The organism is Brevundimonas sp. GW821-FHT02A10 (assembly GCF_059422025.1).
In genome coordinates this window covers 112,980-228,322 of the sequence record NZ_JBWKWC010000001.1, presented here as the reverse complement: position 1 = coordinate 228,322, position 115,343 = coordinate 112,980, and the positions used below count along the sequence as shown (strand labels likewise).

The window sequence follows — 115,343 nt, the reverse complement described above, 5'->3', positions numbered from 1 at the left end:
CGCCTATGTCGCTGACGGGGAGATGGATCCGGCCGTCATTGCCATGCTGTCGGACCCCGAACGCGGCGCTCGCAACGAGCGCCGCAAGGCCTGGCGGATGCAGCGCGACTGGCCTGCGCTGAGCCAGTATCGCGACGACAATTTCGCCCGTTCCGGGACTGCCGTCGACGTTGTTTTCATGGGCGATTCCCTGACGGAGATGTGGCGTATCGCCAATCCCGGCCTGTTCGAGGGCGGCCACGTCAATCGCGGCATCAGCGGCCAGACCACGCCCCAGATGCTGCTGCGTTTCATGGCTGATGTGGTCGCCCTCAAGCCCCGGATCTGCCACCTGATGGCCGGGACCAACGACGTCGCCGGCAACACCGGACCGAACACCCCGCAGGACTTCCGGAACAACATTCTGGCCATGCTGGATCTGGCGAAGGCGCACGGGATCACCGTCGTTCTCGCCAGTTTGCCGCCCTTCGCCACCTTGGCCTGGAGCCCGGCGCTGGGCGACGTCAGCGGTCGGGTCGCCGAGCTCAACGCCTGGCTGAAGGCGACGACCGAGGCGCGCGGTCTGGTCTTTGCGGACTATTTCGCCGCCCTGACCGACGGCCAAGGGCGGATGCGAACGGACTTCACCCGCGACGGCGTTCACCCCACACGGCGCGGCTATGAAGCGATGGAGCCGGTGCTGGCGGAAAGCCTGCGGCTGGCCGCGAAGGCGGGCTGAAACGAAAGAGGCGGACCCTGCGGTCCGCCTCCCGTGGTCTCAGATCGCGACAGGTCTCAGTAGCTGTTGGCGGCCGAGATGATGGCCTTGGCGGTCTCTTCCGGCGCGATCAGCATGGCAAGGTGACCGGCCTCGACCGGGACGACCGTCGAATGCATCTGCTGGGCGAACAGCATCTGCAGCGGGGCCGGGATGATGTGATCCTGCTGCGAAACGACCGAGAAGACCGGGCGCGTCGACCAGGCCGCCGTGTCGCCGACGGCGTTGTCATTGACGCCGTGGAAGGTCGGGTGCTGGGTGGCGTGCAGCATCTCCTGCTCACCCTCGGGCAGGCCGGTGGCGAACTCGGTCTTCCAGGTGCTGATCGGCCAGGTGACGTAACCGCCGGCGTCGGCGTGCAGGCTGGCGAACCAGGCGGGCAGGGGGAAGGCCGACAGGATCGAATTGACCGACTGGCCCGGCTTGGGCGCGAAGGCGGCGACATAGACCAGGGCCTTCACCTTCGGATTGTTGCCGGCCTCGGTGATCACCACGCCGCCGTAGGAATGGCCGACCAGAATGACGTCGCCGGCCTGGTCGTTGATGACGCGGGTGGTGTTGGCCACGTCGCCTTCCAGCGACGACAGCGGGTTCTGCACCGCCACGACGTTCAAACCGGCGGCCAGCAGATAGGGGATGACCCGGCTCCAGCTGGTGCCATCGGCCCAGGCGCCGTGGACCAGCACCACGGTTTTCTTGGCGGGAGCAGCCGTCTGGGCATTAGCCGAAACGGCGGTCAGGCCGCCCAGCGCGATCAGCGCGGCGGCCAAAAGGGTACGAAATGTCCTGAACATTGGGGAGAAGCCCTTCCATGGCCCCGCGGCGCCGCGGCATGCGGTTCCCTGCGGAGTTGAATTCCTTATAACGCGGTTAGGCGACGGAAGCTTGTCTGTTACGTTTGTTGAGCGCGACGGCGTGCGGGGGACATCATGAGTGAGGCCGATGACAAGACGGTAGTGCTGATCCACGGCCTCTGGGTCACGACGGGTTCCTGGGCGGGGTTCAGGGAGGCGTGGGAGGCGGCAGGCTGGACGGTCATCACCCCCACCTGGCCGGTGCTGCGTGGCCGGACGGCGGCGGAGATCAATGCGGCGCCGCCTGCGGAACTGGGCGGGCTCACCGTCGGGAAGATCGTCGACGCGCTGCAGGCAGAGATCGAGCGACTGCCCGGCAAGCCCCTGCTGGTCGGCCATTCCTTCGGCGGGCTGTTCACCCAGATGCTGCTCGACCGGGGCGTCGGCCGGGCCGGGATCGCGGTCAATCCGGCGCCGATCGGCGGGGTGCTGCACGGCTGGCTGACCCTGACCGCCGCCCTGCCGGTGATCCTGCGCTGGAACGGCTGGAACCGGCCCTATGCCTTCACCCGCAAGCGCTGGGCCGAGCGCTTTGCCAACGGCGCGCCGCCGGAGACGCAGAACGCCGCCTTCGACACCTATGTGATCCCGACGTCAGGCCGGGTCTTCTATCAGGCCGCCTTCTGGGCCGGGACGCGCATCGACCCGCGTCGCAGGACCCAGCCGCTGCTGATCACCTCGGGCGACAAGGACCGGCTGGTGACGCCTTACCTGTCGCGCGCCGCCTGGCGGATTCAGAAGCGTTCGCCCGCGAAGACGGACTTCCTGAACTTCCCGGGCCGCTCGCACCTGCTGCTGGCCGAGCCGGGCTGGGAGCAGGTCACGCGCCAACTGATCGGCTGGGCCGAGGCCAACGCCTGAACTCTACGGATGCGCCGCCGTCCAGGCCCGGACCCGCGTCAGGGCGTTTTCCCGCAGGACCGCGTAGAACAGGCCGTAGTCGTTCAGATGATAGCTGCCGAAGGTGCGGGCCAGCGGGTCGCTGTAGGCGGCGGGCGAGTCCTTGGGGATATCGACCTCCAGCATCCCGTCGTGACAGCGGGCGCCGGTCAGGTGCGGCAGCAACGGCGGCATCGTTGCGGCGGCCGCCGGGAACGGATCGCGGGGCAGGGGCATGCTGCCGGGATTGGCCTCGGGACCGACAGCCTCGGGGCCATGTCCCTGTACCCTCCAGGTCAGGGGATTGACGCAGACGGCGGGCGCCTGATCCGCGTCCTTCCACGCCCCGCGCCACCAGTAGGTCTTGTCGCGAATGATGATCCGCGCCGTCAGGCTGCCGGGCTTGCTCGAGTTCCAGGTCAGGACGCAGCCGGTCTGGTCGGCCGCGTCGCACAGGGGCAGGCCCATCTCCGGGAAGGCGTCGGGCACATAGCCGCCGATCAGATAGGCGACCACCAGCCGGTCCTGCAGCGGCGTTCCCAGCACCTGCTCCTGCAACAGGCGGATGGCGTGGACCACGCCCTGGCTATGCGCCGCGATGATAAACGGGCGTCCGTCATTGCGGTGGGCGATGAAGTTGCGGAAGGCGGCGGCGACGTCGGCATAGGCCAGATCGACAGCCCCGGTGTCGCCTAGGCCCTTCAATGACGCCTGCCGATAGTGGGGCGCGTAGATGCGGCAGCAGCCGTTGAAGACGCTGGTCTGGCCCATCAGCACCGCCCGGTTCAGCGGCGCGGCCGCGTCCGAGGCGTCCCATGCCGCATTCCAGGTCTCGCTGCCCTTCACCGTGGTCGGATGGATGAAGAAGACATCGGCGGCCGCTGAAGTCTCATCGACGACGGCCAACCCGGTGGGCGCAGACCGCTCCAGTCCGTCGCGTCCCGGCAGGGCCAGCCAGGCCGCGGGCTTCGAATAGTCCGGCGCGGGCGGCGCGGCCCTCAGGTCGAACGGCTTTGACGGGCCGCCCCCACATCCGGCGAGGGTGACCGCGGCGGCGATCGCGGCGACCCCGAAGGCGCGCCGCGATGCCCGGCTCACGCCGCCGCTCCCGAGGCCCGGTCGTTCCAGCAGCGCACCGCGATGTCCGACGGCGTCAGATCAGTTGCGCCCGTGACCGTGAGGGTCCGCCGCTCGCCTGCCGCCATGTCGAAATAGCTGTCGCTGAACCGCACGTCGGCGCGGTCCGACACCAGATGGACGAAGGCCAGCCAGGTGTCAGCGGACAGATCCACCGCCAGCGCGCGCGGTCCGACCTGCCGCACCTCGATAGTGGGATGCACGCCCTGCGACAGGGGCAGGCTCTTGATCGGGGCGAACAGTTCGCGGTTCGCCGGGAACAGGTCCTCAAGCGACCGGACCGTCAGGACCAGATCGTCGGCCGCGTCGACCTCGCCGCGCCAGACAGGCGCGCCCGTATTTGGAGAGACGGTGAAGTCCGCCTCGACCCGCCATTCCGAACGGCCGTCCAGATGCGACAGGGCGATCTCGGCCTTGCCCGAGACGGGCTCAAGCCGATCGTTCGTGACCCACAGCTCGGCGACGCCGTTCTCGACCCGGAACGAAGCCATCACCGGCGCGAAGGCGCGGCGCACCGCGAACCAGCTCGCCTTCTGCGCTCCGTCATAGTCGACCAGTGACCAGCTCACGCAGGGCCAGCAGTCGTTGAACTGCCAGATCAGGGCGCCCGAGCAATGGGGCGTGCGGCGGCGGAAATGCTCGATGCCGAACTTCAGACCCTCGGCCTGGGTCCACTGGGTGAAGTCGACATAGTCCGCGAGCGTGGTCGCGGGGCCGGTGACCGTCGCGATCATGGCGTCCGCCTTGCGCGCCTCGTCCTTGATCCGGGCGAGGAAGCCGGGGCTGTCGGGCGTCAGGTCGGCGGGATCCATCCAGCGCTTCAGGGTCGCCATGGCCGGGGCGGCCTGGATGCCGAACTCACTGACGAACCGGCACTGGTCCTCGGCGTAGCGGGTGTAGGCGATGCCTTCCGGGCTGACCTCATAGGCGCCGATCATGGTGTCGTCGGGGATCGGCGGCAGACCGTGCCAGACGGTCCAGTTGTGCACGTCGCCGGCCCGCATGGTGTTCGGATTGGATCCGCCCCACGGGCTGCCGGGGCGATACAGGGCCCGCGGATCCAACCGGGCCAGCACCTCGGGGATCAGTTCGTCATAGAGGGTGATGCCGGACAGCCGCACGGGATCGCCGCCCTTGTCGGTGTTGATCCGGTTCATCGCCTGGCTCTCGTTGTTGCCGCACCAGACGGCGAGGCAGGCGTGGTGGCGCAGGCGGCGCACCTGTTCCTCGACCTCGATCTTCACCGAGGTCGCGAACTCGCCGTCCTCCGGATAGTGGGCGCAGGCGAACATGAAGTCCTGCCAGACCAGCAGCCCCTTGCGGTCGCACAGGTCGTAGAAGACGTCGGGCTCATAGACGCCCCCGCCCCAGACCCGGATCATGTTCATATTGGCGCCGACGGCGTCGTCGAGCAGCCGGTCGTAGGGCTCCGACGCCAGGTCACCGACGAATGACGAGGCCGGCACCCAGCAGGCGCCCTTGATGAAGATCGGGCGTCCGTTCAGCACGAAGCGGAAGAAGGTCGTACCCGGTTCGTCCGGGTCCTCGGATTCGTCAAGTTCGATGGTGCGGACGCCCACGGACTGCACGACCTCATCCACCAGCCGGTCGCCGTCGGACAGGCGCACGGTCAGGCCGTATAGCGGCTGTTCGCCGAGATCGGCCGTCCACCACAGGCGGGGCTTGTCGATGCTCAGGCCGCCCGAGGCGTCGCCCGGCTGGCAGGTGCGGCTGAAGACCACCGCGCCGTCGGGATCGGTCAGGACGACCTCGACCACCAGGGCGGCGTCATGGGGCGCGTCGACAGTGATGTGGACGCGGGCCGTTTCGGCGGAGACGGACAGGGTCTCAAACCGCACCTCGTTCAGCCGCGGGCGGGCGCGGGTCTCGACGCGGGCTGCCTGCCAGACGCCGACGGTCGGCAGGTCGGGACCCCAGTCCCAGCCCCAGCCGAACTGGGCCTTGCGGATCTGGTTGCGCTTCGAGACGCTGACCCGGTCGGTAAAGGCGGTCCAGACGGGCAGGGGGCGGTCGACGACGGCCAGCGCCGGCGGATCGAAGCGCACGGCGACCGTGTGGGTCTCGCCGGGCGTGATATGCGCGCCGATGTCGAAGGCGTAGCGCCGGAACATATTGTCCGTCCGCCCCAGAAGTTCGCCGTTCAGATAGACGGAGGCGAAGGTGTCCAGGCCGTCGAAGACCAGTTCGGTCACCGTGTCCGGTTCAGGCGTCGGGGCGATGAAGGTCGTCCTCTGCCACCACTCCCGATCCCGCACCCAGGCGGCTGCGTCCTCGTTGCGGCCCTTGAACGGATGCTCCAGCCGCCCGGCTTCGATCAGGGCCAGATAGGCGTCGCCGGGCGCCGGGACCGGCATCCAGTCCCCGACGCCATCGGCCGCGCCCTGACCGGGCTCGAAGTCGAGCAGCTCCCAGCGGTCCAGCAACACCGGAGCGCCCCCGCTCATCGGGCCTTCTCGACGTCCTGGATGAAGCGGTCGACCTCGGCGTTGGCGCGCTCGCCGGCGCCGACGAAGTAGTTGTGGCCGATGTCCTGGAAGGTGACGAGCCGGGCGTTGGGCAGCATCTCCGACATCTTCTTTCCGGCCTCATAGGGGACGGCCAGATCCTGGGTGCCGTGCAGGACGAGGGCGGGGAGCTTCACCGCCGCCACCTCTTCCGGGGTGATGGAATAGTCGATGATGGCGTGGCTCTGGGCGATGACGCCGGTCATGTTGAACGGGTCCTTGTCCAGCATGACCTTGTCACGGGCGATGGCGTCGTCGGGCGCCGCGTCGCCGTATCCGCCCTTGTATTTGGCCGGTTTGGCGAAGGCCTTGAGCAGGGGCAGGGCGCGATAGATCAGGCTGATCAGCCACTTGGGACGCGGCGGAATGTCCGGCGTCTTGGCCATGGTGCAGCCCAGGATCAGCGACCGGCAGCGCTCCGGATAGCGGGCCCCGAACTCCAGGGCGATACCGCCACCCATGGAGACGCCATAGACGTGGGCGCTCTCGATTCCGGCGGCGTCCAGCACCTTCAGGGCGTCGGCGGCCATTTCGGAAACGGAGGTCTTGCGGCGCGTCCCGCTCTTGCCCGTCCCCTCGTTGTCGAACGAGACCAGACGGTACTTGCCGCCGAACGCCTCATAGATCGGGTACCACATGGCCGAGGAGTAGCGGTGGCCCATGATCAGCAGGATCGGCACGCCGTCGCCACGCTCTTCCCAATGCAGCTTGATGCCGCCGTTCGAAATGAAGGGCATTCGGTCTTCCTTCTCTGCCGCCAAAAGGCGCTCGCGTTTCCGATGCGCTCTAACGGCGCCTGAACCCATGCATCCCACCGAAAGGCGACCTCGTCAATCTTCACTCGCGATTGAATGAAAGTTGACCGGCCTCGATTTCGATGGAACATCTTACCGCATGGCGACGTCAGATCGCCGAGGAAACCGGACCCCTGCGAGGGCCCCCTGAAAGGCTTCAGCTCCATGGCTCGCACCCTGATCGCCGGCGTCGGCATGATCCCTTTCGCCAAGCCTGGCCAGAGCGCCGACTGGGACGTCATGGCCGAGCAGGCCATTCGTCTGGCGCTGGTCGATGCGGGCGTCGGCTATGAGCAGATCCAGCAGGCCTATGCCGGTTACGTCTATGCCGACTCGACCGCCGGACAGTCAGCCCTGTACCGCGTCGGCTGCACCGGCATTCCGATCGTCAACGTCAACAACAATTGCTCGACCGGCTCCAGCGCCCTGTTCCTGGCGCGGCAGATGATCGAGGCGGGCGCCGCCGACTGCGTCCTGGCCTTCGGGTTCGAACAGATGCTGCCCGGTGCGCTGGGCGCCGTCTTCACCGACCGCAAGCGGACGCTGGACCATCACCTGACGGCGCAGGAACGCATCCTCGGTCAGGACGACACTTCTCCCCTCGTCGCCCAGCAGTTCGGCGGCGCGGGCCTCGACTATCAGCAGCGCTACGGCGCCGCCGACGAGGTATTCGGCATGATCTCGGTCAAGGCGCGCCGCCATGCCGCCAATAATCCGATGGCCCTGTTCCGTGACCCGATCTCGCTGGAAGAGGTGATGGGGTCCAAACACCTTTACGGCCCCCTGACCCGCTATCAGGCCTGCCCGCCGACCTGCGGCGCGGCCGCGGCGGTGCTGGTCTCACCGGCCTTCGCGGCCAAGCACGGGCTGAAGGCCGAGGTCGCCATCCTCGGTCAGGCCATGACCACCGACTATGCCGAGACCTTCACCGGCCGGTCGATGATGAGCGTCGTCGGCTACGAGATGACCCGCGAGGCCGCCCGGTCCGTCTACGAACAGGCTGGCGTCGGCCCCGACGACATCCAGGCCGTCGAACTGCACGACTGCTTCACCGCCAATGAGCTGATCAGTTACGAGGGGCTGGGCCTGTGCGAGGAGGGCGAGGCCGAAAGCTACATCCGCGACGAGCAGAACACCTACGGCGGCCGCCATGTCGTGAACCCGTCCGGCGGCCTGCTGTCCAAGGGCCATCCGCTCGGCGCCACCGGCCTGGCCCAGTGCTATGAGCTGACGCAGCAGCTGCGCGGCGCGGCCGACCGGCGTCAGGTCGAGGGCGTGCGCCACGCCCTGCAGCACAATCTCGGCCTCGGCGGCGCCTGCGTCGTGACCCTGTACGGCCGCGCCTAGGCGGCGATCACCGCCAGCAGCAGGCGGCGGAAGCCGTCGGCGGCCGCGACTGTCGCGGGCACATGCAGGCAGCGGGCGTCGTCTTCCTCGACGTGGTGATAGCGGTGGATGCCGAACACTCCGGCGGCGGGGGCGTATCCGGCCTTGATCACCTCATCCAGCTCGCCCGCCGACAGGACGGCGCTGGAGACCGGCGATTCATAGCCGAGCTGACCCGCGAAAACCGATTGCGCGACGGGCAGAAGCTCGGGCGAGATCGACAGCACCCGCTGGGCGTCGACATTGGGCAGGGGCGTGAGCACGCCGGGCAACTCACGCCAGTCGCGCGCCGCGACATTGGCCCCGAGGTGGAGCCAGAAGCGGGTCGCCTCGACCGGCGGGGCGATCGCCTTCATCGCCTCGGCGGCGCCGAGATATTCGTACTCGTGCCCGGTGTTGCAGATCAGGGCGAGATTGTAGTCGGCCAGCGCCTCGGGGGCCCAGCGGGCGACGTCCAACCAGGCCGCGACGCCGCCGCCCCGCTCGGCCGCGCAGCCGAACCAGCCGGACCGGGGCGTCGAGACGGCGATCCATTTCGCCTTGCCGCGATCCATGCGTCCGACGAAGTTGAAGGCGTCGCGACGGCCGCCCTGACCGTCGAGAACCAGCTTCGCCGTCTTCCGCTCGAAGGCGGCGGCGAGGAAAGGCTGGGCCTTGTCGGGCGCCAGCAGGGCGACAGGTCCGGGGAACATTGGCTGACGCCCGTCGGCGTTCAGGGCGATGACCTTGCCGGTCGGGCCGTTGGTGATGGCGACGACCGCCTTCGCTCCGGCCGCGAACGCCGCGTCGATGGGGCCACGAACGGGCCGGGGCAGGGCCGAGGACCAGCGGGCGAAGGGCAGGTCGACCAGGGCGATGGCGCCCTGCAGCGAGCCCGTGAAATGGCCGGCGACATCGACGCGGACCAGAGGCCCGGTCACGCCGCCGGGGCCGGTCGGGGTCACGATGGGCTGCGGGTAGACCGGGACGGTCGCTCCCTCCAGCGACAGCTCGGCCTTCGTCGCCTCGAAGAAGGGGGCCTGGAAGGTCTGGCGCTCGACGGCGTATCCGGCCTTCTCGATCTCGCCCGCCAGCCAGTCGCCGCAGGCGATGTCGCCGGGCCCGCCAGCCCGCTTGTTGCCGAAGCTGACGTATTTCTGGAGGTCCGCTTCGATGCTCGTGGCGTCGGGCTCTGCGGCCTGCGGCGAGGCGCTGGCGGGGGCTGCGGTGGCGCAGGACGCCGTCATGGCTGCTCCGCCGAGCGTAACGGCGCCGAGGAAGGTTCGTCTGGAAGCATCGATCATCGCGGTCGCTTTCGTCGATCTGGAACGCAGAATGTCGGGGTTGGTCTCAGCCCGCCAGCCCCTTCTTGGCCCGTCCGCCGAGGAACAGGACGCTGACGAAGGACAGGGCGCACATGGCCGACAGATAGACGGCGATGGGCAGGCTGGTTTCGTAACGGGCGAACAGGGCCGTCGCGACGATGGGGGCGAGGCCTCCGCCCACCACAGCCCCGACCTGATAGCCCAGCGAGGCGCCGGAATAGCGCACCGACCTGGGGAAGAGTTCGGCGAACAGCGCGGCTTGCGGACCATACATCATGCTGACGAAGGTCAACTGAACGGTGATGGCGGCGAAGATGAGCAGGGGCTCGCGCGTCTCGATCAGGGGGAAGACCGCGAAGGCCCAGACCCCGGACAGGAAGGCCCCCCACAGGAAGACGCCCAGCCGCCCGAACCGGTCCGAGGCCGCGCCGCAGAGCATCAGGATCGGGATCATCAGGGCGCTGCCCGCCAGCACCGAGAACAGCAGCGTGTCCCGGTCGATCTTCAGCGTCGTCGAGCCATAGGCGATGACGTAGGTGATGGCGATGTAGAAGCAGACGTTGTTGGCCACAAAGGCGCCGCCGGCCAGCAGCACCGTCCGCCAGTGACCGACGATCACCTCCAGCAGGGGCGACCGGCGCGGGGCGGGCGGGGTCTCGGTCGGCTTTTCAGTCTCGGGCTCCTGGATGCTCAGATGGATGATCAGACCGATCAGGATCAGGCCGACGCTGAGCACGAAGCCGATCCGCCAGCCCCAGGTCAGGAAGGCGTCGTTGGGGGTCAGGGCGCTGACGATCAGGAAGACCGTATTGGCCAGGACCACGCCCAGCGGCACGCCGATCTGGACGAAGCTGCCGTAGAAGCCGCGCTGGTTCGCCGGAGCGCTTTCGATGGCGAGCAGGGCCGCGCCGCCCCACTGGCCGCCGACCGCCAGTCCCTGCAGGAACCGCAGGGCCACGAGGGCGAGGGGCGCCAGCACGCCTGCGGTCGCATAGCCGGGCAGCAGGCCGATGATCGTCGTCGCCAGCCCCATCAGCAGCATGGCCACGACCAGCGCCTGTTTGCGCCCGTGGGTGTCGCCGTAATGGCCGAACAGCATCCCGCCAAGCGGCCTTGCCACGAAGCCGACCGCGAAGGTGCTGAAGGAGGCGATCTGGGCGACGAAGGGCGGCAGGTCGGCCGGGAAGAACAGGTGAGGGAACACCAGGGCCGCGGCCGTGCCGTAGATGAAGAAGTCGTACCACTCCACCGCGGCGCCCGCCGAGGCCATGATCGCGACCTTCAGGCCGGGCTTTTTGCCGGTTTCATCCGTGCCAGACATCGTTTCCTCCGGGGTTTCCTCGGGGCGTTCTGACGACGCCGCTCATCCCCGGACTTTCGGTCGGGTCGCACGGGAGTGTCAACCAATTGTACAACAAAACAAAGATTATTGTCCGATCTAGATGATAGGGAATCTATCGACGATGTCAGATTTGTCCTTGTTCTCCCGCCCATATCAATAGCTAAGCTGCAAGTGACATCCTGAAAATCTCGTAACGCAACAAAAGATGGATTGTCGTACAATCTTGACAGTGGATGGAGGCGGGGGGATTGTCCGGCTCAACCGGCGTCAAAAAGCCGGCATCGATAAATCATGGGAGAGGTAAAAGGCATGGTTCGTTTGCTTGCGTGCTCGTCTGCGGCTTTGATCGCGGCGATGGTCCCCGGGGCTGTGATGGCCCAGACGGGCAACCCTGCACCGGCGTCGCGCGCCGCTCCGCAGGATCAATCCACGTCCACCAGCGTCGGCGATGTCGTCGTCACCGCGCGCCGTCGCGAGGAGGCCGTCCGCGACGTGCCCTCGACGATCACCGCGCAGAGCGCTGAAGCGCTGGAACAGAAGAGCCCGATCGAAGGCGTGGGCGACCTGCTCCAGCTTGTCCCCGGCGTGCGCTTCAACGGTGTTCAGTCCGAGAACCTGGCCGAGGTGTCGGTGCGCGGTTCGGGCACCCAGCGCGCAACCAGCGCCGACTCGGCCGTTGGCCTGTTCGTCAACGGCGCCTATGTCGGCTCCTCGACCTTGGGCGGCCGCAACTTCAAGCGTCTGGACTATTTCGACCTGGCCCGCGTCGAGGCCCTCGAAGGTCCGCAGGGCGCCCTCTATGGCCGCAACTCCGAGTTCGGCAGCATCAATATCGTCCTGAACCAGCCGGTCTTCCGTAACGGGGGCCGGGTCTCGGCGACCTACACCGACGACCTCGGCCAGGTTCAGCTCCAGGGCATCGTCAACCGTCAGGTCACCGACAAGATCGCGGTCCGCTTCGGCGCCCAGGTGACCGGCCAGGGCGGCGGAATCTACTACAACCCCAATCAAAACAAATACTACGACCACACCGACGGCTACCTCGTGCGCGGCCAGATCCGCTACAGCTCGGGTCCGCTGGATGTGAACCTGATGGTCGATGCGCAGGACATGAACCTGCCGACCTTCGTCAACCAGTGGGTCGTGCCTGCGGGCCGGATCGCCACCCTGCCGCAGGGCTATACCGGTCCGCGTTACGACGTGGGTTCCGACGTGCCGAACGATCTGCACCAGACCGTTCAGCGCGCCCTGCTGACCGCCAAATACGATCTCGGCTGGGCCCAGCTGACCTCGACCTCGATGGCGATGCAGTACCATTCGGTCCAGAATTTCGCCGCGGCGATTGATCTGGCGACCGAGGCCTCGTTCCAGCAACAGGGCTGGATCGGCCTGTATCCGCTGGGCGGCACCCGCACCGACGTCAAGGACCGGACCCTGTATCAGGACCTGCACCTGACCGGCGACGCGATGAGCGGCAACCTGCAGTGGCTGGCCGGCATCGAGGGCCTGTGGCAGGACGACGACTACAATCGCGACATCCGCACCAGCCCCTGCGCCCTGACGGCGACCTCGGGCATCTGCGGCGGCACCCCGACGCTCCCGGTCTGCTACAAGCTGATCCCGACGGCGGCCAACTGCCCGGCGACCTTCCCGCTGGCCTTCGGCACCCGCCGTGTCGTGCCGTCGGAGTATCATTCGGCCGCCATCTACGGCTCGATGAAATACAACATCGGCCAGCTCTCCCTGTCGGGCGAGATGCGCTACTCGAAGGACAACAAGACGGCCTCGCAGAGCGATTTCCGCCTCTACACCACGACGCCGGTGGGCACGCCCTCGACCTATGAGTTCGACGAGGACAATGTCTCCTGGGCCGCCTCGGCCAGCTACAAGCTCAACCCGACCTCGCTGGTCTACGCCCGCATGGGCACAGGCTATCGCGCCGGCGGTGTGAACAACGGCTCCGTCGTCGCGGCCGCGCCGAACCCGCTGCAGCCGACCTATGGCAACGAACAGACGACCAGCTACGAGCTGGGTCTGAAGACCAACTTCACGCGCAACGTCTTCTTCCGTCTGTCGGCCTACCAGTCGCGGACCAAGGACGCGATCGCCCTGGTCACCGACGGCTGTACGGTCACCAACGCCTGCCTCCAGGCCGCCAGCAACTTCAACATCAACGGCGGCACGATGGAAGTGAAGGGCGTCGAGGCGTCTCTCGACGCGGCGTATCAGGTCGCAGGCGGCCGTCTGGCGTTCGGTCTGAACGGCGCCCATCAGGACGCGAAATGGGACGAGGTGGTGGCTGTCGCCGGCGCTCCGATCCTGGGCAGCATCGTGGCCCAGACGCCCGAGTGGACCTATTCGGCCAACGTCAACTTCCGCCATCAGGTGTGGGCGGGCACGAGCCACTTCATCAACGTGGCCTGGAACGGTCAGGAAGGCGGCGGTCAGGACACGGTCACGACCTCGACCCCCTTCATCCCGCTGGAGACTGTCAGCAACGTCGACTTCCGCACCGGGCTGGATTTCCGCCAGATCGAGGTCGCTCTGTTCGTCAAGAACGTCACGAACCAGATCATCCCGGTGCTCAAGCTTCAGCAGGTCGATATCCCGCTGGCCAATCGCTACAGCCGCCCGCGGACCTGGGGCCTCACCGCTACCTACCGCTGGTAAGCGGCCAGACTTCCGTCTCGATAAACTGCCGCCTCCGCCTCGCGCGGAGGCGGCTTTTTCGTTTGGGGCGGGCACAAAAAAGGCCGGGACCGGAGCCTTGCGGTTCCGGTCCCGGCCGCGGCCTTCGGGAAGGCGGCCGCAGGCTGGAACTATGTCAGGGCCGAATAGATCAGGGTCTTCAGCTCGCGCCGGATCGGATAGAGCATCGAGGGGCTGAGCTGGGTCATGAAGACCATGTGCAGCTTCTCGACCGGGTCGACGAAGAAGGCGGTGGTGAACATTCCGCCCCAGTAAAACTCGCCGGGCGAGCCGGGGATCATGGCGCGGGCCACGTCCTGGGTCACCGCGAAGCCCAGGCCGAAGCCGACGCCGCCGTTCTGGGTCTCGCTGAACAGTGACTGCGACATGGTCGACAGGTCCGACCGGTTCGGCAGGTGGTTCATGGTCATCAGCTCGATGGTCTTGCGGCCGAGGATGCGGGCCCCGTCCAGCTCACCGCCGTTGCCCAGCATCATGCAGAAGCGGTGGTAATCCAGCGCCGTCGAGACCAGACCGCCGCCACCCGAGAGCAGCTTGGGCGTCTGCAGGTACATGCTGTTTTCGCCGCGATCGTACATCACCCGCCCTGCCGGGCCGGCCCAGGCGTAGCAGTCGGTCAGGCGGTCGGCCTTGTCGGCCGGCACCATGAAGGCGGTGTCGTTCATCTTCAGCGGCGCGAAGATCTTCTCGGCGAAGAAGCGGTCGAGGCGCATGCCCGATACCCGCTGGACCACGGCGCCCAGGACGTCGGTCGAGACCGAATAGTTCCAGGCCGAACCGGGCGAGAATTCCAGCGGCAGTTGACCAAGTTCGTCAATGAACTGATCAAGATCCGCTTCGCCATACCAGTTCTCGACCGGGCCCGCGTTCGACTTCTGGGTCCGGTAGGCCGCGTCGATGTTGGAACGGTATTGGAAGCCGTAGGTCAGGCCCGAGGTGTGGCGCAGCAGGTCCAGCATCCGCATCGGCTCGGCCGGCGCTTTCGTCGTAAAGGGCAGGCCCGCGCCGCCGCCGGCATAGACGCCGACATTCCTGAACTCCGGCAGGATGTCGGCGACCGGGGTGTCGACCGCGACCTTGCCCTCCTCGACCAGCATCATGAAGGCGATCGAGGTGATCGGCTTGGTCATGCTGGCGATGCGGAAAATCGAGCCCTCGTCGATCGCCTTGTCCGAGCCTTCGCGCGCGGCGCCCTGGCTGGAGAAGTGGACGATCTCATTGTCGCGGCTGATCAGGATCTGGGCGTGGGGCAGGCGGCCCGTGTCGAGGTAGCGCTCCTTGAGGAAGCCGTCGATGCGGCTCAGGCGGGCGGCGTCGAGGCCGTGTTTTTCCGGGGATTTGATCTGCATCTGATTTCCTTCCTCGCTGCCCGGCCTCCGCTCTCGTCCGCCGTCACGGCGCTGGGCGGGGTCTGAAAAGCTTCGTTTCGACTTCAACAGGACGCCGCGGCCAAGCTCAAGGCCGCAGGTTTCTGTAACACCACAGAGCGACAATTGTCGTACAAAAATTTTGACACCAGACGGCTTTCGGCCGATGACTGACGCAGGGTCGCCGTCAGAATGCGACCGTCAAAATGGGAGGTGCGGAGTTGATCGAACTCTATCATTGCGTCGACGCCCGCTCGTTCCGCGCCCTGTGGGCGCTGGAGGAGCTGGGGCTGGACTACCGGCTGCACGTCCTGCCGTTCCCGCCGCGCATCCTGGCCCCCGAGTATCTTCAGCTGAACCCGCTCGGCACCATCCCGCTGATGATCGACGGCGATGTGCGGATGACGGAGAGCGCCGCCATCCCCCAGTATCTGGCGACCCGGTACGGGCCGTCGCCGCTGGCCGTCGGGGTCGATGAGGCGGACTACGGCCTGTGGCTCGACTGGCTTCACCGCGCCGAGGCCACCTTCACCTTCCCCCAGACCATCGTGCTTCGCTACACGCAGCTGGAGCCCGAGGAGCGTCGTCTGAAACAGGCGGCTGACGACTACGCCCAGTGGTTCCTGTCGCGTCTGCGCCACCTGACCCGCGCCCTCGCTGACGGCCGCGAATGGCTGTGCGCCGGGCGGTTCACCATGGCCGATGTCTGTGTCGGCTTCGCCCTGCTGTTCGCCCGCGACCTGAACCTCGATCACAAGTTCAGTCCCGAGGTTTCGGCCTACTGGGACCGGCTTTCGGCCCGTCCCGCCTTCCTCGCCGCCAAGGCGGCCCAAGGCGACGCCAACACCCCTTCCGAGGAGCCCGCATGATCGACGCCGCGCCCGCCCCAACGCATAGCCGCGGCTATGCCCGTCTCGTCCTGTTCATGCTGCTGATCGTCTATTCGTTCAACTGGCTGGACCGGCAGATCCTCGGCATCCTGGCCCCGGCCATCAAGGCCGACCTGCACCTGTCGAACACCCAGCTGGGCGTGCTCGGCGGCATCGCCTTCGCCGCCCTCTATTCGACCCTGGCCATTCCGCTGGCGGTCATCGCCGACAAGACCAGCCGCAGCTGGGTCATCACCCTGTCGATGATCGTCTGGTCGGGCTTCACCGCCCTGTGCGGCTTCGCCGGTGGCTTCTGGCAGCTGTTCTTCGCCCGGCTCGGCGTCGGGGTGGGCGAGGCGGGTGGCGTGGCCCCCAGCTATGCCCTGATCTCGCAGTACTTCCCGCCCGAGAAGCGGGCGCGCGCCATGAGCGTCTATTCGATGGGCATTCCGCTGGGCCTGGCCTGCGGCGTCCTGTTCGGGGCGGCCATCGCCAGGGCGGTCGACTGGCGTGCGGCCTTCATCGTCGTCGGCGTCGCCGGGGCCCTGGTCGCGCCGGTCTTCCGTCTGGTCGTCAAGGAGCCGCCGAAGGCGGTGGCGCCGGCCGCCGGCCGCGCCCCCGTCGGGGCCGTCTTCGCCATGCTCGCGAAGAAGCCGAGCTTCTGGTTCATGGCGCTGGCCGCCGCGACCAGCAGCACCGTCGGCTACGGCCTGGCCTTCTGGACACCGTCGATCCTGATGCAGACCTTCCACTTCGACCTGACACAGGTATCGTGGTTCGTGGGTTCGCTGTTGCTGGTCGGCGGCGTCGCCGGCGTGCTGATGGGCGGCGTTCTGGCGGACACGCTCGGCAAGGCGGATCGCGGCGCCTACGCCTGGGTCTCGTCCCTCTCCTGGCTGGTGACGGCGCCCCTGTTTATCGCCGGCTTCCTGTCGCCCTCGCCGATGATCGCCTGGGGGCTGCTGCTGATCCCCAATGCGCTCAACATCCTGTTCGTCGGACCCCTGACGACCGCGGCCCAGCATCTGGTGCCGCCGCAGATGCGCGCGACGGCCGCCGCCTGCTTTCTGCTGATCAACAATCTGATCGGCATCGGCGCCGGCTCGGTCCTGCTCGGCGGGCTGAGCGATCTGATGAAGCCGCAGTTCGGCGACGAGGCGCTGCGCTGGTCCGCCATCGCCCTGGTCTGCCTCTACTTCGTGGCCTCGGGTCTGGCGCTGCTGGCGGTCAAGCCGCTGCGCAAGGACTGGGTGGAAGAGCCCACCGCCTGACCCGGGCCCGGCCCAATCGACAAAAGGAAATGATGATGGAAATCGATCTCTCGAACCGGGTGGCGATCGTCACCGGGGCGGGCGGAGGGCTGGGCGCGGCCCATGCCCTGGCCCTCGGCAAGCGCGGCGCCCGGGTCGTCGTCGCCGACCTCAACGCCGAAGCCGCCGGGACCGTCGCCGCACAGATCGAGGCCGAGGGCGGCAACGCCATCGCCTGCGGGGTCAGCGTCACTGACATCGCCGGGGTCGAGGCCATGGTCCAGACTACCATGGCCCGCTGGGACCGGATCGACATCCTGATCAACAACGCCGGCATCCTTCGCGACAAGTCCTTCGCCAAGATGGACCTCGACGATTTCCGGCTGGTGCTCGACGTCCACCTGATGGGTTCGGTCAACTGCACCAAGGCGGTGTGGGAGATCATGCGCGCCCGGAACCATGGCCGGATCGTCTTCACCACCTCGTCCTCGGGCCTCTACGGCAGCTTCGGTCAGGCCAACTATTCGGCGGCCAAGATGGGTCTGGTCGGCCTCATGCAGACCCTGGCGCTGGAGGGCGAACGCTACGACATCCGCGTCAACTGCCTGGCCCCCAGCGCCGCCACCGGCATGACCAATGGTCTCTATTCTCCCGAGGTTCTGGCCGGTCTCGATTCCTCGCTGGTCAGTCCGGCCGTCGTGGTTCTGGCCAGTGATAAGGCCCCGACGCGCGCCGTGCTTCTGGCAGGCGCCGGCAGCTTCGAACAGGCCCATGTGACCATGACGCGCGGCGTCTTCCTCGGCGATGGCGAGGCGGTCGCCGACGCCCTTCTGGCCCGGCTCGACGAGGTCGCGGAACGCGAGGGCGAGACCATCCCGGAGCGCGGCGAGCAACAGCATCAGTATGAGATGGGCGTCCGCGTCGCCCGGTTCGAAGGAGCAGAGGCATGACCGAGCCGGTCTTCATCGTCGCGGCGCGACGCACCGCCATCGGCGGCTTCGGCGGCTCGCTGAAGGACAAGACGCCGAGCGAGCTCGGGGCGCTGGTGACGCGCTCGGCGCTGGAGACAGGCGGCATCGATCTGGCCACCGTAGGCCACGTGGTCTTTGGTCAGGTGATCCCGACGGCCCCGCGCGACGCCTATCTCGCGCGGGTCGCGACCATCGAGGCCGGGCTGTCGCAGGACGTGCCTGCCATGACCGTCAACCGCCTGTGCGGCTCGGGCCTGCAGGCCGTCGTGTCCGCCGCCCAGATGATCATGCTCGGCGACGCCGAGGTGACGGTCGCGGGCGGCAGCGAGGTCATGAGCCGCGCTCCGTACTTCGCCCCGGCCGCGCGCTGGGGTCAGAAGATGGGCGACGCCCTTCTGGTCGACGGGCTGAACGGCGCCCTGACCGATCCCTTCGGCGGCGGATTGATGGGGGTGACGGCCGAGAACGTCGCAGAGCGCCACGGCGTCGACCGCGCCCGTCAGGACGCCTATGCGGTGGAGAGCCACCGCCGCGCGGCGCAAGCCATCGCAGAGGGTCGCTTCGCCTCCCAGATCCTGCCGGTCGAGGTCAAGGCGGGCCGCGCGACGAAGCTGTTCGAGGTCGACGAGCACGTCCGCGCCGACGCCACGGTCGAGGATCTGGCGAAGCTGCGGACGATCTTCCGCGACGGCGGCACGGTCACGGCGGGCAACGCCTCCGGCATCAACGACGCCGCCGCCGCCCTGGTGCTGGCGGGCGAAAGCGCCGTGGCGCGTCAGGGGCTGAAGCCCATGGCCCGGATCGTCGCGTATGGCCATGCGGGCGTGGATCCGAACGTCATGGGCATGGGGCCGGTCCCGGCGACCCGCGCCGCCCTGGCGAAGGCTGGCCTGTCGGTCGCGGACATGGATGTGATCGAGTCCAACGAGGCCTTCGCGGCCCAGGCCTGCGCCGTCTCGGACCAGCTCGGCTTCGATCCGGCGAAGGTAAACCCCAATGGCAGCGGCATATCGCTCGGCCACCCCGTCGGCGCGACCGGCGCCATCATCGCCACCAAGCTGGTGCACGAGCTGGAGCGGGTTCAGGGCCGTTATGGTCTGGCGACCATGTGCATCGGCGGCGGGCAGGGCATCGCCCTGATCGTCGAGCGGGTCTGAACCCCGCGCAATCCGGATATGGAAGGGGGCCGCAAGGCCCCTTTTCTGCGTCAGCCGTGGCTGTAGGTGGCGCGCAGGCTCAGCTTGTCGATCTTGCCGGTCGAGGCCAGCGGCATGGCCGGCAGGCGCACGACGCTGTCGGGGATCCACCAGGAGGCGATACGCCCCTTCAGCGAAGCCAGCAGGTCCTGATCGCTGATTTCCTGCCCCTCGCGCAGCTCGACCAGCAGCAGGGGGCGCTCGCTCCACTTCACGTCGGCCTTGCCGATGACGGCGGCCAGCGACACTTCGGGCAGTTCGCAGACCAGGGCCTCGATCTCGGCCGGATTGATCCATTCGCCGCCCGACTTGATCAGGTCCTTGGACCGGCCCGTGATCATCAGATTGCCCTTGCGATCGATCTTCGCCAGATCGCCCGTGTCGAACCAGCCCTCTGAGTCCACTACCGAATGGGTCTGGCCGAAATAGCGGTCGATGACGGCGGCGCCGCGCACATGCAGACGGCCTTCGTTGTCGCGCTGCTCGGACAGTGGCGCGCCGCTTTCGTCGGCGACCATCAGATCGACGCCGATGGCCGGACGGCCCGAGACGGCGGCGCGGCGGTCGGGGTCGCTGAGCACGCCGAAGACGCCGACGGGCGACAGCTCGGTCATGCCCCAGCTGTTCTGCACCAGGACGCCCAGATCACGCTCCAGCCGCTCCATCAGGGCCGGAGGCGTCGCGGCGCCGCCGAGGATGATCCGCTCCAGCGAGGGCAGTTTTTCACCAGACGCCTCGAGGTATTCGCACAGGCCGAGGAAGACGGTCGGCACGCCCACGGCCACCGTGACGCCTTCCGAAGCGATCAGGCGGGCGAGGCTCGCGCCGTCTGTCTGCCGCCCCGGCAAAACCATCTTCGATCCCGCCGCCGGCAGGGCGAAGGGCAGGCCCCAGGCGCTGGCGTGGAACAGGGGCACGATGGGCAGGATGACGTCGGTGGTCCGCGCGCCCAGCACATCGGCCTGCAGCATCTTCAGCGTATGCAGGAAGCTGGAGCGGTGGGTGTAGGTCACCCCCTTGGGCGCGCCGGTCGAGCCCGAGGTGAAGCACAGGCCCGAAGGCGCCGTCTCGGCGAACCTGCCCCATTCGACTGGCGTCGTCGCCGTGGCCAGCAGGGGCTCCAGCGTCTCGACCTTCGCACGCGCGTGGGTCGCATTGGCCTCGCCGTCGATGACGAAGATCCGCTCCAGGCCGGCGGCGTCATTGGCCACATCGAGGGCGAGTTTCAGCAGGTCGGCGCTGACGATCAGGATACGGGCGCCCGACTGGTCCAGCATCCAGGCCAGCTGTACGGCGGTCAGGCGCGGGTTCAGCGTATGGCAGACCACCCCCATGCCCATGATGCCGTACCAGCTCTCGACGTGGTGCTGGGTGTTCCAGGCCAGGGTGGCGACGCGGTCGCCGGCGATGACGCCCAGACCGGCCAGCAGACTCGACACCTGCATCGCCCGCTCGCGCAGACCGGCATAGGTGATGCGCGCATTCTCCCGGCCCTCGCGGGCGGTCACCACCTCGGCGTCCTGGTGCCAGCGGGCGGCATGGTCGACGAGCTTGTCGAGCGTCAGGGGAAAGTCTTGCATGCTGCCGTCGATCACGGGCGCGTCCTGTGTCTGGATGAAGAAGGGAAGGGGCCGGCGCGCGACGCCGCCGGCCGGACCGGCGGTCAGCCGATCACCTTCATCAGGCGCAGCCACAGCTGCTGGTCGAAGTCGGTCTCATTGGTGGCGGCGCCGGTGCGCACCACGACCAGCTTGCGGCTGGGCACGACATAGAGGCGGCGATCGAAGGCGCCGAGGGCGCCGACCAGATCGGCCGGAGCGGCCTCGATCAGCTGGCCCTCGCGGCGCGCGCCGGCGGCGCGCATCGTGTAGTCGCCGCCGTTCAGCCACCACAGGCGGCCATAGGCGGGGTTGGTCGCGGCCCGGGTGAACAGGGCGTGCAGCTGCTCGGAGGAGACGACGCGCGTGCCGTCAGCGGCGACGCCGTCGTGCAGGACCATCTCGCCGAATTTCGCGACATCGTGCGGGGTAGTGACCAGGCCGGTGGCATTCCCGACCGAGGCCAGGGCCGCCGGGCGCTGGCGCCATTCGGTGTTGGTCATCCCGGTCGGGCCGGTCAGCCAGTCGCGGGTCAGGGTCTCGAGCGACTGATGCGCCGCGGCCGCCACGATGGCCTTGGTCATCGCATAGACGGGGGTGTTGTAGAAGAAGACGGTTCCCGAGGGTGCGACATAGCCGAACTGCTCGTTCAGGCCCGAGCTCATGTTCAGGACGTCGATGACCTTGATCGCGGCTTCCTGTTCGGGCGAGGCCTTTGACCAGCCCTGGCCGAGATAGGCGTCGACGGGCTTGTTGATATCCAGAAGGCCCTTGTCGATGGCGACGGCGACCAGGATGGAGACGAAGCTCTTCTGCTGCGAAGCCACGTCCTCCAGCAGTTCGCCGTCGGCGGCGCGGCCATACAGGAAGGCGGAGAACATCCCGGCGTCGGTCGGGGCGGGCCAGGTCTTGTCGATCAGCACCTTGCCGTCCTGGATGACGACGAAGCCGGTCGAGGCGTGGTTCTGGACGTAGGCGAGAAGGTCGCTCATTTCCGGCGAGGTCTGCTCGGCAGCGACCGTAGCGGCGGGAGAGGCGAGGGGGGCGGCGCAGGCGCCGGGGGCGATGGCCAGGACGGCCAGTGCGGCGGAGACCGCCAGCGGGTGTTTCGTCATGTTTTCCTCCGGGGTACGGCACGCTTCGATGTCGTGCTCGATGACGTTTGCGGGGCGTCGGCGATCAGGCGCGGACCCCGCGACAGCATGATCCGGGCGACCTCGCCCTGCATGAAGTAGAGGATGTCGCGGGCGCCCTGGCTGGCCGTCTCGGCGTCGCGTGCGACCAGGGCGGCGCGCACTGTGCGCCAGTGATCATAGGGGCCGGGTCCGTTGGTGTTCAGCGCCAGGGCCGCATAGGAGAAGTGGAAACGGGTCTTGCGGCGGATCGCCTCGATCATGCGCTGGCCGTCGCTGCTGGCGCAGGCGCTCATGTCGCTGAAGATCGACTCGCTCTCCTCGATGATGCGTTCGGCGGCCACCCCGCCCTCGGCGTCGGCCAGCATGCGGTCGATCTTGGCGGTGATGGCGCGGATCAGGCTGTCGGTGCCGCGCAGGCAGGCAAAGCGCGCCGCCATGCCGTACAGGGCCGCGCGCACCTCATAGAGGTCGAACACTTCCTCGACCGTGGTGGAGGAGACCCGGGCGCCCCGGTTCTCCTCGATCTCGATCAGGCCGTCGTCGGCCAGGGCGCGCAGGGCGCGGCGCACGATCGAACGGCCCACGCCGAACTCGCTGCACAGCCGCACTTCGCGCAACCATTCACCGGGCGCCAGCTCGCTTCGCTGGATCTGGGCGCGCAGGGTGTGGGCCAGGTCCTCGGCGGTCGGCGCCGCGACGGCGGCATCGCCCTTGGGGGTCTTCGGAGTTTTCGCTGTGGTGGCCATGGGACGTACCTCACACGGTGTCGCTGCAATTCACCGCGACCATACCAAACTCCGTACCCGACATTCCTATTTCGCAGTGGACGCGCGAGCAAGTAATTTGTCGGACGGTCGTCAGCTATTGTCGTACAATAATCTGCCGGTTTTACGGCCCGGGGATACGGGCCCGAGCGCCGGACCTCAGGTTCGGTGGGGAAAACGGCCCTGGTCGCCGGATGGCATCGGACGCTCAAGCGTCGCGCGGATCAGATTGATGAAGTCGCGGTGGACGCGGGTCGGCAACCACCCGTCACGCATGGTCACGCCAACCGAGAGCTGCGTCGCGACGGGATCGCAAGGCAGGGCGACAAGCGCCTCGCCCTGCTGTTCGAGTTCGTACTGGGTCATCAGGGTCAGTCGGTCACTGTCGGCGATCAACTGGCGAATGACCGTCAGCGTAGAGGTTTCGATCGGCGCCGCCGGCCGGTCGCGCCCCTGGAAAAGAGCATCGAGACACAGTCGGCGGCTGTCCCCCTCCAGACCGGCGATCCAGTCGTAGCGGGCCAGATCGTGAAGGCTGATGTCCGTCCGCCCGGCCAGCGGATGACCGTTGCGGGCGACGACCCGGACCGGAGTATGGGCGAAAGCCTCGCTGGTCAGATCAGGGTCGGTGGTGTCCTCGATGATACCCACGACAAGGTCGACCTCGCCGAAGCGCAGCCGGCGCGTCATTTCCGAAGCGCCCTCGGTCAGAATCCGGATGCCGGTGTCGGGGCGCTTTCGGGTGAACGCCTCAAGGACCGAGGCCAGCAGCATGCTGCCGCCGCGCGGAAGGGCGCCGAGAACGATCTGGCTGGTCCCGACGCCGCGAGTCTCTTCAATCTCCTGAAGGCCCCATTCGATTTCCTGCACCGCCAGCCTAAACTTGCGGCCGAGGTCGAGACAGTCCGGCGTACCCACCACACCGGCCGGGGTGCGGTGGAAAAGAGGAGCGCCGAGATGGCTTTCGAGCTGGCGAACGGCCCGCTGCAGCGAGGCGGAGGTCAGGCCCAGCTCTCCGGCGGCTCTGGCGAGAGAGCCGCATCCAATGACGGCGATCAGGGCCCGGACCTGGGAGCGCGAAATCCGCCGGGCGACGGCAGAGGCTGTCGCCGCGTCGCCGACGCCAAAATCCACAAGGGCGGCGTCGATCTGGGCGAACATCCGCTGAACCCGGAAATGGAAGGTCTTTCCGACCTCGGTCAGACGGCTGCCCTTCGCCTTCCGCTCCAGCAGGATATGGCCGATTTGCAGCTCGAGTTTGGCCAGCGCCTGGGTCGCGGCCGGCTGGGAAAGGTTCCAGGCCTCCGACCCGCGCCGGAAACTGCCGAGACGCCCCACGCTTTCGAAAAGCCGGCATTGGCGGAAGCTGATTTCCTCTGCCCGGGTCTTCAGATCGGCGCTCATTATGAGGTTTCCCCAGCCATCGTCTGGCGGGGGCCTAGCAGGGAGCTTACGCGTTTCCAATCACCGCATTCAGGCCGAAACCGTTGTTGTGCAAGGCTGAACGTGATGGGCGAGGACTCACCGCGCCAACTCGCCAGACGGAAAATGTATCGCTTCCCCGCGGCTCGACCGGTCGAGTTCAAACCTTGCTTCCTTGTAATGTGACCATGGTTTGACGCGCGCCTCTTGGGCGGCAATGATCGTGCTCCCCGAACCGGTCAGGTCCGGGGCGAGGACATCATTCATCCCCCAGATCGTGACCCGCGACAAAGCGGGCGGAGGCGAGCCATGCATAGACGCGACTTCCTGTCTCTCGGCTCTATCGCCGCCGGGGGGCTGATCATCCCGTCCCTGTTCGGCGGTCAGGCCATCGCCGCCGAGGAGCTGGTCTCCACCCTCGACGTCGCGGTCAAGAAGACCCTCGCCGACGCCGCCATGAACGCCGCCAGGGCCGCCGGGGCCACCTACTGCGACGTCCGCATCGGCCGCTATCTGCGCCAGTTCGTGATCACCCGCGAAGCCACCGTCCAGAACATCGTCAACACCGAGTCGACCGGCGCCGGTGTCCGCGTCATCGCCGACGGCGCCTGGGGCTTCGCCGCCACCAACAGCCTGACGGCCGATTCCATCGCCCGGGCCGCGCGCCAGGCCGTGGCCATCGCCAAGGCCAACGCCCCGACCCTGACCGAGCGGGTCCAACTGGCCCCGACGCCCGGCGTCGGCGAGGTCTCCTGGCGCACCCCCATCGTCAAGAACGCCATGGAAGTGCCGATCAAGGAGAAGGTCGACCTGCTGCTCAGCACCAACGCCGCCGCCCTGGGCGCCGGCGCCGACTTCTTCCAGTCCATGCTCTTCCTGGTGAACGAGCAGAAGTATTTCGCCTCGACCGACGGTTCCTACATCGACCAGGACGTGCACCGGATCTGGGCGCCCATGTCGGCGACGGCCATCGACAAGGCGACCGGCAAGTTCCGCAGCCGCGACGGCCTCTCGGCCCCGATGGGCCTCGGCTATGAATATCTGGACGGCGCCGCCTCCGGAAAGACCGTCCTGCCCAACGGCGTCACCGTCTATGGCCAGTCCTACGACATGCACGAGGACGCCATCGCTGCGGCCCAGCAGGCCCGCGCCAAGCTGACGGCCCCCTCGGTCAAGGCGGGCAAGTACGACCTGGTCCTCGACCCGTCGCACACCTGGCTGACCATCCACGAGTCGGTCGGCCACCCGCTCGAGCTCGACCGGGTCCTTGGCTACGAGGCCAACTACGCCGGCACCAGCTTCGCCACGATGGACAAGAAGGAAGCCCACTTCCAGTACGGCAGCGACAAGGTCAACATCGTCGCCGACAAGCTTCAGCCCGGCAGCCTGGGCTACGTCGGCTATGACGACGAGGGCGTGAAGACCAAGAAGTGGGACCTGATCCGCGACGGCAAGCTGGTCGGCTATCAGGCCATCCGCGACCAGGCCCATATCGAGGGCAAGACAGAGTCCGACGGCTGCTGCTATGCCGACAGCTGGTCCAACGTCCAGTTCCAGCGCATGGCCAACGTCTCGCTGGAATCCGGCAAGGAGAAGATGAGCGTCGCGGACATGATCTCCAACGTCGAGGACGGCATCTACATCATCGGCGACGGCTCCTTCTCCATCGACCAGCAGCGCTACAACGCCCAGTTCGGCGGCGAGCTGTTCTACGAGATCAAGAACGGCCAGATCACCCATCAGATCGAGGACGTCGCCTACCAGATCCGCACGCCGGAGTTCTGGAACGCCTGCGCCGGCGTCTGCGACGCCTCCGACTACCGCCTCGGCGGTTCGTTCTTCGACGGCAAGGGCCAGCCCGCCCAGGTCTCGGCTGTGTCGCACGGGTCCTCGACCGCGCGCTTCAACGGCATCAACGTCATCAACACCGCCCGTTCGCTCGGCTGATCGCGCACCAAGGAGACTGACAGATGAGCATTCTTCCAGAGGCGGAAGCCAAGGCAATCCTCACCAAGGTCGTGGCCCTGTCCACGGCCGACGAGTGCACGGCCCAGCTGGCCGGGTCGACGCGCGGCAACGTCCGCTTCGCCCTCAACAACGTGTCCACCAGCGGCATCGTCGACAACGTCGAACTGTCGGTCCAGGTGGCCTTCGGCAAGCGCACCGGCGTCGCCACCATCAACCAGTTCGATGACGCCTCTCTGGAGCGCGTGGTCAAGCGGGCCGAGGAACTGGCGAAGCTGGCGCCCGAGAACCCCGAGTTCATGCCGGCGGTCGACAAACAGACCTTCGTCCCCACCCCGACCTTCAGTGCGGCGACCGCGGCCATCACGCCTGAGTACCGGGCCAAGGTGGCGGCCGACTCGATCGGGCCGTGCAAGTCCGAGAACCTGATCGCCGCCGGCTATCTGGAAGACACGGCGGGCTTCGTGGCCTTCCTGAACTCGAAGGGCAACTACGGTTACCAGACCGCGACCAGCTCGGACTACACCTGCACTGTCCGCACCGCTGACGGCCGCGGCTCGGGCTGGGTCGGGGACAACGTCCAGGACGTCGCCAATTTCAAGGCCGGCGACGACGTGCGTATCGCCATGCGCAAGGCCGCTGCTTCCGCCGACGCCCAGGCGCTGGAGCCCGGCAAGTACACCGTCATCCTGGAGCCCGCCGCGGCCGCCGGCCTGATCGGCTTCATGATGAACTTCTTCGACGCCCGTTCGGCGGACGAGGGCCGCAGCTTCCTGTCCAAGGCGGGCGGCGGTAACAAGACCGGCGAACAGGTCTATGGGCCCGAGGTCAACTTCTTCACCGACCCGTCCTACCCCAACGCCGCCGTCTATCCGTGGGACGAAGAAGGCATGGCGCGTGAGCGCATGCAGATCGTCGAGAACGGCAAGATCTCGAACCTGAACTACTCGCGCTACTGGGCCCAGAAGCAGGGCAAGACGGCTCTGGCCGGTCCGGGCAATCTGATCATGACCGGCGGCGACAAGTCGACGGCCGATCTGGTCCGCACGACCCAGCGCGGCATCCTGGTCACCCGCACCTGGTACATCCGCATGGTCGACCCGCAGACCGTGCTGCTGACCGGCCTGACCCGCGACGGCACGTTCTACATCGAGGACGGCCAGATCAAGCATCCGATCAAGAACTTCCGCTTCAACGAGTCTCCGGTGATCATGCTCAACAACGTCGAGGAGCTGGGCCGTCCGGTTCGCGTCTCGGCGGATGAGGGCGGCAATGTCATGTACCTGCCGCCGATGAAGCTGCGCGACTTCACCTTCACCTCGCTTTCGGACGCGGTCTGATGGCGACAGCCCGGTTGGAGGCCCATCAAAGGGCATGAACCGGGCGCAGTTTCTCCGGTTGGGGGCAGGGGGGCTGGCAGGGCTCGCCCTGTCCGCCCTTCCGCGTTTCGCCGCCGCGTCTTCGGCGGGCAGCTACGACTTCTGGTTCACGCGGCTGCGCTACGACTCGGGCGACTGGGACGTGGACCAGCGTATGCCGTCCAACCTGATCACCTCCCTGATCGACTACACCACCCTGCGCGTCGACCCGACCGAGCGGGTCATTCCCCTGTCCGACCCGCGCATGCTGACCGCCCCCTTCTGCTATCTGGCGGGGCACAAGCTGGTGGAGTTCTCCCAGGCCGAGCGGCGCAATTTCGAACGCTATGTCCGCAACGGCGGCTTCGTCTTCGTTGACGACTGCAACCACGACATCGACGGCCTGTTCGCCCGCTCGTTCGAGGCCCAGATGCGCGCCATCTTCGGCCCGGCCGCGCTCAAGGTCCTGCCGAAGACCCATCCCATCTATCGCAGCTTCTTCACCTTCGACGACGGCCCGCCGAATACGGGGCTGGAGCTCAACGGCTGGGGCGATGACCTGGTCCACGACTACCTCAAGGGGATCGAGATCAACGGCCGTCTCGGCGTCCTCTATTCCAACAAGGATTACGGCTGCGAGTGGGACTACGACTGGCGCAACAAGCGCTTCCTCGCCGTCGACAACACCCGCTTCGGGGTCAACATCGTGATGTACGCCCTTACCGCCTGACCCCTTCTTCTTTCCAGTTCGCCTTCTTGCCCCTCCCCGGGATCCGCCATGACCGACACCCTCTCCGAAGCCGACATCAAGGCGCAGCTTGCGCGCCTGGGTGATCTCCGCAACGCCATAGCCCAAGCCATCGTCGGCCAGCAGGACGTGGTCGAACAGCTGCTGATCGGCCTGCTCGCCGGCGGCCACTGCCTGCTGGAGGGCGTGCCCGGCCTCGGCAAGACCCTCCTGGTCCGCTCCCTCGGCGAAGCGCTCAAGCTGGAGTTCCGCCGCGTCCAGTTCACGCCCGACCTGATGCCCAGCGACATCCTCGGCACCGAACTGCTGGAAGAGGATCACGGCACCGGCCACCGCAGCTTCCGCTTCCAGCCCGGCCCGGTCTTCACCAACCTGCTGCTCGCCGACGAGCTGAACCGCACCCCGCCCAAGACCCAGGCGGCCCTGCTGGAGGCCATGCAGGAGAAGACCGTCAGCTACGGCGGCGTGACTCACGTCCTGCCCAAGCCCTTCTTCGTTCTGGCCACCCAGAACCCGCTCGAACAGGCCGGCACCTATCCGCTGCCCGAGGCCCAGCTCGACCGCTTCCTGCTGCACATCCGCGTCGAATATCCGACCGAGCAGGAAGAGCGCGACATCCTCGCCCAGACGACCGGCGCCAAGATCGGCGCTGTGCCCGCGGTGATGAAGGGCGAAGAGGTTCTGGCGCTTCAGGCCCTGGTCCGCGAGGTCCATTTCTCCGACGCCCTGCTCAGCTGGGTCACCCGCATCGTCCGCGCCAGCCGCCCGGGCGAGGGCGCGCCGGAAGAGGTCCGCAAATACGTCAAATGGGGCGCCGGCCCGCGCGCCGGCCAGTCGCTGATCCTCGCCGCCAAGGCCCGCGCCCTGCTGCAGGGTCGCCTCGCTGCCACGCGTGAGGACATCGTCGCCCTGGCTGCTCCGGTCATGCGCCACCGCCTGCTGCTATCCTTCGCCGCCGAGGCCGAGGGCCGCAGCGCCGACGACGTGGTCGCCGCCCTCGTCCGCGCCGTCCCCATGGCCGCCTGATCCAGAAGGCCTGTGGCGTGACCGACCTCATTCCTCCAGACGTGCGGAGCCGGCTCAAAGCCTTGCGCCTGATCACGCGTCGGGCGGTGGGGTCGCACGGCCTTGGCCTGCACCAGAGCCACAGCCGCGGCGCGGGGCTCGAGTTCGCCCAGTACCGGGCCTATGAGCGCGGCGACGAACTGCGCCAGATCGACTGGAAGCTCTACGCCCGCTCCGACAAATTCTTCGTCCGCGAGGCCGAGCGCGAGAGCCCCGTCGCCGTCTGGATCCTCATGGACGCCTCGGCCTCCATGGGCCAGGCGGAAGGGGGCACGACCCGCTTCGACGCCGCCAAATCCCTGACCGCCTCCCTCGCCGAGCTTGCGATGCAGCAGGGCGACCGTTTCGGCTGGATGGCGCTCAGCGATCAGGGTCTGCGACTGTTGCCCCCCGCCACCGGCCTGCGTCAGCGCGACCGCCTGACCCTGGAGCTCCTGCCGCTCAAACCCGCGGGCGGCTTCGCCCGCGAGGACCAGTTGGGCCCGGTCTGGGAGCGGGTCGGAGCCCACGATCTGGTCGTCATTCTCAGCGACTGTTTCGATCCCGGCGTCGTCGATCTGGCCGAGACCCTCGCCGCCGCGGGCCGCGAGGTTCTGGTCGTCGAGATGCTCACGGTCGGTGAGAAGGATTTCGCCTTCACCGGCGGCTACCGCTTCCGCGATCCGGAGACGGGCGAGGAACTGCTCGGCGATGCGCCCGCCCTGCGCGCCGAGTTCCTGCGTCGCTTCGGAGAGGCCCGCGCCGCCTTGCACGCCCGCCTCGACGCCGTCGGCATCCGCCGCGCCGAACATGTGCTGGGCCAGCCCGTCGACCTGCCACTGCGTCGCCTGTTCGGCGCCCATGACGCGGCCGAATATTCATGACCCCGGCCCTTCTCCTGCCGATGGGTCTGGCTGCGTTGGCGGCTCTGATCATCCCGCTGGTCATCCATATCGCCCGGCGCAGCGAACAGCTGCCGACCGACTTCGCCGCCCTGCGCTGGCTACGTCAGAAGCCGCGCCCGCGCTCGCGCCTGCGCTTCGACGAATGGCCGCTGCTGATCCTGCGCCTGATCCTTCTGGCACTCGCCGCCCTCTGGTTCGCCCGCCCGGTCCTGTTCGGCGCGGGCGACAGGACGCCTTACGTCGCCATCGTCCCCGGCGCGGACGCCGCTCAGGCTGAAGCCGTCGTGGGCGAGGGCAGGGGCCACTGGCTCGCCCCCGGCTTCCCCGACCTGAAGACGCCGCGCCCCACGACCTTGGCCCCGGTCGCCAGCCTGATCCGCCAGCTCGACGCCCAGCTCCCGTCCGGCGCCCCCCTGACCGTGGTCACCCCTCAGGTGCTTCAGGGCGCCGACGCCGAACGCCCCCGCCTGTCCCGTCCCGTGACCTGGCGTGTCGTCCCGGGCAGCATGGCCGCCCGTCCGGCCGCGCCCGCGACAGTCCCGCCCCTGTCGATCCGCACCGACGCCGACCACGCCGCAGCCGCCCGCTACCTCCAGGCCGCCGCCCTGTCCTGGCAGCCCGCCGGACGCCCCGCCGACGCCGACACGGCCGCCCTCGACGCCTCTCTGCCGGACGCAAAACGCACCCTGATCCGTCTCGGGGCCGGAACCCTGCCGCCCGCTGTGATCCAGTGGATCGAAGCCGGCGGAACCGCCCTCGTATCCTCCGACACGGCCGTCCCCGCAGGCCCCCGCGCGACCGTCTGGCGCGACGCCCTCGACCGCCCCCTGATCGAGGCCCAACCCCTCGGCGCGGGCCGCCTGCTGCGCTTCGCCCGCCCCCTGACGCCGTCGGAGACGCCCGAACTGCTTCAGGCTGACTTCCCCGTCCAGCTGAAGGCCGCCCTGACCGGCCCTGCCGTCCAGCCCGCCCGCGTCATGGCCACCGACTACGCTCCTCTGACCGGCGGCCGCGCCTTCGATCCCGCCCCGCTCGACCTCAAGCCCTGGCTCGCCGTCCTCATCGGCTTGCTGTTGCTGGGTGAGCGCTGGCTGGCCACGCGCCGTTCACGCGGAGCCATCCCGTGAGCACAGAGACACTGATCTCCACCTGGACCGGCCCCGCCCGCCGTCGCGGTCTGTTCAACGACCTGCTGCTGGCCGCGCCTGTCGCCATCCTGATCGCCGCCCTCGGCTGGGCGTTCGCAGGCCCCGCTGCGGGCCTCGTCATCCTCGCCCTCGGCGCCGTCGTCATCGCCGTCCTCGCCCTGCGCCGAGCCGCCCGCTTCGACCGCCTGTGGCTGACGCATCGCCTCGACGGCGTCCGCCCGGACATGGAGGACAGCGCCGAACTCCTCTTCGCCGACCCCTCCGGCCTCGGCGTCCTGCAACGCCTCCAGCGCGCCCGCCTGCTGGACCGTCTGAACACGGGTTCGCCCCGGACCCTCGTCGCCGACTGGTCGCGCAGGCCCATCCTGATCCTCTGGGCCATCGCCCTGATCGCCGTGGTCGCGGTCGCTGTCTGGCCGCGCGGGGCCCACAAGCCCGTCACCCTGTCGCCCGCCGCCGAAGGGCCGGTCGCGCCCGGCGTCCCCGCTCTTGTCGGCCAGAACCTGCGCATCTATCCGCCCGCCTACACCGGCCTGCCGATGCGCGATGAGGCCAAACTCGACGCCCGCGCGCCCCAGGGCTCCCGCCTCGAATGGACCCTGAAGTTCGACCCCCAGGCAGAGGTCCCGGCCATGGTCATGCTCGGCGGCGCCCCGCTCTCCCTGACCCGATCCGGCGAGAACTGGATCGCCAGCCGCACGCTGGAGACCTCCTTCCTCTACCGCGTCGACCCGGCACAGGGCCGGGCGGGCACGCCGCCGCTCCACCGCATCGACGCCATCGCTGACACCCCGCCCTCGGTTAAAGTCCTGTCCCCGACCGAGAGCCTGACGCTGGTAACTTCAGGCCAGCGCGGCTGGAGCCCGGTCTTCGCCGCGACCGACGACTACGGCGTCGCGCCCACCGCCCGCCTGCGCATCACCCTGGCCATCGGGGAGGGGGAGAACGTCACCTTCTCCGAGCGCGAGATCGCGCTGGCCGGCTCCGGCCCCGCCCGCGACCGCCGCTTCTCGCCGCGCCTCGACTTCGCCGCCCTCGGCGTCGGCCCCGGCAGCGACATGGTCGTCCAGCTGATCGTCTCGGACCAGCGCGCCCCGGGCCCACAGGTGGTGCGCGGCCCCAGCCTGATCCTCCGCTGGCCGTCGCCGAAGAAGGCCGAAAGCTCAGGGCTGGAGGGCATGGTCAACACCACCCTGCCGGCCTATTTCCGCAGCCAGCGCCAGATCATCATCGACGCCGAGGGTCTTCTGGCCCAGCGCCGCCGCCTGCCGGCCGACACCTATACGCAGCGCTCCACCGTCATCGGCAACGACCAGCAGATCCTGCGCGGTCGCTACTCCCAGTTCCTCGGCGGCGAGGACGAGGGCGAACCCGAACTCCCCACCAGCGACGGCGCCGCACACAGCGACGGAGACGGCCACGACCACGGCGCCCCCGCGACCCGCAGCCCGACCTTCGGCGGTCCCGAGGACGTGCTCGCCGAGTTCGGTCACCCCCACGACGAGTCCCAGGCCTCCAGCCTCGACCCCCAGACCCGCGCCATCCTCAAACAGGCGGTCGACGAGATGTGGCTGTCCGAGCGGGAGCTGAAACAGGGCCGCCCCGACCTCGCCCTCCCGCACGCCAACAAGGCGCTCGACTTCATCAAGGAGGTGCAGCGCGCGACCCGCATCTTCCTCAACCGCGTCGGCCCCGAACTGCCGCCCATCGACGCCAGCCGCCGCATGACGGGCAAGCGTGAGGGCATCACCGGTCGCGCCCTCGCCGTCGCCCCGGTCGAGACCGGCGACGGTCCCGCCGCCGACGCCTGGCGCGCCCTCGGGCAGGGCCCGGAAGCCGTGCGCGGCCCCGTCGCCCTCGACGCCCTGGAGCGCTGGATCAACGCCAACGCCGGACGCCTGCCCGACCCCCTGTCGCTCTCGGGCGCGGTAGACGCCGTGCGCCGCGACCCCGACTGCGCCGGGTGCCGCCAGCATCTGCGCGCCCTGCTCTGGACCGCCATGGCGCGTCCGCCTGCAGGCCTCGACCGCCGTCGTCCCGCCGACGCTGCCGGCGCCCGCTACCTCAACGCCATTGGGGGAGCCGGCCAGTGAGTCCCAAGCTGATCCTCGCCCTGATCCTGACCATCGCCGTCCTCGCGGCCTGGGTTCGCCTTGCGCTGTGGCGTCGCGGCGCGCCCGCATCGCCGGTCTGGCGGTTCGCGGTCCTCATGGGTCTCCAGCCGGTCTGGGCGGCCCTGCTGTTCCTCGGCCTCTTCCCGCCCGGCCTGCCGGTCGCGGGCGGGACCCTGACCGTCCTCACCGCCAACGCCCCGCGCACAGCCGCCGCCTCGGGCGGCCAGATCGTGGCCCTGCCCGAAGCATCGGTCCCCGGCGTCGAGCGCGCCCCCGACCTCGGCACGGCGCTGCGCCTCTATCCCGACGTCCGCCGCATCCGCGTCCTCGGCGATGGCCTGATCGCGCGCGACAGGGACATGGCGACCGGCCTCGCCGTCGACTTCACCCCTGCGGCCTCGCGTCCCGGCCTGATCTCCCTGACCCCGCCCGTCCGCGTCGCCCCGGGTATGCGCTTCCAGACGGGCGGTCAGGTGGCGGGCCTGCCGGGCGCCGTCGTCGATCTGATTGATCCCGCCGGCCGCGTCACCGACAGCCAGACCGCCGACGCCGACGGCCGTTTCACCGTCTCCGGCACAGCCCGGGCGGCCGGTCTCGTGACCTTCGGCCTGAGGGTCAAGGACGCCGGCGGCAAGGTCGTCGAACAGGCCGACGTCCCCGTCCGCATCGAGGCCGAGGCCAGACCCCGCCTGCTGATCCTCGCTGGCGCGCCCGGCCCGGAGGTCAAGTACCTGCGTCGCTGGGCGACCGATGCGGGCTTCACCGTGAACACCCAGATGAGCGCCGGCGGCGGTATCCAGCTCGGCGACCCGGCCATCGCCCTGACGCCTGCGACCCTGCGCCAGTTCGACGTCGCCGTGATCGATGACCGCAGCTGGCCCGGCGCCCGCCCGGCCGTGCTGGCGGCGGTCCGTGACGGCATGGGCCTTGTCCTGCGCACCAGCGGCCCGCTGGACGGCGGCGTCCGCGCCTCATGGCGTTCGCTCGGCTTCGCCCTGACCGGTCCCGACGCCCTCAGCCCCATCGCCCTGCCGCCCGCCGCCGACGCCGCCATCGCCCGCACCCGCTCCGGCATCGGCAGCGCCGACGCGCCCTCGGACGCCGATCTTGGCGGCGAGCCCGTCATTCCCGAACTCAGCCGTCTGGCCGCCATCCCCGGCGGCGCCGACGCCGTGCCCCTGATCCGAGACGCGGGTGGTTCGACCCTCTCGGCCTGGCGCGCGATGGGCCTCGGCCGGGTCGCGGTCTTCACCGGGATCGACAGCTACGGCCTGACCCTGACCGGCCATACCGCCCTCTACGGCGACTGGTGGAGCGGCATGCTCGCGACCGTGGCCCGACCCTCGGCGGGCGCCCCGGTCGTCACCGGTCCGGCCTGGGTCGGCGACCGACTGAGCCTGTGCAATCTGTCCGCCAACGCTCGCGTCCAGAGCCCCGACGGCGCGGTCACGACCCTGATCCCCGACCCGGCGGCGGGCGGCTGCGCCGGTCTCTGGCCCGCCGCGTCCGGCTGGCATCTGCTGCGCACGAGCGGACCGAACGGCGCCGAACAGGTCTCGCCGGTCTACGTCCAGCCCGCCGACCGCCTGCCGGGCGTCAGGGCCGCCCGCGACCGCGACGCCACGATGATGCTGGGCCGCACGCCCGCGCCGGCCTCGGCTAGCGAGGGCCGCACGCAGCCCGGACCGGCATGGCCCTGGCTGCTGGCGTGGTTGCTGGCGGGGGCGGGGCTGTGGTGGTTCGAACGCTCGAACCTCGGCCGCGCCGTCCCGAAGGCAGCAGCGACCGAAGCGTGAGCGCTACCCCAGCGATCTTGCCGTATTGATCACATTGATCCCGTTGAACCGGGTCGTCGCCGAGCCGTGGCTGACGGCCGAGACCTGGCTCGGCTGGCCCTTGCCGTCGAAGAACGATCCGAACATCCGGTAGTCGCTCTCGTCGCAGGTCGCGGCGCACGAGGCCCAGAACTCGGGCGTGCGCATCTGATAGGCGACGTCGGCCAGCGGCCGGGTGATCTCCCCGTTCTTGATCTCGTAGAACAGCTGGCCCCCGAACTGGGCGTTGTAGCGCTGCTGGTCGATCGAATAGGAGCCGCGGCCGAGAATGTAGATCCCGTCCTCGACGTTCGAGACCATGTCCGCCGCGCTCATCTTCACCTTGCCGGGCTGCAGTGAGACATTGGGCATCCGCTGGAACTGCACCGTCGACCAGCTGTCGGCATAGGAACAGCCGTCGCTTTCGGTCTTGCCCAGCAGGTGGGCCTGATCCCGCGTCGCCTGATAGTCGACCAGGACCCCGTCCCTGATCAGATCCCACTTCTTCGCCGCGACGCCCTCGTCGTCATAGCCGACGGCGCCGAGGCTGCCGACCTGGGTCTTGTCGGCGACGATGTTGACGACCTCGCTGCCGTATTTGAAGTGGGCGTCGCGCTTGTCGATCGTCGCGAAGCTGGTGCCCGCATAGTTGGCCTCATAACCCAGCACCCGGTCGAGCTCGAGCGGGTGGCCGACCGACTCGTGGATGGTCAGGCCGAGGTGGTTGGGATCGAGCACCAGATCGTATTTGCCCGGCTGCACCGAGGCGGCGGTCAGCTTCTCCTTCGCCTGCGCCGTCGCGGCGACCGCGTCCTCGCGCATGTCATAGGACTTGCCATAGGCGATCAGGCCGCCGGGCAGGGCCGTCTTGTCCGCGCCGTTGCCGTCCAGATACTCGTAGCCCAGACCCATGGGCGACGAGAGGCCGTCGCGCGTGCGGAACTTGCCGGTCGTCTTGTCGACGGCGGTCACCGTGAACGGCGCCCAGATGCGGTGCACGTCCTGATCGATGTATGAGCCGTCGGTCGAGGCGAAATACTTCTGCTCGTTCACCAGGAACATGCGCGAGGCGACGAAGCTGGCCCCGGCGCCCATGGCGGCCGAGTTGACCCCCATCAGCAGGTCGATCTTCTCCTCGATCGGCACGGTCATGCCGTTGCGACGGATCGGGGTGCGCCACGAGACCTTGCCGACGCCCGGCGTCGGGGCCAGTTGCACCGGCGCGGTCTGGCTCGTCGCATTGGCCTTGGCGATGGCGGTGGCCAGCTTCGCGGCGTTGACCACGGCCTCGGCGGTCAGCTCATTGGTGGCGGCAAAGCCCCAGTCGCCGTCGGCGATGACCCGAACGCCCACGCCCGAGCTCTCGGTGTTGACGACGTTCTCGACATTGGCTTCGCGCGTCATGACGAACTGGTTCAGATACCGGCCGACCCGCACGTCGCAATAGGTCGCGCCCGCCGCCCTGGCCGTGCTCATCGCCGCATCGGCCAGCCGCTTCTTGACCGCCATGTCGAGCGTGTCGCCCAGCTCTTCGGCGGCGATTGCACGGCCGTTGAAGCCGGGCAGCAACAGGCCGCCGGCGCCGATGCCGCAGGCGGTCAGGAAGGCGCGTCTGTCCAAGGCTTCTCTCCGGAAATCACCCCCGCACCTTCGCCGCTGAGGCCGCCTTGGTCAAACCGCCTTCAGGGCAGCGGACGCCGATTGTTGCTCGCACTGATCTCCAGCGGCTCGCCGTCGAGGATCAGTCGGACCTGTGCGCCCGCCGGAGCTCCGCGCGGCACGCTCAGCCGCACCGTCTCCGTCTTGGGCATCAGGTCGTCCGGCGCGGCCAGGGCGCCGAAGCGGGCCGTGGCCAGCACCGTCCCGTCCGGGCCTTCCAGCACCACGCGACCGGCCGGGGAGGCGACTGCGCCAAGGCCGTGCACCGTGACCGACAGCCGCCCGCCGCGCTTGACCAGATCGTCGGCGCCGATGCCCACGTCGGGCCGCGTCGACATCGCCGGACCGGCTTCAGCGAGGGCGAACTCGATCACGCTGGCGCCCGGCGGCAGGATCACCGGCACGGCCTGACCCGGCCCGAAGGCGACTGTCGAAGTCTGTCCGGCATCCGGCCGGTCGTCGCCGTTGGCGTCGGCGCCTTGCGTCACCGTCCAGGTCCCGGGCGTCACCTCGGCCCCGCCGATCTCGGCCTTCACCGGCGTCGAGGCCAGGTTCCAGACCACGACGCGGAAGCCCGTCTGGGCCGGCTCGCGCACCAGCACCGCGACCTTCAGCGCGTCATCGGGATTCTCGAACCGCCAGCTGATCCGGTGCCCCGGCACGATGCGGTTGCGCACATGGGCGACCCCGCCCAGACGCGCGCGCTGCAGCTGGTCGCTCGGCAGCTCGACCCGGTCGGTCCACCAGTGGTCCTCGGTCTGCATCTTCATCCGCACGGAGGCGAACTGGATGTCGTCGGCATAGAGCCGCTCGAGGAAGCTGCGGTCGCCCGTCTCCGCCGCCGCGATGGTCAGGGCGTCGGAGGATGCGCCGGGCTTGGCCGCCGCCGTCACATAGCGTTGGTCCAGCTCGGGCCGGCCCAGATCGCGGGCCACATCGCTGTTGACCCCCGACCAGCCCGGCGACCCCGGCTCACCCATCGGCGCCAGATATTTCGCGTCGCCGCTCCAGCGGTACGAGGCCCAGAGCAGCATATTGGTCGGGCTCAGGCCCGTGCCGCGATCCGCATCCGTGGTCCAGTTGATGTCGGCGGGCCAGACGGTCACGCCGCCGCCGGTCTTGCCGTGGGCGAGGAAGCCGTCGGCCAGCTCCAGCAACAGGCCGCGCAGCTTCGGCGAGCCGTTGTAATCCACCAGCGCTATGCCCGGATGCAGCACCAGATAGCTCTGCGCCTTGGACCAGTCCCACGGCGTATCCCGCGCGAAATGCGAACCGGAATAGTAGTTCGAGATGATGTGGCGATGCCCCGCCGCATTGACCTGGGTCAGCTCGTCGTAACGCCGCGCCGTGGCCATCAGCCGTTCCAGCGTCCTCGGATCGCCGCGGTTGAGCAGGGCCGATTGGCTGATCGCGTTGATGCCCTCCTCATAGGTGTGCAACTCGTCGGTCTGGATCGTGCCCAGGCCGTTGGTCCACATGCCGTTGCGGTGGCTGGCCTCGATCAGGGCCTCCAGCGAGGCGTTCAGCCGGTCGGGCTCGACGCCCATCAGGGCCGGGCCGACCCACTGGTTGGTCAGGTCGGTGTCGTCGGAAATGCCGCCGCCGAACTCGCCGTCCACCTGCCGGTTTTCGATCCACCAGTCGATGAACTGTTTGACCAGCTTCAGGTCCTCCGTCTGGCGGAAGGCCCACAGGGGCACGCCGGCGGGCGCGGTCGGCTGTGTGAAGCCGGGCAGGGGCTGGGACGCGTTCCACTCGCTCCAGTAGGCCCGGCCCTCGACATTTTCCGGATCGACCCGCAGCAGGTCGGTCAGGTCCATGTAGAACTGGTCGAACAGGCCGAGATCGCGCGTGATCTGCCGCTCCTCGACGAGGAAGCCGTAGCTGTCCTTGATCTGGGCCAGACGGTCGGCGACGTGCTCGGCGCGCGCGGCCTCGCGGGTCTTGAAGATCATCTTCACCCCCATGCCGTCGAGGTCCGAGGCGTGGAAGTCGGGGCTGGAAGCGGCGACGGTGAAATACAGGCTGTCGTCGTCGTCGAGGATGCGGTCGCGGGTGTCGAGGAAGACGGTGCGCGCCTCGCCCGGCTTGACCGCGACATTGACGTCCAGCAGGTCGCGCAGCGGCCACAGCGGGTCCTTGACCCGGATGTTCAGCGAGATCAGCCCGTCCGCGCCCGGCGTCGATTTCAGCGCCGGAATGGTCAGGACGAGGCCGTCCAGCCCGCCGGCTTCCTGGAAGCTCAGGGTCGGGACGTTGCGGACCAGAGGCCCGCCCTCGCGCCCGCGCCGGAAGTCGATCGGGATCAGGACGTGGGCGATCGGCCGGTCGCCGCTCAGGGCCGTCTTCCGCGCCGTCGTCGGGGCGCTGGAGGGCAGGGCGGCGAGGGTGTCGCGCTCCTCCACCGGATAGCGGCCGGCGATGAAGTCCGAGAGTTTGTCTGTCGCCACATAGCTGGGCTCGACCCCGGCCCGGACCGTGTACGAATAGTCGCCGATGCTGTCGGGGATGGCCCCGGCGGTGACGTTGTAGACGCCGATCTCCTGGATCGGGGTCTCCTGGGCGACGTTGGTGAAGCGGACGGCGCCGCCCTCATGGGCCGCGACCCGGGTCGTGGTGCGCTCGGCCCCGCGTGGCCGCTCCGCCAGAGTCTGCGGCGCCGAGGCGTCGATCACCCGGCTTGCGTCGATGCGGGCGTCCACGGCCGCCAGACGGCCGTAGGCCGCGCCCTGGATCTCGATCTGGTTCCAGGGCTCGGCGGGCAGGAACCAGGTCGCCGACTTGCCGCCCATCGAATAGACGTTCCAGTCGGGCAGGGTGAAATAGTCGTTCCGTCCCGCCAGCCGCGAGCGGTTGTAGACGCCCGGCCAGGTCGTCTCGCGGATGCCGTCATTGCCCTTCCACATGCGCTGGGCGATGTCGCGCTGGTCGGTGAACTCGACCCGGCGGATGCGGGTGATCGGGTCCGCCAGATAGGGCGCCGAACCCTGATCGAAGCCGAAGCGCCTGTTCCACGCGGCCTGCCAGTCGCTTGCCGGAGCGGGCGCCACAGCAGCGGCGGCGGGCGCGACGAGGGCTGCGGCCTCGGCCTCGCTCAGGGCGTGGTCATAGACCCTCAGGTCGTCATAGTCGGAGCCGCGCGTGAAGCTGTAGCGGCTGTGCACCTGAATCGGCGCCACGATGCGCGAGGCGATGCCGAACTGGTCCAGCGCTGCGTCCAGCACCGCCGGGGTCGTGGTCGCCGCGACCTTCTTGCCGTCGACATAGAGGACCACGCCGCCCGTCTCGTCCCAGCTGAAGGCGATATGCATCCAGTGGTCGGGCGCGGGGTTGGCGGGCAGCTCGTAGGAGACCCGCACGCGCGCCAGATTGTTGTCGGTGACGAAGGCGTCGAAGCCGTGCCCGTTCCAGTCGATGCGCAGGAAGGCCATGTCCCAGCTGGAATGGTCGGCGTAGCCGACGCGGAACAGGACGAAGGGCGTCGGCCCGACCGGGTAGCGCGAGCGCCAGTCGAAGGCGACCGTGCCCCTTTGCGCATAGATGTTGCCCGCCGCCCGATAGGCCAGGGCCTGGTCGTCCGTGCCCTCGATATAGCCGCCCTCGGCGCCGCCCGACGGCTTCAGGGCCAGCTTGTCGGCGAAGGTCGGCCCGGCCTGACCCGCCGCATAATCCGCCGTCAGCGAACTGTCCGCCGTCAGATGGAACAGCAGGCCGTCTGGCCGTGGAGTGGTCTGCGCATGGGCGAGGGAGGCGGCGGCCATGGCGGCGCCGGCGGCGAGGAGGGCGGCGACCGCCCGTTGAACGACAGACATGAAACACTCCCAGGGGCTACCGCTCTGCGTCGGCTGCGGGCGGACACTAGCGCTTGGCTGACACCGGTGTCTTTACCCAAATTGTTTCAGCTGGGCAGAATGTCGCAGGCGTCGCTCGCGCTCGACCCGGCGCCCGTCCGGAGCAAAAGCTTCGTCCCCTCAGCCGCTTGACCCGTCTCCGGCCCCGTCAGGCGCCCATCGCTCCGCGCGGCTCTATAATGGCGTCGGTTCCGGTCTTTGACATCGCCATCCCGATACCCGCCCTGCGCGCGCCCCTGCACTCAGGATGCACGCGAGTGCAATGACGCGCTCAAAAAATCAGCGCGTAAAACCAGATCTCTAAAGCTGAAACCTCTCACGCCGCATTCGCCATTGCACTTTTTGCACCCGCCTTTTTTGGAGTGCACAGCGTGTCCCCGGCGAAACCTTCGCCGCACTCTCGCCGCATGTCTTTCAACCCGCGCCCGACCTCGGCTCCAGGGCGTCGAAGCGGCAACAATGGCATCCCATAATCGCCATTCCGCCCCCGGAAACAGGTCCTTCTCTCAGACGCCCGGGGCCTTCAGACCATGCTTTCCAGATTCGCCACGGCGGTGGCGCTCGCGCCTCTGGTGCTGGCCTCGACCGCCGAGGCCCAGGTCACCATTTCCGGCGATCGCACGGCGCCCGTCCTGACCTCGACGGTCAACAGCGGCGCGGCCGCGGACCTGACCCTCGCCGACGGCGGCTCCATCGCCGTCGCGACCGGCACGGCCCTGACCGGCGATAGTAACAACACCATTGTCACCGAGAGCGGCTCCAGCATCACGATGGAGGACGCCACCGACGACGTCACCGGCATCCTGCTCAAAGGCGGTCTGACGGGCGACGTGACCCTCGGCGGCGCCGTGTCCATCACCGAGGACTATACCGCCGAGGACGAGGACGAGGACGGCGACATCGACGGGCCCTTCGCCGAAGGCACAGGCCGCTACGGCGTGCGCGTGACCGGCCCCGACGCCCGCACCGGCGACATTACGCTTGAGGACACCGGCTCCATCGTCGTCTACGGCAACGACAGCTACGGCCTGTCGCTCGAGACCAGCCTGATCGGGAACCTCAACCTCTCCGGCTCGGTCTCCGTGCTCGGCGACGACAGCTACGGCGTCCGGCTCCAGGGCGCCGTCTCGGGCGACGTCGTCCTCCCCGAGGGCTCCATCTCGGTCACCGGGGCCAATGCCGTCGGCCTTTCGGTCGAGGGCGATGTGTCCGGCCGGCTGGACATCCAGAACGCCATCACCAGCACGGGCTATCGCTACGCCTCCAGCCCCACCTCCCTGACCGCCTATGACGCCGACGTGGCGGCCCAGATCAAGCTGTCGGACGACACGCTCTATCTGGAGGACCTCGACGCCGACGATCTGCTGCAGGGCGGGGCGGCGGTCCAGGTGAAGGCCAATGTGGCCGGCGGCATCCTGCTTGGCACGGCGCCGACCTGGCTCGACCCGGACGGCGAGGACGGCGACGACGACAAGGACGGGGTCACCAACGGCAATGAGGACGACGACGGCGACGGCGTGATCAACGCCGACGACGACGACCGCGACGGCGACGGCATCCTCGACGCCGATGAGAGCACGGCCTCGCTGGCCAGCTACGGCGGCGCCCCCGCCCTGCTGATCGGATCGGACACGGCGGCCGTGACCATCGGCGCGGTCGGAACGGGCGACGACGCTTATGGCCTGATCAACCAGGGCACGGTGGCGGCTTACGGCGTCTATGACGACGTGGTCACGACCGCGCTCAAGGTCGGCGGACTGGGCGGGGGGACGACCCTGATCGAGGGCGGCATTCGCAACGACGGGACCATCCTCGCCAGCTCAACCGGGGCCGACGCCATGGCCGTGCACCTGGCAGCCGGCGCCGAGGTCCCGACCCTGATCAACAGCGGCAGCATCACAGGCACGGCAACCACCGAGGACGCCGACACCGCCACCGCCATCCAGATCGATCAGGACGCCAACCTGGCGTCCATCGTCAACAGCGGCCAGATCCTCGGCGTTATCTATGGCGAGGCCGGGGACGCGGTCGCCATCCGCGACCTGTCCGGGACCCTGACCAGCCTGACCAACACCGGGACCATCTCCGGCGCCATCGTCGCGACCGACTCGGTCAGCGACACCGACGACGACGACACCGACGCCAGCAACGAGGTCGTGACGGGGCGCGAGATCGCCATCGACCTGTCGGCCAACACCTCGGGCGTGACCATCACCCAGACGGGCGCCCAGACCGACAACCGCTTCACCGACAGCGACGGCGACGGCGTCTATGACGACGTGGACACCGATGACGACGGCGACGGCATCCCTGACGCCCAGGACACCGACGACAACGACGACGACAACGACGGGGTCTACGACGCAGACGAGCCCTATATCTACGGGGCGATCCTGCTGGGCTCGGGCGACGACACCGTCGACATCCAGAACGGCACGGTCGTGGGCGACATCAGCTTCGGCGACGGGGCGGACACCTTCAAGGTCAGCGGCGGCTCCAGCTACACCGGGGTCCTGTCGGACTCCGACGGGCGGCTGGACATCTCGGTCGCCGATGCGACCCTCGACGCCCGCCAGACCGAGGCTCTGAACATCACCTCCCTGACCGTCGGCTCGGGCGGCGAGCTGGTCGCCAATATCGACCCCCTGACCCACGCGGCGGGCGGCTTCAACGTCTCGGGCGCGGCGAGCTTCGCCGACGGCTCGACCCTCAGCCTGCACCTGACCTCCCTGGTGGAGGACGCGGAGCGCTACACCCTGGTCAAGGCCGGTAGCCTGACTTACGGCGACGTCACGGGCAGCGGCCTGACCGGCAGCAGCCCCTATATGGTCGTCGCGGCGTTCGGGGCCGACACCACGGCCGGCGAGGTCTATGTCGACGTGCGTCGCCGGACCACGACCGAGATGACCCTGTCGACCAACGAGGCCTCGGCCTACGACGCCTTCTACTCGGCCCTGAGCCGGGACGACGACGTCATGAGCGCCTTCCTCGCGACCACCGATCGCGAGGACTTCATGAACCTGTACGAGCAGACCCTGCCGGACCATTCGGGCGGGACGCTGATGTCGCTCTACAGCGGCGTCGACGCCGTCACCCAGGCCCTGGCCAACCGCAACACCTCCGCCGAGGTCGGCTCCACCAGTGGCTGGATGCAGGAGATCAACTTCTACGCCGACAAGGACAAGACAGAGAGCTACGGCTACCGCACCGAGGGCTTCGCGGTCGCCGGCGGGCTGGAGAAGGTGTCCAAGGTGGGCGCGCTCGGCGTCTCCCTGGCCATGACCTCGTCGGACATCGAGGACCCCGAGTCGGAGGCCGAGGAGGTGCTGTCGGCCAGCCTGATCGAGCTGGGCGCCTACTGGCGGGCCCAGGGGCATGGCTGGACCGGCTGGGCGCGGGCGGCGGCGGGCTATGCGACCTTCAAGTCCACGCGGACGCTGGTGGGCGACGACCTCTACCTGTCCAACACCGCCGACTGGAACGGCTATACGCTCTCGGCGGCGGCGGGCGTCGCCTATGAGCACCGCTTCGGCCGGCTGAGCCTGAGGCCAGAGCTCTATGCCGAGACCTTTAGCCTGACCGAGGGTTCGCGCACCGAGAGCGGCGGCGGCGACGCCTTTGACCTGATCGTGGACGGCCGCGAAGGCTCGATCTCCAGCGCCACGGCGGCGGTGCGGATCGGCTATGGCTTCGGCCAGGACGGCTTCATCCGGCCCGAGCTCAAGCTCGGCTGGAAGCAGATCCTCGCCTCCGACGGCGGGGAGACCCTCGCCCGCTATGCCTCGGGCGGCTCGGAGTTCAGCCTGATCAGCGACGTGGTCACCGGCGGCGGCCCCATCGCCGGCCTCGGCCTGACCATCGCCAATGAGCTGGGCTCCTTCAGCGTCACGGGCGACGCCCAACTGCTGGAGGACTACGTTCGCTACAGCCTGCTGCTCCAGGCGACGTTCCGGTTCTGAAGCCTCATTCTCGCCGCGTGAGTCCGTGCTACAGTGCGGCCATGAGCCAGACCCCGTTCCCGCCGAGGCACTATCCCACGTCGCGCGCCAAGTGCGCGGATCTGGTGGTGCACATCTCCGGCCTGGCCTTCGCCCTGTTCGGGGGCGGCGTGCTGCTGGGGCTGTCGGTGGCGCGCGGTGACGTCGGCCTGGTGGTCGCGGTCAGCGTCTACGCCCTCGGCATGCTGGCCATGCTGGGCTTCTCGACCGCCTACAACTTCGCCAAGCCGCAGTGGCGGCCTTTGCTGCGCCGGCTGGACCATGCGGGCATCTTCCTGATGATCGCCGGCTCCTACACCCCCTTCACGACCCACAACCTGACCGGCGCCTGGGCCTGGGCCATGACCGGCGCCGTCTGGGGGCTGGCGATGCTGGGCGCCCTGGGCAAGCTGTTCCTGCCGGGCGTGGGCAAGAAGCTGTGGGTGGTGATCTACGTCGCCCTGAGCTGGCTGGTGGTCATCGCCTTCAAGCCCATGGTCGCCCACGGCTCATGGATCGCCCTGCTACTGCTGGCCATCGGCGGCGCCCTCTACATGTCCGGCGCGGTCTTCTATGTGCGCAAGAAGCTGGGCTGGTTCCGGGCTATCTGGCACGGCCACGTCGTCGCCGCCGCCAGCGTGCACTGGGCCGCCGTCCTCGTCGGCGTGGTGCTGGCGACCAGCCACTAGCCGCCAGCCACTCTCGCAGACAGCCTAGCGGTCGCCGACCGTATAGCTGGCGTTCAGGCCGTCCGCGGCGACGTGGGCCTCGACCATCTTGCCGCCGTCGAGCAGGCCGTGATCGAACGGACGCCGGTCGAAGACCTGGAACCTGATGTCCGTGTCCGGCCGGGTGGTCGTCGTGTAGCGGTAGAGAGTCGGGTCCGAGGCGTCGGGCGCCAGCCGGGCGATGATCTCGTTCGAGCCGAGGAAGTCGCCCCACAACCACAGGGGACCGGTCTGACCCGCCGGCCGGCGGATCGTCAGGGTGATCGGCGCGGGCTCCTGATAGGTCGCCTGGGCGAAGGTCGCGGCCGGGGTCGGCTCATTGCCGTTGCGCCAGTCGAACCAGGTCGAGTTCTCCCAGTTCGAGCCCTGGCCCCAGCGGGTCGAGCAGTTGGTCGAGACCCAGGCCGGCTCCCAGTAGACCACGCCGACGCCGCCCGCGAACTTCACCCGCTGGGTCAGGTCGATCATATACCGGCGCTGCCCCTCATAGGTCGCCGGATAGCCGGGCAAGAGGGAGTCCTCGCCCAGCAGGTTGGGCGAGTTGTCGGCCGAGTCCGTTGTGAAGGGATAGGCGGTCTCGACCACCACCACCTCGGCCGGATAGCGGTGGCGCAGACGGTTGATGGTCTGCTCCAGACCGGTCAGATCGCGCGTCGACCATTTGCGGTAGTAGCTGACGCCGATCAGGTCGAAGTCGGTGACGCCGTGGGCCCAGGCGGCCGCGAACCAGGGCTCGACGTTCTCGGGCTGGGCGATGTGCAGCATGACCAGCGGCTGGATCTTCGACTGGGCGCCTGCATCGCGGACGGCCTTGATTCCGGCGTTGAGCAGGGCGGCGTTGCGGTCCCAGTTGATCCCGGCGTGGGTGGTCTTCCAGTCCGCCTCGCCCATCAGTTCGGGGTTGGTCTCGTTGCCGACCTGGACCTGATCCGGCATCAGCCCCTCGGCGTCGAGGGTGCGCAGGGTCTGGAAGGTGTAGTCGTAGACGGCCTGCGACAGGGCAGGGACGTTGTCGCGGATGTCTCGCCAGGCGGCGGGCACAATCTGCTTGTCGCCGTCGGCCCAGTCGTCGGAATAGTGGAAGTCGAGCAGGACCTCCATGCCGGCGGCGCGGGCGCGGCGGATGGTCTCGCGGGCGTCGTCGAGGTCGCTGTACTTCGTCCAGTCGGCGTTATGCCAGATGCGCACGCGGACGAGGTTGGTGCCGAGCTCGGCGAACAGCTGGTAGGGATCGCGGGCCTGGCCGTCCTTGCGATAGACGGCGCCGCAGTCTTCCATCTCGTTCACATAGGACAGGTCGGCGCCGAAGTAGAAGGGCGCCGGTCGGCCCGCCTCCTGCGCCTGCGCGGGCAGGGCGAGGAGGGCGGCGAGAGCGGAAAGAGCTAAACGGCGGATCGTCATTCTCCGGAGTTGAGAGGCAAGGGGGCCAGGCCGCACGGGTTCTAGTAGCGGAAGGTGGCGTCGAGGCTGAAGCGACGGCCGAAGCGCGTCTGGCTGGCCAGACGGTTCGCGTCGTTGTCGTAGTGAACCCGGACCTCCTCATCCGTCAGGTTGCTGGCCTGGAAGCGGAAGCCGACATTGCTGGTCAGCTGGTAGGAGGCGCTGAAGTCCAGCGTGGCCTCGCTTTCGAGCGTCCGCAGGGCCGAGCCGTCCCAGCCGGTGATGACGGTGAACGGGCTGTGGTACTTGTAGCCCAGACGGCTCTCCAGCTTGCCGTCCGAGTACCAGAGGTCGACCGTCGCCGTCTCCTTGGCCAGACCCGTGGACTCCAGCGGGTTGTTGGCCGGGTAGAACTCCTTCACGTCCGAATGGACGTAGGCGAAGTTGGCGTAGATGCCGAAGTTCTGGAGCGCCGGGACGAAGCTGAACGGGGTCTGGAAGGTGAACTCGGCGCCGCTGATGCCGCCGCCGTCGCCGTTGAACGGGCCGGTGACGTTATAGGTCACGCCGCCGATGCTGACCGGCTGGGTCGAATAGCCGATGTGGGTCTCGACGTCCTTGTAGTAGACGGCCGCGGCGAACAGGGCCTCGGGCGCGAAGTAGAACTCGTAGGACAGGTCGACCTGGTTGGCGATGTAGGGCTTCAACAGCGGGTTGCCGGCCGAGCCCGTGGGCGGCGGGGTGGTGTTGTAGAGCGTCCGGCCGGCGCGCAGCTCGTCCAGCGGCGGACGGGCCATGGTGCGGGCCAGGCCGAAGCGCAGTTGCTGACCTTCGGCGAGCGACAGGGTCAGGTTCAGGCTGGGCAGCAGCTGGAAGTAGTCGTTGTCGATGTTGATCGGCGTCAGGGCGCCGCCGTTGACGGACTCATAGCCGTGGCTGGTGGTGTCGACCTGGACGGCGCGCATGCCGACGTTGCCGGTGACGGGCAGGCCCATGAGGCCGCCGGCGAACTTCATCTTCACATAGGCTTCGGCGACCGTCTCATCGACGCCCCAGCCCGACGCGGTGTCGGTGCTGTTGGCCGGCTGGACGAAGCCGCCGATGGCGGCCTTGGCCACGGCGTCGAAGTCGCCGTTGATGAAGGAAGGGGTGTCGAAGTCCGAGACCTTGAAGCTGGTCAGGATGCTGGCCGGCAGGGTCGCGATGATCGGCGCCTGGGTCCAGAAGGTCCGCGTATACTCCTTCGTGCGGTCCGTCAGGCGGCCGCCGAACGAGATCTCGGTCACGCCGGTGTCGCCGCTGTAGTGCGAGACGTCGAAGCGGGCGGTGGTCAGTTCGTCCGACAGATTGCCGCCGTCCGCCTGGGCCGGGCGATAGCTCTGCAGCGGCTGATAGGAGACGTCGCCGGTGTCATAGCTGGCGTAGGCCGACGGCGTCCGGCCGGGCGTCATGTCGACGCCGGCCATGGCTGGATACTGTTCGGTGAAGATGGCGCGCCACATGTTCTCGCGCTCGGCCTTGGAGTAGGCGAGGTCGCCGGTCAGGGTCCAGTCGCCCGAGGTCCACTTGCCGTTCAGGCCGGTGGCGAACAGGGTCTTGTCCTCGGTGTATTTGGCGATGACGTTGGTGACGGAGGCGTAGGGCAGGCGCGCCGCGACCACGGTGTTGTTGATGATGGTGTAGGAGGCCGTCGGGTCGCCGTAGGCCCAGGCGGAGCTGCCGCCATAGTTCCCGTAAGCGCCGTTGTTGCCGTACCAGATCTGGTTCTGGTCCTCGTCGATCTTGATGTCCGAATAGAGGACGTCGAGGTTCAGTTCGAACTGGTCGGACGGCTTCCACTGCAGGGCGCCGTTCACGCCGTTGCGGGTCTCGGTCAGGCGCTTGACCTGGGTCTGGGCGCCCCAGAAGGTCGCGTCCAGATCGCCGTCGCCATCGACGTCGCCGGCCGAGCCGCCGGTCGCGGCGTCGTTCCAGCCCCAGCCCTCGAAGGTCGAGTAGCCGTTCTTCTGGACCTGATGGGTCGCGCCGAGGGCGACGCCCAGGGTGTCCGAGACCGGGTGGGTGACGTTGGCGCTCAGACGATAGCCGGTCGGGTCATAGTCGGGCAGGTCCTTGCCCGCGTCGTAATAGACTGCGCCGGCGGTGCCGACGAAGGCCGGGCCGCGATAGTCGAGCGGGCGCACGGTGCGGATGTCGATGGTGCCGGCGATGCCGCCCGAGACCAGATCGGCCGACTGCGACTTGTAGACCTGGACACCCGAGACGATCTCGGACGGATAGATCTCCCAGCGGATGTTGCGATCGGGCTCGGACGAGGCGACCTCGCGGCCGTTGACGAGGCCGAGGACGAGGCGCGGACCGAGGCCCCGGATGGCGGCCTGGCTCTGATTGCCGCGGTCGCGCGTGCCGTTGATGCCGGGCAGGCGCACCAGCTCCTCGGCGATGGTCACGTTCGGCAGCTGGCCGATGTCCTGCGAGGAGATGGCCTCGATGACGAGGTCGGAATTGCGCTTCACCCCGATGGCGCTGCGCAGCGAGCCGCGGATGCCGGTGACGACGACTTCGTCGACCTGGGCGGCGTCATCCGTCTGGGCCGGAGCCGGGGCGGTCTGGGCGAAAGCCGGCGCGGCGGCGGTGAACAAGGCGGCGGCGGAGACGCCGGCTGCGATGAGGGTCTTTCTCTTGATGGTCATGGTGTCCTCCCCTGTGTCGCCTGATTTCAGGTCGATTGTCTGATGGCGGTGGCGTCGAGCCGCAGGACGGCGGGGCGGAGGCCCTCGGCGCGTGCGGTGACGGTGATGGCGCCGCCCGTGCGGCCGGCTTGCAGAATGGCCTGGGCCAGTCCGTTGAAGAGTTTGCGGCGGTCGGCGCGGTCGGCCTCGTGGCTGACCGGATTGCCGTTGCCGACGCCGATGACCCGCGCGTCGCCCGAGACCTCGAACACGACCAGATCGTCGGCGCGCGGGCAGGGACGGCCACGGCGATCGACCACGCTCGCGGTGATCATGCCCACGTCCTCGCCGTCGGCCTTGAGGGCGCTGCGGTCCACGGACAGGGTCAGGGCGGCGGGGGCGGCGGCGGTCTTGCGGCGTTGGGTCGCGACCAGACGGCCGTTCTTCCAGCCGCGCGCCTCCAGCACGCCGGGAGCGTAGGGGACCATCCAGGCCAGATGGCGGTTGGCGACGACGTCCTTGGATCCGACCAAGCGGCCGTTCAGGAACAGCTCGACGCGGTCGAGATTGGAATGGACCCAGACCTCGACGTCCTGGCCCTCGCGGCCTTCCCAGTTCCAGTGCGGGAACAGGTGCAGCAGGGGCTCGGGCCGCCACCAGGCGCGGTAGTACCAGAAATTGTCCTTCGGGAAGCCGCAGGAGTCCATGGCGCCGAAGTAGGAACCGACGCTGGGCCAGCGGGCGTAGGGGGTGGGCTCGCCGCGATAGTCGAAGCCGGTCCAGATGAAGCCGCCCGCGATGTAGGGGCGCTCCGCCGCGATGGTCCACCATTCCTCGGCGGTCGAGGCCCACCAGGGGTGTTCGCGGTCATAGGCGGGGACGATGTGGCCCGGGACGTCCAGAACGTATTCGCCACGGGTCGAGACGGTGCTGCCGGTCTCCGTGCCCATGACCGGCTGGTCCGGGAAGCGGGCGTGATAGCCCTCCATCTGGGGCGTGCGGTAGTTGAAGCCGAGGATGTCGACGACGCGAGAGACGCCGGTGTCGAAGTCCTGGTCCTTGGCCGCCGTGACCGGACGCGAAGGGTCCAGCCGGTTGACCATCCGCTTCATGGTCCGGGCGACGGCAGCGCCGACCTCGGTGCCCTGGATGGCCTGTTCCTCATTGCCGATCGACCAGGCGATGACGGAGGGGCGGTTGCGGTCGCGGCGGACGAGCGTGGCCAGTTCCTTCATCGACTCTTCGTCGGAGGACATGCGTCGGGTCTCGGCGATGACCAGCATGCCCAGCCGGTCGCAGGCGTCCATCAGCTCAGGCGTCGCCGGATTGTGCGAGGCGCGATAGGCGTTGCAGCCCATGGCCTTGAGCTGAAGAATCCGCCAGTCCTGCAGCGCGTCCGGGATGGCCGCGCCGACGCCGGCGTGGTCCTGATGGCAGCAGGCGCCGAGCAGCTTCAGCGGCTCGCCGTTCAGCAGGAAGCCGTGCTTCGCGTCGAAGACGGCCGAGCGGACGCCGAAAGCGGTTTCGGTGCGATCCACGACCACGCCGTCGACCTCGACCTCGGCAGTCAGACGGTGCAGCTGCGGGTCGGCGGGCGACCACAGCGGGGCGGTAGGCCAGCGCAGCTCGGCCTCGACCTTGCCGTCGCTCCAGCCCTCGAGCGCGAGGGGCTTCTCGGCGCAGGTCAGTTCCAGGCCGTTGGGTGCGGAAACGATCGTTCGGACGGTGACGTTGCGCGCGGCGTCGGCCTGGTTGCGGACGGCGACCTCGACCTTGCCGATGGCGCCGGAGCCACGCGGCTCGGACTGGATGAAGGCGCCGTTGGGGGCGATGTGCAGCGGGGCGGTCGCGGTCAGCCAGACATGGCGATACAGGCCCGCGCCTTCGTAGAACCAGCCTTCGCCGAGGCTGGCGTCGACGCGCACGACCAGCCAGTTGGCCTCGCCGGGCTTCGCGACGTCGGTGATGTCGATGGTGAAAGGCGTGTAGCCGCCGTCGTGCTCGTCGACGATGATCCCGTTCAGGAAGACGACCACATCGCGGAAGGCGCCGTCGAACTCGAGGCCCAGCCGCTGGCCGGCCCAGTCCGCCGGGATGTCCAGCTTGCGGCGATACCAGCCGACGCTGTTCTCCGGGTGATCGCGGCCGAGGGCCTTGAAGCCGTGGGCGGCGCGGGGATCGTCCTGATCGTCCTTGAAGCCGCCGGGACCCGGATCGTAGGGCAGGTCGATGGCCCAGTCGTGCGGGACCTGAACCGTCGCCCAGTCGGAATCGTCGAAACCGGCGAGGGCGGCCAGGGCGATGGGCGAGCTCTCCGAGCCGCCGGTCTTGGCATAGGTCCGCTGATCGCGGCCGAAGCCGAAATCCTTGTCCATGTCAGCGGCGTGACCGAGCGCATGCTTCCAGTCGAAGGCCAGCTTTACACGGCGACGCGCGGCGGGGGTTTCGGCGGCGGCTGAGGCGGCGGGAAGGGCGAAGGACGAAGCGACAGCCAGAACGCCCGCGCCCTGCATCAGGACGCGGCGATCAACCACGGTCGACTGTGAAACCTCGCGCTTCAACGCAGCGCCTCCCTGATGTGCTCAGGCCTGTTCCCGACCTCTTGCAGTCAGGAAACCGCCGAGCGGAACTTCTGTCAATAAAATAATTTTCATATGCGACGCGAGGCGTCGTGAAAATCGCCGTCAGTGGCTGTCGCGAGGCAGGCCCAGGGTGTCGATGATGCGGTGGTATTTCACCGCCGGTTCGAGCACGGCGCCGGTCTCCAACTGACCGACCATCGACCGCTGGATTTCCTGCCAGGGCGTCTGGGAGGCGGGGTAGGCGTAACCGCCCCCCGCCTTGAGCGCCTCGCGCCGCTCCGCCAGCTCGGCATCGGGGATCAGGATGTCGGCCCGGCCGGTGTTCAGATCGATGCGCACCCGGTCGCCCGTCTCGATCAGGGCGATGTTGCCGCCCGCCGCCGCCTCGGGCGAGGCGTTCAGGATGGAGGGGCTGCCGGAGGTGCCCGACTGGCGTCCGTCGCCAATGCAGGCCAGCGCCGTGATGCCCTGTTTGATCAGGTGTGCGGGCGGCCGCATGTTCACGACCTCGGCCGCGCCCGGATAGCCGATGGGACCGGCGCCGCGCATGACCAGCAGGGTGTGTTCGGTGATCCCGGTGGCCGGGTCGTCGATGCGGTGGTGATAGTCCTCGGGCCCGTCGAACACGACCACGGGGCCCTCGAAGGCGTTGAGGTCGTCCGGGTTGGACAGATACCGATCCCGGAACTCGGGTGAGATGACGCTGAGCTTCATGATCGCCGAGTTGAACAGGCTGCCGCTCAGGATGACGAAGCCGGCGTCGGTCTTGAGCGCCGTGTCGAAGGTGCGGATGACGTCGGGCAGGACGATCTCGGCGTCCTTGCAATTCTCGCCCATGGTCTTGCCGTTGACGGTCAGGGCGTCCTCGTGGATCAGCCCCTGTCGCATCAGCTCGGCGACCACGGCGGGGACGCCGCCCGCCTGGTGATAGTCCTCGCCCAGATAGGCGCCGGCGGGCTGGAGATTGACCAGCAGGGGCACGTGCAGCCCCTTGGTCTGCCAGTCTTCCAACGGCACATCGACGTGGGCGTGACGCGCCAGGGCCGTCAGGTGGATCGGGGCGTTGGTGGAGCCACCGATGGCCGAGTTGACCACGATGGCGTTGTGGAAAGCCTCTTTGGTGAGAATGTCCGAGGGCTTCAGATCCTCGCGGACCATGTCGACGATGCGCCGGCCGGTCTCATAGGCGACCTGGGCCCGCTCGCGGTAGGGCGCCGGAATGGCGGCCGAGCCGGGCAGGGACATGCCCAAGGCCTCGGCCAGCGAGTTCATGGTCGTCGCCGTGCCCATGGTGTTGCAGTATCCGACCGACGGCGCCGAGGTGGCGACCAGGTCGATGAAGCCTTCGTAGTCGAGGTCGCCGCGCGCCATCATCTCGCGCGCCTTCCAGATGATGGTGCCCGAGCCGGTGCGCTCGCCGCGGTGCCAGCCGTTCAGCATCGGACCGACCGACAGGGCGATGGCGGGCATGTCCACGGTCGCGGCGGCCATCAGACAGGCCGGGGTGGTCTTGTCGCAGCCGATGGTCAGGACAACCCCGTCCAGCGGATAGCCGTAGAGGCTCTCGACCAGACCGAGGTAGGCCAGGTTGCGATCCAGACCGGCGGTGGGCCGTTTGCCGGTTTCCTGAATCGGATGGACCGGGAACTCCATACAGATGCCGCCGGCCTCGCGGATGCCCTCGCGGACCCGCTTGGCCAGTTCGATGTGGTGGCGGTTGCAGGGGCTGAGGTCGGAGCCGGTCTGGGCGATGCCGATGATCGGCTTGTCGGACTGCAGCTCCTCGCGGGTCAGGCCGTAGTTCAGGTAGCGCTCCAGATAGAGGGCGGTCATGTCCGGGTTGTCCGGATTGTTGAACCAGGCGCGCGACCGCAGCGGCTTCTTCAGGGGCTTCACGGTCATCAGTTCCAGCCGCCGTCGACGATGTAGTGCTGATTGGTGATGGCGCCGGCCTCGTCGGAGCTCATGAAGACCGCGACCCTGGCGATATCGTCGGGGACGAGGCGGCGCTTCAGGCACTGGTTCTCGTAGATGCTCTTCTCGGTCTCGGGCGTGACCCAGAGCTCGAGCTGGCGCTCGGTCATGATCCAGCCGGGGGCGATGGCGTTCACCCGCACGCCGAACTCGCCGAAGTCGCGGGCGAGGGAGCGGGTCAGGCCGATGACCGCGGACTTTGATGCGGTGTAGGCCGGCATGCCGCCTTGGCCGATGACCCAGGAGGTCGAACCCATGTTGATGATCGAGCCCTTGCCGGTCGCCTGCATGTCGGGGAGCACGGCCTGGGCGGCGAAGAACTGGTGCTTCAGGTTCACGGCCATGCGGCCGTCCCAGTAGTCCTCGGTGACTTCGAGCGTGGCGTGGCGTTCGTCGTGGGCGGCGTTGTTGATCAGGACGTCGATCGGACCGAAGGCGTCGCGCACCGTCTGGATCGCGGCCTTGAGCGCCGGGATGTCGGTCAGGTCGCAGCGGACAAAGCGGGCATCGGCGCCGAGCTCGGCCTCCAGCCGTTCGCCGCGCGCCACATCGATATCGAGGAAGCCGACCTTCGCTTTCTGGGCCATGAAGGACCGGGTGATGGCCTCGCCGATGCCGCCGGCCCCGCCGGTGACGATGACGACCTTGCCGGCCAGGTCAGGATAGATCGCGCCCATGTCGTTTCCCTGCTGCCGGGAGCGATCTCCGCGGCGTCTTTGATGCTTTCATCAATGAAAGCGATATTGCAGGCAAAAATGACGATGCGTCACCGCCAAGTCAACGGCGGTTACGGAATATGAGGCCCAACCGTCTGATCGGGCCCCGGAATCAGGCCCCGGTCAGGCTTGCGACATGGCCGACATCTCGGCCGAGATGGCTTTCACGGCGGCCTGCAGGTGCTCGAGCGAGGCGTCGATATCGCAGGCCGCGCCGGCGTGCTGGATATAGGGGGTGATCAGGGTGGCGATGACGCTGTCCGCGCCCATGATCGGCGCGACGAGGTCGGTGACGCCCATGACGAAGTCGCTGGCGCGGCGGACATAGCCCTGGGCGCCAGCCGCCTCGGCGTCGGCGTAGTAGCGGGCCAGACGGTCGGCCGGATACAGGGGCTCCAGCCGCGCCTTCAGCGCCGCCTGGGTCCGGTCCGAGGCGCAGCCGTAGAAGAGCAGGCCCGAGGAGGCGTCGATAATGCTGCGGCGGTAGCCCAGCCGCACGGAATAGCCGAGGTCGCCGGGGCTCTCGATGCGGGCGATGACCACGATCTGGTCTTCCGTCGGGACGACGAGGTGGCAGGACTGGACGGTGTCGCGCGCCAGATCCCGCATGATCGGCAGGGCGCCCTCGGTCAGGGACTTCACCGGCGCCTGGGTCATGCCCAGCGAGAACAGGCGGTTGGTCGGGCGATAACCGTCGGGCGTGGCCTCGATATAGTGCCGGAACTCCAGCACCTGGATCATGCGGAACAGTTCGCTGACCGACCGGCCCAGCTCCACCGACATCTGCGACGGCGTCATCGGACGGCCGTGAGACGACAGCAGCTCAAGCACGTCCAGCCCCTTTTCCAGAGCCGGGGCGCGGTATTTGCGATCCGACTCGTCCTGCATGGTCATCGAGAATCCTCCTGACGTCAGCCTAGGCCGGAGCCGTCGGTCTGGCCAGAATCATTGTGATCACCAATGAAATGTAGCGCCAGATATAAAAATCAGGTGGACGACTTTCGACCCTTGGCCTAGCGTCTCCGCCCACAGCGTCGAAGAACGACAGCCCTTGGGGGGACTCCGCGTGAAACTTGCAGTCATAGATCTGGTCATCCTGGCGATCTACGCCGTGGCGATCTTCGGCCTGGCCCAGTGGGTCTCTCGCGACAAGTCGGGGGCCAAGAAGACCTCCACCGACTATTTCCTGGCCTCCAAGAACCTGCCCTGGTGGGCCATCGGCGCCTCGCTGATCGCGGCCAACATCTCGGCCGAACAGATCATCGGCATGAGCGGCTCGGGCTATGTGATCGGCCTTGGCATCGCCTCCTATGAGTGGATGGCGGCGCTGACCCTGCTGATCGTCGGCAAGTTCTTCCTGCCGATCTTCCTGCGCAACGAGATCGTGACGATGCCGCAGTTCCTGCAGCAGCGGTACGGCCCGACGATCCGCAACGTCATGGCCGTCTTCTGGCTGCTGCTCTACGTCTTCGTGAACGTGACCTCGATCCTGTGGCTGGGCTCCATCGCCGTGACCACGGTGACCGGCATCGACCAGAACCTGGCCATCGTCTGCATCGCCGTCTTCGCCCTGGCCTATCAGCTGTGGGGCGGTCTGAAGGCCGTGGCCCTGACCGACATCGTGCAGGTAGCCCTGCTGGTCGCCGGCGGCCTGATCATCGGCTTCATCGCCCTGAACCACATCGCCGACAGCACTGGTGGATCCGGCGTCGTCGACGGTTTCGCGACCCTCGTGCATCGCTTCCCCGAGAAGTTCGACATGATCCTGTCCAGGGACAATCCGCACTATCAGCAGCTGCCGGGCATCGCCGTGCTGCTGGGCGGCCTATGGGTCATGAACATCAGCTACTGGGGCTTCAATCAGTACATCATCCAGCGCGCCCTGGCGGCCAAGTCGCTGCCTGAGGCCCAGAAGGGCATCGCCTTCGCGGCCTATCTGAAGCTGCTGATGCCGGTGATCATCGTGCTGCCGGGTCTGGCGGCCCTGATCATCGCGCCGGGTCTGGCCAAGCCGGACGAGGCCTATCCGACGATGATGAACCTGCTGCCGACCGGGCTGAAGGGTCTGGTCTTCGCCGCCCTGATCGCCGCCATCGTCGCCTCGCTGGCGTCCAAGGTGAACTCGATCTCGACCATCTTCACCCTGGACCTCTACGCCAAGGTCAGGAAGGACGTGTCCGAGCAGAATCTGGTGCTGGTCGGCCGCGTCGCCGCCGTCGTGGCCATGATCATCGGTGTCCTGACCGCCCGCCCGCTGCTGGGCTCGGCGGATCAGGCCTTCCAGTTCATTCAGGAGTTCACCGGCTTCTTCACCCCCGGCATTGTGGTCATCTTCATGCTGGGCCTGTTCTGGAAGCGAGCCTCCGAGGCCGGCGCCCTGACGGCGGCGGTCGGGTCGGTGGTGCTATCGGCCGTCTTCTGGTGGCTGCAGGACACCGGCCAGTTCATCTTCCCCTTCATGAACCGGGTCGGCGTCGTCTTCGTCGCTTCGCTGGTCGCCGCCGTGGTCGTATCCCTGCTGGTCCCGGCCAAGCCCGACGCCATGAAGATCAAGCTGGACAACATCACCTACAAGACGACGCTGGGCTTCAACCTGGCCGCGGTGGGCGTCATCGCCTTCCTGATCGCCGTCTACACGATCTGGTGGTAGCGGCAGGCTCATGACGGAACTGATTGGGGTCGATTGGGGCACCAGCAATCTGCGTGTCATGCGCCTTGGCGCGGACGGGGAGGTGCTGGATCGCCGGGTCGATCCGCGCGGGGCGGGGCGGCTGACGTCCGACGCCTTCGCCGGGGTGCTGGACGAGGTCGCGGGCGACTGGTTGGGCGCAGCGCCCGTCCTGATCGCCGGCATGGCGGGGTCGCGTCAGGGCTGGCTGGAGGCGCCCTATGTCTTCTGCCCGGCCGACGCGAGCGGGCTGGCGGCGCAGCTGGCCCGTCCGGTCGCCGACCGGGACATCCGCATCGTTCCGGGCGTCGCCCTGACGCCGCAAGGTCTGGGCGACGTCATGCGCGGCGAGGAGACCCAGGCCTTGGGTCTGTTTGAGCCGGGCGAGAGCGGGCTGATGGTCGCGCCGGGCACCCACTGCAAATGGATCCGGGTCGAGGGCGGCGCCATCACGGGCTTCCGAACCTTCCTGACCGGAGAACTGTTCGCAGCCGTGCGCGAGGCGACCCTGATCGGGCGCGGCATGGGTCAGCCGGGTGGGAATGACGCGGCCTTTGACGACGGCGTGCGTCTGGCCCTGTCGGATCCGGCGGTCACCGCCCATCTGTTCAACATCCGCGTGCGAACTCTCGCGGGCGAACTCGACCCGGACGGCGCGGTGGACTTCCTGTCGGGCCTGCTGATCGGCGCCGAACTGGCCGCCGAGGCCGCGGATCGGGAAAGCCCCGTGCGTGTCGTCGGCGAGGAACAGGTCGCGGCCCGCTATGAGCGCGCTCTGGCCCTGGCCGGGTTCGCGCATGTCAGCCGGGTGTCGGGCGAAGTCGCCGTGGCGCGCGGTCTCTATCGAATCTGGAAGGCCCTGCCATGACCCTGACTGTTCAGTCCGCCCTCGATGTCCTGCCTCTGGTCGCCATCCTGCGCGGCCTGACGCCGGAGGAGGCGGTCGGCGTCGGCGAGGCCTTGGTCGAGGCCGGCTTCACCTGTCTGGAGGTGCCGCTGAACTCGCCGCGCCCGCTGGAGAGCATCCGCTTGCTGCGCGACGCGCTGGACGGCCGGGCGGTGGTCGGGGCCGGCACCGTCCTGACCCCTCAGGCGGCCGAGGAGGTCGCCGGCGCCGGCGGCCAGCTGATCATCTCGCCCAATATCAATCCGCGCGTCATCGAACGGACGAAGGCCTTGGGCCTGTTCTCCATGCCCGGCTTCTTCACCCCGACGGAAGCCTTCGCGGCGCTGGAGGCGGGCGCTGATGTGCTGAAGCTCTTCCCGGCCGAACTGGCGGGGCCCGGGGCGGTCAAGGCGGTCAAGGCGGTCCTGCCAAAGGGCCAGCCCCTCTATGCGGTCGGCGGCGTCGATCCGGCGAACATGGCCGGCTGGCGGGCGGCGGGAGCGGACGGCTTCGGCATTGGCTCAGCCTTGTACAAGCCCGGTCGGGCCGCTAGCGAGGTCGGCGCTGTCGCCCGCGCCTTCGTCGGCGCCTGGAGCGTGTCCTGGAGCCCGTCCGCCTGATGACCGCCGAAGTCGAACTGATCTGGGATCTGGGCGCCGAGCTGGGGGAGGGGCCCGTCTGGGATGCGGCCCGCTCCTGCCTGTGGTTCGTCGACATCAAGGGACGGCGTCTGCATCGCTATACGCCTGCGACCGGCGACAAGAGCTCATGGGATACGCCCGACCAGACCGGTTTCGCCCTGCCGGCCGAGGACGGCTCGCTGATCTGCGGTGTGCGTGGCGGCCTGCACCGGTTCGATCCGGCGACCGGTGGTTTCACCCTGATCCTGCCGGTCGAGGAAGACCGGCCGCAGAACCGGCTGAACGACGGCTTCGTCGCCCCGGACGGCTCGCTGTGGTTCGGGTCGATGGACGATTCAGAAGAACAGAAGACCGGCGCCCTGTATCGCTGGTTCGAAGGCGAGCTGGTCCGCCATGACGACGGCTATGGGGTCACCAACGGCCCGTGTCTGAGCCCCGACGGCAAGACCCTTTATCACCACGATACGCTGGCGAAGACTGTGCTGGCCTTCGATCATGAGGCAGGCGTGCTGTCCAACCGGCGGGTCTTCGCGGTGATGGAGGACGGCTATTGCGACGGGCCCTCGATGCGCGCCGACGGGGTGCTGCACGTCGGCCTGTTCAACGGCTGGGGCGTGGCCCTGTATTCGCCGGAGGGCGAGCGCATCGGCAAGATCTCGACGCCGGTGCAGACGGTGACCAAGGCGGCTTTTGGCGGCCCGGACCTGCGGGACCTCTATATGACCACGGCCTGGCTGGGGAATGCGGACAAACGGGCCGAGCAGCCGACGCTGGGCGGTCTGTATCGGGTGCGGGTCGAGACGCCGGGACTGCCGCAGAACCTGATCCGTCTGCCGTAACCGGCAGAGGCGTCGGTCAGGCGGCGACCGCCGTCTGAACTTCCGAGACGTCGAGCCATTCCAGCCAGTCGCCATAGGGGTGGCCCTTGGCCAGGACGATGCTCTTGCCGGACGGCCACGACGTGAGGCGCAGCTCGACCTCGCTGCGGTCCTTCGTCCACTCATAGCCGATCCAGATCAGCGGGCGTTCGGCGGTCGCCATGGCGCCGGCAGCGGCGATCATGATCGAGATCGCCTGACGGTCCCACTCGGGCAGGTACTGCAGGAACATCGAGTGGACGATGGCGCGGCACTGTCCGAACTCCTGCGGCCGGGTCAGCTGTTCCGTCAGCCAATCCATGGCGTCGCCGCGCTCGATCCGCGGCGGATGCGCCGTCGCGATCTGCAGGGCGGCCTCGAGCCGCTTCGAGCGCTCGGGCCGGTCTGCCCAGGTGAAGGACAACAGGCGTTCACGATCATTGGCGTCGGCGGCGTTCAGCGGATGCAGATCGACGCCGCGCGCGAAGGCGATGTCCACGGGGGCGATGGCCGGCGCCGCGCCGCGCCACTGGGGCGCGATACGGACCGGAGAGGCGGGATCGCCCGCGACCAGGCCGCCGAGATCATAGGCGTATCGCGCGAGATTCAGGTTCAGACCGCAGCTGGAGCCCAGTTCGAGCAGTTCGAACGGCATGGGCCGATCCAGCGGCGCCGCCATGAGGGCGGACATGATCGCAGCCGCACGGGCGATCTCGTTGGTCTGGGTCGGTTCGCGCAGCCAGTTGGCGATGAAGCGGTCTTCCTGCGCCAGGGCCGCGGCGACCGCGCCGTCGAAGTCGTCGTGCTCGCGGCGGTACAGGGCCGCGAGATATTCAGGATTGCCGCGGCGGGCGAGCGCGTGGAGGGCACCGTTGAAACGCAGGGCGACGGCGGCTGCGGCGAGATCGCCCGACCAGTCCATGACCATGTTCGCGCTGATCGGCGCCTTGAGGAGCTGCCGATCGACGGCTTCAAGAACGGAGGCCAGGAAGGGGGAGCCCATCTCGCGGCAACGCTGGGCCTGACGCAGGAATTCATGTCTGGCGTCGGCGGTCGTGAGCACAGTCATCAATTCACGATCCGCATAGTCATCTAATCCCGATGCGCCCTTCCAAGTACTTCGGAAGTATCCGCAATCTAATCGTCCGCGCCGCGGCCAGCCACTTCAGCCGGTCATTCGCGTGCCGTCGATGCTTCGGTAGCTAGGCCACGATCGTTAAATTCATATAAATTCCCGCGGGCGAGACGCTCCCGGAGTTCGGACCTGAGACCGGTGTCAGCCCCGTCACCGTTCGTCGACGCTCGTATCGGGCGGGCGTCGGGATAGGTAAAAATACGTAGTTTATACAGGCGAGTGCTTGAAGCGTGGGCTTCCTTTGCCCGTTAACCGTCCCTTCAATCAAATGTAGTCAATCGTAGCGGGTGGGGGCTGCGTCACGAACGCCGAGGTATCGGCCGGTCGGAGATGCAAAACTCACGGCCCAACACATCAAACGCCCTTGTGTCTCAGGCTGACCACGTAAACGAAGTTGCAAATCAAGAACATGATCGCTGCGATGAATATTACTCGAAAACTGAGCCTGTCATTTGTTCTGATCTGCGTGTCCGCCGCGATCATGATGACGGTGTTCTTCGGCACGATCTGGATGATCCGGTCGTCGACGGACAGCAACAACCTCAGCCAGTCGATTCACGCAAACGCGCTGTCGCTTGAAACCGCCATCCTGCGCCAGAACAGCCAGTTCCGGGGCTTCCTCGTGACCGGGGACGAGAGCTATCTCAAGTCCTACTACGAAGGGCGCGACGAATACGACACCATCTACACCGAGATGAAGGGCCTTCTGAAGGATCCCGCCAACCTGAAGAGCCTTGAGGACTCGCATACGGCGACCCTGGCCTGGCGCAAGGACTGGGGCGACCGGATCATTCAGGTCGTTCGCTCGGGTCGCCGCGACGAGGCGCAGCAGATGGTGCGCGACGCCGGCAAGAAGGTCCTGGTCAGCGAGGCGGTCCTGCCCCTGCGCGACATCCGGACGGCCGAGGCCGAGCTGATCGCCAAGAACGGCAAGAACCAGGAAGACGCCATCGTCACCGCCATCGCCGCCCTGATCCTCGGCGGCATCGCCCTGATCGCGACCGCCATGACCCTGTCGGTCCTGCTGAGCCGCACGATCGCGCGTCCGATCACGATCCTGACCGCCGCCATGGCGCAACTGGCCAAGGGCGACAACCACATCACTGTCGACGCCGGGCGCGCCGACGAACTGGGCGACATGGCTCGCGCCGTTCTGGTGTTCCGCGATGCGGCCCTGGCCAAGGCCGAGGCTGACCTCGCCAAGGCGGAAGCCGAACGCGCCAAGGAGCAGGCCGACCTGGCCAAGGTCGGCGCCGACGAGGCCCAGCGCCGCGTCGTGGAAGCCCTGGATACGGCGCTGGAAGCCCTGGCCTCGGGCGACCTGACCCACGTCATCAGCCGGCCGTTCGCGCCGGAATACGAGCGCCTGCGCAAGTCGTTCAACAGCGCCGTCGAGGGGCTGGAGCAGAGCATTTCCAGCGTCGCCCGTTCGGCGCAGAGCGTTCACTCCGGCGCCGCCGAGATCTATTCGGCCTCGGAAAACCTGTCGCAACGCACCCAGCAGCAGGCCACCCGGCTGCAGGAAACCACCACGGCGACCCAGCAGGTCACCGGCATGGTCGGCGAGACCGCCCAGCGCGCCGCCGACGCCCGCACCGCGATCACCGTGGCCAACGCCAATGCGACCGAAGGCGGCGCCATTGTTGACGAGGCCGTCTCGGCCATGGACGCCATCCAGTCGAGCTCGGAAGAGATCGGCCAGATCATCAACCTGATCGACGGCATCGCCTTCCAGACCAATCTTCTGGCGCTCAACGCGGGCGTCGAGGCGGCGCGCGCCGGCGACGCCGGCCGCGGCTTCGCCGTCGTCGCCACCGAGGTTCGCGCCCTGGCGCAGCGTTCCGCCGATGCGGCGCGCGACATCAAGGCGCTGATCACCAAGTCTTCCGAACAGGTCCAGTCGGGCGTCGGCCGCGTCGGCGACACCGGCAAGATGCTGGCCCGGATCGGCTCCAAGATCGGCGACACCAATGCGCTGATCAGCGAGATCGCGCACAGCTCGGGCGCCCAGGCCGACAAGCTGAAACAGGTCAACAGCGCCGTCGCCAGCATGGACAGCATGACCCAGCAGAATGCTGCCATGGTCAAGGAAGCCACCGCCGCCGCTCGCAGCCTGGCGACCGAGGCCGACGAGCTGGCCCGACTGGTCGCCCGCTTCCGCCTGGGCGGCGATGCGGACCGGTCCTATGAAGCCGAAGCGACCCACGGGGACGCCGACTGGTCGTTCCGCAACGTGGCCTGAGGTCAGGGCGGGCGTCGGATCCGGCGCCGAATTCCGGACATCGAGGGTAGGGCCGGCGTTTCGCCAGGCCCGGTCTCTCTGAGGTCTCCAATCGGGCCAGAACCGAACGGCCGACTGTCTCGATATCATCCAGAGGAAGCGGCGGCGTTTCACGTCTCCGCTTCTGACCTTGAGCGCCGCGGGTTTCCTGCGGACGTCCGGGGCGGGCTGCCGCTACGTCAATATTTTGATGTAATGATGTTCTTCGGGTCTTAGGTAGAAATACTGATAAGTCCCGTTTTCGTACATTATAGCTAGCAGCGTTACTGATATTTAACCCATCTATTCTATATAGGTAACACTACGTATTTCAGAAGAAATGCGCGCAACCAAAAAGACCTGCGGGGACTGAATGAACTACCTCTATCTGTCGGCGGCGATCATGCCGCTTCTGCTGGCCGCTCCGGCCATGGCCGAGGCGCCCGCCGCCACCCCGCCTGCCGCGACGGCCCAGGGTCCGGCTGCCGACGCCCCGATCCGCACTGCTCCCAAAGCCTTCAGCACGGGCGTCGCCAAGGGCCGCGACCTGCTGGACTCCGCCATTTCCGCCAGCACCCTGGATGAAGTCGACCTGCCCAAGGTCGGCACCTCCAGCGTCGCCGGCATCATCGGCAACCTGCCGGGCATCCGCGCCGAAACCTCGGGCATCGACGGCGTCTCGTCGGTGACCGTGCGCGGCCTGCCGCTGGCCGCCGACGGCTCCAAATATCTGCAGATCCAGGAAGACGGCCTGCCGGTCCTGGAGTTCGGCGACATCCACTTCGGTTCGACCGACATGTTCCTGCGCGCCGACATGGGCCTGTCGCAGGTCCAGGTGATCCGCGGCGGTTCGGCCTCGACCTTCGCCTCCAACTCGCCGGGTGGCCTGATCAACTTCATCTCCAAGACGGGTGAAGAAGAGGGCGGCGCCGTCATGGTGACCTCGGGCCTCGACTATGACCTGAACCGCGTCGATTTCGACTACGGCGCCCCGCTGGGCGACGGCTGGCGCTACCACGTCGGCGGCTTCTATCGCCAGGGCGAAGGCCCGCGCGACCTCGGCTACGACGGTTTCAAGGGCGGTCAGTTCAAGGCCAACCTGACCCGCCAGCTCGACCACGGCTACATCCGCTTCTACGCCAAGTATCTGGACGACCGTCAGCCGAACTACGCCCTGTTCCCGCTGGTCGCCTCGGGTTCGAACAGCGATCCGAGCTTCGCCAGCCTGCCGGGCACGGACGGTCTGCGCGACACCACCCTGTCGAACGACACCGCCATCTATAACGGCGTCGACCAGAACAATAATCCGACCACCTTCGATCGCCGCAACGGCGTGCACGGCGTGGTCAAGTCGGTCGGCGCCGAAGGCCAGTACGACATCAACGGCTGGACCATCACCGAGAAGCTCCGTTACTCGCGGATCTCGGGCGAGTTCAACGACGACATCTCGCTGGTCAGCATGCCGGCGACCTCGCTGATGGCCGCCTTCGCCGGTCCGGGTTCGCGCCTGAGCTACGCCACCGGCCCGAACGCCGGCCAGGTCATCGCCAACCCGGCGACCCTGAACGGCAACGGCCAGTTGCAGATCGGCGTCTACGCCAATATGGATCTGAACAGCCTGGACAACATCACCAACGACCTGCGCGCCTCCAAGGTGTGGAACGTCGGTGAAGGCAAGCTGACGACGACCTTCGGCCTGTACGCCTCGTCGCAAGATGTCGACATGTACTGGAGCTTCGCCAACGCCCTGGAAGGCTATACGACCGGCGGCGCCGCCGTGCGCTACAACCTGACCACGGCGACCAATATCCCGGTTACCGACAACGGCATGATCGCCTACGGCTTCGCCACGGCGACGGCGCTGTACACCTACCACCAGCGCTACGACGTCAACTACAAGACCCTGGCGCCCTATGCCTCGGCCAACTACCAGATCGGCAAGCTGGCCGTCGGCGCCAGCATCCGTCTGGACCACGGCGACGTCAGCGGCGACCTGTACGGCGCCAGCCTCGGTGGCGCCCGCGTGGGTCAGGCCACGATCGACGTCAATGGTGACGGCGTCATCAGCCTGCCCGAGACCAAGGTCGCCGTCCTGCCGCTGTCCCAGCCGGGCACGGTCGACTACGGCTACGACTACGTCTCCTACTCGGTGGGCGTGAACTACCGTATCGCCGAGCCGGTTTCGGTCTTCGGCCGCTACAGCCGCGGTGGCCGCGCCGCCGCCGAACGTCAGCTGTTCTCGCCGACGCAGTTCAACTCCACCACCGGCAAGCTGGTCGACTCCGACACCGCCTATGGTGAGGTCCAGCAGGCCGAAGCCGGCGTCAAGTTCCGCCAGGAAGGCCTGACAGCCTACGCCACGGCGTTCTGGGCCTCGACCGGTGAGACCAACTCGCAGATCGGCGCCGACTCCTCGGGCGCGCCCAAGGTGATCAGCTTCACCCGCGACTACAGCGCCACCGGCATCGAGCTGGAGAGCGAGTACAGCTACGGACCGTTCAGCATCGCCGTCGGCGCCACCTACGCCAAGGCCAGCATCGACAGCGACTCGGCGAACGCCGCCCTGGAAGGCAACCGTCCGCGTCACCAGCCGGAACTGTTCTACAACGTCCGTCCCGAGTACGAGCACGGCATGTTCACGGTCGGCGCCACGATCAACGGCACGACCAGCAGCTATGCCCAGGACGACAACGTCCTGGTCCAGCCCGGCTATGTGATCGTGAACCCCTACGTCTACGTCCGGCCGGTCCGGAACGTCGAACTGGGCGTCACCGCCTTCAACGTCTTCGATGAGATCGCGATCGTGAATATCGGCGCCAGCGCCATCCCGGCTTCGGGCGTGGTCCAGGCGCAGACGCTGAACGGCCGCACCATCTCGGCCTCGCTGCGCTACACCTTCTGATCGTGACGGCCGCGGCGGTGAAAGCCGCCGCGGCCTGAGTGTCCAGTACCCAGCTTCCCGAGAAGCCCGCCTCACGGCGGGCTTCTTGTCATTCTTGGCAGGGTCTCAGCCGGCGTCGGGCAGGGTCAGGGTGAAGCGGGCGCCGCCGCCCGGTTCCGGAGCCGCGCTCGCGCTTCCGCCATGCCGTTCCGCCACGATCCGCACGAAGGCCAGGCCGAGGCCGACGCCCGGCTTCGCATCGGCGGCCTGGTGGAAGGCCTCGAACAGGCGCTCGGCCTCTTCCGGCGGGAAGCCCGGGCCTTGGTCCCGCACGGTGCAGACGTGGAACCGGCGTCCGCCGATCTCGGCGGCTTCCAGGGTGCAGGCGACCGTGCCGCCCCGCGGCCCGTACTTCAGCGCGTTGTCGATCAGATTGACCAGGGCGCGACCGACCAGAACCGGATCGCCGACGACCAGCCGCTCCTCGTCATCCTCGGAGGTGACGATCGTGGCCTCGCGCGCCTGGGCCTGGGGCCACAGATTATCGGCGGCCTCGATCAGCACCTGGCCCAGATCAAACTCGCGTCGGTCCATGACCTGGGACTCCGCGCGGGCGAGCTGCACATAGCTTTCGGCCATGGCGAGGGTGCGCCGGGCATAGTCGCCGATGCGGCGCTCGAAGCCGTCGTCGCGCGGCGTCTGATCGGCCAGCAGGGTGAGGATCGACACCTGCGGCGAGCGCATGTCGTGGCTGAGGAGTTGCAGGGCCTGTTCACGCTGGCGTTCGGCGACGCGGATCGCGGTCACGTCTGCCAACCGCACGATGCCGCCGGGCCGGGCGCCCCCGGCGAGCTCCAGTCGCGCCTCGTCCAGCTTGAGCACCTCGCCGGTGGCGGTGCGGATCTCGCGCGCCGGGCCGGTCCGGGCCAGCAGGCTTTCGAGCGGTTCTGCGCCGATCCGGGCGAACAGGTCGTCGATGTCTGAACCGGCCATTTCCCCTTCCGCCTGGAAGAGGTCCGCCGCCCGGGCGTTGGCCAGGAGCACATGTCCCGTGTCGTCGATCACCAGCGTCGCGTCGGGCAGGCTGCGAAGGGTGTCGGAGATCAGCCCGCTGAGGTCCCTGAGCCGCAGCAGGGCCGCTTTCAGAACTGTGGCCTGACGGTCGATATGGTCGCCTGAAGCGTGGGAGGCGGCGAAATCCGCGAGCCAGGGGCCGTCCGCCCGGAAGGCGTCGATCTCGGTCTGCATATAGGCTGACGCGGCTTCCAGCCGGCGCCAGCTCCACAGAGGCCAGGCCAGGGCGACGCCAGCGACCGCCGCCACAGGCGCCAGCCAGATTCCGGCGAGGAAGGCGAGGCTGCTGACGATGAAGATCGCCGCGATTGTTCCGACACCCGCCGCGAGACTGATAGCCGGGCGCAGCATCAGGAAGGCGGCCATCAGTCCCCACAACGGGATGAGGGACAGGAAGGCCAGCAGGGACGAGGGTATGGCGCGGATGGCGTCACCGCGGATCAGGGTGTCGAGCAGGGCGGCCTGGATCTCGACGCCGGGCCTCAGTTCGCCGTGGGGCGAGACCGGGGTGGCGAACCGGTCGCCCAGACCGTCGGCGGTCATGCCGACCAACACCTGTTTGCCGGTCAGGAAGCCGGCCGGGATCTCGCCGCGGACCAGATCGACGAAGGATACGGTGCGAACCGATCCGGGCGGGCCACGATAGCGGATCAGGGTCGATTGCAGCGGGGTCAGATATGGCGACGTCGTTTTCTGGCGCGCCTGCGTGATGACTCCGCCGGTCGCCGTTCGCATCCGCGCCGTCATATGGGGCCAGGTCTGCCCGCCCGCGGCCATGAACAGCGGCAGGCGGCGCACCACGCCGTCGGGGTCGGGCGTCAGGTCAACATGGCCGAGGCCGGCGGCGGCGGCGGCCAGTTCGGGAATGGGCTCTACCACCCCGAAGGCGGCGCCGTTCTCGCCGGGTTCCTGAAGCAGTTCCGCCAGCCAGGTTCGGCCGTTGCGTGACAGGGCCTGGCTCAGTGCCGGATCGGCGTCGGCCTCGGGCTCGGCGAACAGGACGTCATAGCCCACCGAGGCGGCGCCGGCCTCGGTCAGCCGGTCCAGGGCCCGGGCGTGCAGGGTCCGCGACCAGGGCCACCGGCCCAGGGCCTCAATGCTGCGGTTGTCGATGGCGACCACGACCACCTGTTCGCTGGCGCGTCCCGGCGAAAGGGCCAGCAGGGCGTCGTAGATCCAGTTGTCCGCGCGGCGGGTCGGCGATCCCAGCGCCAGCCAGACGACCAGAAGTGACAGGCCCAGGCCGACGACCAGCCATTCGATCAGGGTGCGGCGGTCGGCCAGTCGCGGGCGGATCATGCCGCGCCAGCCTGTCCGGGCCTCGCTCCAGGTCGGAAGGCGGAATGTCAGGGGACGCTCAGGGATGCGGGCGGCGACCAGGCTTCGACGGGTTTGCCATCGACGCGCCAGACGGACATCACCCGCCAGCGATACTCGCCCGAGGGCAGCGGCGGCAGGATGATGCCGGGCCGGGGCACGTCAGTCCGATCGGCCACCAGGGTTCCGTCCGCCCGCGCGAGTTGGAAGCGGTAGCTTTCGGCGCCCTTCGGCGGGGTGCTCCAGTGGAAGGCGCGGCCGCCGCCGGCCTGGGGCTCGACGCTGAGGCCGCTGACGACGTTCAGGGCGCGGACGAAGCGGTAGTCGGCGGGCATGCCCTCGAGGTCTAGCGGCGAGACGGCCGTCAGCCGAATGAAATAGGGGCCGTCGGGCAGGGGATAGATGTCGATCGTCGCCTCGCCCGGCCGCGACTGGCCGCTGCTGACGATGTTGGCGAAGTCGGCGTCGGTGGCGACGACGGCCCGGTACCGGGCGGCGCCCGCCACGGGCGTCAGGGTGAAGGACAGCATGCCGCCGGCCTGGATGGCGTTGTCGGGAAGCCAGGCGGGTTCGGGCAGCAGATCGACCAGATCGGCACGACCGTCGGCGATGGCCACGCCCTGGCGCGGGGCGGCGATCAGCGGCTCCAGCCCCTCGGGCGCGACATGGACCGATCCGCCCAGGACCTCGGTCTGGGCCCGGTCGGCGGCGCCGTCATAGCCGATGCGGAATTCGGTGCCGCGCACGGCCGAGGCCGACAGCGGGGTGCCGACCCGGAAGCCGCCGGGCGACCGGACGGGCGAGACGCGAAACTCGGAACGGCCGCCCAGGACGGTGATCTCCTGGTCGACGGCGCCGTTGAGAGCGTAGGCGCGCAGGCGGGTCAGGCGGACGCGGCTCATGGAGGGCACGGACACGGTCCCGCCGTCGGGCAGGCTGAAGCGGGCGTTGGCGTTGGCCCCGGTCTCGATCTCGGCGCCTTCGCCGAGCACGGCGCCGACGCGGGTCGCGACGGCCCCGCCCTGACGCAGGCTGACGTCGCCGCGGAAGCTGACCAGACGGGCCTGGACCGGTCGCGTCCTGAGCAGGGCGACCGGCAGCCTCAGGGTCATGCCGACGGGCAGCCGCAGCGGATCAGCGACGCTGTTCAGCGTCTGCAGCGCGCGCCAGTCGGACTCCCGTTCCAGATGGGCCCCGGCGATACTGCGCAGGGTGTCGCCCTGACGGACCACATAGGTGAAGGTCTCGCCGGACGCGCGAACCTGGGGAGCCGGGGCGGGTTCGGCCGATGCCAAGCCCGGCAAGGCGACGCCCGACAGGCCGGCGAGCGCCAGCCAGGCGGCAGCTCCCAAAGCGGCAAGCCGGGCGATCCTCATCAGGTCTCTCCGTCTGCGGTCCCCGCGGCCGGGGCCGCCGCCTCGATCCGCTCCAGACGGTATCCATAGCTGTAGACGGGGGCCAGACGGAAGCCCGCATCCGGCCGCAGGTTCAGCTTGGAGCGCACGCGGGAAATATGCATGTCCAGGGTGCGGCTGTTCAGGTCGGGATCGCTGCCCCACACCGAGTCGAGCAGATAGGAGCGCGACAGGGCCCGGTTCAGGTTGCGGAACAGGGTCAGGGCGACGGCGAATTCCTTGGCGGTCAGGCTGACCGCCGCGCCACTCGCCGTGGCGGTCCCGGTCGCCGGATCCAGCACGACATGGCCATGGGTTTCGGAGGCCTGGGCCTCGGGGGCGCCATAGGCGCGGCGCAGCAGGGCGTGGATGCGCGCCTTCAGGACCGGCTTGGACACCGGCTTGGTCAGGAAGTCGTCGGCGCCGGCGCCCAGGCCCTCGATCACATCCGAATCGTCCGACCGGCTGGTGACCAGAAGGATTGGCGGGGGAGGGGTCAGGTTGTTCTGCGCCCACTGGATGACCTCGACGCCGGACTTGTCCGGCAGCTGCCAGTCCAGAACCATCAGATCGAAGGTCTCGCGGCGCAGGGCGGACAGCAGCGCGTTGGCCCGGGAAAAGCCCGAACCCTGGAAGCCCGCTTCAGAAATGGTGTCGAGGATCAGTTCGAGCTGAACGGGATCATCATCGAGAGCGGCGATCTTCATCGGGTCCTTCGGTCGTGGGGGAGCGGCCGGGCGGCGCAAGAGTGTCTGACGTCCATCATGCCCATGTCGGCGCGCCAAGACTGTAAAATCTCGTATCAGGTGAGAGGATGGGGCGCCGCTCAACCGATGCTGCGCCATTCCAGGGGCTGGCCGGGCATCTGGCGCTCGATCCAGCGGTAGCTGGTCTTGTCCCAGCGGACGATCCAGGGCGTCAGATTGTCCAGCACCATGTCGCCCTCGTCGGTGGCCAGGACCAGGACGGCGTGCAACTCGCCCCAGGACGTGCGCACGATCGCGAAGGTCAGTGTGTCCGCGGGGATGCCCGCCTCGATCAACTGGTGGCGTTTGGTCATGGCGTAGTCCTCGCAGTCGCCGCTCTGGTTCTGGCCGGACTGCAGCGCCCAGTAGTCGGTCTGGCCGTAATGGGCCGCATCGCTGACCGCGCGAATGTTGCGGTTGACCTGCTGGTTGACGCCGCGGACCAGGGCCCAGAGGTCGGCGGTCATCGTCAGCGTCTGCGAGGGCTCGCCCGAGGTTGCGGAGGCGTTGTTCTGAAAGGCCCCGGTGTCGGCGTCTTGGGCCGCCCACGCGATCAGTCCCAGCTCGACGTCCGGCGTCGCGTCGGTCGCGAGGTCGTCGAAGCCCATGGCGTGGGGCGCCAGGTCGGCGCCGGTCGTGGTTTCCGCCTCGCGGGTTCGTTCGCCGGAGGCGGGCGTCGGGGTGTTGGTGTGGCCGAAAGCCTCGCGCCAGTAGCGGGTCCGGGCCTCGCGCTGGATCCGGGCGTCATCGACCTCGCCCGAGGCCCGGCATTCGCGCGGCAGACGCTGGCACATGGCCAGGAAGCCGGCCGGGGCCGCTGCGGCAGTGATCAGGGGCATGGTTGCACGGGAAGCGGCGGGCGTGGTCGCCCGTCCGTCCGCCGCGTGGCTGGGGGACACCCCCGCCACGAGCGAAAACCCGATTGCCAAACCCGTGATGACCGCTGACCGGAACACTGCAAAATCTCCTCGAATGTCGAGGAGCGAGATGCCGAAGTGCGGTCCTTAAGAACAGTGGCCAGTTGTAAAACGTTGTATGCCTATAACTTTCGTCCTATCGGGCGAAAGTTATAGGTAAATACAGTATAGAAAGTAGGAACTGATCGTCTTTTCTTTGTTGGTTTAAGTTGTTTGAGTTTCTTGTGGGGGTGTCACTCAGCCGCCGGTCGGAGCGCCGCCGAAGTCGAACTGCTCCTGCTGCTGGCGACGGGGCCCGCCCCCGAAGGTCCAGGTCAGGCCGACATAGGCGGCCCGACCGGCGAATTGACGCTCGGTCCGCTCGCGGAAGGTCGGGGTGTCATAGGTCGTCACGTCGCCGAACTGGTTGAAGAGGTCGCGCACCGTCGCCTGGAAGGCCAGGGTCTCGGTCAGTTTGCGGCGGTAGCCCAGGTTGACCATGCCGCCCGCGTCGCGCGTGCCCTGGGCCAGCAGGGCCTCGCCGTTCCACTGGGCGGCGATCTGGAGGAAGTCCTTGGGCGTCGGCTGCCAGTTCAGGTTCACGCGGCCCGAGACCTGGGTCCCCGACCGGTCGGTCGCGCCGGGAAGGCCCGCGGCATCGATCTCCTGACGGAAGACATTGACGCTGGCGTTGTAACGCAGGCTCGGGATCAGGGCGCCGTTGGCCACGACCTCAAGCCCGACGTCGCGCCGGGCGCCGAGGTTCTCGGGCCGGGTCAGGAAGACGCCGCCGCCGATGTCGATGGCGACGTCGGTGAAGGCCTTGCGCGTGTCCCGGAAATAGGCGGTCGCCTGATAGAAGGTCTGGCCCGAGCGACGCTGCCACATGGCCTCGAAGGCGTCGGTCTCCTGCGGCTCCAGATCGGGGTTGCCCGAGCGCACGTTCAGCGGATCGACGTAGGAGACGAAGGGGTTCAACTGGAACGGCTGGGGACGCTGGATGCGGCGCGAATAACTGGCGCGGACCGTCTGGGCGTCGTCGAGCTTGTAGGAGACGTGCAGCGTCGGATAGGCGCGGAAATAGTCCTGGCTGGCCGTCACGCCGCTGCTCACGGCGTTGACCTCGATGTCCGCCTGCTCCAGCCGCAGGCCGAACTGGGCTGAGAGCTTTTCGCCGAACGGCCGCTCATAGGTCGCATAGAGGGCGTGGACCGCCTGTTCGGCCTTGAAGCGGCTGGACAGGGCCGGGACGACGGTCAGGCCGGCTTCGGTCGCGCCGCGGCTGACGCTGTTGTCCTGACGCGGCTGGCGAACTTCCAGTTCATAGCCGAGGCGCAGCCGGGCCTCGCCCATCGGCCGGACATAGGCGCTGCTGAAGGCCGTGATGGTGAAGGCGCCGTCGTTCACCACCCGCTCGTAGGACTGCGGCCCGGCGGGGATCGAGGGGGAGGCGACGGTCGCGAGGTCGAGGGTGTTGTCGCCCTGGTCGATCCGCAGCTCATTGGTCCACTCGTGGCCCTGGTCGTCGAAGCGGTGCAGCAGGCGGGCGGTCAGGCCCCGGTTGCTGAAGGTCTGGTCGACGTCGCTCTGGCGGGTATAGGCGGAGTTGATCGCGCCGCCGGCTTTGCGGCTCTCGAAACGATCGTCGATGACGCCGGTGTTGTGGAAGTCGGCGCCACGCGCCTCCAGCGTCAGCTGATCCTTGTCAGTGAATTTGTACTCCAGGCCGAGTCGGCCGTTGAAGCCGTCGACATCCGCGTTCACGACCTGGTTCAGGTGCGAGGGCAGGAACTGACCCGAGACGGTGTCCAGCTGTGCGCGGTCGCGGTCGATCAGTTGTTCGATAGTGTCGTGGCGATAGCCGAGGTCGCCGGACAGGGTCACGGGGCCGCGGGTCTGTGATCCACTGACCCCGAGGTTCCAGCGGCCGTTGTCGCCGACGTTGGCGCGGACGGAGCCCGTGGTGCTCATGCCGGGCTTGGGCTGGTTGGGCTTGGAGATGAGGTTGATCACCCCGCCGGAACCCTCGGGGCTGTAGGCGGCCGAAGGGTTGGTCATGACCTCGATGCGGGCGAATTGGGCGGCCTGCATCTGCTGGATCGCCTGGGCGCGGCCTTCGCCGGTCAGCACGCCGGCGGGGCGGCCGTCGATCAGGATGGTGACGTTGCTGTCGCCCCGCAGGGAGACATTGCCCTGGGGATCGACGTCGACGGAAGGCACGTTGCGCAGGGCGTCGGCCAGGCTGCCGCTTGAGGCCTGAAGGTCGTTGGCGAGGCTGTAGCTGGTGGAATCGATCGAGCTGCGGATGGCGTCGGCGCGGCTGGTCACGGTGACGTCGGCGACCGTCGAGGCCTGCTCCTCCTTCGGGTCGGGCGTCTGTGCAGGTGTCTGGGCAGGCGCGTGGCTCGGGGCGGGGATTGGCGCCGTTTGAGCCATCGCCGGGAGCGCGAGCATGGAGGCGGTCAGGGCAGTGGCGGCCAGAAGGGCGAACCGGGCGGGGGAGGCAGTCATGCGTTCGAGTCCTTCGGGACCCGCGACGGTCCCGGTTGAGAGAGACGCCGTTCGGAAGGTCGCGCGTTGAATCGCGCATAGCCCGGCGGCCGGGGCGAGTATCAGCCGTCGCTGCTTCCCGACCAGTTACATCGGGGAAAGGTAGATTGCTTATCGTTCATGTGCCGGTCGACTGGCGTCTGTCCCCGATCATTCGCCCTGACGACGGGCGCTCTTTACGCCGCCCTTATGCCGGGCGCTGAAATCCGAATGGCGCGCTTACGGTCATAGGGCCTCTACCTCCGCTCGAACCGAGTTGGAGGCGCCGAATGGCCGATCTGTTGTTTCTCGCGTTGGGCGGCGGGGCGTTTGTCGCCTTCGCCGCTCTCGCCCATGCCCTGAAGAGGATCGGCTGATGATCGCCATTCTCTGGGGCGCCGGCGCCGTCGTGGTCGCCGTCTATATGGTCGCGGCCCTGCTGCGGCCCGAGCGGTTCTGAAGGAGCCGCCGTCATGATGACTGTTCAAGGATGGGCGGAGATCGCCCTGACCCTTTCGCTTTCCGTCGCCCTCGCCTGGCCGATCGGGATCTATCTGTCGCGCGTATGGAACGGCGAACGCACCTGGCTCGACCCGCTACTCAAGCCGGTGGAAGGCCTGTTCTACAAGGCAGCGGGCGTCGACCCGAAACGCAGCCAGGGTTGGGTCGGCTATGCCTCCGCCCTGATCGTGTTCAACGCCATCGGCTTCTTCCTGTTGTACGCCCAGTTGCGTCTGCAGAACGTCCTGCCGCTGAATCCGCAGGGGTTCGCCGGCATGTCGCCGCATCTGGCCTTCAACACGGCCGTCAGCTTCGTCACCAACACCAACTGGCAGTCCTACGGCGGTGAAAGCACCGCCTCGACGCTCAGCCAGATGGTCGGTTTCACCACTCAGAACTTCCTCTCGGCCGCTACCGGCGCGACCATCGCGGCCGCCCTGGCGCGCGCCTTCATCGCCAATCGCGGGGAGGGGGTCGGAAACTTCTGGGCCGACCTGACGCGCACCACCCTCTATCTGCTGCTGCCGCTGTCGATCGTTCTGGCCATGGTGCTGGTCGGTCTGGGCGTGGTGCAGAGCCTGGCGGCCTCGGCCTCCGCGACCGGGCTTGAAGGGGGATCGCAGACCCTGGCCCTGTTCCCGGCCGCCAGTCAGGAAGCGATCAAGCAACTGGGCATCAACGGGGGCGGTATCTTCAACGCCAACTCCGCCCACCCGTTCGAGAACCCGTCGCCCCTGACCAATCTGATCGAGTCCGTCTCGATCAACATCCTCGGCTGGGCCGCCTTCTTCGCCTTTGGCCGCAGTGTTCTGGCCAAGAAGGACGTGCGCGCCCTGGTCGCCGCCGCCTTCGTGCTGCTCGCCACCTGCACGGCCGGCATGTACGTCGCCGAAACCCAGCCTGCGCCAGCCCTCGTCGCGGCCGGGATCGAACAGCCGCTCAATATGGAGGGCAAGGAGGTCCGTCTCGGCGTGCCGTCCTCGGTGACATGGGCGGGGCAGACGACCGGCGCCTCGAACGGTTCGGTCAACGCCATGCACGGCAGCTTCATGCCTCTGTCGGGCGGGCTGCAGATGTTCCTGATGCAACTGGGCGAGATCCTGCCCGGCGGGATCGGCTCGGGCATCGCGATCATGGTCGTCATGGCCATGCTGGCGGTCTTTGTCGCCGGTCTGATGGTCGGCCGCACGCCGGAGTATCTCGGCAAGAAGATCGAGGCGCGAGAGATCCAGTTCGCCATGATCGCGGTGCTGGTCCTGCCGCTGGCCATCCTCGGCTTCACGGCGATCGGCGCGGTCCTGCCCGAGGCGCTGAAGGGGCTTCTCAACAATGGGCCGCACGGCCTGTCGGAGATTCTCTACGCCTACACCTCGGCGGCGGCGAACAACGGCTCGGCCTTCGCGGGTCTGACCGCCAATGCTCCCTGGTGGAACACGACGCTGGGCATCGGGATGCTGATGGGACGGTTCGTTCCGGCCGTCGCCGTCCTGGCCATCGCCGGCGCCCTGGTCGTCAAGCCGAAGCTCGCGCCCAGCGCCGGCACCCTGCCGACCGACGGCCTGCAGTTCGTCGGCCTGCTGATCGGCGTCATCCTCATCCTGGGCGGGCTGCAGTTCTTCCCGGCCCTCGCCCTCGGACCCATCGTCGAGCATTTCCAGATGCTTGGCGGTCTGGCCCACTGATTGGACACCTGAAATGACTTTCGCCAATCCCGAACACGTCGGCGAGCCGAAACACGCCCCCATCGCGGGGAGCCTGTCCGGCGCCATGCTGGGCCGCGCCCTCAAGGACGCCGTCATCAAGCTCAATCCGAAGCACCTGCTGCGGAACCCGGTCATCTTCGTCACCTGGATCGTCGCCCTTCTCGCGACGGTCTCGGCGGCGGGGGCGGTCGCCTCAGGCCACTCGGCGAGCTTCGCCGTCCAGCTGGCCCTCTGGCTCTGGGCCACCGTCCTGTTCGCCAACGTCGCCGAAAGCGTCGCCGAGGGCCGGGGCAAGGCCGCCGCCGACTCCCTGCGCGCCACCCGCGTCACGACGCCCGCCAAATTGATCGACCCGGCCACCGGCAGGGTGTCCGAGACCCCGGCCGGCGACCTGACCATCGGCGCCATCGTTCTGGTCGAGGCCGGCGATGTGATCCCGTCTGACGGCGAGATCATCGAAGGCGTCGCCTCGGTCAACGAAGCGGCCATCACCGGCGAGAGCGCCCCGGTCATCCGTGAATCCGGCGGCGACCGCTCGGCCGTCACCGGGGGCACCACGGTGGTCTCCGACTGGATCAAGGTGCGCATCACCTCGGCTCCGGGCTCGACCTTCCTGGACCGCATGATCGCCATGGTGGAGGGCGCGGATCGCCGCAAGACGCCGAACGAACTGGCCCTGTCGGTCCTGCTGGCCGGGTTGACGCTCGTGTTCCTGATCGCGGTGGTGACCCTGCTGGGGCTGGGCGCCTATTCGGGCGTCAAGCTGGATCCCATCGTGCTCGGCGCCCTGTTCATCACCCTGATCCCGACCACGATCGGGGGGCTGTTGTCCGCCGTCGGCATCGCCGGCATGGACCGGTTGCTGAAGGTGAATGTCCTGGCCACCTCGGGCCGTGCGGTGGAGGCGGCAGGCGACGTCGATACCCTGCTGCTCGACAAGACCGGCACCATCACCTTCGGCAACCGCATGGCCACCGAGGTCATCCCGGTCCCGGGCGTGCGTCCCGAGGCCGCCCTGCGCGCCGCCGTCACCGCGTCGCTGGCCGACGAGACGCCGGAAGGCCGCTCGATCGTCGAACTGGGCCGCAACGCCGGGATCACGGCCGAGGCGCCCGCCGGCGCAAAGGTCATCCCCTTCACCGCCGTGACCCGCCAGTCGGGTCTGGAGAGCGGCGGATCGTCGTGGCGCAAGGGCGCTGTCGACGCGGTGCTCAAGTCGCTGAACCTGACCGAGGCCGCGGCCCCGGCCGAGTTCCGCGCCGCCGTTGACCGGATCGCCCGCTCGGGCGGCACACCTCTGGCGGTGACCGAGAACAACGTGCTCGTCGGGGTCATCCACCTGAAGGACGTGGTCAAGCCTGGGGTCAAGACCCGCTTCGCCGAGCTCCGCGCCATGGGTCTGCGCACCGTCATGATCACCGGCGACAACCCGGTGACGGCGGCGGCGATCGCCTCGGAGGCCGGGGTCGACGACTACCTCGCCGAGGCCACGCCCGAGGACAAGATGCGCCTCATCAAGGCCGAACAGGCCAAGGGGCGTCTGGTCGCCATGTGCGGCGACGGCGCCAACGACGCCCCGGCGCTTGCCCAGGCCGACGTCGGCGTCGCCATGCAGACCGGCGCCCAGGCCGCCCGCGAGGCCGGCAACATGGTCGATCTCGACAGCGACCCGACCAAGGTCATCGAGATCGTCGAGGTCGGCAAGCAACTGCTGATCACCCGCGGCGCCCTGACGACCTTCTCGATCGCCAACGACGTGGCCAAGTATTTCGCCATCATCCCGGCGATGTTCGTGGTCGCCTTGCCTGCGCTTGGCGCGCTGAACGTGATGCGTCTGGGTTCGCCCGAAAGCGCCATCCTGTCGGCGGTGATCTTCAACGCCCTGGTCATCGTGGCCCTGATCCCTCTCGCCCTGCGCGGGGTGAAGTATCGGGCGGTCGGCGCCGGCAAGCTGCTGGGTCGCAACCTGCTGATCTACGGCCTCGGCGGTCTGGTGGCGCCCTTCGTCGGCATCAAGGCCATCGACCTGATCATCACTGGTCTGGGTCTGGCGTGAGAGCGACCCCCATGCCCCGCAACACCTTCAAGGCCGCCGGCAAGAACGACGTCTGGTTCGCCCTCTTCGTCATCGCCGCCGTCGTGGTCGTCAGCCTGCTGGCCCACGCCGACCGCACCCACGCTCCCGAACGCCCCGGCCCTGTCCCGGCGTCTGCACTGAAAGAAAAAGCCTGATGAACACCTCTCTCAAACTGCTGCTGGCCTCGGCCGTCGCCCCTCTGGCGCTGGCCGGCGCCGCCCACGCCCAGACCGCTGCGGCTCCGCAATGGAGCTTCAACGTCGCCGGGACCTCGGATTACGTCTTCCGGGGCGTCAGCCAGACCCAGGAAGACCCGGCCCTCTCGGGCGGTGTCGACCTGACCTACGGCTCCGTCTACGCCGGAACCTGGGCCTCCAACGTCGACTTCGGCGATGGCGACACAAACGCCGAGATCGATCTCTACGGCGGCATCCGCCCCGAGGTCGCAGGCTGGAACCTCGACCTCGGCGTGGTCGGCTATCTGTATACCAACCAGCCTGACGGCGCGGACTACGACTACGCCGAGTTCAAGGCCGCCGCCTCGCGCGCCTTCGGCCCCGCCACCCTCGGCGCCGCCGTCTACTGGTCGCCGGACTTCTTCGGCGCGTCCGAGGACGAGGCGACCTATGTCGAGGCCAATGCCGCGATCTCGCCCGCCGACAAATGGACGATCTCGGGCGCGGTGGGCCGTCAGTTCGTGTCCTCGGACTTCGACTACACGACCTGGAACCTCGGCGCGGCGTATCAGCTGACCCCGCACCTGGCGGTCGACGTCCGCTACCACGACACTGACGAACACGACTTCGGCGACATCTACGGCGCCCGCGCCGTGGCCTCGCTGAAGGCGACTTTCTAAGGAAGCGATGATGCTCACCCAACTGCGCCCCGCCATTGTGATGATGGCGCTCTTCACCCTCCTGCTCGGCTTCGCCTATCCGCTGGCTATGACCGGCTTCGCGCAGGACGTCTTCCCGGCCCAGGCGAACGGCAGCCTCGTTCGCGACGCGTCGGGCGCGGTCCAGGGTTCGGCCCTGATCGGCCAGCCGTTCGCCAAGGCCGGCTATCTGCATCCGCGTCCGTCGGCGGCGGGCGAGGGCTATGACGCCCGGTCGTCGTCCGGCTCCAACCTCGGCCCGCTTAACGCCGATCTGGCCGAACGGGTGAAGACGACGGCGGAGACGATCCGCGCAGACGACGGCGCGACGTCGGTTCCCGCCGACGCCGTCACGGCCTCGGGTTCGGGTCTCGACCCGGACATCTCTCCGGCCTACGCTCGGGTCCAGGCGGCGCGTATCGCGACCGCCCGGGGCGTGCCCGCAGCCGAGGTCCAGCGCGTGATCGATCAGCATACGCAAGGCGCCTTGCTCGGCTTCATCGGCCAGCCGCGCGTCAATGTCCTGATGGCCAACCGCGCCCTCGACGCCCGCTTCCCGGCCAACTGATTTGGCGGACCCGACGCCAGAGCCTTCGCTGAAAGCCGCCTCCCGGAAACGGGGGCGGCTGAAGGTCTTCCTCGGCATGTCGCCCGGGGTGGGCAAGACCTATGAGATGCTGCGCGCCGCCCGCCGCCGAAAGGCCGAGGGCGGCGACGTCGTCGTGGGGGTGGTCGAGACCCACGGCCGCAAGGAGACCGAAAGCCTGCTGCGCGGGCTGGAGGTCATGGCGCGCAATCCGCTGGACTACAAAGGCCGGACCCTGCTGGAGTTCGACATCGACGGCGCCATCATGCGCCGGCCCGACCTGCTGCTGGTCGATGAATACGCCCACTCCAACGCGCCCGGCTCGCGCCATCCCAAGCGCTGGCAGGACGTGGAGGAGATCCTCAAGGCCGGGATCGACGTCTGGACGACGCTGAACGTCCAGCATCTGGAGAGCCTGTCCGATGTGGTCCTGCGGATCACCGGGGTGCGCCAGCGCGAGGCCGTGCCCGACAGCGCCCTGAGCCGCGCCGACGACATCGAGGTGGTGGACATCACCCCCGACGAGCTGCGCAAGCGACTGACCGAGGGCAAGGTCTATGTGCCCGAGACGGCACGTCTGGCGGCGGAGAACTTCTTCAAGGTCGAGAACCTGACCGCCCTGCGCGAACTGGCCCTGCGCCGGGCGGCCCAGACGGTGGACGACCAGTTGCTGTCGCATCTGCGCGAGCAGGGCGCGCCCGGGCCGTGGGCGGTGGCGGAGCGTATTCTGGTTCTGGTCGGTGGGGACACCATGGCCGCGTCGCTGGTGCGGACCGGACGGCGGCTGTCCGACATGATGATGGACGCGCCGTGGACTGTGGCGACGGTCGATCGCGCCGCCCGCTCGGCCGAGGCCGACGCCCGCCTGAACGAGGCGCTGAAACTGGCCGAACAGCTCGGCGCCCGCACCGTGACCCTGAGCGGGGAGGACGTGGTTCGCGCTGTCATGGACCACGTCCAGCGCAACCATGTGACGCAGATCGTTCTCGGTAAGGGCCGCGATAGCCGCCTGCGCGACCTGCTGGGACGGTCGTTGGCGGCGGAGTTGCTGCGCTCGGCCAAGGGCGCGGCGATCCATATCGTCACCGACAACGACCCTGCCGAAGCCGTCCCGGCGAAGGCAGCGGCCCGTCCCGTAACGGCGCGCGGTCTCATGATCCAGGCGAAGGGCTACCTCGCCGGGGCGATCTTCGTCGCCGTCGCCACCGCAGTCGCCCTGACCCTGGATTACAAGTTCGAGCGCGTCGATCTGGGCGTCATCTATCTCTCGGCCGTGGTGGCGGCCGGGGCTCTCTACGGGATGAGGCCGGCGCTGGCGGCGGCGACGGCGGCCTTCCTGATCTACAACTTCCTGTTCCTGCATCCGCGATACAGCTTCGCGATCGGGTCGCCGACCGACGTGCTGACGCTGGTGGTCTTCTGGGGCGTGGCCCTGCTGACCGGAGCCTTGGCCGGGCGGGTGAGGGAGCAGGCGAAGCGGACCCAGCGCCGCGCTTCGGCCGTCTCGGCCCTGCTGGGCGCCAGTCAGGCCCTGGCCGCCGCAGACGACCGGGTCCAGACCGCCCGCATCCTGGCCGAACAGACCGCCGAGGCCGCCGGCGCCCGGGCCGTCGTCCTGCTGCCAGACTGCGACGACCTGACCATCGCGGCGGGTGCGCCCGACACCCCGACGCTGGGCGCCGCGCCGATGGCTGCGGCCCGCTGGGCCTGGGAGCATGGCGAGGCGGCGGGCTTCGGCACGGGCACCCTGCCGCAGTCCAGCTGGACCTTCCGGCCGTTGCAGGGCGTGCGCGGCCGCTCGGGCGTGGCGGGCATCGAGGCCGAGGCCCTGGCGCCCGGATCGGACGAGGAACGGCTGGCCCTGGCCCTGCTCGATCAGGGCGCTGTCGCCATCGAGCGCGCAGAGCTGGCCGGGCAGGCGCTGGAGACCGAAACCCTGCGCCGCGCCGACCGCTTCCGCGGCGCCCTGATGAACTCGGTCAGCCATGATCTGCGCACGCCGCTGTCGACCGTGCTCGGCTCGGCGACCACCCTGATCGACTTCGGCGAGACGCTGAAGCCCGCCGTCCGCGCCGACCTGCTGCTCTCGATCCGCGAGGAGGCCGAGAGGCTGAACCGCTACGTCGGCGACCTGCTGGACATGACCCGGCTGGAGGGCGGCGGGCTGAACATCAAGGCCGACTGGACCGATGTCCGCGACGTCCTGAACGCGGCGGCCGAACGGGTCTCGCGGCGGCTGCAGGCCCGCGCGCTGACCCGCGACTTCCCCGCCGAACTCAGCCTGGTGATGATCGATCAGGGGCTGCTGGAACAGGCGGTGGTCAACATCCTGGAGAACGCTATCGCCTACAGTCCCGACGGCTCGACCATCGAACTGGCGGCCTATGAGGATCGCGGATCGGTGGTCATCTCCATCGAGGACCAGGGCAAGGGGATCCCGACCGAGGAGCTGGAGCGGGTCTTCGACAAGTTCCGCCGCATGGAGCAGCCCAGCGACCGGTCGCCCGGCGGCGTCAAGGGCGCGGGTCTGGGCCTCGCTATCTCCAAGGGTTTCGTGGAGGCCAACGGCGGGCGGATCGCGGCGGCCAGCCCGATCGCGGATGGCAAGGGGACGCGGGTCCTGATCAGCCTGCCCAAGGCCATCGCGACCCACCCGAACCTGCTGTAAGGCTGAGCGCATGTCGGCCGTTCGTCCCCGCATCCTCGTCATCGACGACGAGCCCCAGATCCACCGCTTCCTGACGCCGGCTTTGGACGCAGCTGGCTATGAAGCCCGTCGCGCCGACAGCGGGCAGGAGGGTTTACGCGCCATCGCCCTGTGGAGCCCCGACGCCGTGCTGCTCGACCTCGGACTGCCGGATATGGACGGCAAGGAGGTGCTGAGGCGCGCGCGTGAGTTCTACGCCGGACCGATCCTGATCCTGTCGGCGCGCGACAAGGAGGCCGAGAAGATCGAGGCGCTCGACCTCGGCGCCAACGACTATGTCGAAAAGCCTTTCGGCGTCGGCGAGCTGCTGGCGCGGGTGCGGGCCGGGCTGCGCCAGACCGGCGACGCCGGACGGCCCCGGGGACCGGTGACCGCGGGCGACGTCGTCATCGACCTCGAGATGCGGCTGGTCACCCGGTCAGGCGAGCCGGTCCGTCTGACGCCCAAGGAGTACGACGTGCTGGCCCAGCTGGCGGTGCATGCGGGAAAGCTGGTGACCCATATGGACCTGCTGAGCGCGGTCTGGGGCAAGGCGCACGTCTCCGACACCCAGTATCTGCGGGTCGTGGTGGGACAACTGCGGCACAAGCTGGAAGCCAATCCGGCTACTCCGACGCTGCTGCTGACCGAGCCCGGCGTCGGCTATCGGCTGGCGGGATAGGCGGCGGCCTCAGGCCTTCGTTCGGACCAGAATGTCCGGACCGATGTCGGCGATCGTCCGGGCGCCGGTCAGGGTCATGGCCACCCGCATCTCCTTCTCGAACAGGTCCAGCAGGTTGGCGACTCCGGCCTGCCCGCCCGCCGCGAGGGCATAGACGAAGGCGCGGCCCAGCATGACCGCGTCGGCGCCCAAAGCGAGGGCCCGCACCACGTCCAGCCCGTTACGAATGCCGGAATCGATCAGGATCGTCATCTGCCCCTTCACCGCCTCGGCGATCTCCGGCAGGGCCCGGGCGGTGGACAGGACGCCGTCCAGCTGACGGCCGCCGTGGTTGGAGACGACGATGCCGTCGGCGCCGAAGGCGACGGCGTCGCGCGCATCCTCGGGGTCGAGGATGCCCTTGATGACGATCTGCCCGTCCCAGACGTCGCGGATCCACTGCAGGTCCTTCCAGGCGATGGAGGGATCAAAGTTCTGACCGATCCAGCCCATGAAGTCGGCCAGTCCTGTCGGCTGCTGCAGATAGGCCGAGATGTTGCCGAGGGTGTGCGGGGTTCCATGCAGGCCGACGTCCCATGCCCAGGCCGGATGGGTCAGGGCCTGAAGCATCCGCCGAAGTCCGGCGTGGGGACCGCTCATCCCCGAGTGGGCGTCGCGATAGCGGGCGCCGGGCACCGGCAGGTCGACGGTGAACACCAGGGTCTTCACCCCCGCCGCCTTCGCCCGCTCCAGCACATGGCGCATGAAGCCCCTGTCGCGCAGGACGTAGAGCTGGAACCACATCGGCCGGTCGATAATGGGCGCCACCTCCTCGATCGGGCAGATCGACATGGTCGACATGGTGAAGGGCACGCCGCGCGAGGCTGCCGCCTTCGCCGCCTGGACGTCGCCGCGCCGGGCGTACATGCCGGTCAGTCCGACGGGAGCGAGGACGATGGGCAGCTTCAGCGTCTCGTCGAACAGCTTCGTCTCGAGGCTGAGGTCTGACATGTCCCTGAGCACCCGCTGGCGAAGAAGAACCTCATGCCAGTCCTCGACATTGTGGCTGAGCGTCGTTTCCGCATAGGCGCCGCCGTCGATGTACTGGAACAGGAAGGGCGGCAGCTTGCGGCGGGCGGCCTCGCGATAGTCGCCGGGCGACGAGATGATCATTCAAACGCTCCGCCGTCGACCGATGACCGACCCAAGGGGCGATCATAGCGTCAGGTCCGCGGCCCCGTCTCGTGCTGTGAGAAAGGCATTCTGTGCCCGACGGCTCCGCTGGCCAAGGTCACTCGATTTCAGGAAATGTTAGCGGTATCACGGCTGACGAGTCGAACCTTCACTCCGTCGCCGGACATGCCATGAGCCTTTCCGCCTTCACCCTTACCCGCCGTTCGGCCCTCGCCGGTCTCATGGCGAGCGCGGCTGCGCCGGCCTTCGCACAGGCCGCCCGGGCCAGCGTCTCCCCGTGGGAGCCCGAGCCGGACATCATCGTCGCCGCCGACGGCACGGGGCAGTTCACCTCGATCCATGAGGCGGTCCAGTCGATCCCCAGGGACAACCGCGAGCGCAAGGTCATCCTGATCCGCAACGGGGTCTATGACGAGGTCGTGCGCGTCGACGCCGCCTATGTGACCCTGCGCGGGACCAGCCGGATGGGCACGCGGCTGCAATCGAACCGCCCCGCCGACCTGCCGCGCGACGCCCTGGGGCAGGGGGTGCTCAACATCAGCGCCACGGCCCACGACTTCGTCCTCGAGAACATGACGGTCCACAACACTGTCACGGCGATCGGGCCGCATGCCTTCACCGTCTTCGGCCGGGCCGACCGGACTATCATCCAGAACGCCGACATCCTGAGCCTGGGCGCCGACACCCTGTCGTTGTGGCGCGGGATCAAGGGCAATGACGAGGCGGGCCTGTCGGAAGGACCCGGCGCGACGCCTCTGACCGCCGACGGCGGCCGGTATTATCACACCGGGTTGCGGGTGATGGGCTCGGTCGACTTCATCTGCCCGCGCGGCTGGTGCTTCCTGTCGAACTCGGAGATCACCCAGGTCAATCCGAACACTACCGCCGCCTTCTGGCACGAGGGGATGCGGGTCGAGGACAAGAAGTTCGTCATCAAGGGCTGCGCCGTCGACGGTCCGCCGCAGTTCTATCTGGCCCGCCATCACCGGGACGCCCAGTTCTACTTCATCGACTGCAGCTTCTCGGAGCGGATGCGCGATCAGGCCCCCTATCTGGTCGTCTATCCGCTGAACGGCGGGACCCCGACCGAGGACGACCTGAACCGCAACCGTCTGGCGCAGGAAGAAGGCCGCTGGCCCGAGCGCCACTACTTCCACAACAGCCACCGCAAGGGCGGCGACTATGCCTGGCTGGCTGACAACCTGTCGACGGCCAAGGGGACGCCGACCCCTGCGGACATGACGGCGAAGTGGACCTTCGCCGGGACCTGGGACCCGGAGCGGATGGATGGACCCGTCGTCACCGGGACGCAGTTGGGGCCGCAGGGCGTGGTCGTGACCTTCGACCGGCTGGTGACTGTCAAGGGCGCGCCGACGCTGGCCTTCGGCGGCGGCGTCTTCGGTGCTTACAAGAGCGGCAGCGGGACCAATGCCCTGACCTTCGATGCGGCGGGATCGGCGCGTCGGGCCGAGCTGGACTTCGCGCAGGGTCTGGTGATCGGCAGCGAGGCCGTATCCGTGCTGGCGCCGGCAGGACAGACTCTCGTTCGGGTTGCCTGAAACCCTTGTGGGGCCTAGGCCATAAAGCATGGTCGAACTGCGCTCCCTGTCCACCGCCTGCGCCCAGAGACGCCAGGATTCGGTGTGCTCGACGTGCGGCGCGCGGGCCTTTAGCGTTTGCGACAGCCTGCCGACGGACGATCTCGCCCGGCTGGACGCCATCGCCGAGCGGATGTCGCTGGCGGCCGGTGAGGTGCTGGTGCGCGAAGGCGATCCGGCGGTGAGCGTGTTCAACATCACTTCGGGGTCGGTGCGGATTTATATGCTGCTGCCTGATGGTCGGCGTCAGATCACCGGCTTCCTGTTCGCGGGCGACTTTATCGGCCTGACCGGCGGTGAGGGCTGGACCTTCTCCGCCGAGGCGATCGAGGACGCGACCCTGTGTCGGTTTCGCAAGACGGAATACCGCGCCCTCATGCATGAACGCCCGACGCTCGAGGCCGCCCTGCTGGATCGGACGATGCACGATCTGGCGGCGGCCCGGAACCAGATGCTCCTGCTCGGCCGAAAGACGGCGCGCGAGCGTCTCGCCAGCTTCCTGCTGGACCTGTCGGATCGCGATCCCAGCCGTCCGTCGATCAACGACGAGGTGCGGCTGCCGATGACCCGGTCGGACGTCGCCGACTATCTGGGCCTGACCATCGAGACGGTGAGCCGCGAACTGACCAAGCTGAAGACCGCCGGGATCATCAGCCTGCTGTCGCTGCACGCGTTGCACGTCGAGCGGCCCGGGACACTGCGGGCCATCGCTGAAGGGCTCGACTAGGCCGCGACCGGGACGCGGTGTGCGACGATCCTGACCTCGCCCGCTTCGCCCAGACTTTCGACACGATAGAGACGATCGCAGATCGCCAGGGGCGGGGATCGGTGGCTGATCAGGATCAGCCCCTGACCGCGCGCGGCCAGACGACGGTCCAGCGCCTTCAGCACCCGGGCTTCGGTCGCGGCGTCCAGTCCCTCGGTCGGTTCATCCAGCACTAGCCAGGGCGCGTCGCGCAGCAGGGCGCGGGCGAGGCCCAGGCGACGCCGCTCGCCGCCAGACAGACGTTCGCCGTTCGGCCCGATCCAGGCGGACAGGCCTTCAGGCGCGGAGCGGATACGCTCGGCAAGCCCCGCGTCCTCAAGCGCGGACCACATCGCGGCGTCGTCGGCGGGCCCGGCCATCAGCAGATTGTCGCGGATGCTTGCGTCCAGCAGGCGCACCTCCTGGGCGGCGCAGGCGAACAGACCGCGACGATCGGCAGCCGCGATCTCCGCAGCATCGACGCCGCCGAGACGCATCTGTCCGGGCGCGATTTCCCTCAACCCGGTCAGGCGTTCGATCAGGGTGGTCTTGCCGGCGCCGGACGGGCCGAACAGACCGATCCTCAGGGGCGGCGAGGCGTCATCACCCGTCGCCGTCAGTGACAGGCTGTGGCCGATTGGCGTCCTTTTGGACCGGGCAACCGGTTCAGTCAGGACCGCGTCCAGCCGGACCAGGGCCTCGGTCGCCGCGCCGTTCTGCAATAAGGCTCCGGCGAGGCCGGCGGCGGAGTCGACACCCATGACCGCGACCAGAACGGCGAGGGCGACGAGGGGCAGGGGCGCTCCGGTCGTGGCGAGGATGATCACCCCGACGGCGACGGCCGTGGCGACGGCCTGCCACAGACTCATCCATCCTCCGGCCCGGGTCAGGGCCATCAGGGCGCGGTCGTGACGGGCGGCGCTGTCCTGAACCTCGCGGACGGCCCAGCCGTCGAGCCCATAGGCCTTAAGCTCCGGCGCGACGGCCTCCAGCGCGGCGAGTCGGTCCTTCAGGGCGCCGACCGCGACTTGCGCCTCCCGGCCCGCCGGCTCCGCCAGACGCCGGGCAACCAGAACGCAGCCGGTGGGGGTCAACGCCATCATCGTCAGAAGCGCAACGCCGGCCGGCGGCGAGGCCAGCCCGGCCAGCAGCACGGCGGAGACGGCCCCGGCGCCCAGACTCCAGGGCACAGAGCGGCGCACGAACAGGGTCTGGACCGCGTCCACATCCCGCACCAGCCGACTGGACAGCTCGCCGGAGGACAACGCCAGCGCCTGTGCGACGGGGCCGGAGGCGACGGCGTCGAACAACTGGGGACGCAGGCGGGCGAGGGCCTTGAGCGCCGCCTCATGGCCGGACACCCGCTCAACGTATCGGGCGCCGGTGCGCAATATGGCCAGCAGCCGGATGATGGCGCTGGGCATCATATAGTTGAAGCTCTGGGCCGCTGCGGCCCCGGCCAGACCGGCGAAGGCCGCGCCGGTGATGAACCATCCCGACAGGCCCAGAAGGCAGACGGCGGCGGCGCTGACCACCGCTCCGCCGAGGGCCGCCAGCCGCAGTCGATTGCGCTGGGCGTGGGTCTGGGCGGCGATCAGGGTCGTGATGCGATGGGGCGTCTTCACAGGTTCACCACGCGATCGGCGAGGGCAGCGACGGCCGGGGAATGGGTGGCGATCAGGGTCGTGCGGCCACGCGCAATCTGGCGGATGGAGGCCAGAATCTCCACCTCGGCCACCGGATCGAGATTGGCGGTGGGTTCGTCGAGCAGCAGGATCGGCGCGCGCTTCAGGAAGGCGCGGGCGAGGCCGAGGCGACGTCGCTCTCCCCCTGACAGCCCGCCGCCACGCTCGTCGATCCGGCGCGTCAGGTCGGGGGTGAGACCGGCGGCTCGGGCGGCGAGCGCCAGTCGGCCGGGACAGGCGTGCCGGTCGGCCAGGGCGATGTTGTCGCCGAGCGTTCCCGGGACGACGATCGGGTGCTGGCCGGCCCAGGCGATGCGACCGGCGACGTCCTGACCGGGCGCCAGCCGAATGCCGTCGATCTCGATGGCGCCGTGCGTCAGGGGCGAGAGGCCGAGCAACAGGTGCAGCAGGCTGGACTTGCCCGCCCCACTGGCCCCCGTCAGGGCGACGATCTGGCCGGGCCGGACGTCGAGGTCGAAATGCTCGATTACCGCCGGCCCGCCGTTCCACGCGATGGCGACGTCGACGAAGCGGATGGCGGGGGCGGAATGGCCGATGTCGAGCGGCGCGGCCTGCGCGCCATCTGGCGTGATCAGGGATGGCGCGGCGGCCTCGGCGGCCTGCCGGTCGTGATAGGCGGCAGCCAGTCGGCGCAGCGGCTGATAGACCTCGGGCGCGAGGGCCAGGACGAAGAACGCCCGTCCAAGATCCAGCGTCTCCGGAACGGGGAAGGGCAGGAGGCGCAGCAGGTTGAAGCCGCAGTAGACGGCAATCAGGGCCACCGACAGGGCGGAGAAGAACTCCAGCACTCCGGAGGACAGGAAGGCGATGCGCATGACCCGTGCAGTGCGGCGCTCCAGATCGTCCGAGGCGGCGGCGATCTCTGTGGTGGTGCGATCGACGGCCTCGAAAGCCAGAAGCGCGGGCAGGGCGCGGATGCGGTCGAGGAAGAGGCCGGACAGCCGCTCCAGCGCCTGGAACTGACGCCGGCTCTCACCCGCCGCCGCCGTCCCGGCCAGGGCCATGCCGAGAATGAAGGGGATCAGGGTGAACACCAGAACTCCCGCCGCCACCGGACTGGCGATCGTCGCCGCCGCGATCAGCAGCAGCGGCGACAGGCCCGCCGCCAGACGAAGTGGAGCGAAGCGGCCGAACCAGCCGTCCAGCGCCTCGACCCCCTCGACCACCGCCGTCATCCGGTCACCGGAGCGGCGGCCGCGTCCAAACAGATCGGTCAGCAGGCGGCCACGCACCTCGGCCTTGACCGCCCGGCCCAGCCGCGACCCGATGACGACGCTCGCCTGACTGATCAGGCCGCGCAGGATCAGGCTGCCGACCGCCAACAGGAGGCCCGGAACGGCGGCGCCTGGCGACCGCTCCAACTCCGTCAGGGTCAGGCTCAGGCCTGCCGCGAAGCCGATGGCGGGCAGGATGTCGGCGACCGTGATCAGCCCGGCGATCAGGCTCAGCCGCCGCCACGACCGACCGACCGCCTTCAGCCATTGGGCCGGCGCAGGGGCAGGGGATGCGGCGTCGAGCGGCGCGGCGGTCATCGGCGGACTCCAGCGCCCGGCCGTCGCCGAACGCCATGGGACAAAACGCCGTTGGACCGAACGTCCAAGGGCGATCCGTCCAATACGGAGCGTGCGCGTAGAGGGCTTTGATCCAGATCAAGGCGTGGCCCTCGCCAGACTTCTAGGGCCAACGAAACGCGGGTCGTCGGGGCCGGCGTCCTGGAGCATCGCCATGATCGACCTCGCGGTCGTCGACCTGTCCCGTCTGCAGTTCGCGCTGACGGCCCTCTACCACTTCCTGTTCGTGCCCCTGACCCTGGGGCTCAGCTTCATGCTGGTCATCATGGAGTCGATCTATGTGATGACCCGCCGGCCGATCTGGCGGACCATCACCCGCTTCTGGGGCACATTGTTCGGCATCAACTTCGTTCTGGGCGTCGCGACCGGGATCACCATGGAGTTCCAGTTCGGGATGAACTGGGCCTATTATAGCCACTACGTCGGCGACATCTTCGGCGCGCCCCTGGCCATTGAGGGCCTGATGGCCTTCTTCCTGGAGGCCACCTTCGTCGGGCTGATGTTCTTCGGCTGGGAGAAACTGAAGCCCTCGGCCCACCTGTTCGTCACCTTCATGGTCGCGCTGGGCACGAACCTGTCGGCCCTGTGGATCCTGATCGCCAACGGCTGGATGCAGAACCCGGTCGGCGCCGCCTTCAACCCCGACACCATGCGGATGGAAGTCACGGACTTCATGGCCGTGCTGTTCAACCCGGTGGCCCAGGCCAAGTTCGTGCACACGGTCTCGGCCGGCTATGTCTGCGCTTCGGTCTTCGTGCTGGGCGTCTCGGCCTTCTATCTGCTCAGGGGCAAGCACGTCGGCTTCGCCAAGCGGTCGATGACGGTGGCCTCGGCCTTCGGTCTGGCGGCGTCGCTGTCGGTTGTGGTTCTGGGTGACCAGTCCGGCTATGCCCTGACCGACAACCAGAAAATGAAGCTGGCCGCGCTGGAGGCCATGTGGCGCACCGAGCCCGCGCCAGCGGGCCTGACCCTTGTCGGCATCCCCAGCATGAAGGACCGCGAGACCCACTACGGCGTCCACATCCCCTGGGTCATGGGCCTGATCGCGACGCGCACGGTCAACAAGCCGGTCGAGGGCATCTTCGAACTGGTCGCCACCGCCGAAACCCGGATCGAGAGCGGCGTCATCGCCTATGACGCCCTGCAGAAGGTCAAGGCCAATCCGGCTGATCCCGCCGCGCGAGGTGTCTTCGAACTGCACCGCCGTGACCTCGGCTACGCGTTGCTGCTCAAGCGCCACGTCGTCGATCCGCGCAGCGCCTCGCCCGAACTGATCCGTCAGACGGCGTGGGAGACGGTGCCGAACGTGCCGGCCCTGTTCTGGAGCTTCCGCGTCATGGCCGGGATCGGGATGTTCATGATCGCCCTGTTCGGCACGGCCTTCGTCCTGTGCACCATGCGAAGACACGACACGAAGTGGTTCCTGCGGATCGCGGTGCTGGCCCTGCCCCTGCCGTGGGTGGCCATCGAGTTCGGCTGGATTCTGGCCGAGTTTGGACGCCAGCCGTGGTCGGTCGACGGGGTTCTGCCGACCTTCCTCGGCGCCTCCAGCCTGACCGTGCCCCAGCTGTGGGCCACCATCGTCGGCTTCACCCTGCTGTACGGCGCACTCGCCGTCGTCGAGGTCCGGCTGATGCTGCTCGCCATCAAGAAGGGGCCGTTCCACGAACAGGAGACGTTCGGCGAACCGACCCCCGAGGCTCCTGACGTGCGCCCGCTCGCGCCCGCCGTCGCCTGACCCAGACCTTCCAAGGACATCCGACCATGGATCTTCCCATCGACTTCGCCACCCTCCGCCTGATCTGGTGGGGCCTGCTGGGCGTGCTGCTGATCGCCTTCGCCCTGACCGACGGCTTCGACCTCGGCGTCGGCGCCCTGCTGCCCTTCGTCGCCCGCAACGACGCCGAGCGCCGGATGGTGATCAACACCGTCGGCGCCACCTGGGAGGGCAACCAGGTGTGGTTCATCCTCGGCGGCGGCGCGATCTTCGCCGCCTGGCCCTTCGTCTATGCGGTCAGCTTCTCCGGCTTCTACCTGGCCATGTTCCTAGTGCTGTCGGCCCTGATCCTGAGGCCGGTGTCGTTCAAGTACCGCTCCAAGCGGCCGTCGCCGAAGTGGCGGTCGTTCTGGGACTGGTGCCTGTTCATCGGCGGCTTCGTGCCCTCGCTGGTGTTCGGAGTGGCGGTCGGCAACGTCCTGCTCGGCGCACCCTTCCATCTGGATAGCGACCTGCGCAGCTTCTACGACGGCAATCTGCTGGGCCTGTTCACCCCGTTCAGCCTGATCGCCGGCCTGCTGTCGGTGGCCATGCTGGTGCTGCACGGCGCGGCCTGGCTGTCGGTGAAGGCCGAGCCCGGACCGGTGCTGGATCGGGCGCGGAAGTTCGGCACGATCGCGGGCGTTCTGGCGCTGGTCCTGTTCGCGGCTGGCGGCCTCTATGTGGCCTTCGGCGGCCTTGGCTACCGGATCACGGGCGCGCTGGACCCCAACGGCTTCTCCAACCCGTTGCGGACGACGGTTCAGGCCGCGCCCGGCGCCTGGCTGGACAACTATGGCCGCTATCCGTGGATGATGATCGCCCCGGCGCTTGGTTTCATTGGCGCCCTGACCGGTCTGACCGGGATGTGGCGGCGGTCGGCGCCGCTGGCCTTCGGCGGATCGTCGCTCTCAACCGTGGGGATCATCTCGACGGTGGGCCTGTCGATGTTCCCCTTCATTCTTCCCAGCTCGGTGAACCCCCAGTCCAGCCTGACCGTCTGGAACGCCTCGTCCAGCCACCTGACCCTGTTCATCATGCTGCTCGTCACCGCGGTCTTCCTGCCGCTGATCCTGATCTACACGACCTGGGTCTATCGCGTGCTCTGGGGCCGGACCTCGACCGCCGCCCTCAAGACCAACCCCGACCTCTACTGAGCCATAGGAGCTTTGAGCGATGTGGTATTTCTCCTGGATCCTCGGCCTCGGCCTCGCCGTCGGCTTCGGCGTCCTGAACGGCCTGTGGCACGAGTTCCACCTGTTCGATGAAGGCGACGCCGGCCTGTCCGTTCCTGATGCGTCGAAAGAGGGCGATGTTCCCCTCTAGCCCCTCCGGCCTGACCACGCGTGACCTGATCGAGCGCTACGACGCCCACGCCCCGCGCTACACCTCCTATCCGACCGCAGCCCAATTCACCCCGGCGATCGGGGCGGGGCAGTGGGCGGCGTGGCTGAAGGCTGCGCCGGTGGACCGGGCGGTGTCCCTCTATCTGCACATCCCCTTCTGCAAGCAGCTTTGCTGGTACTGCGGCTGCAACACCCGGGCGATGAACCGGCCCGAACTGATCTCCAGCTACGTCGACCTGCTGCTCAGGGAGGCTGATCTGGTTCTGGCCCAGGTCGGGCGGCCGGTGCGGGTGGGCTCGGTCCATCTGGGCGGCGGCACGCCCAACATGCTGTCGCCCGATGATCTGGAGCGGCTGTTCGCGGGGCTGAGCGCGCGCTTCGATCTGGGCGACTGTTTCGAGATCGCCGCCGAGCTGGATCCCGAGGTGCTGACGCCGGAGTGGGTCGAGGCTGCGGGGCGGATCGGCCTCAGCCGCGCCAGTCTGGGCGTTCAGGACCTGTCGCCGCAGGTGCAGGCGGCGGTGAACCGGCCGGAGAGCTTCGAGACCATTCGCTGGGCGGCGGAGGCCCTGCGCGAGCAGGGCGTGAGCTCCCTGAACCTTGACCTGATGTACGGTCTGCCGCTGCAGGCGGTGGAGCATGTGGTGACGACGCTCGGGCAGGTCACGACCCTGCAGCCCGAGCGGATCGCCCTGTTCGGATACGCCCATGTGCCGTGGATGAAGCCGCACCAGAAGCTGATCCACGACGCCGACCTGCCCGACGCCGAGACCCGCTTCGTGCAGAGCCAGGCGGCGGCCCGGTACCTGACCGCCAAGGGCTGGCAGGCGATCGGGCTGGATCATTTCGCCCTGCCGCACGACGGTCTGGCCGCGGCGGCGCGGGCCGGACGGCTGCACCGCAACTTCCAGGGCTATACGACCGACGAGGCCGAGGTGCTGATCGGTCTGGGCGTCTCGGCCATCAGCCGGACGCCGGCGGGCTTCGTCCAGAACATGGCCAATGAGCGCGACTGGCGCGCCGCCGTTGGCGAGGGCGAGCTTCCCGTCGCCCGGGGCGTGGCCATGACCGGTCGTGACGGCTTCATCGGCGAGATCATCGAGCGGCTGATGTGCGACTTCGCCGTGGACGTGGGCGAGGTCTCCCACCGTCGCCGTCGTGACCTGTCGGAAGTCGCCGGCGCCTGGCCCCTGCTGCGCCGGTTTCGCGCCGATGGTCTGGTCACGGTCGAGGACGCGGTAGTCGAGGTCACGCCTCTGGGGCGACCCTTCGTGCGAGCGATCTGCGCCGCCTTCGATCCCGACGCGACCAGCTTCCGCCAGAAGCACGCCCGGGTCGTCTAGAAGGACAGCCCCGAAGGACAGATTGTCCACCCCCTCAGCGGTTTGCGCTGGATCAAAGTCTCCGGTTCGGGGCGGGCGCATCACCCGGCCAAGGCGCTCGCCACCGGCCGCATGAGGCGGCCCCGGGCGTCGGGGATAAGACCAATGACCCTCAAGACCCTGTTCCTCGCCACGCTCGCCGCGACCGCTGTGGCGCTTCCCGCCATGGCCCAGACCACGTCCGCTGACGCCGCCTGGACCGCGCCGCGCAAGGGCGACTGGCTGATCACCGGCCGGGTGACCGACGTCTTCTCCAGCGCTGACGACGCTATCCGCACCAGCGCCGGGGCGGACAGCGGCCTGCACGTCGATGTCGGCGACAGCGTCATGCCGACTCTGGGCTTCACATACTTCCTGACCGACCACTGGGCGGTCGAGGGCATCCTCGGCACGACGAAGCACGAGATCCGCGCCCAAGGCGGGACGACCGACGTCGCGGTGCATGAGACCTGGGTCCTGCCGCCCGTCGTGACCCTGCAGTACCGCCCTCTGACCGGCGGTCGCATCAGCCCCTATGTCGGAGCCGGGATCAACTACATGCTGTTCTACGGCGGTGAGGACCAGAACGGCTTCAAGGTCCATTTGAAGGACGGCTTCGGCTATGCGGCCCAGATCGGCGCCGATATCGGTCTGAAGGGACCGTGGAGCCTGAATCTCGACGTCAAGAAGGTCTGGTTCAACACCGACGCCCGCATCAATGACGGCGCCCTGAACAGCGATGTCGATCTGGATCCCTGGGTGGTGTCCGTGGGGGTAAGCCGGCGTTTCTAGGAACGCTGGCGCCTGGCGCGGTCAACGGCTCACCAGGGCTCGGCGACGCAAGCCGGCCGGTCGGACGTTCTCGCTGGAGGGACATCCGGTGAAGACCGGATGTTGCGCGCATTAACCTATCGATAACTAAGGAGTTTCGGGCAGGTATCCACCCTAAGTAGACCTACTGAGGACGGATGGGGGTTCCTCTGCGAGAAATCCCGGGTCGTTCCGGATGACATGTCGGGGTGGGGGTCCATGCACCCCCCTGCCAGCCTCCACCCCGCGCATCCGGAACGGCGCCGGGATGAAAGCGCGCCCGCCAGACGGCGCGCAGGTGGAGGAAGACCATGAACGCTGTCGCCGCGCAGGACGCGCTGAACACCGAAGCCAAGCTGAGCAACGCCGGAACCCCGGTAAACTCGGCGCCGACGATCGAGGCTTCCGGCGTTCTGGACGTTCGAGCGGCGCGTGACGTCTATCTGGATCTGAATGCTTCCGACGTCGCCGCGATGGCGCGCGACGGCCTCGACCTGGTGCTGGAAAATGCCCAGGGCCAGATCCTGCGTCTGGCGGGCTTTTTCCAGGGCGCAGTCGACCGCAAGCTGTTCCTTGAGAACGACGACAATCACGCGGTCCTGTTCAATACGGCGGCGGTGTCGGATGGCCCGCTGACCCTGAATTTCGCCGCCCTCGAGCAGCTGTCGCCCTTTGAAAGCCTGACGGCCTCGGCCGAGGGCGCCGTGCTGACGGGCGGCGCCGCCGTCGGCGGCGTCGGTGCGGGCGGTGCGGCGCTGGGCGGTCTCGCCGCCCTAGGCGGTCTGGCGGCTGTGGCCGGCGGCGGAGGCGGCGGTGGATCGGACGCGCCGAGCCAGCCTGTCGCCGACACGATTGCGCCTGCCGCTGCGACCAACCTGGCCTTCGCCTCGACCGGCGTGACCCTGACCGGGTCCGGCGAGGCCGGCGCGGCCGTCACCGTGCGCAATTCTGCCGGAGCCGTCATCGGCACGGGAACGGTCGCCGCGAACGGGACCTTCTCCGTCGCCCTGACCTCGCCGCTGCTGGACGGCCAGAGCGTGACGGTCACCCTTGCCGATGCAGCGGGCAATGTTTCGGGGCCGGCGACCGCCGTCGCCCCCGACACCACCGCCCCGGCGCCCGCGGGCAACGTCGATGTGACAGACACGGGCGCCGCGGTCACTGGCTCCGGTCAGGCGGGCGCGACCGTGACGGTACGTGGCCCTGATGGCGGAACGATCGGCACGGGCGTCGTGGCCCCTGACGGGACCTTCACCGTTACCCTGCAGACGCCTTTGACCAACGGCCAGACGGTCAGCGTGGTTCTGACCGATGCGGCGGGTAATCCCTCGACGCCCGCGACCGCCCAAGCGCCCGACACCACAGCGCCCAATGCAGCGACGGATGTTCAGGTGTCCGCTACTGGCGGCGCCGTTACCGGCGCGGGCGAGGCCGGCGCTACAGTGACCGTGCGCGGGCCGAACGGCGCGACGATCGGCACGGGCGTGGTCCAGCCGGACGGACGTTTCACCGTGACCCTGACGACGCCGCTGATCGCCAGCGAGACCGTCAGCGTCATCCAGACCGACCCGGCCGGAAATCCGTCGCCGGCCGCGAGCGCGACCGCGCCCGACCTGACCTTCCCTGGCGGCCCCAATGGAACCGACGCCCCGGTCCTGATCATCGGCGAGGCCGCCCTTGGCGTGAACGCCGTCGAACTGGCCGACGGAATCCAGGCGCGGGTCGCCCTGACGCCGGGCGCCCAGGCCGGTGACCGGGTTGTCGTCACCGTGACCGCGAACGGCGCCCCCCTGAACGTCGAACATGTGCTCGTCGCCGGAGAGATCGCGGCGGGCGTGGCCGAGGTGACCCTGCCTTCGACCCTGACCGACGGCAGCTATTCCGTCGTGGCGGTCATCACTGATGGACGCGGATCGTCCTCGACGCCGTCCGCGACCGTGGCCATCGTGGTGGACACGACCACGACGGCGCCGGTCCTGACCTCGACCAACGGCGTGGGCCTGTCGGGCACGGCAGAGGCCGGCGCCACCGTGACCCTGTTGAACGCGAGCGGGGCGCCTGTCATCGGCGTGAACGGCGCCGCGGTGACGGCGACCGTGGCCGCGAACGGAACCTGGACTCTCCCGGGCGCCGCCGTGTCCGGCGGTCTCGACGGCTTCACCGGATCGGTCCGCGCGACGGACATCGCGGGCAATGCCGCCCAGAGCCCCGTGGGCCCCATCGATGGAACGACCACGGCGCCGCTGGTTCTCGCCCAGAACGGTCTGGGCATCCAGGGCACGGCGGAGGCGGGCGCGACCCTGACCTTGCTGGACGCCTCGGGTAACCCGGTTCCCGGCGCCGGCGGCGCGCCGATCTCCGTGCTGGTGGACGCCCAGGGCGGCTGGAGTATCCCGGCATCGGACGTGCCCGGCGGTCTCGACGGCTTTACCGGTTCTGTCCGCGCGGTGGACCCGGCCGGTAATTCGGCCGCCAGCCCCGTGGGGCCGATCGACGGGTCTGTGACTGTGTCGCTGAGCATCGACCCGATCACCCCCGACAATGTCGTCAATGGTGATGAGGCCGCTTCCGGCTCCGTCGATGTCACCGGCATGGCCTATGGCGACTTCACTCCCGGCGATACGGTGACGGTCACCCTGCCCACCGGGGTGATTCATTTTGCGGTTCTGGCGGTAAACGGAAGCTGGACCGTCTCGGTGCCCGGTTTGGACCTGGCCGCCGGCGATACCGTCATTGCCGAGATCACCACGACCGATACCAACGGCGATCCGGTCGTGGTCGCCTGGACCCAGACCTATGTCGTGGATCTCGAGCACCTGGCGCCGATTGTCACCGTCGCCAACGGGACCGAAGTCAGCGGCACCGGCGAGCCCTGGACCATCGTCAATCTGCTGGACGCGGGCGGCAATGTGCAGGGCACCGCCATGGTCGGCGACAACGGCCGCTGGGTGATCCCGGCGACCGGTCTGACGGTCTCGCTGGACGGCTTCACGGGGTCAGCCCAAGGCGTCGATCTGGCAGGCAATATCGCCGCCACGCCGGTGGGACCCATCGACGGAACGACGACGGCGCCGGTGGTGACCACGGCGAACGGCGCGGGTCTGACGGGCACGGCCGAGGCCGGAGCCACGGTGACCCTGGTCGACGCCAATGGCGCGCCGGTTCTCGATGCGGGCGGCAATGCCGTCACCACGGTGGCGAGCTCCAACGGCGTCTGGACCCTGCCGGCGGGGATGGTCCCGGGTGGCATTGACGGCTTCACCGGGACGGTGAGCGCGGTGGACGTGGCCGGCAATACAGCGACGACGGCGGTGGGCCCCATCGACGGCCTGACCCCTAACCCCGTGATCACGGGCGCCAACGGCGGCGGCATCAGCGGCACGGCAGAGCCGGGCGCCGTCATCCTGCTGGACGCCAACGGCGCCCCGGTGATCGGGACCGACGGCCAGCCGGTGCGGACGCTGGTCGCCGCCGACGGCAGCTGGAGCATTCCGGCATCGGCCGTGCCTGGCGGCCTCAACGGTTTCGTCGGTTCGGTCCAGGCGGTTGATCCGGCGGGCAACGCCTCGGCGGCCTCGGTCGGTCCGATCGACGGTTCGGTGACCGTCACCCTGACGGTCGATCCGGTCACCGCCGACAATGTCCTCAATCTGGTGGAATCCCAAGGCTTGCTGACCCTGAGCGGTCGGGCCGTCGGCGACTTCACCGCCGGTCAGGCCGTCGTTGTGACCCTGTCCAACGGCGTGGTGCTGAACACCGTCCTGACGGCTGACGGAAGCTGGACGGTCGCGGCAAACGGCGCCAGCCTGGCGGGCGCGACGTCGGTGACGGCGACGACCCAGACGACCGATACGGCGGGCAATACCGTCACTGTCTCGGGCGGCCATGTCTATGGCGTCGATCTGGTCGCCACAGCGCCGGTCATCGCCGACGCCAATGGAGCAGCGGTCTCCGGTACGGCGGATCCGGGCGATACGATCGCCCTTCTGAGCGGCTCCGGCGCGGTTATCGCCACCGTGACAGCGGGTTTCGACGGCGCATGGCGCTTCCCGGCCAGTGTCGTGCCCGGCGGTCTGGACGGCTTCGGCGGCTCGGTCCGCGCGACCGATCCGGCGGGCAATACCGCCTCGGCGATCCTGCCGGCCATCGATGGCTCGACCACGACCCCGACCCTGACCTCGGCTAACGGGCTCGGCTTGACCGGGACGGCCGAGGCGGGCGCGACCATCACCCTGCTGAGCGCCGCCGGAACCCCGGTGACGGGCGCCAACGGCAGTCCGGTCACCGTGACCGTCGCCGCCGACGGACGCTGGACGGTCCCGGCCGGTGCGGTTCCCGGAGGCGTCGATGGTTTCACCGGTTCGGTGCGCGCGACGGACGCCGCAGGCAATACGGCCCAGACGGGCGTCGGCCCTGTGGACGGCTCCACCCCTGCGCCGGTGATCACCGCGCAGAACGGTCTGGGCGTTCAGGGCGTAGCCGAGGCCGGAGCAACTCTGACCCTTCTGGACGTCAACGGAAATCCGGTGACGGGCGTGGGCGGCGGCGCCGTCACCGTGGTCGCCGACTCCGGTGGCGCATGGACCATCCCCGCTGCCGCCATCCCCGGCGGGCTGGACGGCTTCACGGGTTCGGTGCGGGCGGTGGACGCCGCGGGCAATGCGGCCGCCAGCGCGGTCGGACCGATCGACGGCTCGGTCACCCTGTCGCTGAACATCGACGCCGTGACCGCCGACAACGTTATCAACATCGCCGAGGGCGCGGCGGCTTCCGTCGCTGTGACGGGGCAGGCGATCGGAGACTACACGGCCGGAGCGACCGTCACCGTCACCCTGTCGAACGGCGCGGTCCAGACCGGGACGCTCGCGGCTGACGGAAGCTGGACGGTCGCCTTCGCGGGCGCCGATCTGGCGGCCTCGACCACGATCACGGTGGTCGCCACGACCACGGACAGCGCCGGCAACAGCGTCACCGTCACTGATACCCAGACCTTCGGCGTCGATCTGGTCGCACCCACGACGCCGGCGATCGTCATCGCCAATGGCTCGGGCGTCAGCGGCACGGGCGAGGTCGGCTCCACGATCAGCCTGCTGGGCGCGGGCGGCGCGGTGATCGCCACGACCGTCGTCGCGGCCAATGGCCAGTGGGCCATCCCCGCCGCCTCGGTGTCCGGTGGTCTGAATGGTTTTACCGGCTCGGTCCAGGCGGCCGACGCCGCTGGCAATCTCAGCGCCACGGCCTTGGGCCCTGTCGATGGAACCACGGTCGGACCGATCGTGACGGCCTCCAACGGTGCGGCCCTGACCGGCACGGCGGAGGCGGGCGCTACCGTGACCCTGTTCAACTCGGGCGGGACGCCCATTCTCGACGCGGGCGGCGCCCCGATCAGCGTGGTGGTCAACGGCGCGGGCGTCTGGACCATCCCCGGCGCTTCGATCCCCGGCGGACTGGACGGCTTCACCGGCACGGCGCGAGCCGTGGATGTCGCGGGCAACGCCGCCAGCGGCGCGGTCGGTCCCGTGGACGGCCTCACCCCGGCGCCGATCATTTCGGCGGCCAATGGCGCAGGCTTGTTCGGTACGGCCGAGGCCGGCGCGACGGTGGCTCTGCTCGACGCGGGCGGAAACCCGGTGCTCAACGGCGGAGGCTCGCCCATCCAGGCGGTGGTCGCCGCTGACGGGTCCTGGAGCTTCCCGGCCTCGGCGGTTCCCGGCGGTCTGGACGGCTTCAGCGGATCCGTCCGGGCGACCGATCTGGTCGGCAACGCGGCCGCCACCCCCGTCGGACCGATCGACGGCGCCGCCAATCTGACCCTGGTCATCGATTCCGTCACCCCGGACAACGTCCTGAACGGCGCCGAGGCTGCCCAGGCGGCGGTCGCCATCACCGGCCATGCGGTCGGCGACATCGTCGTCGGCGCGGCGATCCGGGTCGAGCTCTCGACCGGGGTCTTCGTCAACACCACTGTCGGCGCGGGCGGTGTCTGGAGCGCGACCTTCACCGGCGCCCAGCTGCAGGCCTCGACCTCGGTCACCGCCACGGCCAGCGCCACCGACGGCGCGGGCAATACGGTCACCGTCACCGACGTCCAGTCCTATGCGGTTGATCTGACCACGGCGGCCCCGGCGATCACCGTCGCGAACGGCGCGGGTCTGTCGGGCACGGCGGAAGCCGGCGCCACCATCACGGTCCGCAATGCGAGCGGCCAGACGGTCGGTTCGACCGTCACGAACGGCGCGGGCCAATGGGCTATCGCCGCGGCGGCCCTGTCCGCCAGTCTGGACGGCTTCTCCGGCTCGGTTCAGGCGGCAGACGCGGCCGGAAACACGGCGGCCAGCCCGGTCGGCCCGGTGGACGGCGCGGTGCGTCTGCTGCTGGCGGTCGATCCCGTCACCACCGACAATGTCGTCAACATCGCCGAGGCCGGATCGGCTTCGGTGACCGTCAGCGGCGGCGCGACCGGCGAATATCGCGCCGGGGACACGATCACCGTCACCCTGTCCAACGGCGCGAGCCAGAGCGCCATTCTGGCGGCCAACGGCGCCTGGTCGGTGGCCTTTGCGGGCGCCGATCTGGCGGCCTCGACCGGACTGACGGCTTCGGTCACCACGACCGACGCCGCCGGCAATACGGCGACGGTCGCCCTGCAGCGGCTGTATGGCGTGGACCTGGTCGCGCCCAATGCTCCGGTCCTGACCGGCGCCGGCGTCGCGGGGCTGAGCGGCTCGGGCGAGGTCGGCGCAACGGTGCAGCTGCGCGACGGCGCGGGCGCGGCCGTTATCGGCAGCTCCGGCCAGCCGGTCGTCGCCGTCGTCGGTGCGGGCGGAACCTGGACCATTCCATCGACGGCCTTTGCAGGCGGCGCGGTGCCGCCCAATTTCTCCGGACAGGTCACGGCGGTCGACGCCGCCGGCAACGTCTCCGCGGCGACGACCATCGCGCCGATCGACGTCACCCCGCCCAGCGGCGCGACGACGGCGATCGCCATCGACGTCATCGCCGGTGACGACATCGTCAACCGGATCGAGTCACAGGGCCCGGTGACGGTCACCGGCCGGGTCACCGGCGAGTTCCGGGCGGGCGACGCCGTCACCGTGACGGCCGGGGCCCAGACCTTCACCGGTACCGTCGCCGCCGACGGCCGCTGGTCGATCGCGGCCTCGGGCGCGGCCCTGACGGGCGGGACCCTGAGCGCCTCGGTTCAGGCCAGCGATGCGGCGGGCAACGTCGGGACCATCACCGGCTCGCGGCCCTATACGCTCGACATCCTCGGCCCCGGCGGTCCCGCCGGAACCCAGGCGCCGGTCCTCGGCATCGCCGATGCGGCCGATGGCCTGATCACCCCGGCGGAGTTCGCCGATGGCGTCTCGGCGGTGGTGACCCTGACCCCCGCGACCCAGGTCGGCGACACCGTGACCCTGACGGTGACGACGGGCGGCGTGTCCCAGACCTTCAGCACGGTCGTCACCGCCCCCATCCTGGCGGCCGGTCAGGCGGTCTTCGCCATTGGCGCGGGTCTGTCGGACGGCCAGTATTCGGCAACGGCGGTCATTCGCGATCCGTCGGGCAATGCCTCGGCGCCCTCGACGACCGCGAACTTCGCTGTCGACGCCGTGCCGATCAACATCGCCAATGCGACAGCTGCAGTGTCCGAGACCGCGCTCGGCGTAGCGGCGACCGGCAGCGTGGCCGTCACCGGCGCGACCGGCGCCGTGACCTATGCCCTGCAGGCCCCGACGGGCGTCTTCACCTCCCATGGCCAAACGATCACCTGGGCCGTGGACGGGACCGGCGCCCTGGTTGGTTCTGCGGGCGGCCAAGCGGTGGTGCGCGCGACCATCAACGCCTCAGGTCAGTACAGCGTCACCCTGCTGGGCGCGCTGGATCATCCGGCGGCGGGGGCGGACGTCCTGCAACTGCCCATCGGCGTCTCGGTCACCGACAGTGACGGCACGGCGCGCGGTGTCATCAATCTCGGCGTCACCGACGGGGTGCCCGTGCTGGCGGCGCCAACGACCCTGACCCCGACCGCGCCCGGCGTGATCGTCGGTGATCTGGTCCAAGGCTTCGGCGCGGACGGCGGCGCGATCACCTCGGTGACCATCGACGGCCGGACCTTCACCTATGCGCCCGCCACCGGATCCGTGACGGCGTCGGGCGCGTCCTCGACCATCGTCTCCTACGGTGTCGCCGGAGGGGTGCTGTCGGCCACGACCGTGCGCGGCGAGAGCATCAGCTTCGACTTCGCAAGCGGCGACTACCGGGTGCAGGTGACCGGTCAGGACTCGGCGGCTCCCGCTTCGGTCCGGCCCGATGTGGCTCTGGGCGGCAACAGCGGCCTGCTGGGTCTGCTCAACGCTGACGTTCTCGGCTTGATCAGGCTCGACCAACAGCAGTTCTTCTCGGCTTCCGACGCCAACAATGACATCAGCTCGGTGACGGTCCGCTATTCGGCGGCCATCGGCCTCGGCCTGAAAACCTTCAGCTACAACGCCGCTCTCGCGGCCGAGCTCGGCCTGTCGGTGGCCCAGACCAACACCTTCCTGCTGCCGGGCTCGTCGCAACTGGTCATCACCGCCGTCGGCGGGGGGGCGGTCGATAATCTGAAGCTCAACGAGTTCCTCGGCTCGATCACCATGAGCGGGGGCCTGTCCGGCCTGCTGGATCTGAACGTCGCCCAGACCATCAGCATCCAGGCCACCGATCAGGCCGGCCATGTCACCCTGGCGTCGGAGAGCAATCTGGCGAACCTGAGCCTGGTCGCGGGACTGCTGGGCGCGAGCCAGCCGGCCCAGATTCTGACGGGTTCGGCGACGGGTAATGTAATCACGGCCTCCGACACCGGCACGGGCGCAGCGCTGGACAACCGCCTCTACGGCTATGCCGGCGACGACACTCTGAACGCGGGCCTCGGCAACGACATCCTGCGCGGCGGCTCTGGCAATGACACCCTGAACGGCGGGGCCGGCAACGACCTGCTGATCGGGGGGACCGGCAACGACACCCTGAACGGCGGCGCGGGCGTCGACGTCTTCCGCTGGGAACGCGGCGATCAGGGCACCATCGCCCAGCCGGCCGCCGACGTGATCACCGACTTCAACACCGCCAGCCTGACCCTGGGCGGCGACGTTCTCGACCTGTCCAGCCTGCTGGTCGGCGAGGGCCGGATCGGCGCCAACCCCGGCAATCTGTCGAACTATATCCATTTCGAACAGACCGCCTCTGGCACCCTGATCCACATCAGCACGACCGGCGGCTTCGTCGGCGGCTACGGTTCCTCGACCTCGACGGGCGGGGCAGGGGATCAGACCATCCTGCTGTCCAACGTCAACCTGACCTCGGGCTTCACCTCGGATCAGGCGATCCTGGCTGACCTGCTGACGCGCGGGAAGCTGGTGGTGGATACGCTGACGGTGGACGGCTCGACCGCCTCCAACACCCTGGTCATCGGCACGTCGGTGATCGACGGAGACGGCGACATCGCCTCGACCAGTGTCTCGATCAACAGCGCGAATGTGGTTCCCCTGCCGCCGGTCGCGGGCAATGTCGCCCCGGTGGTCGAGGCCAACGCCCAGAGCCTGCTCGGCCTGATCGGTCTGGGCGCGGCCGGGCTGAACCTGAATGGTCAGGATCTGCTGGCGGCCGACGCCAACGGCAATCTCAGCCACGTCAGCGTCGAATACGCCCCCACGGTCGCGCTCAATCTGACGCCCCTGACCTTCGCCTGGGACACCGCCCTCGCAGCCAGCTATGGCCTTGGTGTTCAGGTCACCCAATCCTCGGGCCTGCTCGGCATCGTGGCGCCGACCGCCCGGATCGAGGTTACGGCCCTGAATGGCGGGGTGATCGACAACCTCCAGATCAACCGCTTCCTCGAGACGGTGCATCTGACGGACACCAGCGGCGGCCTGCTCAGCAGCACCCTGCTCAGCGCCAATGTTCTGAACGCCATGACGATCACCGCCACCGACGCCCAGGGGCTCAGCAGTTCGGCGGTCATCGGCTCGGTCGTGAACGTCAACCTGCTCAACAGTCTCGACGGCCCCGATCCGGTCACCGGCTCGTCCGTGGAGAGCCTGACGCGGGTCGCCGAGAGCGATGCCTCGGCGAGTGGTTCCGGCGGCGGGGACACGAGCGACAATCACGGGGCCATCGCCTCCCACGCCGCCCTCGCCGGCGGCGACGGCTCCGACATGATCGTCGTGCCCAGCGAGGACGCGAGCGTCCACGCCGGGGCCTCGGACGGCGGGAGCGACATCGTGGCGACCACCTTCGACGTCGATATCGCCTGGCAAGGGCTCGACACGGGCCTTTCAGCCGGAACGGAGACGGCCGACGGCAATGCGGGGATCGTTCACGACCTGACCCGGGCCATCCTCGACGAACCGGAGGTCTTCCTGACCTCCGGCGACCAGCCCGACACGCTGAACCAGCCTCTGCAGAGCATCGAGGCCGGCTACGACCTCTATGTCGCCCCGATGCCCATCCTCGAAGACGGAGGCGTCGCACACCATCCATGATCAACCGGTTGGGGGGGTATATCGCGAGCCTGACGACGGCGCTGCTGATCGCGGCGGCGCCGTCGCTCGCCCCGTCGCGCGCCTGGGCAGGCACGCTGGAACAGGCGGTCGCGCGCGGGCTCGCGCGCCATCCGGACATCCAGGTCGCCCAGGCCGAGGTCAGCCAGGCGACCATCGAGCTGCAGATGGCGGGCAACGGCAGACTGCCGGTCGTCAGCGCCTCGTCCGGGCCCGTCGCCTCGGGTCTCGCCTATGACGTCACCGTGGCCCAGCCGCTCTACGACTTTGGCCAGACGAGCAGCGTCATCGATCAGAAGCGCGCGCTGCTGGCCCAGCAGCAGGCCAATCTGGAGGTGGTACGCGACGACGTGGCCCTGCAGATCGTCGAGGCCTGGCTGGATATCGTCAACGACCGGACCCAGTTGTCCCTGCTGGACGACCATCTCAAACGGCTGGGCGAGGTCTCGGCCATGGCGAATGCGCGGGTCGAGGGTCGCTATGCCGACCAGAGCGAGGCCGGGCGGGTCAATCTCGCCGTCGCCACCGCCGAGGGCACACGCGCCCGCTTGCAGGGCGATCTGGCCGAGGCGCTCGGGCGGTACGAACTTCTGGTCGATGAACCGGCCGAAGGCCTGCGCCTGCCGTCCGATCCGCCGACCGTTCTGGAATCCGTTGCCGAAGAGGGGGCGCTCGACGCCGCCATTGCCGGTTCGCCCCTCTATCGCAAGGCGGCCTTGGGTGTGCGGGTGGCGGACGCGGGCGTGCGCGAGGCCAATGCCGCCCGCTTCCCCCGTCTGAATCTCGAAGGCGGCGTCCAGCGTCGCGAGATCGGTGGCCAGCTGGTCAACGACAGCTCGATCGGCGTCCGCTTACGGCTCGCCTCCCAGCAGGGGCTGAGCGCGCAGCAGCTGCCGGAGCTGGAGCGCCAGCGGCGCGAGGCGGCCCGCTGGGCGGCCGAGGCCGAGGCGCGCGATCTCAAACGCACGGTCGGGACCCTGATCCGGTCCGACGCCTCGACGGCCGCGCGCATCGGCGCCCTAGCCGATCAGGCCGCCCAGGCGGAGGCGGTCCGCGATCTCTATGGCGAACAGTTCCTGGTCGGCCGCCGCGACATCCAGGATCTGGTGATCATGCAGACCGAACAGTTCGAGGCCGAGCGCCAGAAGGTCGACCTCGTGATCGAGCGCTTGCGTCTCCAGTACCGGGCCGCCGCCCAGTTGGGCCTGCTGACGCCCATGATGACCGGCGACCAGATGCAGACCCCGGGGGAACACCCATGAACGACCCATTGCGCGAAGGCCTGGTCCTGCTGGCCGCGAGGCTGGGGCGTCCCGTCAGCGTGGCCCAGCTCGGCGACGGGCTGGCGCTGGACGCCGGACGATTGCCCCTGTCGCAGCTGGCCAAGGCCATGCGACGTGCGGGCCTGTCGGCGCGGGCGGTCTCCATGCCCGTCGAGATGGCGCCCCTGTCCCTTCTACCGGCCCTGCTGGTCATGCGCGATGGCGGGACACGGGTCCTTGTCGGCCGCGAGGACGATGTCGCCATCCTGCTCAGCCCCGAGACCGGCGGCGGCGAGGAGCGGGCGCCGCTGGACGTCCTCCGCGTCGATCATGAGGGCACCGTCATCTTCGCCCGCGCCCTGTACGAGGGTGACAGCCGGGCCGGAGGCTACGCAAAAGGCGAAGCGCGGCACTGGCTGCGCGGCGTCGTCGGCGACGCCTGGCCGGCCTTTGTCGAGGTCGGGGTCGCGGCGACCTTCGCCAGCCTTCTCGCCATCGCCACCTCCCTGTTTTCGATGCAGGTCTATGACCGGGTCGTGCCAACCTCGAACTTCGGCACCCTGTGGGTCCTCGCCAGCGGCGTGACCCTGGCCATCGTTGCGGAGTTCGTGCTGCGCCAGCTGCGCGCCCATCTGCTCGACGTGACGGGCAAGAAGCTCGATCTGAAACTGTCGTCGCGCCTGTTCGAACAGGTCATGTCGATCCGGCTGTCGGCCAAGCCGGGCTCGACCGGCGCCTTCTCCAGCCAGGTGCGCGAGTTCGAATCCGTGCGTGAGTTCTTCACCGCCTCGACTGTGGCGGCGATAACCGACGCGCCCTTTGTGCTGGTCTTCCTGGGCGTGATCGCCTTCATCGGTGGACCGGTCGCCCTCGCACCGGCGGCCGCGGTGGTGCTCATGCTGGTCCCGGGCTTCCTGCTGCAGCGCAAGCTGGCCGCCCTGTCGCGCGACAATCTGCGTGAGGGCGCGGTCAAGCACGGGCTGCTGCTGGAGACGGTCGAGAACCTCGAGACCGTGAAGGCGACGCGCGCCGAGGGGCGGAACCTGCGGATGTGGGAGCTGCTGTCGGCCCAGTTGGCCGAGTCCGGCCAGCGGTCGCGCTCCATTTCCTCGACCCTGACCTATTCGGCCTCGGCGGTGCAGCAACTGGCCTATATCGGCGCCCTGGTCATCGGGGTCTATCAGATCGCGGCGGGCCATATGACGACCGGCGCCCTGGTGGCCTGTTCGCTGCTGGTGTCGCGCGCCATTTCACCGACGGCCCAGTTCACCGGCATCCTCGCCCGCTGGCAGCACATCAGGGTGGCGCTGGAGGGCCTGGACCAGCTGATGGCGGCGCCCGTCGAGCGGCCCGCCGACCGCCAATTCACTCGCATGCCGGACATCCGCGGCGCCTTCGAGCTTCAGGGGCTGGAGGTCCGCCCCGCGCCCGACGCCGCGCCTATCCTGCTGATCCCCAAATTGTCGATCGCGGCGGGCGAGCGGATCGCGGTTATCGGCGGCAACGGGGCCGGCAAGTCGACCCTGTTGCGGGTCCTGTCCGGGATCGGCGATCCGACCGCCGGGCGGATCCTGTTGGACGGCGTCGGCCTGTCGCAGATCGAGCCGGCCGACCAGCGTCGGGCCATCGGTTACCTGCCACAGGATACAGCCCTGTTTCACGGGACCCTGCGGGACAATCTGGCGCTCGACGGCGGTCGGCACGGGGACGGCGAACTGCTGGAGGCGCTGGACGCGGTCGGCCTCGGCGGTTTCGTGCGCGGCCACCCCGCCGGGCTGGACCTGCCCATCATCGGATCGCGCAGCGTCTCAGGCGGTCAGCGACAGGCCATCGCCCTGGCCCGCGTCTTCCTGCAGGACCCGAAGGTGGTCCTGATGGACGAGCCGACCTCGGCCTACGACCAGGCCAATGAGGGTCGGGTGGTCGAGTTCCTGAAGACCTGGTCGGTCGGGCGGACCGTCATCGTGGCGACCCACAAGCGCGCCGTTCTCGGCGTCGCGGATCGCATTCTGGCGCTGGCGGGCGGGAGGCTGGTCGGCGACGCCCCGCACGACGCGGCCGCCAATGAGCACAAGCTGGTGAGGACGGCCCATGGCTGACGCAGTACGCATCGAACGGGATCTGCGGAGAGCTCTATCGCAGGGAGAGGACGGCGAGGCCCATGTCGCGGCGCGGCCCATCCTGTGGGTCTGCGTGGCCCTGATCGTCGTCTTCGTCGCCTGGGCCGCCTGGGCTCCGGTGGCCGAGACGGCGCGGGGCGAGGGCAGGGTGGTCCCGTCCAGCCGGGTGCAGGTCATCCAGAGCCTCGAAGGCGGCATCCTGCAGGACCTGATGGTCAAACAGGGCGATGTCGTTCAGGCCGGTCAGCCCCTGGTCCAGCTCGACAGCAACCGCTTCCGGTCCTCGGCGCTGGAATCCGGAACCCAGGTCATCGCCCTCACCGCCGCCATTGCCCGGCTGGAGGCCGAGGTGCTAGGCAAGAGCACGATCGACTTCCCGGCCAGCATCCCGGCCAATGATCCGGTCATCGCCTCGGAACGCTCGCTGTTCGCGGCCCGGCGGCACAATCTGAACGCTACCGTTCAGGCCCTGGTCGATGAAAGCGCCTATGCCCGGCGTCAGCTGGCCATGGTCCAGCCCTTGGCCGCGCGTGGCGTGGTCAGCGAGGTCGAGGCCCTGCGCCTCGGCAAGGATATCGCCCAGCTCAGCGGACGTCAGACCGAGGTGCGCAACACCTATATGCAGGACGCCTATACCGAACTGGCCACCAAGAAGGCCGAGCTGGCCGCCCAGACCCAGATCTTCAACCAGCGCCAGGACCAGCTGAACCGCACCCGGCTGACCGCCCCCGTGCGGGCCCGGGTCAATGAGGTGCTGATCACAACCCGGGGTGGTGTCGTTCAGCCGGGCGAGGCTATCATGCAGCTCACGCCAATGGACGACAAGTTGTTGGTGGAGGCCAGAATTCTGCCGCGCGACGTCGCTTTCATCCGCCCGGGAATGACCGCCAGGGTCAAGATCACGGCCTATGACTACTCGGTGTATGGCGACCTTACTGCAAAGGTTGAACAGATCAGCGAGGACACCATCGAGGAGGATACCCCGCGGGGCAAGGTCGCCTACTACAACGTCCTTGTTCGCACAGACCGCGCCTACCTTAGCCATGGACGTGAAATCTTGCCGATTCGCCCCGGTATGGTTGCCGAAGTCGATATTCAATCGGGGAGTCGCAGCGTTCTGAGCTATCTGCTGAGGCCAATTCTTAAGGCCAAGCTCTCGTAATTGCTCGGAATCGTGCTTATCGGCGGTTTTCTTCACCTATGGTTTACAACCCGTGGTGTGTATGTACGGTAGGCTGCGTTGCGTTGCTTCCAGAGGGTTGTATGGGCCGGGCGTTTTCTTCGGTTGACCAATGGGCCCCCGTCCTCGAGGGGTTCGACCGGCACGCCTTGCGGGCCGAGGGGAGAAGCGCCGGGATTATTCGCAGCTTCCCCTGGGACGCCACGCCTCTGGGATCATTCGTGACCTGGGACAGCCAGTTCGTCGCCAGTCTGAATCTCGTCCTCGAAGCGCATTTTCCGATGTTCCTGACCTGGGGACGGGACCACCATCTGTTCTACAACGACGCCTTCGAGACCGTTCTCCTGGGCAAGGGCAACTGCATCGGCAGGCCGATCGGCGCGGTCTTCCCCGAAGCCTGGACGCAGATCCAGAGGTATCTCGGCGAGGCCTTGAACGGGCGGTCCAGCTATCTGGAAGACCTGCCGATCGCGCTCCTCCGCAACTCGACGCTCGCGACGACCTGGTGGTCCGCCTCCTGGTCGCCGGCGCGGGCGGAGGACGGATCGGTCGGCGGCGCCCTGGGGGTCTTCTATGAAACCACCCGCCGGGTCGCCGCGGAGGAATCCCTGCGTCGCAGCGAGGCGGCCTTGCTGACCGCCACGGACATGACCCCGAGCCTGCTGTGGCGCTGCGACGTCCGGGGCCGGTTGACCTGGGCGAACCAGGGGCTGCTCGACTATTTCGGCATGTCGGAACCGGGGGGCGTAGCGCTGAGCGACCATCTGCATCCCGCCGATGGTCAGCCGGGCGAAGCGGTCGCCCGGCCGGGCGAGCCGTCCGAAGTCCAACGCAGGCTGCGGGGCGCGGACGGCCGGTATCGCTGGTTCATGGTGCGCTCGCAGGCCATATTTGATGACCTGGGCGAGGTGTCGGGCCGGTGCGGCTCGGCGACCGACATTGACGACTGGCGCCGCGCCGCCGACGGGCTGAATGCGTCGAGCGATCTCCTGCGACGTTTTCATGGGTCCGAGGCCACACTGATGTGGGTCGGCTCCGTCGCAACGCGCGAGATCGAGGCGCTCAATCCCGACAAGCGCAAGGCGTGGCGGCTGCCGGAGGACGGGCGCCCGATCGGGTGGGAAAGCTGGCTGTCCTTCGCTCATCCGGACGACCGCCCGCAACTGTCGACCCTGTTCGATCAGGCTGCGGGCGGCGGCGTCGCCCAGGCGCGGTTCCGCAGCGTGTCTGTCGAGGGCGCCGTGCGCCGTTTCCACGCCACGGCCTTTCCCATTCCCCCGACTGCCGACGGCGCCCGACGGATCGGCGGCGTCGTCGTCGAGGTGGCGTCCAACGACGATCCGCGCATCTATCTGGTCGACTCCGATCCCGCGTCCCAGAACGCCACCCACCACGCCCTCACGCGCAAGGGTTTCCGCGTTCGGGCCTTCGATGACGCCGCCCAGTTCCAGAGGGTCGCCGGCGATCTGGCGCCTGGGTGCGCGGTGCTGGTCGTCAGGGGCGATATCGACAAGACCCTGAAAGCCGCCGCCGTGCTGGCGTCCAACAAGCAACTGCCGTGGATCGCGATCGGAGACCTGCAGCACCGCCTGAACGACGTGGTCCAGCTGATGAAGCTCGGCGCCGCCGACATCCTTGCGATGCCGGGCCCCGACGACATCGCCGCCGCGGGCCAAGCCGCCCTGGCGAGGGCCTTCGGCAAGGTCAACGAGAGCCGCGCGCCGGCCGATGCAGCCCAGAAGATCATGCAACTGAGTCCGCGCGAACGTCAGGTTCTCGAAGGCCTCGTCGCGGGCGGCACCAACAAGACCATCGCCAAGGCCCTGGATCTCAGCCCCCGGACCGTCGAAACGCACCGCGCCCATCTGATGGACCGGCTCTGCGTCAGCACCCTGGCCGAACTGGTCAAGGTCGCGGCGGAGGGCGGGGCGTCCAGTTCGGTTAAGAGAAGCTGAATCCGCTCCGGTGTCCCTACTGAGGGGGCGTCCGGATGATCCTTCCCCGATCATCGTTCAGTGTCCCTGAAAATGGGGGATGGCGCGCGCAAGCGGACGTCGCCCTGGCCCTTGGGGAGACCGCCTTGCAGATGCTTCAGAACGAGATCCTTGAGATGATCGCGCGTGGCGGACCGCTGGACGCCACGGCGCGCGCGCTGTGTCTGCGCGTCGAGGCGCTTCTGCCCGGCTCGGCCTGTTCCATCGTCCAGCTCGACATGACGGGACAGCTGAAGGCTCTGGCGGGTCCGAGTTTGCCGGATGCCTTCAACCACGCTTTCGACGGACTGGCGATCGGACCCCGGGTCGCCGCCTGTGGAAGCGCTGTCTACCTGGCCCAGGTCGTGGAGACGCCCGATATCGCCACTGATCCCCGGTGGTCGGGGCTCGCAGCCCAGGCGCTGGAACACGGTCTGCGGGCCTGTTGGTCAGCACCCGTTGTCGGGGGCGACGGCGTCGTTCTGGGCGCGTTCTCGGTCTATTACCGCGAACCGAGGCTTCGCACCGAAGCCGAGGCGGAACTCGCCCAGGGCAGCATCCATCTGTGCGCCATCGCCATGGAGGGGGATCGCCGGACGGGGGATCTGCGCCGCCTGATATATCGCGACCTGCTGACCGATCTGCCGAACAGGGCCGCCTTCGAAGCGGTGGCGGCGCGGTTGCCCGACGATACCCGGCCCGGCGCCGTGCTGATCGTGGATCTCGACAATCTCAAGACAGTGAATGACGCCTTTGGCCAGAAGGCCGGCGACTGCCTTCTCCAGGCAACAGCGAAAAGGGTCGAGGAAGCCGCCGCGCCGTTCCGGGTCTTCCGCCTGGGCGGAGACGAGTTCGCCGTGGTGATCGATGATGCCGAGATCGACGCAGCGGAGCTTGATATCCTTGCGGGTCGTGTCCTCGCCGGGCTTTCAGAGCCGGTCGATTGCAACGGAAACCTGACGACGCCTCTGGCCACTCTCGGCGGCGCCCTGGCCGATGCCGAGGCGACCCTGGGCGACCTGCGCAAGAAGGCCGAGTTCGCCCTGTGTCACGCCAAGACCGCGCGGCTGGGCGGCTTCGCAATCTATTCGCCGGCCCTGGACCACACCGTGAGCCGCCGGCTGTGTGCGATCCGCACCGTCGAGGCGGCGTTGAACGAGGACCGCGTTGACGCCCATTACCAACCCATCGTCCGTATCGACACGGGCGAGATTGTCGGTCTGGAAGCGCTGTTTCGCGTCATCACGCCGGAGGGTGAGATCGTCTCCGCCGGAGATTGCTTTGAAGCCACACTGGACGTGCATACAGCGACGCGGCTGACGGGACGCATGCTGGCCATCGTGTCCCACGACGTCCGGACCTGGCTGGATCAGGGCATCTGGTTCCAGCATGTCGGCATCAACGCCTCATCGGCGGACTTGCAGAGCGGCCGTTTTCACGAGGCGCTCGCCGAAGCCTTCGAACGTGAAAATGTGCCCCTCAGCCACGTCATCCTGGAGGTCACTGAAAGCGTCTATATGGGCCGGGAAGGTCATGAGGTCAGGGGCGCCATCCAGGATCTTCGCGCGCGCGGACTGCGGATCGCGCTCGACGACTTCGGCACCGGCTTCGCCTCCCTGACCCATCTGCTGTCGATGCCCGTCGACATTCTGAAGATCGACAAGTCCTTCATCGCCCCGATGGAGCCCGGGAGCCGCGGCGCCGCCATCACGGAAGGCGTTCTGGCCATCGCGAGCCGGCTGGGTATCAGGGTCGTCGCCGAGGGCGTGGAAACCGCGGCCCAGGCGGAACAGCTCCGGAAATGGGGCTGTTTTCTGGGGCAGGGGTATTTCTATTCGCCGGCCGTCGATCGCACGGCCGTGACCCGCCTCCTGCTCGAAAAGGCGCAAGCGCGCGACTCCGTCGCCTTGTCCGCCGCCATCGCCGCCCCGGTCGCCGACCTGCGAGCCTTCGATCTTCACGAGGCTTCTGTCGTCCACCCCGGGGACGACATCCGGGAGACCCTGGTGCGATACGCCATCCTGCTCTGTGGGGCGGATTGGCGCGTGGTCTCGGAGCGGCGGCAGTTTGGTCGTTTTTCGTCACGTTCGGCGGCGTTGCAATGCGCCCTGGGCCTGGCGCGTGAGGCGATGGCTTCAGGCGCCAGCGTCGAGATTCTGCACGCCGATCTCGGGGGAGAGCTTCGCGCCTTCCACCTGCCTCGGAGCTGGCGTTCGGCGGCTTGAAGGCGGCTCCGCCCGGCTGTGTTGCGCAGCCTCGATCCGACACCGGCGGACGGGGCGACCGGCGCTGGCTGAAGGATATTCAAAGGTTGTAGAGCTTGGCCTTTTGGCTAACGCCTATGTCGGATTGCAGACATAGCGATTTGAAATCACAAGAGTCCTTTCGAAGCAACCTAAGGTGTGGTCGTCTCTGATTCACCAGAATCACGAGCGGGAGCGCCTGTGGAAGACCCTCCGGAAGCATCGCCCGACCCGAACGCCCGTGCGTTGCCCACGAACGCCTCTCCGATCCGCGCCCGGGCCCGGATGGCGACCCGGATTCGCGGGACGGACTGGGCCAGGACCCCGATGGGCGCGATGGCCGACTGGGACCCGGTGTTGATCAGCACCCTCAATCTGATGCTGGACGCGGGTTTCCCGATGTTCCTGACCTGGGGCCCGGACCTGCGGCTGTTCTACAACGACGCCTACGAGCCCGTTCTGGCGGGCAAGGTCGTCGAGCTTGGACAGCCCATGCACCAGGTCTTCCCCGAGGCCTGGGACGAGGTGGGGCCGATGTTCGACAAGGCGATGGCGGGGCGGTCCACCTTCCTGGAGGACTACCATGTGCCCCTGGTCCAGGATGGGGCTCTGGGCTCGACCTGGTGGTCCTTCTCCTATTCGCCGATCCAGACGCAGGACGGGCAGGTCGGCG

The 115,343-nt window shown here is 68.4% G+C and carries 73 protein-coding genes and 1 pseudogene (2 of these 74 cut by a window edge); 46 read left to right on the top strand and 28 right to left on the bottom strand.

Annotated features, from left to right (window positions below; translation table 11 throughout):
- Positions 1–718 carry the 3' portion of a GDSL-type esterase/lipase family protein gene (locus tag AC07U0_RS00930; protein WP_494718160.1) on the top strand. 62 nt of this gene lie to the left of the window's left edge, so 718 of the gene's 780 nt are visible here — the last part of the coding sequence; the start codon falls outside the window, past its left edge; the stop codon is at positions 716–718.
- 56 nt (positions 719–774) lie between these two features.
- Here the strand turns inward: AC07U0_RS00930 and AC07U0_RS00925 are convergent, their stop codons facing one another.
- Positions 775–1,527 (bottom strand): alpha/beta fold hydrolase, encoded by a 753-nt coding sequence (locus AC07U0_RS00925; RefSeq protein WP_494718159.1) that lies wholly within the window; start codon positions 1,525–1,527, stop codon positions 775–777.
- A gap of 159 nt (positions 1,528–1,686) precedes the next feature.
- Between AC07U0_RS00925 and AC07U0_RS00920 the strand changes: the two genes are divergently transcribed.
- On the top strand, positions 1,687–2,472 hold the full coding sequence (locus AC07U0_RS00920) for an alpha/beta hydrolase (RefSeq protein WP_494718158.1): 786 nt from the start codon (positions 1,687–1,689) through the stop codon (positions 2,470–2,472).
- A 3-nt stretch (positions 2,473–2,475) separates the two neighbouring features.
- Here AC07U0_RS00920 and AC07U0_RS00915 read toward each other — a convergent pair whose 3' ends face one another.
- The 3 genes from AC07U0_RS00915 to AC07U0_RS00905 are packed head-to-tail and all read right to left on the bottom strand — an operon-like array spanning position 2,476 to position 6,889.
- Entirely contained in the window at positions 2,476–3,588 is a 1,113-nt protein-coding gene (locus AC07U0_RS00915) for a DUF3089 domain-containing protein (protein WP_494718157.1), read from the bottom strand.
- Positions 3,585–6,092 carry a glycoside hydrolase family 2 protein gene (locus AC07U0_RS00910; protein WP_494718156.1) on the bottom strand — a complete coding sequence of 836 codons (2,508 nt, stop codon included), beginning with the start codon at positions 6,090–6,092 and terminating at the stop codon, positions 3,585–3,587. Before AC07U0_RS00910 ends, AC07U0_RS00915 begins: the two co-directional genes overlap by 4 nt.
- Positions 6,089–6,889, bottom strand: a complete 801-nt coding sequence (locus AC07U0_RS00905) for an alpha/beta fold hydrolase (protein ID WP_494718155.1) — start codon at positions 6,887–6,889, stop codon at positions 6,089–6,091. The genes AC07U0_RS00910 and AC07U0_RS00905 overlap by 4 nt, the downstream gene beginning before the upstream one ends.
- Before the next feature lie 222 nt (positions 6,890–7,111).
- Here AC07U0_RS00905 and AC07U0_RS00900 point away from each other — a divergent pair, with 222 nt between their 5' ends.
- Entirely contained in the window at positions 7,112–8,293 is a 1,182-nt protein-coding gene (locus AC07U0_RS00900) for a lipid-transfer protein (protein ID WP_494718154.1), read from the top strand.
- Here AC07U0_RS00900 and AC07U0_RS00895 read toward each other — a convergent pair.
- Together AC07U0_RS00895 and AC07U0_RS00890 are read right to left on the bottom strand one after the other, a co-directional pair.
- Positions 8,290–9,615, bottom strand: a complete 1,326-nt coding sequence (locus AC07U0_RS00895) for a hypothetical protein (RefSeq protein ID WP_494718153.1) — start codon at positions 9,613–9,615, stop codon at positions 8,290–8,292. The genes AC07U0_RS00900 and AC07U0_RS00895 overlap by 4 nt on opposite strands.
- Before the next feature lie 46 nt (positions 9,616–9,661).
- Positions 9,662–10,957: an MFS transporter gene (locus AC07U0_RS00890; protein WP_494718152.1), complete on the bottom strand. Its 1,296-nt coding sequence runs from the start codon at positions 10,955–10,957 to the stop codon at positions 9,662–9,664.
- A gap of 375 nt (positions 10,958–11,332) precedes the next feature.
- Between AC07U0_RS00890 and AC07U0_RS00885 the strand changes: the two genes are divergently transcribed.
- Positions 11,333–13,648: a TonB-dependent receptor gene (locus AC07U0_RS00885; protein WP_494718151.1), complete on the top strand. Its 2,316-nt coding sequence runs from the start codon at positions 11,333–11,335 to the stop codon at positions 13,646–13,648.
- 149 nt (positions 13,649–13,797) lie between these two features.
- Here AC07U0_RS00885 and AC07U0_RS00880 read toward each other — a convergent pair whose 3' ends face one another.
- The gene (locus AC07U0_RS00880; protein ID WP_494718150.1) at positions 13,798–15,036 is read right to left on the bottom strand and encodes a serine hydrolase domain-containing protein; all 1,239 of its coding nucleotides are present in this window, start codon (positions 15,034–15,036) and stop codon (positions 13,798–13,800) included.
- A 239-nt stretch (positions 15,037–15,275) separates the two neighbouring features.
- Between AC07U0_RS00880 and AC07U0_RS00875 the strand changes: the two genes are divergently transcribed.
- From AC07U0_RS00875 to bktB, 4 genes are read left to right on the top strand one after another with little or no spacing between them, the layout of a single operon-like run.
- Positions 15,276–15,923 carry a glutathione S-transferase family protein gene (locus AC07U0_RS00875; RefSeq protein WP_494718149.1) on the top strand — a complete coding sequence of 216 codons (648 nt, stop codon included), beginning with the start codon at positions 15,276–15,278 and terminating at the stop codon, positions 15,921–15,923.
- Positions 15,920–17,194: a spinster family MFS transporter gene (locus AC07U0_RS00870; RefSeq protein WP_494718148.1), complete on the top strand. Its 1,275-nt coding sequence runs from the start codon at positions 15,920–15,922 to the stop codon at positions 17,192–17,194. The genes AC07U0_RS00875 and AC07U0_RS00870 overlap by 4 nt, the downstream gene beginning before the upstream one ends.
- A 32-nt stretch (positions 17,195–17,226) precedes the next feature.
- Positions 17,227–18,123: an SDR family NAD(P)-dependent oxidoreductase gene (locus AC07U0_RS00865; protein WP_494719170.1), complete on the top strand. Its 897-nt coding sequence runs from the start codon at positions 17,227–17,229 to the stop codon at positions 18,121–18,123.
- On the top strand, positions 18,120–19,301 hold the full coding sequence (gene bktB / locus AC07U0_RS00860; protein ID WP_494718147.1) for a beta-ketothiolase BktB: 1,182 nt from the start codon (positions 18,120–18,122) through the stop codon (positions 19,299–19,301). Before AC07U0_RS00865 ends, bktB begins: the two co-directional genes overlap by 4 nt.
- A gap of 50 nt (positions 19,302–19,351) precedes the next feature.
- Here the strand turns inward: bktB and AC07U0_RS00855 are convergent, their stop codons facing one another.
- The 4 genes from AC07U0_RS00855 to AC07U0_RS00840 all read right to left on the bottom strand — a co-directional run bounded on the left by AC07U0_RS00855 (position 19,352) and on the right by AC07U0_RS00840 (position 24,242).
- Positions 19,352–20,935 (bottom strand): AMP-binding protein, encoded by a 1,584-nt coding sequence (locus AC07U0_RS00855; RefSeq protein ID WP_494718146.1) that lies wholly within the window; start codon positions 20,933–20,935, stop codon positions 19,352–19,354.
- Positions 20,936–21,003: 68 nt separating this feature from the next.
- Positions 21,004–22,053 carry a serine hydrolase domain-containing protein gene (locus tag AC07U0_RS00850; protein ID WP_494718145.1) on the bottom strand — a complete coding sequence of 350 codons (1,050 nt, stop codon included), beginning with the start codon at positions 22,051–22,053 and terminating at the stop codon, positions 21,004–21,006.
- Positions 22,050–22,820 (bottom strand): GntR family transcriptional regulator, encoded by a 771-nt coding sequence (locus tag AC07U0_RS00845; RefSeq protein WP_494718144.1) that lies wholly within the window; start codon positions 22,818–22,820, stop codon positions 22,050–22,052. Before AC07U0_RS00845 ends, AC07U0_RS00850 begins: the two co-directional genes overlap by 4 nt.
- Positions 22,821–22,997: 177 nt before the next feature.
- Positions 22,998–24,242: a LysR family transcriptional regulator gene (locus AC07U0_RS00840; RefSeq protein ID WP_494718143.1), complete on the bottom strand. Its 1,245-nt coding sequence runs from the start codon at positions 24,240–24,242 to the stop codon at positions 22,998–23,000.
- A gap of 327 nt (positions 24,243–24,569) precedes the next feature.
- Here AC07U0_RS00840 and AC07U0_RS00835 point away from each other — a divergent pair, with 327 nt between their 5' ends.
- The 8 genes from AC07U0_RS00835 (at position 24,570) to AC07U0_RS00800 (ending at position 35,338) form a co-directional block, all read left to right on the top strand.
- On the top strand, positions 24,570–26,207 hold the full coding sequence (locus tag AC07U0_RS00835; RefSeq protein WP_494718142.1) for a TldD/PmbA family protein: 1,638 nt from the start codon (positions 24,570–24,572) through the stop codon (positions 26,205–26,207).
- A gap of 23 nt (positions 26,208–26,230) precedes the next feature.
- A complete protein-coding gene (locus AC07U0_RS00830) occupies positions 26,231–27,565 on the top strand; it encodes a TldD/PmbA family protein (RefSeq protein WP_494718141.1) in 1,335 nt (444 codons plus the stop codon).
- Between the two features lie 34 nt (positions 27,566–27,599).
- Positions 27,600–28,313 (top strand): DUF4159 domain-containing protein, encoded by a 714-nt coding sequence (locus tag AC07U0_RS00825; protein WP_494718140.1) that lies wholly within the window; start codon positions 27,600–27,602, stop codon positions 28,311–28,313.
- Between the two features lie 48 nt (positions 28,314–28,361).
- Positions 28,362–29,357: an AAA family ATPase gene (locus tag AC07U0_RS00820; RefSeq protein WP_494718139.1), complete on the top strand. Its 996-nt coding sequence runs from the start codon at positions 28,362–28,364 to the stop codon at positions 29,355–29,357.
- Positions 29,358–29,419: 62 nt separating this feature from the next.
- On the top strand, positions 29,420–30,259 hold the full coding sequence (locus AC07U0_RS00815; RefSeq protein WP_494718138.1) for a DUF58 domain-containing protein: 840 nt from the start codon (positions 29,420–29,422) through the stop codon (positions 30,257–30,259).
- Positions 30,256–31,407 (top strand): BatA domain-containing protein, encoded by a 1,152-nt coding sequence (locus AC07U0_RS00810; RefSeq protein WP_494718137.1) that lies wholly within the window; start codon positions 30,256–30,258, stop codon positions 31,405–31,407. The genes AC07U0_RS00815 and AC07U0_RS00810 overlap by 4 nt, the downstream gene beginning before the upstream one ends.
- Positions 31,404–33,521 carry a DUF4175 family protein gene (locus AC07U0_RS00805; RefSeq protein ID WP_494718136.1) on the top strand — a complete coding sequence of 706 codons (2,118 nt, stop codon included), beginning with the start codon at positions 31,404–31,406 and terminating at the stop codon, positions 33,519–33,521. The genes AC07U0_RS00810 and AC07U0_RS00805 overlap by 4 nt, the downstream gene beginning before the upstream one ends.
- Positions 33,518–35,338, top strand: a complete 1,821-nt coding sequence (locus AC07U0_RS00800) for an Ig-like domain-containing protein (RefSeq protein ID WP_494718135.1) — start codon at positions 33,518–33,520, stop codon at positions 35,336–35,338. The genes AC07U0_RS00805 and AC07U0_RS00800 overlap by 4 nt, the downstream gene beginning before the upstream one ends.
- Before the next feature lie 3 nt (positions 35,339–35,341).
- On the opposite strand, the gene AC07U0_RS00795 is transcribed toward AC07U0_RS00800, so the two are convergent.
- Together AC07U0_RS00795 and AC07U0_RS00790 are read right to left on the bottom strand one after the other, a co-directional pair.
- A complete protein-coding gene (locus AC07U0_RS00795; RefSeq protein WP_494718134.1) occupies positions 35,342–36,976 on the bottom strand; it encodes a TldD/PmbA family protein in 1,635 nt (544 codons plus the stop codon).
- Between the two features lie 62 nt (positions 36,977–37,038).
- Positions 37,039–40,827, bottom strand: coding sequence for a LamG-like jellyroll fold domain-containing protein (locus AC07U0_RS00790; protein WP_494718133.1), 3,789 nt, complete (start codon positions 40,825–40,827; stop codon positions 37,039–37,041).
- A 569-nt stretch (positions 40,828–41,396) separates the two neighbouring features.
- On the opposite strand from AC07U0_RS00790, the gene AC07U0_RS00785 reads away from it, so the two are divergent.
- Together AC07U0_RS00785 and trhA are read left to right on the top strand one after the other, a co-directional pair.
- Positions 41,397–44,825: an autotransporter outer membrane beta-barrel domain-containing protein gene (locus AC07U0_RS00785; protein ID WP_494718132.1), complete on the top strand. Its 3,429-nt coding sequence runs from the start codon at positions 41,397–41,399 to the stop codon at positions 44,823–44,825.
- Between the two features lie 41 nt (positions 44,826–44,866).
- On the top strand, positions 44,867–45,532 hold the full coding sequence (gene trhA / locus AC07U0_RS00780) for a PAQR family membrane homeostasis protein TrhA (RefSeq protein ID WP_494718131.1): 666 nt from the start codon (positions 44,867–44,869) through the stop codon (positions 45,530–45,532).
- A gap of 24 nt (positions 45,533–45,556) precedes the next feature.
- Here the strand turns inward: trhA and AC07U0_RS00775 are convergent, their stop codons facing one another.
- The 6 genes from AC07U0_RS00775 to AC07U0_RS00750 form a co-directional block, all read right to left on the bottom strand.
- Positions 45,557–46,972, bottom strand: coding sequence for a glycoside hydrolase family 53 protein (locus tag AC07U0_RS00775; protein ID WP_494718130.1), 1,416 nt, complete (start codon positions 46,970–46,972; stop codon positions 45,557–45,559).
- A gap of 41 nt (positions 46,973–47,013) precedes the next feature.
- Entirely contained in the window at positions 47,014–49,644 is a 2,631-nt protein-coding gene (locus AC07U0_RS00770; RefSeq protein WP_494718129.1) for a TonB-dependent receptor, read from the bottom strand.
- A gap of 26 nt (positions 49,645–49,670) precedes the next feature.
- On the bottom strand, positions 49,671–52,184 hold the full coding sequence (galA, locus tag AC07U0_RS00765; protein ID WP_494718128.1) for a beta-galactosidase GalA: 2,514 nt from the start codon (positions 52,182–52,184) through the stop codon (positions 49,671–49,673).
- A 123-nt stretch (positions 52,185–52,307) separates the two neighbouring features.
- The gene (locus tag AC07U0_RS00760; RefSeq protein WP_494718127.1) at positions 52,308–54,107 is read right to left on the bottom strand and encodes an IlvD/Edd family dehydratase; all 1,800 of its coding nucleotides are present in this window, start codon (positions 54,105–54,107) and stop codon (positions 52,308–52,310) included.
- Positions 54,107–54,856: an SDR family NAD(P)-dependent oxidoreductase gene (locus AC07U0_RS00755; protein WP_494718126.1), complete on the bottom strand. Its 750-nt coding sequence runs from the start codon at positions 54,854–54,856 to the stop codon at positions 54,107–54,109. The genes AC07U0_RS00760 and AC07U0_RS00755 overlap by 1 nt, the downstream gene beginning before the upstream one ends.
- Before the next feature lie 162 nt (positions 54,857–55,018).
- Positions 55,019–55,789 (bottom strand): IclR family transcriptional regulator, encoded by a 771-nt coding sequence (locus AC07U0_RS00750; protein ID WP_494718125.1) that lies wholly within the window; start codon positions 55,787–55,789, stop codon positions 55,019–55,021.
- A gap of 172 nt (positions 55,790–55,961) precedes the next feature.
- Between AC07U0_RS00750 and AC07U0_RS00745 the strand changes: the two genes are divergently transcribed.
- The 4 genes from AC07U0_RS00745 to AC07U0_RS00730 are packed head-to-tail and all read left to right on the top strand — an operon-like array spanning position 55,962 to position 59,929.
- The gene (locus tag AC07U0_RS00745; protein WP_494718124.1) at positions 55,962–57,545 is read left to right on the top strand and encodes a sodium/sugar symporter; all 1,584 of its coding nucleotides are present in this window, start codon (positions 55,962–55,964) and stop codon (positions 57,543–57,545) included.
- A 10-nt stretch (positions 57,546–57,555) separates the two neighbouring features.
- Positions 57,556–58,431 (top strand): 2-dehydro-3-deoxygalactonokinase, encoded by an 876-nt coding sequence (locus AC07U0_RS00740; protein ID WP_494718123.1) that lies wholly within the window; start codon positions 57,556–57,558, stop codon positions 58,429–58,431.
- Complete coding sequence (locus tag AC07U0_RS00735) at positions 58,428–59,069, top strand: 2-dehydro-3-deoxy-6-phosphogalactonate aldolase (RefSeq protein ID WP_494718122.1); 642 nt, start codon at positions 58,428–58,430, stop codon at positions 59,067–59,069. The genes AC07U0_RS00740 and AC07U0_RS00735 overlap by 4 nt, the downstream gene beginning before the upstream one ends.
- Positions 59,069–59,929 carry an SMP-30/gluconolactonase/LRE family protein gene (locus tag AC07U0_RS00730; protein WP_494718121.1) on the top strand — a complete coding sequence of 287 codons (861 nt, stop codon included), beginning with the start codon at positions 59,069–59,071 and terminating at the stop codon, positions 59,927–59,929. The genes AC07U0_RS00735 and AC07U0_RS00730 overlap by 1 nt, the downstream gene beginning before the upstream one ends.
- 16 nt (positions 59,930–59,945) lie before the next feature.
- On the opposite strand, the gene AC07U0_RS00725 is transcribed toward AC07U0_RS00730, so the two are convergent.
- Complete coding sequence (locus AC07U0_RS00725) at positions 59,946–61,016, bottom strand: DUF2332 domain-containing protein (protein ID WP_494718120.1); 1,071 nt, start codon at positions 61,014–61,016, stop codon at positions 59,946–59,948.
- 475 nt (positions 61,017–61,491) lie between these two features.
- Between AC07U0_RS00725 and AC07U0_RS00720 the strand changes: the two are divergent.
- A pseudogene (locus AC07U0_RS00720) lies at positions 61,492–63,246 on the top strand (methyl-accepting chemotaxis protein); the annotation flags it as partial.
- A gap of 469 nt (positions 63,247–63,715) precedes the next feature.
- Positions 63,716–66,244, top strand: a complete 2,529-nt coding sequence (locus AC07U0_RS00715; RefSeq protein ID WP_494718119.1) for a TonB-dependent receptor — start codon at positions 63,716–63,718, stop codon at positions 66,242–66,244.
- 105 nt (positions 66,245–66,349) lie between these two features.
- On the opposite strand, the gene AC07U0_RS00710 is transcribed toward AC07U0_RS00715, so the two are convergent.
- The 5 genes from AC07U0_RS00710 to AC07U0_RS00690 all read right to left on the bottom strand — a co-directional run bounded on the left by AC07U0_RS00710 (position 66,350) and on the right by AC07U0_RS00690 (position 74,161).
- Positions 66,350–68,596 carry a CHASE2 domain-containing protein gene (locus tag AC07U0_RS00710; protein ID WP_494718118.1) on the bottom strand — a complete coding sequence of 749 codons (2,247 nt, stop codon included), beginning with the start codon at positions 68,594–68,596 and terminating at the stop codon, positions 66,350–66,352.
- A 47-nt stretch (positions 68,597–68,643) separates the two neighbouring features.
- Positions 68,644–69,990 carry a FecR domain-containing protein gene (locus AC07U0_RS00705; RefSeq protein ID WP_494718117.1) on the bottom strand — a complete coding sequence of 449 codons (1,347 nt, stop codon included), beginning with the start codon at positions 69,988–69,990 and terminating at the stop codon, positions 68,644–68,646.
- The gene (locus tag AC07U0_RS00700) at positions 69,990–70,715 is read right to left on the bottom strand and encodes a response regulator transcription factor (RefSeq protein WP_494718116.1); all 726 of its coding nucleotides are present in this window, start codon (positions 70,713–70,715) and stop codon (positions 69,990–69,992) included. The genes AC07U0_RS00705 and AC07U0_RS00700 overlap by 1 nt, the downstream gene beginning before the upstream one ends.
- A 119-nt stretch (positions 70,716–70,834) precedes the next feature.
- Positions 70,835–71,593, bottom strand: coding sequence for a transglutaminase-like cysteine peptidase (locus tag AC07U0_RS00695; RefSeq protein WP_494718115.1), 759 nt, complete (start codon positions 71,591–71,593; stop codon positions 70,835–70,837).
- A 315-nt stretch (positions 71,594–71,908) separates the two neighbouring features.
- Positions 71,909–74,161: a TonB-dependent receptor domain-containing protein gene (locus AC07U0_RS00690; protein ID WP_494718114.1), complete on the bottom strand. Its 2,253-nt coding sequence runs from the start codon at positions 74,159–74,161 to the stop codon at positions 71,909–71,911.
- A gap of 394 nt (positions 74,162–74,555) precedes the next feature.
- On the opposite strand from AC07U0_RS00690, the gene AC07U0_RS00685 reads away from it, so the two are divergent.
- The 8 genes from AC07U0_RS00685 (at position 74,556) to AC07U0_RS00650 (ending at position 83,288) form a co-directional block, all read left to right on the top strand.
- Entirely contained in the window at positions 74,556–74,639 is an 84-nt protein-coding gene (locus AC07U0_RS00685; protein WP_225897105.1) for a potassium-transporting ATPase subunit F, read from the top strand.
- A gap of 16 nt (positions 74,640–74,655) precedes the next feature.
- Complete coding sequence (gene kdpA / locus AC07U0_RS00680; protein ID WP_494719169.1) at positions 74,656–76,362, top strand: potassium-transporting ATPase subunit KdpA; 1,707 nt, start codon at positions 74,656–74,658, stop codon at positions 76,360–76,362.
- A 13-nt stretch (positions 76,363–76,375) separates the two neighbouring features.
- Complete coding sequence (gene kdpB, locus AC07U0_RS00675) at positions 76,376–78,439, top strand: potassium-transporting ATPase subunit KdpB (RefSeq protein WP_494718113.1); 2,064 nt, start codon at positions 76,376–76,378, stop codon at positions 78,437–78,439.
- Between the two features lie 11 nt (positions 78,440–78,450).
- Positions 78,451–78,615 carry a hypothetical protein gene (locus AC07U0_RS00670; protein WP_494718112.1) on the top strand — a complete coding sequence of 55 codons (165 nt, stop codon included), beginning with the start codon at positions 78,451–78,453 and terminating at the stop codon, positions 78,613–78,615.
- On the top strand, positions 78,615–79,316 hold the full coding sequence (locus tag AC07U0_RS00665) for a TorF family putative porin (protein ID WP_494718111.1): 702 nt from the start codon (positions 78,615–78,617) through the stop codon (positions 79,314–79,316). Before AC07U0_RS00670 ends, AC07U0_RS00665 begins: the two co-directional genes overlap by 1 nt.
- A gap of 10 nt (positions 79,317–79,326) precedes the next feature.
- Positions 79,327–79,902 carry a potassium-transporting ATPase subunit KdpC gene (kdpC, locus tag AC07U0_RS00660; protein ID WP_494719168.1) on the top strand — a complete coding sequence of 192 codons (576 nt, stop codon included), beginning with the start codon at positions 79,327–79,329 and terminating at the stop codon, positions 79,900–79,902.
- Positions 79,903–79,978: 76 nt separating this feature from the next.
- Positions 79,979–82,588 carry a DUF4118 domain-containing protein gene (locus AC07U0_RS00655; protein ID WP_494718110.1) on the top strand — a complete coding sequence of 870 codons (2,610 nt, stop codon included), beginning with the start codon at positions 79,979–79,981 and terminating at the stop codon, positions 82,586–82,588.
- Between the two features lie 10 nt (positions 82,589–82,598).
- Positions 82,599–83,288, top strand: a complete 690-nt coding sequence (locus AC07U0_RS00650) for a response regulator (RefSeq protein ID WP_494718109.1) — start codon at positions 82,599–82,601, stop codon at positions 83,286–83,288.
- Positions 83,289–83,297: 9 nt separating this feature from the next.
- Here the strand turns inward: AC07U0_RS00650 and lldD are convergent, their stop codons facing one another.
- Positions 83,298–84,440 carry an FMN-dependent L-lactate dehydrogenase LldD gene (gene lldD, locus AC07U0_RS00645; protein WP_494718108.1) on the bottom strand — a complete coding sequence of 381 codons (1,143 nt, stop codon included), beginning with the start codon at positions 84,438–84,440 and terminating at the stop codon, positions 83,298–83,300.
- 191 nt (positions 84,441–84,631) lie between these two features.
- Here lldD and AC07U0_RS00640 point away from each other — a divergent pair, with 191 nt between their 5' ends.
- Together AC07U0_RS00640 and AC07U0_RS00635 are read left to right on the top strand one after the other, a co-directional pair.
- Complete coding sequence (locus tag AC07U0_RS00640; protein ID WP_494718107.1) at positions 84,632–86,020, top strand: pectinesterase family protein; 1,389 nt, start codon at positions 84,632–84,634, stop codon at positions 86,018–86,020.
- A 28-nt stretch (positions 86,021–86,048) separates the two neighbouring features.
- Positions 86,049–86,786, top strand: a complete 738-nt coding sequence (locus AC07U0_RS00635) for a Crp/Fnr family transcriptional regulator (protein WP_494718106.1) — start codon at positions 86,049–86,051, stop codon at positions 86,784–86,786.
- Here AC07U0_RS00635 and AC07U0_RS00630 read toward each other — a convergent pair.
- Together AC07U0_RS00630 and cydD are read right to left on the bottom strand one after the other, a co-directional pair.
- Complete coding sequence (locus tag AC07U0_RS00630; RefSeq protein WP_494718105.1) at positions 86,783–88,429, bottom strand: amino acid ABC transporter ATP-binding/permease protein; 1,647 nt, start codon at positions 88,427–88,429, stop codon at positions 86,783–86,785. The two genes, AC07U0_RS00635 and AC07U0_RS00630, sit on opposite strands and share 4 nt — an antisense overlap.
- Positions 88,426–90,042 (bottom strand): thiol reductant ABC exporter subunit CydD, encoded by a 1,617-nt coding sequence (cydD, locus tag AC07U0_RS00625; RefSeq protein WP_494718104.1) that lies wholly within the window; start codon positions 90,040–90,042, stop codon positions 88,426–88,428. Before cydD ends, AC07U0_RS00630 begins: the two co-directional genes overlap by 4 nt.
- 196 nt (positions 90,043–90,238) lie before the next feature.
- On the opposite strand from cydD, the gene AC07U0_RS00620 reads away from it, so the two are divergent.
- From AC07U0_RS00620 to AC07U0_RS00565, 12 genes are all read left to right on the top strand, one after another.
- Positions 90,239–91,819 carry a cytochrome ubiquinol oxidase subunit I gene (locus AC07U0_RS00620; RefSeq protein ID WP_494719167.1) on the top strand — a complete coding sequence of 527 codons (1,581 nt, stop codon included), beginning with the start codon at positions 90,239–90,241 and terminating at the stop codon, positions 91,817–91,819.
- 26 nt (positions 91,820–91,845) lie between these two features.
- On the top strand, positions 91,846–92,994 hold the full coding sequence (gene cydB, locus AC07U0_RS00615) for a cytochrome d ubiquinol oxidase subunit II (protein WP_494718103.1): 1,149 nt from the start codon (positions 91,846–91,848) through the stop codon (positions 92,992–92,994).
- 19 nt (positions 92,995–93,013) lie between these two features.
- Positions 93,014–93,163 carry a cytochrome bd-I oxidase subunit CydX gene (gene cydX, locus AC07U0_RS00610; RefSeq protein WP_207931478.1) on the top strand — a complete coding sequence of 50 codons (150 nt, stop codon included), beginning with the start codon at positions 93,014–93,016 and terminating at the stop codon, positions 93,161–93,163.
- The gene (gene hemN, locus AC07U0_RS00605) at positions 93,150–94,526 is read left to right on the top strand and encodes an oxygen-independent coproporphyrinogen III oxidase (protein WP_494718102.1); all 1,377 of its coding nucleotides are present in this window, start codon (positions 93,150–93,152) and stop codon (positions 94,524–94,526) included. Before cydX ends, hemN begins: the two co-directional genes overlap by 14 nt.
- Before the next feature lie 144 nt (positions 94,527–94,670).
- Positions 94,671–95,336 carry an OmpW/AlkL family protein gene (locus AC07U0_RS00600; protein ID WP_494718101.1) on the top strand — a complete coding sequence of 222 codons (666 nt, stop codon included), beginning with the start codon at positions 94,671–94,673 and terminating at the stop codon, positions 95,334–95,336.
- 329 nt (positions 95,337–95,665) lie between these two features.
- A complete protein-coding gene (locus AC07U0_RS00595) occupies positions 95,666–105,874 on the top strand; it encodes an Ig-like domain-containing protein (protein ID WP_494718100.1) in 10,209 nt (3,402 codons plus the stop codon).
- Between the two features lie 8 nt (positions 105,875–105,882).
- On the top strand, positions 105,883–107,154 hold the full coding sequence (locus AC07U0_RS00590) for a TolC family protein (RefSeq protein ID WP_494718099.1): 1,272 nt from the start codon (positions 105,883–105,885) through the stop codon (positions 107,152–107,154).
- Positions 107,151–109,253 (top strand): type I secretion system permease/ATPase, encoded by a 2,103-nt coding sequence (locus tag AC07U0_RS00585; protein ID WP_494718098.1) that lies wholly within the window; start codon positions 107,151–107,153, stop codon positions 109,251–109,253. The genes AC07U0_RS00590 and AC07U0_RS00585 overlap by 4 nt, the downstream gene beginning before the upstream one ends.
- The gene (locus AC07U0_RS00580; RefSeq protein ID WP_494718097.1) at positions 109,246–110,436 is read left to right on the top strand and encodes a beta-barrel domain-containing protein; all 1,191 of its coding nucleotides are present in this window, start codon (positions 109,246–109,248) and stop codon (positions 110,434–110,436) included. The genes AC07U0_RS00585 and AC07U0_RS00580 overlap by 8 nt, the downstream gene beginning before the upstream one ends.
- Before the next feature lie 101 nt (positions 110,437–110,537).
- Complete coding sequence (locus AC07U0_RS00575; RefSeq protein ID WP_494718096.1) at positions 110,538–112,409, top strand: LuxR C-terminal-related transcriptional regulator; 1,872 nt, start codon at positions 110,538–110,540, stop codon at positions 112,407–112,409.
- Positions 112,410–112,540: 131 nt separating this feature from the next.
- Complete coding sequence (locus AC07U0_RS00570; protein ID WP_494719166.1) at positions 112,541–114,652, top strand: putative bifunctional diguanylate cyclase/phosphodiesterase; 2,112 nt, start codon at positions 112,541–112,543, stop codon at positions 114,650–114,652.
- Positions 114,653–114,916: 264 nt separating this feature from the next.
- On the top strand, positions 114,917–115,343 hold the start of the coding sequence (locus AC07U0_RS00565) for a PAS domain-containing protein (protein WP_494718095.1). The gene runs 1,379 nt beyond the window's last position; the window shows 427 of its 1,806 coding nt (coding positions 1–427); the start codon lies at positions 114,917–114,919; its stop codon lies beyond the right edge, outside the window.

Excerpts from the sequence above, each read along its gene's own strand:
- AC07U0_RS00895 (WP_494718153.1), bottom strand. The coding sequence starts at position 9,615 with ATGATCGATGCTTCCAGACGAACCTTCCTCGGCGCCGTTACGCTCGGC.
- AC07U0_RS00695 (WP_494718115.1), bottom strand. The coding sequence starts at position 71,593 with ATGCCCCTGATCACTGCCGCAGCGGCCCCGGCCGGCTTCCTGGCCATG.
- AC07U0_RS00685 (WP_225897105.1), top strand. The coding sequence starts at position 74,556 with ATGATCGCCATTCTCTGGGGCGCCGGCGCCGTCGTGGTCGCCGTCTAT.
- AC07U0_RS00900 (WP_494718154.1), top strand. The coding sequence starts at position 7,112 with ATGGCTCGCACCCTGATCGCCGGCGTCGGCATGATCCCTTTCGCCAAG.
- AC07U0_RS00635 (WP_494718106.1), top strand. The coding sequence starts at position 86,049 with ATGGTCGAACTGCGCTCCCTGTCCACCGCCTGCGCCCAGAGACGCCAG.
- AC07U0_RS00880 (WP_494718150.1), bottom strand. The coding sequence starts at position 15,036 with ATGCAGATCAAATCCCCGGAAAAACACGGCCTCGACGCCGCCCGCCTG.
- AC07U0_RS00575 (WP_494718096.1), top strand. The coding sequence starts at position 110,538 with ATGGGCCGGGCGTTTTCTTCGGTTGACCAATGGGCCCCCGTCCTCGAG.
- AC07U0_RS00725 (WP_494718120.1), bottom strand. The coding sequence starts at position 61,016 with ATGACTGTGCTCACGACCGCCGACGCCAGACATGAATTCCTGCGTCAG.
- AC07U0_RS00885 (WP_494718151.1), top strand. The coding sequence starts at position 11,333 with ATGGTCCCCGGGGCTGTGATGGCCCAGACGGGCAACCCTGCACCGGCG.
- hemN (WP_494718102.1), top strand. The coding sequence starts at position 93,150 with ATGTTCCCCTCTAGCCCCTCCGGCCTGACCACGCGTGACCTGATCGAG.
- AC07U0_RS00870 (WP_494718148.1), top strand. The coding sequence starts at position 15,920 with ATGATCGACGCCGCGCCCGCCCCAACGCATAGCCGCGGCTATGCCCGT.
- AC07U0_RS00750 (WP_494718125.1), bottom strand. The coding sequence starts at position 55,789 with ATGACCATGCAGGACGAGTCGGATCGCAAATACCGCGCCCCGGCTCTG.
- AC07U0_RS00810 (WP_494718137.1), top strand. The coding sequence starts at position 30,256 with ATGACCCCGGCCCTTCTCCTGCCGATGGGTCTGGCTGCGTTGGCGGCT.
- AC07U0_RS00905 (WP_494718155.1), bottom strand. The coding sequence starts at position 6,889 with ATGCCCTTCATTTCGAACGGCGGCATCAAGCTGCATTGGGAAGAGCGT.
- AC07U0_RS00715 (WP_494718119.1), top strand. The coding sequence starts at position 63,716 with ATGAACTACCTCTATCTGTCGGCGGCGATCATGCCGCTTCTGCTGGCC.
- AC07U0_RS00740 (WP_494718123.1), top strand. The coding sequence starts at position 57,556 with ATGACGGAACTGATTGGGGTCGATTGGGGCACCAGCAATCTGCGTGTC.
- AC07U0_RS00755 (WP_494718126.1), bottom strand. The coding sequence starts at position 54,856 with ATGGGCGCGATCTATCCTGACCTGGCCGGCAAGGTCGTCATCGTCACC.
- AC07U0_RS00890 (WP_494718152.1), bottom strand. The coding sequence starts at position 10,957 with ATGTCTGGCACGGATGAAACCGGCAAAAAGCCCGGCCTGAAGGTCGCG.
- AC07U0_RS00850 (WP_494718145.1), bottom strand. The coding sequence starts at position 22,053 with ATGACGAAACACCCGCTGGCGGTCTCCGCCGCACTGGCCGTCCTGGCC.
- AC07U0_RS00570 (WP_494719166.1), top strand. The coding sequence starts at position 112,541 with ATGCTTCAGAACGAGATCCTTGAGATGATCGCGCGTGGCGGACCGCTG.
- AC07U0_RS00830 (WP_494718141.1), top strand. The coding sequence starts at position 26,231 with ATGAGCATTCTTCCAGAGGCGGAAGCCAAGGCAATCCTCACCAAGGTC.
- AC07U0_RS00820 (WP_494718139.1), top strand. The coding sequence starts at position 28,362 with ATGACCGACACCCTCTCCGAAGCCGACATCAAGGCGCAGCTTGCGCGC.
- AC07U0_RS00600 (WP_494718101.1), top strand. The coding sequence starts at position 94,671 with ATGACCCTCAAGACCCTGTTCCTCGCCACGCTCGCCGCGACCGCTGTG.
- AC07U0_RS00770 (WP_494718129.1), bottom strand. The coding sequence starts at position 49,644 with ATGACCATCAAGAGAAAGACCCTCATCGCAGCCGGCGTCTCCGCCGCC.
- kdpB (WP_494718113.1), top strand. The coding sequence starts at position 76,376 with ATGACTTTCGCCAATCCCGAACACGTCGGCGAGCCGAAACACGCCCCC.
- AC07U0_RS00910 (WP_494718156.1), bottom strand. The coding sequence starts at position 6,092 with ATGAGCGGGGGCGCTCCGGTGTTGCTGGACCGCTGGGAGCTGCTCGAC.
- cydX (WP_207931478.1), top strand. The coding sequence starts at position 93,014 with ATGTGGTATTTCTCCTGGATCCTCGGCCTCGGCCTCGCCGTCGGCTTC.
- AC07U0_RS00760 (WP_494718127.1), bottom strand. The coding sequence starts at position 54,107 with ATGACCGTGAAGCCCCTGAAGAAGCCGCTGCGGTCGCGCGCCTGGTTC.
- AC07U0_RS00650 (WP_494718109.1), top strand. The coding sequence starts at position 82,599 with ATGTCGGCCGTTCGTCCCCGCATCCTCGTCATCGACGACGAGCCCCAG.
- AC07U0_RS00585 (WP_494718098.1), top strand. The coding sequence starts at position 107,151 with ATGAACGACCCATTGCGCGAAGGCCTGGTCCTGCTGGCCGCGAGGCTG.
- cydD (WP_494718104.1), bottom strand. The coding sequence starts at position 90,042 with ATGACCGCCGCGCCGCTCGACGCCGCATCCCCTGCCCCTGCGCCGGCC.
- AC07U0_RS00835 (WP_494718142.1), top strand. The coding sequence starts at position 24,570 with ATGCATAGACGCGACTTCCTGTCTCTCGGCTCTATCGCCGCCGGGGGG.
- kdpC (WP_494719168.1), top strand. The coding sequence starts at position 79,327 with ATGCTCACCCAACTGCGCCCCGCCATTGTGATGATGGCGCTCTTCACC.
- AC07U0_RS00865 (WP_494719170.1), top strand. The coding sequence starts at position 17,227 with ATGATGGAAATCGATCTCTCGAACCGGGTGGCGATCGTCACCGGGGCG.
- AC07U0_RS00580 (WP_494718097.1), top strand. The coding sequence starts at position 109,246 with ATGGCTGACGCAGTACGCATCGAACGGGATCTGCGGAGAGCTCTATCG.
- AC07U0_RS00700 (WP_494718116.1), bottom strand. The coding sequence starts at position 70,715 with ATGAAGATCGCCGCTCTCGATGATGATCCCGTTCAGCTCGAACTGATC.
- AC07U0_RS00790 (WP_494718133.1), bottom strand. The coding sequence starts at position 40,827 with ATGTCTGTCGTTCAACGGGCGGTCGCCGCCCTCCTCGCCGCCGGCGCC.
- AC07U0_RS00670 (WP_494718112.1), top strand. The coding sequence starts at position 78,451 with ATGCCCCGCAACACCTTCAAGGCCGCCGGCAAGAACGACGTCTGGTTC.
- AC07U0_RS00710 (WP_494718118.1), bottom strand. The coding sequence starts at position 68,596 with ATGATCCGCCCGCGACTGGCCGACCGCCGCACCCTGATCGAATGGCTG.
- AC07U0_RS00705 (WP_494718117.1), bottom strand. The coding sequence starts at position 69,990 with ATGAGGATCGCCCGGCTTGCCGCTTTGGGAGCTGCCGCCTGGCTGGCG.
- AC07U0_RS00655 (WP_494718110.1), top strand. The coding sequence starts at position 79,979 with ATGTCGCCCGGGGTGGGCAAGACCTATGAGATGCTGCGCGCCGCCCGC.
- AC07U0_RS00785 (WP_494718132.1), top strand. The coding sequence starts at position 41,397 with ATGCTTTCCAGATTCGCCACGGCGGTGGCGCTCGCGCCTCTGGTGCTG.
- AC07U0_RS00735 (WP_494718122.1), top strand. The coding sequence starts at position 58,428 with ATGACCCTGACTGTTCAGTCCGCCCTCGATGTCCTGCCTCTGGTCGCC.
- AC07U0_RS00690 (WP_494718114.1), bottom strand. The coding sequence starts at position 74,161 with ATGACTGCCTCCCCCGCCCGGTTCGCCCTTCTGGCCGCCACTGCCCTG.
- AC07U0_RS00775 (WP_494718130.1), bottom strand. The coding sequence starts at position 46,972 with ATGACGATCCGCCGTTTAGCTCTTTCCGCTCTCGCCGCCCTCCTCGCC.
- AC07U0_RS00730 (WP_494718121.1), top strand. The coding sequence starts at position 59,069 with ATGACCGCCGAAGTCGAACTGATCTGGGATCTGGGCGCCGAGCTGGGG.
- kdpA (WP_494719169.1), top strand. The coding sequence starts at position 74,656 with ATGACTGTTCAAGGATGGGCGGAGATCGCCCTGACCCTTTCGCTTTCC.
- AC07U0_RS00840 (WP_494718143.1), bottom strand. The coding sequence starts at position 24,242 with ATGAGCGCCGATCTGAAGACCCGGGCAGAGGAAATCAGCTTCCGCCAA.
- AC07U0_RS00665 (WP_494718111.1), top strand. The coding sequence starts at position 78,615 with ATGAACACCTCTCTCAAACTGCTGCTGGCCTCGGCCGTCGCCCCTCTG.
- lldD (WP_494718108.1), bottom strand. The coding sequence starts at position 84,440 with ATGATCATCTCGTCGCCCGGCGACTATCGCGAGGCCGCCCGCCGCAAG.
- AC07U0_RS00595 (WP_494718100.1), top strand. The coding sequence starts at position 95,666 with ATGAACGCTGTCGCCGCGCAGGACGCGCTGAACACCGAAGCCAAGCTG.
- AC07U0_RS00640 (WP_494718107.1), top strand. The coding sequence starts at position 84,632 with ATGAGCCTTTCCGCCTTCACCCTTACCCGCCGTTCGGCCCTCGCCGGT.
- cydB (WP_494718103.1), top strand. The coding sequence starts at position 91,846 with ATGGATCTTCCCATCGACTTCGCCACCCTCCGCCTGATCTGGTGGGGC.
- AC07U0_RS00845 (WP_494718144.1), bottom strand. The coding sequence starts at position 22,820 with ATGGCCACCACAGCGAAAACTCCGAAGACCCCCAAGGGCGATGCCGCC.
- AC07U0_RS00920 (WP_494718158.1), top strand. The coding sequence starts at position 1,687 with ATGAGTGAGGCCGATGACAAGACGGTAGTGCTGATCCACGGCCTCTGG.
- trhA (WP_494718131.1), top strand. The coding sequence starts at position 44,867 with ATGAGCCAGACCCCGTTCCCGCCGAGGCACTATCCCACGTCGCGCGCC.
- bktB (WP_494718147.1), top strand. The coding sequence starts at position 18,120 with ATGACCGAGCCGGTCTTCATCGTCGCGGCGCGACGCACCGCCATCGGC.
- AC07U0_RS00825 (WP_494718140.1), top strand. The coding sequence starts at position 27,600 with ATGAACCGGGCGCAGTTTCTCCGGTTGGGGGCAGGGGGGCTGGCAGGG.